The organism is Mesorhizobium sp. WSM4884, assembly GCF_029625675.1.
In the GTDB taxonomy this organism is placed as follows: Bacteria; Pseudomonadota; Alphaproteobacteria; order Rhizobiales; family Rhizobiaceae; genus Mesorhizobium.
In genome coordinates, this window is record NZ_JARTVO010000007.1 from 56,515 (window position 1) to 171,240 (window position 114,726).

102 protein-coding genes (2 of these 102 cut by a window edge) are annotated in these 114,726 nt (G+C 64.6%); 42 read left to right on the forward strand and 60 right to left on the reverse strand.

Going from position 1 to position 114,726, the window contains the following annotated elements; translation table 11 throughout:
• The 4 genes in view from P9236_RS13190 to P9236_RS13205 are tightly spaced (each overlapping or abutting the next) and all read left to right on the forward strand, a layout consistent with a single transcriptional unit that may run on beyond the window.
• Positions 1-151 carry the end of a 6-hydroxynicotinate reductase gene (locus P9236_RS13190; protein ID WP_278075062.1) on the forward strand. It extends 1,394 nt beyond the left edge of the window, so only the last 151 of its 1,545 coding nucleotides appear in the window; its start codon lies beyond the left edge, outside the window; its stop codon occupies positions 149-151.
• Positions 148-1,029, forward strand: coding sequence for a UPF0280 family protein (locus tag P9236_RS13195; protein ID WP_278075063.1), 882 nt, complete (start codon positions 148-150; stop codon positions 1,027-1,029). Before P9236_RS13190 ends, P9236_RS13195 begins: the two co-directional genes overlap by 4 nt.
• Positions 1,022-1,606 (forward strand): amino acid synthesis family protein, encoded by a 585-nt coding sequence (locus tag P9236_RS13200; RefSeq protein ID WP_278075064.1) that lies wholly within the window; start codon positions 1,022-1,024, stop codon positions 1,604-1,606. Before P9236_RS13195 ends, P9236_RS13200 begins: the two co-directional genes overlap by 8 nt.
• Positions 1,603-2,064 (forward strand): MarR family transcriptional regulator, encoded by a 462-nt coding sequence (locus P9236_RS13205; protein WP_278075296.1) that lies wholly within the window; start codon positions 1,603-1,605, stop codon positions 2,062-2,064. The genes P9236_RS13200 and P9236_RS13205 overlap by 4 nt, the downstream gene beginning before the upstream one ends.
• Here P9236_RS13205 and P9236_RS13210 read toward each other — a convergent pair.
• From P9236_RS13210 to P9236_RS13220, 3 genes are all read right to left on the reverse strand, one after another.
• Positions 2,061-3,137 carry a phosphatase PAP2 family protein gene (locus P9236_RS13210; RefSeq protein WP_278075065.1) on the reverse strand — a complete coding sequence of 359 codons (1,077 nt, stop codon included), beginning with the start codon at positions 3,135-3,137 and terminating at the stop codon, positions 2,061-2,063. The genes P9236_RS13205 and P9236_RS13210 overlap by 4 nt on opposite strands.
• Positions 3,138-3,386: 249 nt before the next feature.
• Entirely contained in the window at positions 3,387-5,084 is a 1,698-nt protein-coding gene (locus tag P9236_RS13215; RefSeq protein ID WP_278075066.1) for a hydantoinase B/oxoprolinase family protein, read from the reverse strand.
• A gap of 2 nt (positions 5,085-5,086) precedes the next feature.
• Positions 5,087-7,159: a hydantoinase/oxoprolinase family protein gene (locus P9236_RS13220; protein ID WP_278075067.1), complete on the reverse strand. Its 2,073-nt coding sequence runs from the start codon at positions 7,157-7,159 to the stop codon at positions 5,087-5,089.
• A 219-nt stretch (positions 7,160-7,378) separates the two neighbouring features.
• Between P9236_RS13220 and P9236_RS13225 the strand changes: the two genes are divergently transcribed.
• The 5 genes from P9236_RS13225 (at position 7,379) to P9236_RS13245 (ending at position 14,360) form a co-directional block, all read left to right on the forward strand.
• Positions 7,379-8,206 (forward strand): ferredoxin--NADP reductase, encoded by an 828-nt coding sequence (locus P9236_RS13225; protein ID WP_278075068.1) that lies wholly within the window; start codon positions 7,379-7,381, stop codon positions 8,204-8,206.
• Positions 8,207-8,407: 201 nt separating this feature from the next.
• Positions 8,408-9,457 carry a deoxyribose-phosphate aldolase gene (deoC, locus tag P9236_RS13230; protein WP_278075069.1) on the forward strand — a complete coding sequence of 350 codons (1,050 nt, stop codon included), beginning with the start codon at positions 8,408-8,410 and terminating at the stop codon, positions 9,455-9,457.
• 241 nt (positions 9,458-9,698) lie between these two features.
• Positions 9,699-12,074, forward strand: a complete 2,376-nt coding sequence (locus P9236_RS13235; protein ID WP_278075070.1) for an aldehyde dehydrogenase family protein — start codon at positions 9,699-9,701, stop codon at positions 12,072-12,074.
• 481 nt (positions 12,075-12,555) lie between these two features.
• Positions 12,556-13,287, forward strand: a complete 732-nt coding sequence (locus P9236_RS13240; RefSeq protein WP_278075071.1) for an SDR family oxidoreductase — start codon at positions 12,556-12,558, stop codon at positions 13,285-13,287.
• A gap of 227 nt (positions 13,288-13,514) precedes the next feature.
• Positions 13,515-14,360, forward strand: coding sequence for a fumarylacetoacetate hydrolase family protein (locus P9236_RS13245; RefSeq protein ID WP_278075072.1), 846 nt, complete (start codon positions 13,515-13,517; stop codon positions 14,358-14,360).
• 206 nt (positions 14,361-14,566) lie between these two features.
• On the opposite strand, the gene P9236_RS13250 is transcribed toward P9236_RS13245, so the two are convergent.
• The 6 genes from P9236_RS13250 to P9236_RS13275 all read right to left on the reverse strand — a co-directional run bounded on the left by P9236_RS13250 (position 14,567) and on the right by P9236_RS13275 (position 20,862).
• Entirely contained in the window at positions 14,567-15,565 is a 999-nt protein-coding gene (locus tag P9236_RS13250; protein ID WP_278075073.1) for an ABC transporter ATP-binding protein, read from the reverse strand.
• Between the two features lie 15 nt (positions 15,566-15,580).
• Positions 15,581-16,642: a Gfo/Idh/MocA family oxidoreductase gene (locus P9236_RS13255; RefSeq protein ID WP_278075074.1), complete on the reverse strand. Its 1,062-nt coding sequence runs from the start codon at positions 16,640-16,642 to the stop codon at positions 15,581-15,583.
• Positions 16,639-17,478 (reverse strand): carbohydrate ABC transporter permease, encoded by an 840-nt coding sequence (locus P9236_RS13260; protein ID WP_278075075.1) that lies wholly within the window; start codon positions 17,476-17,478, stop codon positions 16,639-16,641. Before P9236_RS13260 ends, P9236_RS13255 begins: the two co-directional genes overlap by 4 nt.
• A 7-nt stretch (positions 17,479-17,485) precedes the next feature.
• The gene (locus P9236_RS13265; protein ID WP_278075076.1) at positions 17,486-18,415 is read right to left on the reverse strand and encodes a sugar ABC transporter permease; all 930 of its coding nucleotides are present in this window, start codon (positions 18,413-18,415) and stop codon (positions 17,486-17,488) included.
• A 226-nt stretch (positions 18,416-18,641) separates the two neighbouring features.
• The gene (locus tag P9236_RS13270) at positions 18,642-19,901 is read right to left on the reverse strand and encodes an ABC transporter substrate-binding protein (protein ID WP_278075077.1); all 1,260 of its coding nucleotides are present in this window, start codon (positions 19,899-19,901) and stop codon (positions 18,642-18,644) included.
• 52 nt (positions 19,902-19,953) lie between these two features.
• On the reverse strand, positions 19,954-20,862 hold the full coding sequence (locus P9236_RS13275) for an N-acetylmuramic acid 6-phosphate etherase (RefSeq protein ID WP_278075078.1): 909 nt from the start codon (positions 20,860-20,862) through the stop codon (positions 19,954-19,956).
• Positions 20,863-21,061: 199 nt separating this feature from the next.
• Between P9236_RS13275 and P9236_RS13280 the strand changes: the two genes are divergently transcribed.
• The 4 genes from P9236_RS13280 (at position 21,062) to nagA (ending at position 25,054) form a co-directional block, all read left to right on the forward strand.
• Positions 21,062-21,943, forward strand: a complete 882-nt coding sequence (locus tag P9236_RS13280) for an N-acetylglucosamine kinase (RefSeq protein ID WP_278075079.1) — start codon at positions 21,062-21,064, stop codon at positions 21,941-21,943.
• A gap of 137 nt (positions 21,944-22,080) precedes the next feature.
• Positions 22,081-22,860: a GntR family transcriptional regulator gene (locus P9236_RS13285; protein WP_278075080.1), complete on the forward strand. Its 780-nt coding sequence runs from the start codon at positions 22,081-22,083 to the stop codon at positions 22,858-22,860.
• Entirely contained in the window at positions 22,857-23,888 is a 1,032-nt protein-coding gene (locus P9236_RS13290; protein WP_278075081.1) for an SIS domain-containing protein, read from the forward strand. Before P9236_RS13285 ends, P9236_RS13290 begins: the two co-directional genes overlap by 4 nt.
• Entirely contained in the window at positions 23,885-25,054 is a 1,170-nt protein-coding gene (nagA, locus tag P9236_RS13295; RefSeq protein WP_278075082.1) for an N-acetylglucosamine-6-phosphate deacetylase, read from the forward strand. The genes P9236_RS13290 and nagA overlap by 4 nt, the downstream gene beginning before the upstream one ends.
• Before the next feature lie 271 nt (positions 25,055-25,325).
• On the opposite strand, the gene P9236_RS13300 is transcribed toward nagA, so the two are convergent.
• From P9236_RS13300 to P9236_RS13355, 12 genes are all read right to left on the reverse strand, one after another.
• The gene (locus P9236_RS13300) at positions 25,326-26,852 is read right to left on the reverse strand and encodes a malonyl-CoA synthase (protein ID WP_278075083.1); all 1,527 of its coding nucleotides are present in this window, start codon (positions 26,850-26,852) and stop codon (positions 25,326-25,328) included.
• A 97-nt stretch (positions 26,853-26,949) separates the two neighbouring features.
• Entirely contained in the window at positions 26,950-27,693 is a 744-nt protein-coding gene (locus tag P9236_RS13305) for a GntR family transcriptional regulator (RefSeq protein ID WP_278075084.1), read from the reverse strand.
• A gap of 259 nt (positions 27,694-27,952) precedes the next feature.
• Positions 27,953-28,630: a ribulose-phosphate 3-epimerase gene (gene rpe, locus P9236_RS13310; RefSeq protein ID WP_278075085.1), complete on the reverse strand. Its 678-nt coding sequence runs from the start codon at positions 28,628-28,630 to the stop codon at positions 27,953-27,955.
• Between the two features lie 193 nt (positions 28,631-28,823).
• Entirely contained in the window at positions 28,824-32,549 is a 3,726-nt protein-coding gene (locus P9236_RS13315; protein WP_278075086.1) for a hypothetical protein, read from the reverse strand.
• Positions 32,546-34,534: a hypothetical protein gene (locus tag P9236_RS13320; RefSeq protein ID WP_278075087.1), complete on the reverse strand. Its 1,989-nt coding sequence runs from the start codon at positions 34,532-34,534 to the stop codon at positions 32,546-32,548. The genes P9236_RS13315 and P9236_RS13320 overlap by 4 nt, the downstream gene beginning before the upstream one ends.
• Before the next feature lie 371 nt (positions 34,535-34,905).
• The gene (locus P9236_RS13325) at positions 34,906-35,847 is read right to left on the reverse strand and encodes an alpha/beta hydrolase (RefSeq protein ID WP_278075088.1); all 942 of its coding nucleotides are present in this window, start codon (positions 35,845-35,847) and stop codon (positions 34,906-34,908) included.
• Positions 35,848-36,061: 214 nt separating this feature from the next.
• A complete protein-coding gene (locus P9236_RS13330) occupies positions 36,062-36,844 on the reverse strand; it encodes a carnitinyl-CoA dehydratase (RefSeq protein WP_278075089.1) in 783 nt (260 codons plus the stop codon).
• Positions 36,837-38,915 (reverse strand): acetate--CoA ligase family protein, encoded by a 2,079-nt coding sequence (locus P9236_RS13335; protein ID WP_278075090.1) that lies wholly within the window; start codon positions 38,913-38,915, stop codon positions 36,837-36,839. The genes P9236_RS13330 and P9236_RS13335 overlap by 8 nt, the downstream gene beginning before the upstream one ends.
• Before the next feature lie 64 nt (positions 38,916-38,979).
• Positions 38,980-40,143, reverse strand: coding sequence for an acyl-CoA dehydrogenase (locus tag P9236_RS13340; protein ID WP_278075091.1), 1,164 nt, complete (start codon positions 40,141-40,143; stop codon positions 38,980-38,982).
• Between the two features lie 4 nt (positions 40,144-40,147).
• On the reverse strand, positions 40,148-41,275 hold the full coding sequence (locus P9236_RS13345) for a carnitine 3-dehydrogenase (RefSeq protein WP_278075092.1): 1,128 nt from the start codon (positions 41,273-41,275) through the stop codon (positions 40,148-40,150).
• A 2-nt stretch (positions 41,276-41,277) separates the two neighbouring features.
• Complete coding sequence (locus P9236_RS13350; protein WP_278075093.1) at positions 41,278-41,901, reverse strand: HD domain-containing protein; 624 nt, start codon at positions 41,899-41,901, stop codon at positions 41,278-41,280.
• A gap of 15 nt (positions 41,902-41,916) precedes the next feature.
• Positions 41,917-42,834 (reverse strand): 3-keto-5-aminohexanoate cleavage protein, encoded by a 918-nt coding sequence (locus P9236_RS13355; protein ID WP_278075094.1) that lies wholly within the window; start codon positions 42,832-42,834, stop codon positions 41,917-41,919.
• Between the two features lie 137 nt (positions 42,835-42,971).
• Between P9236_RS13355 and P9236_RS13360 the strand changes: the two genes are divergently transcribed.
• The gene (locus P9236_RS13360; protein ID WP_278075095.1) at positions 42,972-43,952 is read left to right on the forward strand and encodes a GlxA family transcriptional regulator; all 981 of its coding nucleotides are present in this window, start codon (positions 42,972-42,974) and stop codon (positions 43,950-43,952) included.
• A 22-nt stretch (positions 43,953-43,974) separates the two neighbouring features.
• On the opposite strand, the gene P9236_RS13365 is transcribed toward P9236_RS13360, so the two are convergent.
• The 4 genes from P9236_RS13365 to xylA all read right to left on the reverse strand — a co-directional run bounded on the left by P9236_RS13365 (position 43,975) and on the right by xylA (position 47,214).
• Positions 43,975-44,433, reverse strand: a complete 459-nt coding sequence (locus P9236_RS13365; protein ID WP_278075096.1) for a cupin domain-containing protein — start codon at positions 44,431-44,433, stop codon at positions 43,975-43,977.
• A gap of 216 nt (positions 44,434-44,649) precedes the next feature.
• Positions 44,650-45,411: a TIGR01458 family HAD-type hydrolase gene (locus tag P9236_RS13370; RefSeq protein WP_347405186.1), complete on the reverse strand. Its 762-nt coding sequence runs from the start codon at positions 45,409-45,411 to the stop codon at positions 44,650-44,652.
• 90 nt (positions 45,412-45,501) lie between these two features.
• Positions 45,502-45,705: a hypothetical protein gene (locus tag P9236_RS13375; RefSeq protein WP_278075098.1), complete on the reverse strand. Its 204-nt coding sequence runs from the start codon at positions 45,703-45,705 to the stop codon at positions 45,502-45,504.
• Positions 45,706-45,888: 183 nt separating this feature from the next.
• On the reverse strand, positions 45,889-47,214 hold the full coding sequence (xylA, locus tag P9236_RS13380) for a xylose isomerase (protein WP_278075099.1): 1,326 nt from the start codon (positions 47,212-47,214) through the stop codon (positions 45,889-45,891).
• A gap of 111 nt (positions 47,215-47,325) precedes the next feature.
• On the opposite strand from xylA, the gene P9236_RS13385 reads away from it, so the two are divergent.
• Positions 47,326-47,688 (forward strand): nuclear transport factor 2 family protein, encoded by a 363-nt coding sequence (locus P9236_RS13385; protein ID WP_278075100.1) that lies wholly within the window; start codon positions 47,326-47,328, stop codon positions 47,686-47,688.
• A 197-nt stretch (positions 47,689-47,885) separates the two neighbouring features.
• Here the strand turns inward: P9236_RS13385 and xylB are convergent, their stop codons facing one another.
• From xylB to P9236_RS13400, 3 genes are all read right to left on the reverse strand, one after another.
• The gene (xylB, locus tag P9236_RS13390; RefSeq protein ID WP_278075101.1) at positions 47,886-49,340 is read right to left on the reverse strand and encodes a xylulokinase; all 1,455 of its coding nucleotides are present in this window, start codon (positions 49,338-49,340) and stop codon (positions 47,886-47,888) included.
• Positions 49,341-49,423: 83 nt separating this feature from the next.
• On the reverse strand, positions 49,424-50,749 hold the full coding sequence (locus tag P9236_RS13395; protein WP_278075102.1) for a tetratricopeptide repeat protein: 1,326 nt from the start codon (positions 50,747-50,749) through the stop codon (positions 49,424-49,426).
• Positions 50,750-50,859: 110 nt separating this feature from the next.
• Complete coding sequence (locus P9236_RS13400) at positions 50,860-51,483, reverse strand: LysE family translocator (RefSeq protein WP_278075103.1); 624 nt, start codon at positions 51,481-51,483, stop codon at positions 50,860-50,862.
• A gap of 323 nt (positions 51,484-51,806) precedes the next feature.
• Between P9236_RS13400 and P9236_RS13405 the strand changes: the two genes are divergently transcribed.
• From P9236_RS13405 to P9236_RS13440, 8 genes are all read left to right on the forward strand, one after another.
• Positions 51,807-52,484: a L,D-transpeptidase gene (locus tag P9236_RS13405; protein WP_278075297.1), complete on the forward strand. Its 678-nt coding sequence runs from the start codon at positions 51,807-51,809 to the stop codon at positions 52,482-52,484.
• Positions 52,485-52,572: 88 nt separating this feature from the next.
• Complete coding sequence (locus P9236_RS13410) at positions 52,573-53,739, forward strand: diphosphate--fructose-6-phosphate 1-phosphotransferase (protein ID WP_278075104.1); 1,167 nt, start codon at positions 52,573-52,575, stop codon at positions 53,737-53,739.
• On the forward strand, positions 53,739-54,473 hold the full coding sequence (locus P9236_RS13415; protein WP_278075105.1) for an MBL fold metallo-hydrolase: 735 nt from the start codon (positions 53,739-53,741) through the stop codon (positions 54,471-54,473). The genes P9236_RS13410 and P9236_RS13415 overlap by 1 nt, the downstream gene beginning before the upstream one ends.
• A 200-nt stretch (positions 54,474-54,673) precedes the next feature.
• Positions 54,674-56,218: a DegQ family serine endoprotease gene (locus tag P9236_RS13420; protein ID WP_278075106.1), complete on the forward strand. Its 1,545-nt coding sequence runs from the start codon at positions 54,674-54,676 to the stop codon at positions 56,216-56,218.
• A gap of 175 nt (positions 56,219-56,393) precedes the next feature.
• Positions 56,394-57,005 (forward strand): sulfite oxidase-like oxidoreductase, encoded by a 612-nt coding sequence (locus P9236_RS13425; RefSeq protein WP_278075107.1) that lies wholly within the window; start codon positions 56,394-56,396, stop codon positions 57,003-57,005.
• Positions 57,006-57,057: 52 nt separating this feature from the next.
• Complete coding sequence (locus P9236_RS13430; RefSeq protein ID WP_278075108.1) at positions 57,058-57,804, forward strand: ferredoxin reductase; 747 nt, start codon at positions 57,058-57,060, stop codon at positions 57,802-57,804.
• Positions 57,805-58,202: 398 nt separating this feature from the next.
• Positions 58,203-58,409 (forward strand): DUF680 domain-containing protein, encoded by a 207-nt coding sequence (locus P9236_RS13435; protein WP_278075109.1) that lies wholly within the window; start codon positions 58,203-58,205, stop codon positions 58,407-58,409.
• A 100-nt stretch (positions 58,410-58,509) separates the two neighbouring features.
• Positions 58,510-58,740, forward strand: a complete 231-nt coding sequence (locus P9236_RS13440) for a DUF680 domain-containing protein (protein WP_278075110.1) — start codon at positions 58,510-58,512, stop codon at positions 58,738-58,740.
• A gap of 66 nt (positions 58,741-58,806) precedes the next feature.
• Here the strand turns inward: P9236_RS13440 and ugpC are convergent, their stop codons facing one another.
• The 5 genes from ugpC to P9236_RS13465 all read right to left on the reverse strand — a co-directional run bounded on the left by ugpC (position 58,807) and on the right by P9236_RS13465 (position 65,329).
• The gene (ugpC, locus tag P9236_RS13445; protein WP_278075111.1) at positions 58,807-59,919 is read right to left on the reverse strand and encodes a sn-glycerol-3-phosphate ABC transporter ATP-binding protein UgpC; all 1,113 of its coding nucleotides are present in this window, start codon (positions 59,917-59,919) and stop codon (positions 58,807-58,809) included.
• 35 nt (positions 59,920-59,954) lie between these two features.
• Complete coding sequence (locus tag P9236_RS13450) at positions 59,955-61,619, reverse strand: alpha-glucosidase (RefSeq protein ID WP_278075112.1); 1,665 nt, start codon at positions 61,617-61,619, stop codon at positions 59,955-59,957.
• Positions 61,620-61,623: 4 nt separating this feature from the next.
• On the reverse strand, positions 61,624-62,778 hold the full coding sequence (locus P9236_RS13455) for a carbohydrate ABC transporter permease (protein ID WP_278075113.1): 1,155 nt from the start codon (positions 62,776-62,778) through the stop codon (positions 61,624-61,626).
• A gap of 1 nt (position 62,779) precedes the next feature.
• Complete coding sequence (locus tag P9236_RS13460; protein WP_278075114.1) at positions 62,780-63,793, reverse strand: sugar ABC transporter permease; 1,014 nt, start codon at positions 63,791-63,793, stop codon at positions 62,780-62,782.
• 180 nt (positions 63,794-63,973) lie between these two features.
• Positions 63,974-65,329, reverse strand: a complete 1,356-nt coding sequence (locus P9236_RS13465; protein WP_278075115.1) for an ABC transporter substrate-binding protein — start codon at positions 65,327-65,329, stop codon at positions 63,974-63,976.
• Positions 65,330-65,690: 361 nt separating this feature from the next.
• Between P9236_RS13465 and P9236_RS13470 the strand changes: the two genes are divergently transcribed.
• Complete coding sequence (locus tag P9236_RS13470) at positions 65,691-66,728, forward strand: substrate-binding domain-containing protein (RefSeq protein WP_278075116.1); 1,038 nt, start codon at positions 65,691-65,693, stop codon at positions 66,726-66,728.
• Between the two features lie 146 nt (positions 66,729-66,874).
• On the opposite strand, the gene P9236_RS13475 is transcribed toward P9236_RS13470, so the two are convergent.
• Positions 66,875-67,840: an AraC family transcriptional regulator gene (locus P9236_RS13475; protein ID WP_278075117.1), complete on the reverse strand. Its 966-nt coding sequence runs from the start codon at positions 67,838-67,840 to the stop codon at positions 66,875-66,877.
• A 238-nt stretch (positions 67,841-68,078) separates the two neighbouring features.
• On the opposite strand from P9236_RS13475, the gene P9236_RS13480 reads away from it, so the two are divergent.
• Positions 68,079-68,429, forward strand: a complete 351-nt coding sequence (locus P9236_RS13480) for a nuclear transport factor 2 family protein (RefSeq protein WP_278075118.1) — start codon at positions 68,079-68,081, stop codon at positions 68,427-68,429.
• 49 nt (positions 68,430-68,478) lie between these two features.
• Here P9236_RS13480 and P9236_RS13485 read toward each other — a convergent pair whose 3' ends face one another.
• The 15 genes from P9236_RS13485 to puuE all read right to left on the reverse strand — a co-directional run bounded on the left by P9236_RS13485 (position 68,479) and on the right by puuE (position 83,787).
• Positions 68,479-69,936, reverse strand: a complete 1,458-nt coding sequence (locus tag P9236_RS13485) for a S8 family serine peptidase (protein WP_278075119.1) — start codon at positions 69,934-69,936, stop codon at positions 68,479-68,481.
• Complete coding sequence (locus P9236_RS13490; RefSeq protein ID WP_278075120.1) at positions 69,926-70,594, reverse strand: anti-sigma factor; 669 nt, start codon at positions 70,592-70,594, stop codon at positions 69,926-69,928. The genes P9236_RS13485 and P9236_RS13490 overlap by 11 nt, the downstream gene beginning before the upstream one ends.
• The gene (locus tag P9236_RS13495) at positions 70,591-71,157 is read right to left on the reverse strand and encodes a sigma-70 family RNA polymerase sigma factor (protein ID WP_278075121.1); all 567 of its coding nucleotides are present in this window, start codon (positions 71,155-71,157) and stop codon (positions 70,591-70,593) included. The genes P9236_RS13490 and P9236_RS13495 overlap by 4 nt, the downstream gene beginning before the upstream one ends.
• A gap of 272 nt (positions 71,158-71,429) precedes the next feature.
• Positions 71,430-72,269 (reverse strand): alkaline phosphatase family protein, encoded by an 840-nt coding sequence (locus P9236_RS13500; protein ID WP_278075122.1) that lies wholly within the window; start codon positions 72,267-72,269, stop codon positions 71,430-71,432.
• Positions 72,270-72,362: 93 nt separating this feature from the next.
• Positions 72,363-74,018 (reverse strand): ABC transporter ATP-binding protein, encoded by a 1,656-nt coding sequence (locus tag P9236_RS13505; RefSeq protein ID WP_278075123.1) that lies wholly within the window; start codon positions 74,016-74,018, stop codon positions 72,363-72,365.
• Positions 74,018-74,842 (reverse strand): ABC transporter permease, encoded by an 825-nt coding sequence (locus P9236_RS13510; RefSeq protein ID WP_278075124.1) that lies wholly within the window; start codon positions 74,840-74,842, stop codon positions 74,018-74,020. The genes P9236_RS13505 and P9236_RS13510 overlap by 1 nt, the downstream gene beginning before the upstream one ends.
• A gap of 12 nt (positions 74,843-74,854) precedes the next feature.
• Positions 74,855-75,814 carry an ABC transporter permease gene (locus tag P9236_RS13515; RefSeq protein WP_278075125.1) on the reverse strand — a complete coding sequence of 320 codons (960 nt, stop codon included), beginning with the start codon at positions 75,812-75,814 and terminating at the stop codon, positions 74,855-74,857.
• Positions 75,815-75,831: 17 nt separating this feature from the next.
• Entirely contained in the window at positions 75,832-77,418 is a 1,587-nt protein-coding gene (locus P9236_RS13520) for an ABC transporter substrate-binding protein (RefSeq protein ID WP_278075126.1), read from the reverse strand.
• Between the two features lie 149 nt (positions 77,419-77,567).
• Positions 77,568-79,589 (reverse strand): CocE/NonD family hydrolase, encoded by a 2,022-nt coding sequence (locus P9236_RS13525; RefSeq protein ID WP_278075127.1) that lies wholly within the window; start codon positions 79,587-79,589, stop codon positions 77,568-77,570.
• A gap of 43 nt (positions 79,590-79,632) precedes the next feature.
• Positions 79,633-80,043, reverse strand: a complete 411-nt coding sequence (locus P9236_RS13530) for a type II toxin-antitoxin system MqsA family antitoxin (protein WP_278075128.1) — start codon at positions 80,041-80,043, stop codon at positions 79,633-79,635.
• A 1-nt stretch (position 80,044) separates the two neighbouring features.
• Positions 80,045-80,278 (reverse strand): type II toxin-antitoxin system MqsR family toxin, encoded by a 234-nt coding sequence (locus P9236_RS13535; RefSeq protein WP_278075129.1) that lies wholly within the window; start codon positions 80,276-80,278, stop codon positions 80,045-80,047.
• A 113-nt stretch (positions 80,279-80,391) separates the two neighbouring features.
• Positions 80,392-80,985, reverse strand: coding sequence for a nucleoside deaminase (locus P9236_RS13540; protein WP_278075130.1), 594 nt, complete (start codon positions 80,983-80,985; stop codon positions 80,392-80,394).
• Positions 80,986-81,003: 18 nt separating this feature from the next.
• Complete coding sequence (locus P9236_RS13545; protein WP_278075131.1) at positions 81,004-81,495, reverse strand: ureidoglycolate lyase; 492 nt, start codon at positions 81,493-81,495, stop codon at positions 81,004-81,006.
• The gene (locus P9236_RS13550) at positions 81,492-82,352 is read right to left on the reverse strand and encodes a bifunctional allantoicase/(S)-ureidoglycine aminohydrolase (RefSeq protein WP_278075132.1); all 861 of its coding nucleotides are present in this window, start codon (positions 82,350-82,352) and stop codon (positions 81,492-81,494) included. The genes P9236_RS13545 and P9236_RS13550 overlap by 4 nt, the downstream gene beginning before the upstream one ends.
• Before the next feature lie 10 nt (positions 82,353-82,362).
• On the reverse strand, positions 82,363-83,787 hold the full coding sequence (gene puuE, locus P9236_RS13555; protein WP_278075133.1) for an allantoinase PuuE: 1,425 nt from the start codon (positions 83,785-83,787) through the stop codon (positions 82,363-82,365).
• 195 nt (positions 83,788-83,982) lie between these two features.
• On the opposite strand from puuE, the gene uraH reads away from it, so the two are divergent.
• The 5 genes from uraH to P9236_RS13580 all read left to right on the forward strand — a co-directional run bounded on the left by uraH (position 83,983) and on the right by P9236_RS13580 (position 90,366).
• Positions 83,983-84,357 carry a hydroxyisourate hydrolase gene (uraH, locus tag P9236_RS13560; RefSeq protein WP_278075134.1) on the forward strand — a complete coding sequence of 125 codons (375 nt, stop codon included), beginning with the start codon at positions 83,983-83,985 and terminating at the stop codon, positions 84,355-84,357.
• A 3-nt stretch (positions 84,358-84,360) separates the two neighbouring features.
• On the forward strand, positions 84,361-85,842 hold the full coding sequence (gene xdhA / locus P9236_RS13565) for a xanthine dehydrogenase small subunit (protein WP_278075135.1): 1,482 nt from the start codon (positions 84,361-84,363) through the stop codon (positions 85,840-85,842).
• Positions 85,842-88,199 (forward strand): xanthine dehydrogenase molybdopterin binding subunit, encoded by a 2,358-nt coding sequence (gene xdhB, locus P9236_RS13570; protein WP_278075136.1) that lies wholly within the window; start codon positions 85,842-85,844, stop codon positions 88,197-88,199. Before xdhA ends, xdhB begins: the two co-directional genes overlap by 1 nt.
• A 112-nt stretch (positions 88,200-88,311) precedes the next feature.
• Positions 88,312-89,307, forward strand: a complete 996-nt coding sequence (gene xdhC / locus P9236_RS13575; RefSeq protein ID WP_278075298.1) for a xanthine dehydrogenase accessory protein XdhC — start codon at positions 88,312-88,314, stop codon at positions 89,305-89,307.
• Positions 89,308-89,535: 228 nt separating this feature from the next.
• Positions 89,536-90,366 (forward strand): PhzF family phenazine biosynthesis protein, encoded by an 831-nt coding sequence (locus P9236_RS13580; protein ID WP_278075137.1) that lies wholly within the window; start codon positions 89,536-89,538, stop codon positions 90,364-90,366.
• 6 nt (positions 90,367-90,372) lie between these two features.
• Here the strand turns inward: P9236_RS13580 and P9236_RS13585 are convergent, their stop codons facing one another.
• Positions 90,373-91,623: an LLM class flavin-dependent oxidoreductase gene (locus P9236_RS13585; RefSeq protein WP_278075138.1), complete on the reverse strand. Its 1,251-nt coding sequence runs from the start codon at positions 91,621-91,623 to the stop codon at positions 90,373-90,375.
• A complete protein-coding gene (locus P9236_RS13590) occupies positions 91,620-92,573 on the reverse strand; it encodes an LLM class flavin-dependent oxidoreductase (protein WP_278075139.1) in 954 nt (317 codons plus the stop codon). The genes P9236_RS13585 and P9236_RS13590 overlap by 4 nt, the downstream gene beginning before the upstream one ends.
• A gap of 190 nt (positions 92,574-92,763) precedes the next feature.
• Here P9236_RS13590 and P9236_RS13595 point away from each other — a divergent pair, with 190 nt between their 5' ends.
• Positions 92,764-93,918, forward strand: coding sequence for an ISNCY family transposase (locus P9236_RS13595; RefSeq protein ID WP_278075299.1), 1,155 nt, complete (start codon positions 92,764-92,766; stop codon positions 93,916-93,918).
• Positions 93,919-94,032: 114 nt separating this feature from the next.
• Here P9236_RS13595 and P9236_RS13600 read toward each other — a convergent pair whose 3' ends face one another.
• A complete protein-coding gene (locus P9236_RS13600) occupies positions 94,033-94,953 on the reverse strand; it encodes a LysR family transcriptional regulator (protein WP_278075140.1) in 921 nt (306 codons plus the stop codon).
• A gap of 150 nt (positions 94,954-95,103) precedes the next feature.
• On the opposite strand from P9236_RS13600, the gene P9236_RS13605 reads away from it, so the two are divergent.
• The 4 genes from P9236_RS13605 to P9236_RS13620 all read left to right on the forward strand — a co-directional run bounded on the left by P9236_RS13605 (position 95,104) and on the right by P9236_RS13620 (position 99,496).
• The gene (locus tag P9236_RS13605) at positions 95,104-96,330 is read left to right on the forward strand and encodes a urate hydroxylase PuuD (RefSeq protein ID WP_278075141.1); all 1,227 of its coding nucleotides are present in this window, start codon (positions 95,104-95,106) and stop codon (positions 96,328-96,330) included.
• Positions 96,331-96,332: 2 nt separating this feature from the next.
• The gene (gene guaD, locus P9236_RS13610; protein WP_278075142.1) at positions 96,333-97,646 is read left to right on the forward strand and encodes a guanine deaminase; all 1,314 of its coding nucleotides are present in this window, start codon (positions 96,333-96,335) and stop codon (positions 97,644-97,646) included.
• A 75-nt stretch (positions 97,647-97,721) separates the two neighbouring features.
• Complete coding sequence (locus P9236_RS13615; protein WP_278075143.1) at positions 97,722-98,225, forward strand: heme-degrading domain-containing protein; 504 nt, start codon at positions 97,722-97,724, stop codon at positions 98,223-98,225.
• Positions 98,222-99,496 carry a glycerate kinase gene (locus P9236_RS13620; RefSeq protein WP_278075144.1) on the forward strand — a complete coding sequence of 425 codons (1,275 nt, stop codon included), beginning with the start codon at positions 98,222-98,224 and terminating at the stop codon, positions 99,494-99,496. Before P9236_RS13615 ends, P9236_RS13620 begins: the two co-directional genes overlap by 4 nt.
• 15 nt (positions 99,497-99,511) lie before the next feature.
• Here P9236_RS13620 and P9236_RS13625 read toward each other — a convergent pair whose 3' ends face one another.
• The 5 genes from P9236_RS13625 to P9236_RS13645 form a co-directional block, all read right to left on the reverse strand.
• The gene (locus tag P9236_RS13625; RefSeq protein WP_278075145.1) at positions 99,512-100,198 is read right to left on the reverse strand and encodes a UdgX family uracil-DNA binding protein; all 687 of its coding nucleotides are present in this window, start codon (positions 100,196-100,198) and stop codon (positions 99,512-99,514) included.
• Positions 100,199-100,257: 59 nt separating this feature from the next.
• Positions 100,258-101,664: a glutamine synthetase family protein gene (locus P9236_RS13630; RefSeq protein WP_278075300.1), complete on the reverse strand. Its 1,407-nt coding sequence runs from the start codon at positions 101,662-101,664 to the stop codon at positions 100,258-100,260.
• 11 nt (positions 101,665-101,675) lie between these two features.
• Positions 101,676-103,052 (reverse strand): aspartate aminotransferase family protein, encoded by a 1,377-nt coding sequence (locus tag P9236_RS13635; RefSeq protein ID WP_278075146.1) that lies wholly within the window; start codon positions 103,050-103,052, stop codon positions 101,676-101,678.
• A gap of 72 nt (positions 103,053-103,124) precedes the next feature.
• Positions 103,125-104,099 (reverse strand): WD40 repeat domain-containing protein, encoded by a 975-nt coding sequence (locus P9236_RS13640; protein WP_278075147.1) that lies wholly within the window; start codon positions 104,097-104,099, stop codon positions 103,125-103,127.
• A gap of 269 nt (positions 104,100-104,368) precedes the next feature.
• Complete coding sequence (locus tag P9236_RS13645; protein ID WP_278075148.1) at positions 104,369-105,412, reverse strand: GTP-binding protein; 1,044 nt, start codon at positions 105,410-105,412, stop codon at positions 104,369-104,371.
• Between the two features lie 381 nt (positions 105,413-105,793).
• Between P9236_RS13645 and P9236_RS13650 the strand changes: the two genes are divergently transcribed.
• On the forward strand, positions 105,794-106,267 hold the full coding sequence (locus P9236_RS13650; protein ID WP_278075149.1) for a MarR family transcriptional regulator: 474 nt from the start codon (positions 105,794-105,796) through the stop codon (positions 106,265-106,267).
• 210 nt (positions 106,268-106,477) lie between these two features.
• Here the strand turns inward: P9236_RS13650 and P9236_RS13655 are convergent, their stop codons facing one another.
• Positions 106,478-107,332, reverse strand: a complete 855-nt coding sequence (locus tag P9236_RS13655; RefSeq protein WP_278075150.1) for an AraC family transcriptional regulator — start codon at positions 107,330-107,332, stop codon at positions 106,478-106,480.
• A 40-nt stretch (positions 107,333-107,372) separates the two neighbouring features.
• On the opposite strand from P9236_RS13655, the gene P9236_RS13660 reads away from it, so the two are divergent.
• The 5 genes from P9236_RS13660 (at position 107,373) to P9236_RS13680 (ending at position 111,516) form a co-directional block, all read left to right on the forward strand.
• Positions 107,373-107,780 (forward strand): DUF2000 family protein, encoded by a 408-nt coding sequence (locus P9236_RS13660; protein WP_278075151.1) that lies wholly within the window; start codon positions 107,373-107,375, stop codon positions 107,778-107,780.
• Positions 107,781-107,959: 179 nt separating this feature from the next.
• Complete coding sequence (locus P9236_RS13665; RefSeq protein ID WP_278075152.1) at positions 107,960-108,844, forward strand: DMT family transporter; 885 nt, start codon at positions 107,960-107,962, stop codon at positions 108,842-108,844.
• A 145-nt stretch (positions 108,845-108,989) separates the two neighbouring features.
• Complete coding sequence (locus P9236_RS13670; RefSeq protein ID WP_278075301.1) at positions 108,990-110,012, forward strand: LacI family DNA-binding transcriptional regulator; 1,023 nt, start codon at positions 108,990-108,992, stop codon at positions 110,010-110,012.
• Positions 110,009-110,992, forward strand: a complete 984-nt coding sequence (locus tag P9236_RS13675) for a 2-hydroxyacid dehydrogenase (RefSeq protein ID WP_278075153.1) — start codon at positions 110,009-110,011, stop codon at positions 110,990-110,992. The genes P9236_RS13670 and P9236_RS13675 overlap by 4 nt, the downstream gene beginning before the upstream one ends.
• A 137-nt stretch (positions 110,993-111,129) precedes the next feature.
• The gene (locus P9236_RS13680) at positions 111,130-111,516 is read left to right on the forward strand and encodes a hypothetical protein (RefSeq protein WP_278075154.1); all 387 of its coding nucleotides are present in this window, start codon (positions 111,130-111,132) and stop codon (positions 111,514-111,516) included.
• Positions 111,517-111,539: 23 nt separating this feature from the next.
• Here the strand turns inward: P9236_RS13680 and P9236_RS13685 are convergent, their stop codons facing one another.
• Positions 111,540-112,313, reverse strand: coding sequence for a gamma-glutamyl-gamma-aminobutyrate hydrolase family protein (locus tag P9236_RS13685; protein WP_278075155.1), 774 nt, complete (start codon positions 112,311-112,313; stop codon positions 111,540-111,542).
• A gap of 244 nt (positions 112,314-112,557) precedes the next feature.
• On the opposite strand from P9236_RS13685, the gene P9236_RS13690 reads away from it, so the two are divergent.
• Complete coding sequence (locus P9236_RS13690; RefSeq protein ID WP_278075156.1) at positions 112,558-113,667, forward strand: TRAP transporter substrate-binding protein; 1,110 nt, start codon at positions 112,558-112,560, stop codon at positions 113,665-113,667.
• A 178-nt stretch (positions 113,668-113,845) separates the two neighbouring features.
• On the opposite strand, the gene P9236_RS13695 is transcribed toward P9236_RS13690, so the two are convergent.
• Positions 113,846-114,726: the 3' portion of a zinc-dependent alcohol dehydrogenase family protein gene (locus P9236_RS13695; protein WP_278075157.1), read on the reverse strand. 148 nt of this gene lie beyond the right edge of the window; 881 of the gene's 1,029 nt are visible here — the last part of the coding sequence; its start codon lies beyond the right edge, outside the window — the gene reads right to left on this strand; it ends in the stop codon at positions 113,846-113,848.

A 114,726-nucleotide genomic window follows, 5' to 3' on the forward strand; every position in this document is an offset into this window, starting at 1 on the left:
CTACGAGAGCGATATCCGCAGCGTCGAGGACATCCTCGCCAAGGGCGGCGAATATCTCAATTCGCGCCGTGGCGCCGGCGCGCCTGCCGGCAATCCCTGGCCGCCGCTGGCGCAATTGCGCCGCGGCCGGGCCAACGGAGCCGAGGGATGAACGGCCCGCAGGCGCATTGGCTCGCCGACGGCAAGCGGCTGCATCTCAACCACGGGCCGATAGACCTGATCGTCGAAGCCTTCGGCGAGGCGGGTGAACGCCGCGCCGCCTATGCCCAGGCTGTCGAACGCTTCCAGACGATTTTGAACGAGCTGGTGGAAGAACTTCCCGAACTGCGCCGCCCGGCATCCCTGCGGCCGCGCGCTTTCGCGGGGGCGACGGCGCGGCGCATGGAGGCGGCTGTTTCGCCGTTGGCGGAAAGCTTCATCACACCGATAGCCGCCGTTGCCGGCTCGGTAGCCGACGAAGTTCTCGGCTCGTTGCTTGCCGGACGCCGGCTCGAACGCGCCTATGTCAACAATGGCGGCGACAGCGCCATCCATCTTGGTAGGGGCCAGTCGATGATGCTGGCGATCGCCGGCACCGGGCACGGCATGGCCGACCGCATCACCATCCGTGCCGAAGATGGCGTGCGCGGCATAGCCACCAGCGGCTGGCGCGGCCGGTCCTTTTCGCTGGGCATCGCCGATGCCGTCACCGTGCTCGCGCGGAGCGGTGCCGAGGCGGACGCTGCGGCGACGCTGATTGCCAACGCCGTCGACCTGCCTTTCCATCCGGCGATCCATCGTGTGTCCGCGCGCGATCTCGCGCCCGACAGCGATCTCGGCGGTCGGCCGGTGACGCAAGGCGTTGGTGCGCTGGCACCCGGCGAGGTGGCGCGGGCGCTGGACAACGGCTTTGCCGTCGCCGAAGATTTTCGCCGGTGCGGCCTGATTGCCGCTTCGGCGCTGTTCCTGGCGGGCCAAACCCGCGTCAGTGGTTCCGTGGCGCTTGCCGCGCCCAACATGCATAAAGCGAAGGAAACTGCCCATGCCTGACTTTCCGATCCGCAAGGTCGCGGTTCTGACGGAAGAGATTTTTCATGACGGCGGCCCCGTGGCCAAGGAGCCGCGCCGCCGCGCTGCCGCTCTCGCAGTGGTCAAAAACCCGTTCGCCGGCCGCTATGTCGAGGACCTGCAGGGAGCGATGGAAGACTTGAAGCCGCTCGGGCTTCTGCTGTCCGACAAGCTGATCGCGGCACTTGGCGGCGACGTGAAGCAGATCGACGGCTACGGCAAGGGCGCCATCGTCGGCACGGCGGGTGAGCTGGAGCACGGCGCGCTGTGGCATGTGCCGGGCGGCTATGCCATGCGCGAGCGCCTTGGCGACGCTAAGGCCATCGTGCCCTCGGCAAAAAAGGTCGGCGCCTTTGGCGCGCGGCTCGACGTGCCGCTCGGCCACATCAATGCCGCCTATGTGCGCAGCCATTTCGATGCCATGGAGGTCGGCGTCAGCGACGGGCCGCGCCCCGACGAGATCCTGTTCTGCCTCGCCATGACTTGCGGTCCGCGCGTCCATAACCGCATGGGCGGCCTCGCGGCCGAGGACATCAAGGCATGGGACGGCCTGAGATGAGCGGTGAGGACAATCTGCTGCGGCTGGTCGAAGGCGAAGAGCCGGACGAAAACAACTACCATCTGCAGGACCAGGTCGGCTTCATCCTGCGCAAGGCGCATCAGCGCCATGTCGCGATTTTTGCTTCGCACATCGCCGACCTGACGCCGCCGCAATTTGCGGCCCTCGCCAAGCTCTACGATATAGGCGAGACCTCGCAGAACCAGCTCGGAACGCTGATCGCCATGGACGCCGCCACCGTGAAGGGCGTCATCGACAGGCTGAAGGCGCGCGGCCTTGTCGAGCTTTCCAAGCACGAGGTCGACAAGCGGCGGCTCTTGGTCAATCTGACGCCGGAAGGCCGCGAGGCGATCGAGCGGCTGATCCCGCTCGCCCGCACGATCACCGAGGAGACCCTTGCGCCGCTCACGGCCAAGGAAGCCGCGACTTTCCTGCGGCTGCTGGCGAAACTTGCTTAGAGAAACTGCCTGTCTGGTGCATCCGTCGTTGAACCGGAAGTGCCGGTTTTGATGTCGGCGATGCCGGCGGTGCGTCGCCAGATCACGGCGACGACCAGCATCGAGATGTAGCCGTCGACGGCATAGTGCCAGCCCGTATAGAAGGAACCGAACAGGATGAAGATCGCAAACGCCCAGCCTGCCACGCCGAGCCAACGGTTCAGCCGTGCCAGATAGAAGGCGTTCAGCGTGGCGATCGCCACGTGCATGCTGGGCATGGCCGATATGCCGGAGCCAAGCGCGGGCATATTGGCCTTGTAGCTGGCAAGAAGGTAATGGGAATATCGCAGCGCAAGCTGGTTGTGCTGCCTCACTACTTTCAGAAGCTCCGCATAGCGGTCGCCGCCCAAGAATTCATCGTAAAAGATAGGCCCGACGGAGGAGAACAGCGTTGCCAGAAGCGTTCCGACCACCATTGTGACGAGCGCAAGGGCGGCGAGATAGCGCAGGTGCATCAGCTGGTTGGAGCACAGCGCCGCAAAGAACACCATGCCGAACCATTCGAGAAACCAGATCTTGGAATAGGTCGTCCCTATGACCAGCGCCAAAGTGTCGGAATCGAATGCATGCGCGATTTGCCACGGCGCCTGACCGTGCAGGAGTTCGTCGAGGTCGGCTAAGGCTTCGTCGCTATAGAAAGGCACGATCTCCGGGATGTTCACCTTGCAGGTCGTGTATGCGGCAAGCAACAGGATGAAGACCGTCACGACGAGCGCGGCTCGCATCCCGTTCGCTCGAACCAGAGTCACGATGAATCCGATCGGCGCCTTTGGCGAGATGATTATTGCCGCCGGGATCATCACAGCGAAGAAACAGATCGGACCCCCGGCAACGAGTTCCGACAGATAAATTTGCGCAACGCCCGAGTACATCGACGGCCAGATCAGGGCTGCTCCAAGGATATAGAAGAGGCAGAGCGCGAGCAGTTTACGCGAAACATCGTCTAGTTTTGCGACGCCCGCCGGCTGGCCAGACCGCGATCGCGGCTGGCTCGGCAAACTCGCATCCTCAAGCACCCCGTCGGACAAGCCCATGAACGCCCCCCTGCGCCACCGGGGCTTCTATCTATAGTTGTGGGCTTAATATATTCTTATCCAGTTAGGTTGGTTTGAGCCAATAAGGCAAGATGACTTTTCTTCGAATCCTCATCCAGCTTTATCTTGTTGTTTGAGCATGACTTTTCTGAAAGCCGCCGCACAATCTTCAGCATCTTGTTTTAGAAATAGATGATTTAGATAAATCGAATATAACGACGCGATACTTGCGGGCTGGCAGACAGTTCGTCAGTCAACGCCGAACATCTCCCGCGCCTGTTCGGGCGTATAGTAGCCGAGCCGAACATCCTCGGCGATCAGCCTCGGGTCGCGTTGGCGCGGGTCGCCATAGCCGCCGCCGCCCGGCGTGCCGACGCGTACGCGGTCGCCGGCCCTGAGCGCGATGTCCTGCTCCTTGGAAAGATGTGGCGGCACATGCGCTTCGCCGCCGCGGAACACGATCACGCTGTTCGGCGCGCCGTCCCTGCCGCCGAGCGCGCCCTGCGGCCCGAAGCGGCCGTGGTCCATAACGAAGGAGGCGCGTGCCTCGCCGCGCAGGATCTCGACCTCATAGGCTAGCCCGAAACCGCCGCGATGCCTGCCGGCGCCGCCCGAGCCCTCGCGCAGCGCGTAGTGCCGGTAGAGAACTGGGAAAGCCTGCTCCATGATCTCGACCGGCGGCGACTTCGAAATGCCGATGGTCGAGCAGCCGTTGCTCAAGCCGTCATGGCCGGCATTGCCGCCATAGCCGCCACCCGAGATCTGATACATCACATAGTCGCGCCCGCGCGCCGGGTCGTTGCCGCCGAGCGCGAAATTGCCGCTGGAGCCGGCGGGTGCCGCCGTCACCTTTTCCGGCAGCGCCTGCACCATCGCCGCGAACACGGCTTCCGCTATGCGCTGCGAGACCTCCGCCGCGCAGCCCGATACGGGGCGCGGATATTTCGCGTCGAGGAAGGTGCCTTCCGGCCGCTTGACGTTCAGCGGCTCGAAGGCGCCGGCGCTGATCGGCACCTCGGGAAAAATATGGCGCATGGCGAGATAGACCGACGACAGGGTCGTCGCCAACACGCTGTTCATTGGCCCGGCGCAGGGCTTTGACGAGCCCGCGAAATCGAAGGTCAGCATGTCGCCCTTCTTCTCGATGGCCAGATTTATGGTCAGCGGCTCGTTCACCACGCCGTCGGAATCGACGAAGGCCTGCGAGCGATAAACGCCGTCCGGTATCACCGCGATCGAGGCGCGCATCTGGTCGGCGGCGCGGCGGCGCAATTCGGCGATCGCGTCGACGATGGTTTCGTCTCCGTAACGATCTAGTATTTCCTTCAGCCTGTCCTGGCCGATAAGCAACGCGGCAGCCTGCGCGCGGATATCGCCGATGCGCTGGTCGGCGACGCGGATGTTCGAGCAGATGATGGCGTAGATTTCCGGGTCGAGCACGCCCTTCTTGAACAGTTTCACCGGTGGCAGGCGCAGGCCTTCCTGCTCGACCGCAGTGGCCGACGCCGAGAAGCCGCCCGGCACAGAGCCGCCGATATCAGGCCAATGGCCGGTGTTGGAAAGCCAGCAGAAAATCTTGCCGTTTCGATAGACCGGCATGACGAAGCGCACATCCATCAGATGTGTGCCGCCGAGATAGGGATCGTTGACGATGTAGATGTCGCCGGGTTCCGGCGGCAGGCAACGGCCGTCGGCGATCATCTCGATCACCGTCTTGGTCGAATATTGCATGACGCCGACGAACACCGGCAGGCCCTGGCTGCCTTGCGCGATCAGCGAGCCGTCGACCGCCGAATAGATGCCATCCGAGCGATCGTTGGCCTCGGCGATGACCGGCGAGAAGGCCGCGCGGGAAAACGTCAGATCCATCTCGTCGCACACCTGCTGCAGGGCGGCCTGCAGCACCGAAAGCGTGATCGTGTCGAGCTTTACCCCTTGCGCCGGCATTGTCAGGCCTCGCCGATGTCGATGATGATGTTGCCGTCGGCGTCGGAACGCGCATGGTCGCCGGGTTCCAGCACCGTGGTTGCGTCCATCTGCTCCAGGATCGCCGGCCCTTCGATTGTTGCGTCGAGCGGCAGTTTTTCGCGGTCATAGACCGGAGTGTCATGCCAGCGCCCACTGTACCAGACCGGCCGGATTTCGCGCAGCGCCCCCTCGAGCGTTGCCGCGCGCCCCGCCGGGTCGATCAGCTTCGACAGATCGATCTGCGGCCGCACGCCGGTGACCGAGGTGTTGAGGTTGACGAGATTGGCGCGGATCTCGGGCAGCTCGACCTTGAAGCGCGCGAAATAGGCCTTTTCGAAGAGTTGCTGCAGCGTCGCGCGCGTCACCGATGAGGACGGCAGCGGCACGTTGATGATGTGCGTCTGGCCGACGAATTGCATGTCGGCGGAATGGGTGACGCGGATCGCGTCCGGCTTCACCGCTTCCTTGGCGATCAGCGCCTCACCTTCGTTCCGGTGCCGTTCCAATACCTCGCGAAGCTTCGCTTCGTCGAGGCTCGCCACCGGCTGGTTGATCGTGTTGACGAAATCGTGCCTGAGATCGGCGACGACGCAGCCGAGCGCATTGGTGATGCCGGGGCGCGCCGGCACCAGCACCTTGGGCAGGCCGAGCTCGCGCGCGAGCGCAGTTGCATGCAACGGTCCGGCGCCGCCGAAGGCGAACAGCGCGAAATCGCGCGGATCGTGGCCGCGCGACACGGACACCATGCGGATGGCGCCAGCCATCTTCATGTTGCCGAGCCTCAGGATCGCGCCCGCCGCTTCGACGCCGGAAAGACCGGTGCTCTTGCCGATCTTGTCTTCGAAGATCGCGGTAACGCGCTCGACGGTGACCGGATTGTCGACGGCGAGCAGCTTCTTCGGCGCCAGCCGGCCCAGCACCAGATTGGCGTCGGTGATGGTCGGTTCGGTGCCGCCGCGCCCGTAGCAGATCGGGCCTGGATTGGCGCCGGCGCTCTCCGGGCCGATCTGGATCAGGCCGGCCGCGTCGACGCGCGCGATCGAGCCGCCGCCGGCGCCGACGGTGTGCACCGCCACCATCGGCACATGGATCGGCATCGCATATTCGATCTCGATCTCGTTCGAGACGGCGGGCTCCGCATTGCGGATCAGCGCCACGTCGGTCGAGGTGCCGCCCATGTCGTAGGTGACGAGGTTGCCGAAGCCGGCGCGCTTGCCGGTATAGGCTGCCGCGATCACGCCCGACGCTGGGCCTGACATCACCGTCTTGGCCGATTCCTGCGTGACGAAGCGGGCCGAGATCATGCCGCCATTGCCGTTCATGATCAGGAAGTCGCGCGCATAGCCTTTCGCGCCCAGTTCCTTGCGCAACCGCTCGACATAGCGCTCCAGGATCGGCTGCACCGAGGCGTTGACCGCCGCCGTCACGCCGCGCTCGAACTCGCGCGCTTCCGAAAGCAGCGCATGGCCGGTGGTGATATGGCCGTTCGGCCAGAGTTCCGCCGCGATCTCCGCTGCGCGGCGTTCATGCGCCGGGTTGGCGTAGGAATGCAGGAAATGGATGACGAGCGACTCGCAGCCGGCGGCGAGCAGCCGCTTCACCGCATCGCGCATCTCCGCCTCGTCGAGCGGGAGGCGAACGGCGCCGGACGCCTCGACGCGCTCGGAGACCTCGAGCCGCAGATCGCGCGGAATGACCGGCACGAAGGTGCCCGTCATGCCATAGGCTTGCGGCCTCGTGCGACGCCCGAGTTCGATCACGTCGCGAAAGCCGCGCGTGGTGATCATGCCGGTCCTGGCCAGCCGGCGTTCCAGCACGGCGTTGGTGGTCGTCGTCGTGCCATGGACGATGAGGTCGATGCCGTCGACCGGAAAGCCGGTGGCGGCAAGTGCGGCGACCACGCCGAATGCCTGGTTCTCCACCGTGGTCGGCGTCTTGGCGATATGCACCTTTCCGCCTGCCTTGCCGTCGATCAGCAGCAGGTCGGTGAAGGTTCCACCGACATCGATGCCTGCGACAACATTTCCCGCCGACGCCGAAAATTTCTCATCCATTGTCGAAACCCGAAATGCTAAAACTACGGACATGTCCCAGTTTGGAAAGGTGTTTTATGCCTCGATCTTGACCTCAAGATCGTTTGTATACTAATAAGTTTCCAACACAAGGGCTTACTGCTGGCAGTGTGTGAGAAGCACGTCGGGACCCGACCGTCCGGGCGCGCACGGAAAAGTTTGGCGCCAGAACCTTGTGTCTGGGCCGGAAAGTTGGGGTTGATGAACACGACATCCGCGGTCAACATCGCCGGCGCCAGGCCGGTCCAGTTCCCGATCCCGGCCAATGTCTATGCCGAGACGGTGGTGTCGGTGAAGCATTATACCGATCGGTTGTTCTCCTTCCGCATCACCCGCCCCCAGTCGCTGCGCTTCCGCTCCGGCGAGTTCGTCATGATCGGCCTGCCCAATGCCGAGAAGCCGATCTTCCGTGCCTATTCCGTCGCCAGCCCCGCTTGGGACGACGAGCTTGAATTTTTCTCGATCAAGGTGCCGGACGGTCCATTGACCTCCGAGCTGCAGAAGATAAAGGTCGGCGACACCGTCATCATGCGCCAGAAGGCGACCGGCACGCTGGTGCTCGACGCCCTTACGCCCGCAAAACGCCTGTTCATGATCTCGACCGGCACCGGCATTGCGCCCTTCGCCAGCCTGCTGCGCGATCCCGAGACCTATGAAAAGTTCGACCACGTCTTCCTGACCCACACCTGTCGCGACAAAGCCGAGCTTGTCTACGGCCAGGAACTGGTGGCGGCTCTGGAAAACGATCCGCTGATCGGCGAGCTGACCGGCGGCCGTGTCACGCTCTACAATTCGACGACGCGCGAAGAGTCGGCGCGCATGGGCCGCATCACCGCGCTGATCGGCTCGGGCAAGTTCTATTCCGACCTCGGCATCGACAAGCTCAATCCAGAGACCGACCGCATCATGATCTGCGGCTCGATGCACATGCTGAAGGACGTCAAGGAGCTCGCCGAAAGCCTCGGCTTCCAGGAAGGCTCACTCAGCCATCCGGCAAGCTTCGTCGTCGAGCGCGCCTTCGTCGGCTGAGCGTATCGCCTTTCTGTTTTGACCGTACGGTCAAAAATCAGCTGCTTTCGCGGCCTTTTTCCGCTATGACCCACTGAAGGACTCGTGAAGGACAACTTCGCGGGCTATTCTTCGTGCGTGTCGCCCAAAGTGTTGAGCGGTTTTAGGAATACGACACGCACCAAGACAAACAGTGCACATCGCTGAATGAAAGGGCAGGAGATGAGCAGCACCATCCGCGAGGCCGGCGCAGGCGCGTCCAAGGTCATGCCGCTGCCGGCGCGTGCCGCCGCCAACACGCCGATGCCGCTGGAGCATGGCATTGCCCGCAATCCAGGCATGAAACTCGACCTCGGTTTCCTGGAATCGGTGCGCAGCGTCAATCGTTCGGCGCTGGAACGTCGTGTCGCCACGCTCACCAAACGGCGTTCGATCAAGGCCGACAACCAGGCCGCCTGGCTGCTGCGGGCGATTGCCTGCATGGATCTCACCACGCTGAACTCCAACGATACCGACGAGCGCGTGCGCAGGCTTTGCGCCAAGGCGATCAATCCGCTGCGCAAGGATATCGTCGAGGGGCTCGGCATCGCCGGCGAAACCATCCGTCCGGCTGCGGTTTGCGTCTATCATCCTTTCGTCGCCACCGCGGTCGAAGCGTTGCGCGGCACCGGCATCCATGTCGCCGCCGTTTCCACCGCCTTCCCGCACGGCCTGGCGCCGCTCTCGACCCGGCTGCAGGAGATCGAGGCCTCGGTGCGCGACGGCGCCGACGAGATCGATGTCGTAATCCCGCGCGGCCTGGTCTACGGCGCCAAGTGGCGCGAGCTGTTCAACGAGATCGTCGCCATGCGCGCCGCCTGCGGCGACGCGCACTTGAAAGTCATCCTCGGCACCGGCGATCTCGCCACGCTGCGCAATGTCATGCTGGCCTCAATGGTGGCGATGATGGCTGGCGCCGACTTCATAAAGACTTCGACCGGCAAGGAAAGTGTCAACGCCACGCTTCCGGTCGGCCTTGCCATGGTGCGTGCCATCCGCGCCTATTTCGAGGAGACGGGCTATCTCATCGGCTTCAAGCCGGCTGGCGGCATCTCCACTGCCAAGGCCTCGCTCGACTGGCTGGTGCTGATGAAGGAAGAGCTCGGGCGGCCGTGGCTGGAGCCGGAGCTGTTCCGCTTCGGCGCTTCCAGCCTGCTCACCGACATCGAACGCCAGCTCGAGCATCATCTGACCGGCCATTATTCGGCCAACCATCGCCACGCGATGGCGTGAGGCGAGTGAAGGCCTTGAACGCCGAGTTCCTTCGCGCCCCCCTCTGTCCTGCCGGACATCTCCCCCACAAGGGGGGAGATCAGCTTGCGCCTTTGTCCGCTCCAGTCCTGCAACGCCGGCGATTGGCGAAATCGCCGATGACGGCCAATCTCCCCACAAGTGGGGGAGATGTCCGGCAGGACAGAGGGGGGCGCCGTAGAGCACCCACTTATCCAGAAATCTCCGCGGGGAGGAGCGCCCCATGAACATCCTCGAACGCTATCACGCCATGGATTACGGCCCGGCGCCGGAGGCCCGCAACGAGGCCGACGCCTGGTTGGCCTCGCGCGATTTCGCAAAGGCGCTGTTCATCGACGGCGCCTGGAAGGCGGCGGCGAGCGGCAAGACTTTCGACACCAGCGAGCCGTCCTCCGGCAAGCTGCTGGCCAAGGTCTCGGATGCGGGCGCCGCCGACATCGACGCGGCGGTTGCCGCGGCCGCCAAGGCGCTGCCGAAGTGGAGCGCGACTTCGGGCTACGCCAGGGCCAAGGTGCTCTATGCCATAGGCCGCGCCATGCAGCGCCATCAGCGCCTGTTCGCGGTGCTGGAATCGATCGACAACGGCAAGCCGATCCGCGAGAGCCGCGACATCGACGTGCCGCTGGCGATCCGTCACTTCATCCATCATGCCGGCTGGGCGCAGACGCTGGAGAAAGATTTTCCAGATCACAAGCCAGTCGGCGTCGTCGGCCAGGTCATCCCGTGGAATTTTCCGCTGCTGATGCTCGCCTGGAAGATCGCGCCCGCGCTCGCAGCCGGCTGCACGGTGGTGCTGAAGCCGGCCGAATTCACGCCGCTTACCGCGATCCTGTTCGCCGAGATCTGCGAGCGGGCAGGCGTGCCGAAAGGCGTCGTCAACATCGTCCAGGGCGGACCGGAAGCGGGTGCGGCGATCGTCAACCATCCCGGCGTCCAGAAGATCGCCTTCACCGGCTCTTCCGAGGTCGGCAAAATCATCCGCAAGGCAACCGCTGGATCGGGCAAGAAGCTTTCGCTGGAACTCGGCGGCAAGTCGGCCTTCGTCGTCTTCGAGGACGCCGATCTCGACAGCGCCGTCGAGGGTCTGGTCGACGGCATCTGGTTCAATCAGGGCCAGGTCTGCTGCGCCGGCTCGCGCCTGCTTGTGCAGGAAGGCGTAGCCGAGGCCTTCATCGCCAAGGTCAAGGTCAGGATGAGCCGGCTGCGCGTCGGCAGCCCGCTCGACAAGAATACCGATATCGGTCCTTTGGTCGACCGCACCCAGCTCGACCGGGTCAAGGGCCTGATCGCCGAGGGCGCCAGGCAGGGCGCGGTCTGCTGGCAGCCCGACGCCGCCTTGCCGACGACGGGCTACTATCACCTGCCGACGCTCGCGACCTCGGTTTCGCCGGCTAATATCCTGGCGCAGGAGGAGGTGTTCGGACCGGTGCTGGCGACGATGAGCTTCCGCAACACCGAGGAAGCGATCGAGCTTGCCAACAACACGCGCTACGGCCTTGCCGCTTCCGTGTGGAGCGAGAACATCAACCTCGCCTTGCATGTCGCCCCGCAATTGAAGGCCGGCGTGGTCTGGGTCAACGGCACCAACATGTTCGACGCCGCCTGCGGCTTCGGCGGCTACCGCGAAAGCGGCTTCGGCCGCGAGGGCGGCCGCGAGGGCATGTTCGAATATCTGACGGCGAAGCTTCCCATCGGCCCGGCTGTTAAGCCCGCCGCAGCCACTTCCGCGCAACCCGTCGAGCAGGCCGACGGCACGGCAATCGACCGCACGGCAAAGCTGTTTATCGGCGGCAAGCAGGTGCGTCCGGACAGTAATTATTCGCTTGGCATCGCCACCGCTAAGGGCAAGCTTGCCGGCGAGGTCGGTCTCGGCAACCGCAAGGACATCCGCGACGCGGTCGCCGCGGCGCGCGCCTGCAAGGCTTGGCCCGATGCGACTGCCTTCAACCGCAGCCAGGTGCTTTACTACTTCGCCGAGAACCTTTCCGGCCGCGCGGACGAATTCGCCGCGCGCCTCGTCCAGCTCACCGGCGTCGCTCCCAAGGCGGCGCGGGAGGAGGTCGAGCAGTCGATCGAGCGGCTGTTCCTCTATGCCGGCCTCGCCGACAAGTTCGAGGGCCGCGTCCACCAGCCGCCGGCGCGCGTCGTGACACTGGCGCTGCATGAGCCGGTTGGCGTCGTCGGCATCGTCGCGCCGGACAACCAGCCGCTGCTCGGCTTCATCTCGCTGGTGGCGCCGGCGCTTGCCATGGGCAACACCGTGGTCGCCGTTCCCTCCGAGCGGCACCCGCTTTTGGCCACCGACCTCTACCAGGTGATCGAATATTCCGACTTGCCTGCCGGCGCTATCAACATCGTCACCGGCCGGAGCGCCGAGCTCGCCGGCGTGCTGGCGAAGCACGATGATGTCGACGGGCTCTGGCTGTTCGCCGATGCCGAAACCTGCGCCAGGGCGGAGGCCGACTCCATCGGCAACCTCAAGCGCGTCTGGACCGGCAACGGCCGCAGCCTCGACTGGGCGTCGGGCGAAGCCGCCGGCGAGGCCTTCCTGCGGCGCGCCATCGAGGTCAAGAACGTCTGGGTGCCTTACGGCGACTGAAGCGCGCGACGGAAGTGATGTTCGCTTCTGTCGCTTCAGGGTGGTCGCTCGAACCGACGACGGTTCCGGGCTTGGTGGTATGGCTTGGTGGTATCGGAAGTCAGCGCCGCCCCTCATCCCCCTGCCGGGACCTTCTCCCCGTATAGTGACGGGGAGAAGGGAGCTGGCCGCAACGACGATGCCCCCTTTGCGACGTTGGTGGTTGGCGAAACCGGCGATGAGAGCGCCCCTCTCCCCGTCACTATACGGGGAGAGGATGCCGGCAGGCAGGTGAGGGGCAGCGCCGGCGCTCAAAAGGGGGCGACAAGACAGATTCGAAACCCGAAACGATGCCTGCTCCAGGCTTGACGCCTCGTTACGTGTTCTTTAACCAGAAAAAACAATTGGTCTTCGGCAGATGGCAGGTCAGGCGCCAAGCTCGCCTGGCACATTGCGCCTAGTTTGGCTGCCGGTAGAAAGCTTGCGGCACCCGGAGGGAAGAATGGCGGATCTGGCAGGCAAGGTGGTTGTGGTCACCGCGGCGGCGCAAGGCATCGGACGCGCGAGCGCGCTGGCCTTTGCCAGAGCCGGCGCCATAGTTCACGCCACCGACATCAACGAACCGCTCCTTGCCGAGCTCGCCAAGACTTCCGGCATCAAGACGCGCAAGCTCGACGTTCTGAACGATGCGGCCGTCGCGGCTGCCTTCGCCGAGATCGGCCCGGTCGATGTGCTGTTCAACTGCGCCGGCTTCGTCCATTCCGGCTCCATCCTCGAGATGAAGGACGAGGATCTCGACTTCGCGCTCGACCTCAATGTCCGCTCGATGATCCGCACGATCCGCGCCGTGCTGCCCGGCATGCTGGAGCGCGGCGACGGCTCGATCATCAACATGGCGTCGCTGGCGAGCTCGCAGAAGGGCGTGCCGAACCGCTTCGTCTATGGTTTGACCAAGGCGGCCGTAGTCGGCCTCACCAAGGCGGTCGCCGCCGACTATGTCGCAAGAGGAATCCGCTGCAACGCCATCTGTCCCGGCACGGTCGAAAGCCCGTCGCTGCAAGACCGCATGCATGCGCAGGGCGACTATGAGGCGGCGCGCGCGGCCTTCATCGCCCGCCAGCCCATGGGCAGGCTGGGCACGCCCGAGGAGATCGCCGATCTCGCCGTCTATCTGGCGGCAGCGACCTATACGTCGGGTCAGGCCTACAATATCGACGGCGGCTGGTCGATCTGACCGCCGCCGGGAAAAGATCGGCGGCGAACAGGAAGATCGCGCCCAACGCCGCGTTTATCGGCAGAGGATCGGAAAGTCTGAAAATCCTGTCCATCGGTTGCCCTGGGCGTCGTGCACGCTTGTCGGAGATCGGCTCGATGGATACGGTCCGCCGGTTTCCGCAGTGAAGCGGTCGCCTGAGCGAAGAGTTTTGCAAACGGCCTTCGGCCGCAAGTAGGAGAACGAAGATGAAGTTGCTGCGCTATGGCGAGGTGGGGAGCGAACGTCCCGGCCTGCTCGATCAGGATGGCACGATCCGCGACCTTTCGGCCTATGTCGCCGACATCGCCGGCACCGCGCTTCATCCGGCTTCGCTGGAGATGTTGTCGAAGCTCGATCCGAAATCTCTGCCGGCGGTTTCCGGCAAGCCGCGCATGGGCGCCTGCGTCGCCGGCACCGGCAAATTCATCTGCATCGGCCTCAACTATTCCGACCACGCCGCCGAGACCGGCGCCACCGTGCCGCCGGAGCCGATCATCTTCATGAAGGCAAGCTCGGCCATCGTCGGACCGGATGACGACGTGCTGATCCCGCGCGGCTCGGTCAAGACCGACTGGGAGGTCGAGCTCGGCGTCGTCATCGGCAAGACGGCGAAATATGTCAGCGAGGAAGACGCGCTCGATTATGTTGCCGGCTATTGCGTCTCGCATGACGTGTCAGAACGTGCCTTTCAGGCCGAGCGCCAGGGCCAGTGGACCAAGGGCAAGTCCTGCGACACGTTTGGCCCGATCGGCCCATGGCTGGTGACCACGGACGAGATCGCCGATCCGCAGAACCTCAAGATGTGGCTGACCGTCAACGGCAAGACCATGCAGAACGGCTCGACCAAGACCATGGTCTACGGCGTGAAGTATCTGGTCTCCTATCTCAGCCAGTTCATGTCGCTGCATCCCGGCGACATCATCTCCACCGGCACGCCGCCCGGCGTCGGCCTCGGCATGAAGCCGCCGGTGTTCCTCAAAGCGGGCGACGTCGTCGAGCTCGGCATCGAAGGCATGGGCCAGCAGAAGCAGACGTTCAGGGCGGACGAGTAGCGTAGACTTCCCTTCTCCCCTTGCGGGAGAAGGTGGCCGCGAAGCGGCCGGATGAGGGGTGTTGGAAGGATCGCGGCGCTGCAGAAGTAAGCGCCCAGGGGATCTCCCAAATCTTCGAGGTCGCACTCCGCTGGAGCACCCCTCATCCGTCTCGGCGCTGCGCGCCGATCCACCTTCTCCCACAGGGGGAGAAGGAAAGGTCTGCGCTACCTCAGCACTCTTCCATCCGCCCCAAACCGATACGTCTTCCCCGGGTCCGGCGTCGCATAAAGTGTCGAGCCTGGCTCGGCGTTGTAGACGCCGAAGATGCGCACGGTGAGCAGGCCGGCCTTCTCGCAGTCGAGATAGAGGTTGGTGTCGGCGCCGAGATGCTCGGCATGCACCACCGTGCCTTTCCAGGCGCCGGACTTCGCATCGACAGTGAGATGTTCCGGGCGCACGCCGATGGTCTTGGCCGTCTCGCCGAGCTTCGCGCCGTCGATGAAATTCATCTTCGGCGAGCCGATGAAGCCGGCGACGAATTCGTTGGCCGGCGAGTTGTAGAGCTCCATCGGGCTGCCGATCTGCTCGATGCGGCCGGCATTGAGCACGACGATCTTGTCGGCCAGCGTCATCGCCTCGACCTGGTCGTGGGTGACGTAGATCATCGTCGCCTTCAGCCGCCGGTGCAGCTGCGCGATCTCGAGCCTCGTATTGACACGCAGTGCCGCGTCGAGGTTCGACAGCGGCTCGTCGAAGAGAAAGAGCTTCGGCTCGCGCACCACGGCGCGGCCGATGGCGACGCGCTGGCGCTGACCGCCCGAGAGTTCCGCCGGGCGGCGCTCGAGATAGGGCTCGAGCGACAGCATGGCCGAAGCGATCTTGATGCGGCGCTCGATCTCGGCCGAGGGTGTGCCGGCCTGCTTCAGGCCGAGGCCCATATTGTTCTTCACCGTCAGATGCGGGTAGAGCGCGTAGGTCTGGAACACCATGGCGATGCCGCGTTTGGCCGGTGGCGTGACCGAGACGTCGTCGCCGTCGATCAGCACCCGGCCGGAGGTCGAATCCTCCAACCCGGCGATGACCCTGAGCAGCGTCGACTTCCCGCAGCCGGAAGGGCCGACGAAGACGACGAACTCGCCGTCATTGACCTCGAGGTCGATGCCCTTCAGCACCTCGACCGGCCCGAAAGCCTTCTTCACATTCTCGATGTTCAGCGAGCCCACGGCTTTGTCCTTGTTCTAGAGTTTGATCGGGGCGCCGCTGCGCACGCTCTCGTCGGCGGCAAGGCAGACGGCGAGCGACCTCACCGCGTCGTCCATGTGGCGGGTCAGGTCGATGTCCTCGCGGATGGCCTTGAGCAGGAAGGCCTGTTCGCGGTCGCAGAGCTCCTGGTGCCCCGGCTCGCCTTCCATCGACAGCAGCTCGTCTTGCTTGGCAAACTTGCCGTCCGGACCGGTCGCGGCGCTGTGCAGACGGATGGTCGAGGTCTTGGTGTGGGTGTCGATGTCATCGGACTTGATGCCCTCCTTCGTCACGATCGACACGCAGCCCTTGGGCGACATCACGTCCTTCACGAAGAACGCGGTCTCCGAGATCATCGGACCCCAGCCGGCCTCGTACCAGCCGACCGAGCCGTCCTCGAACAACACTTGCAGATGGCCGTAATTGTACATAGAGGCCGCCACCTCCTCGGTCAGCCGCGCCCCCATGCCGCGCACCTCGACCGGCTTGGCGTCGGTGATCTGCAGCATCACGTCAAGATAGTGCACGCCGCAGTCGACGATCGGCGAGGTTGTCTGCATCAGCTGCTTGTGTGTCTCCCAGGTGTGGCCGGAGGACTGCTGGTTGAGGTTCATGCGGAACACGTAGGGGCCGCCGAGCTTGCGCGCCTCGGCGATCAGCCTCACCCAGGACGGATGGTGGCGCAGGATATAGCCGATCACCAGCTTTTTGCCGTTGGCCTTGGCCGCGTCGACGACGCGCTTGGCGTCCGCCACGGTGGTCGCCAGCGGCTTCTCGACGAAGACGTGGCAACCCGCCTCTAATGCCCTCACCGCATAGTCGGCATGGCTGTCGGAATAGGTGGCAATCGCGGCGACGTCCGGCTTCTCCTCGCGCAACACGTCCTCGAAGGAGCGTCTGATGCCGTAACGCCCAAGCCCATCCGGCAGCGGCACCTCGGAACGGTTGACCAAAGCCGCGATCTCGAAGCCCGGATTGGTGTGATAGGCGAGCGCATGGCTGCGGCCCATATTGCCGAGACCGGCGACGACAACGCGAAGGGGTTTTTCTGAACTCACTTGACGGCTCCGGAAGTAATGCCGCGGATCAGCTGCCGCGAGAAGATGACGTAGAGGATGAGCACCGGCAGGATCGCCAGCGACAGCGCTGCCAGGATCGCGTTCCAGTTGGTGACGAACTGCCCGAGGAAGAGCTGCGCGCCGAGCGTCACCGTTTTGGTCTGTTCCGACGGCGCCAGGATCAGCGGGAACCACAGATCGTTCCAGATCGGGATCATGGTGAAGACGGCGACCGTCGCCATCGACGGCCTGACCAGCGGCAGCACCAAGCGGAAGAAGATCGTGTATTCCGACAGCCCGTCGATGCGCCCCGCATTCTTCAGGTCGTCGGACACCTGCTTCATGAATTCCGACAGGATGAAGATGGCTAAAGGCAGGCCCTGCGCGGTGTAGACCAGGATCAGCGCCGTCAGCGTGTTGACCAGCCCGGTCGCCACCATCAGCTGCAGGATGGCGACGGTGCCGAGGCGGATCGGGATCATGATGCCGAGCGCGAGATAGAGCCCCAGCATGGTATTACCGCGGAAGCGGTACTCCGACAGCGCGAAGCCGGCCATGGCGCCGAATAAAAGCACGAAGAACAGCGAGGCGACGGTGACGACGAGGCTGTTCTGGAAATAGTGGAAAAAATCACCCTGGCCGAAGACGGTTGCGTAGCCGATCAGGTCGAAGGTCTTCGGCGTCGGCGGCGTCAGCGGCGCGCCGAAGATGCCCGCGCGCGACTTGAATGAATTCACCACCACCAGGATCACCGGGAACAGCGCGATCACTGTGTAGGTCAAAAGCACGGCATGGGCGCCGATGGTGCGGGGTAAGGAACGGGTGGCTGTGCTCATGGCGCCCTCAGAACTGGTAGCGACGCAGGCGCGTCTGGACGAGGAACAGGTAGACGCAGACGCCGGCAAGGATGATCAGGAACATCATCGTGGCGATCGCCGCGCCCATGTTCGGGTCGCCGACCTGCAACTGGAAGCCGAAGAAGGCGCGGTAGAGGAAGGTGCCGAGGATGTCGGTCGAATAGTTCGGACCGGCGAGCGCGCCTTGCGCGGTGTAGATCAGATCGAAGGCGTTGAAGTTGCCGACGAAGGTCAGGATCGAGATGATGCCGATCGACGGCAGGATCAGCGGCAGCTTGATTTTCCAGAATTGCGCCATACCGGTGACGCCGTCGCATTCGGCGGCCTCGATCACCTCGTCCGGGATCGACAGCAGCGCAGCATAGATCAGCATCATCGGGATGCCGACGAACTGCCAGACCGAGACCAGGCTGAGCGCGGTCAGTGCATATTGCTCCTTGCCGAGCCACGGTGTGAACAGGCTCTTCAGCCCGACGAAGTCGAGCAGGTGCGGCGCCACGCCCCAGATCGGCGACAGGATCAGCTTCCACGCGAAGCCGACGATGACGAAGGACAGGATGGTCGGCACGAAGATCGCCGTGCGGTAGAAGGCGGCGAAGCGGAGCCTCGGGCTGGACAGAAGTGCCGCGAGCAGGACGCCGATCGGGTTCTGCACCAGCATGTGGATGATGAAGAACCAGACGTTGTTCCTGAGTGCGTTCCAGAAATTCACCGACCAGTTGGGGTCGCCGAACAGCGTGCGGAAATTGCCGAGCCCGACGAACACCTGGGACTGCTCGATGTTGCGGAACAATGAGAGTTGGAGGGTGCCGAACAGCGGCAGGATCATGATTGCCGTGTAGACGAGTACCGCCGGCGCCAGGAAGACGCCGATATGCCAGCGGATCGGTTTCTTGGGTCGTGTTTGTGCGGCCATGAGTTCGGTCCCCGCCGTCTCTCGGTTCCAGGTCGATGAACGCTTAGCTGATGCCTCGATGCACGGCCTGACTGTCCCCATAATGCGAAGGACAAGGCCAGCGACAGTGCGGCTTCGTCTTCCCCGCAAGGGTGAGGGTAAGACCGAGAGGCGGCGCCGACAATCGCTATCTAGGAACTGTCCGAATGCCGGCCGGGCAGGCGCCCGGCCGGTTCGATAGCGAAGATTACTTCGTCGGCTTGTACCAGCTGTCGAGGCCGTCCTGCAGCTTCTTGGCCGCCGCTTCCGGCGTGTCGGTTCCGTTGATCACGTTGGCCGATTCAACCCAGGTCTCGTTCTCGAGGTTCGGTGTGCCGCGCGACAGGATCTGGTAGGTCGAGCGGATCGTCGACTTGCACTTGCCGCGCCAGGAGACGAATTCCTGCGCCAGCGGGTCTTCCATCTTCACCGGCGTGCTGTTCAGGCTGAAAAAGCCCGGCAGCGCGTTGGCGTAGATGGTGGCGAAGTCCGGCGAGGCGACCCAGGCCAGGAACTTCTTCGCCTCTTCCGGATGCTTCGAGGCCGCGTTCAGGCCCATGCCGATATCGGTGTGGTCGGAGATGTAGCAGGTGTCGCCGGCCTTCTGCACCGGCGGCGGGAAGGCGCCCATCTTGAACTGCGCCTGCGTGTTGAACAGGCCGATCTCCCACGAGCCGGCCGGATAGATGGCGGCGCGGCCGAGCGTGAACAGGTTCTGGCTGTCCGGATAGGTCTGCGCCTCGAAGCCGTCGCCGAGATAGGGCTTCCACTTGGCCAGTTCCTTGTAAGGCTCGACCCACTGCGGATCGGTCAGCTTCTGTTCGCCCTTGATCAGCGCCTGACGGCCTTCCTCGCCCTTCCAGTAGTTCGGGCCGATATTCTGGTAGCCCATGGTCGCGGCTTCCCAGAGGTCCTTGGTGCCCATCGCCATCGGGATGTAGGTTCCGTCGGCCTTGATCTTGTCGAGCACGGCGTAGAACTCGTCGACCGTGGTCGGCACCTTGAGGCCGAGCTTGTCGAAGGCGTCCTTGTTGTAGATGAAGCCGTGGATGACCGAAGCCATCGGCACGCAGAAGCTCGACTTGCCGTCGTCGGTCTGCCAGGCCGCCTTGGCGACCGGCGAGAAGTTCTCCATGCCGGGCAGCGAAGTGAGGTCGGCGAGGTTGCCCTTCTTGAACAGCTCGAGCGACTTGTCGAACGGCCGGCAGGTGATCAGGTCGCCAGCCGAGCCGGCGGTGAGCTTGGCGCCGAGCGCAGCGTCATACTCGGTCGGCGCCGACGGCGCGAACACCACCTTGATGCCGGGGTTCTTGGCCTCGAAGGCCGGGATCAACTTGTCCTTCCAGATGGTCAGGTCGTCGCCGCGCCAGCTCTCGATGTTGAGTGTGACATCCTCGGCGAGCGCCATCCCGGTGGTGCCGAGAATGCTCGTGCCGAGCAGCAGTGCCGTCAGTAGTTTGGTCGTCATGTTCAGTCTCCCTGTTGACCTTTTTCAGGTTCGGTTCTGATGAGAACAGCGGCTAGCGCCCTTTGCTCCCCTCGATCGCGGAAAGCGCCGGCCTTAGCTTCTGGCCGGCTCCTTCCAGTATCTTCTCGGCCGCGTCGGCGTTGGCAGCGCCTGCGGCGAGCAGAATGGCAGTCTTGACGCCGCCGCCGCTCTCTTCGAGCAGGCGCGCTGCATCGTCGCGGCTGCGCCCGCTGATGGCGGCGACCATCCGGATGGCACGCTCGCGCAGCTTGATGTTGTCGGCGGTGAGATTGACCATGTAGCCATCATGCACATGGCCGAGATGGATGGCCGCGAGCGTCGACAGCATGTTGAGCGCGATCTTCTGCGCCGTGCCGGCGCCCATGCGCGTCGAGCCGGCGATCAACTCCGGCGGCGTCTCGAGCAGGATGGCGACGTCGGCCTCGCTGAACAGCGGCGCGCCCTTGTTGTTGGCGATAGCGATCGTTGCCGCGCCGCGCCGCCGCGCATCGCCAATAGCCTGGACGGCGTAAGGCGTCGAACCGCTGGCGGAGACGGCGATCAGACAATCGCCCTTGCCGATTTTGGCCTTCGCCACGGCTGCGGCGGCTTCCTCGGTATCATCTTCCGGCCCGCCAGCAAGCGTATGGAAGGCCTCGTCGCCGCCGGCGATCAGGATGGCGATGCGGTCACGCGCGATGCCGAATGTGCCGGGCAGCTCCAGCGCATCGGCGACGGCCATCAGGCCGGAGCTGCCGGCTGCTGCATAGGCGAGCCTGCCGCCGGCCTTCAATCGTCTTGCGATCAATTCGGCGGCTTCGGCGATCGCCGGAATGGCGCCGTGAACGGCCTTTGCGGCCTCGATCTGGGCGTTGGCCAGGAACGTGAGGATGGCTTCCGGGGTCTGGACATCCAGCCCCTCGGCGTTCTGATGAAGCGCTTCCGTGCGCGTCTCGGCCATCCGCTTTCCTCCAACTGAGCGAACAATACCAAAAAAATACCACTTGTCCACATCCATTAACGGATTTCGCGACCTGGAATTGCCTTGCCGGCGAATTATCTTGTTTTTTCAATAAAATGCGCCTTAATCTTTTTTGAACCCAAATTAACGCTTGGCTATTGGTATTTTATTGGTATTATCCGCCGCGAGGAGAAATCGCGTGAAATTCGTGCTTGGCATCGATGGCGGCGGCACCAGCTGCAGGGCGGCCCTTGCGACCGTCGACGGCAACGTCGTTGGGCGCGCCAAAAGCGGCGCGGCCAATATCCGCACCGACCTCACCGGCGCGCGCGCCAACATCGTCGATGCGGCAAGGCAGGCTTTTCTCGCCGCCGGCCAGGATCCGGAGCTGATCCCCGAGACGCCTGCCATTCTCGGCCTAGCCGGCGCCAATGTCGGCACCTACAGGCAGCAGTTGGAAGCGATCCTGCCCTTCAGCAAGAGCCGCGTCGAAACCGATGCCGAGATCGCGCTCGAAGGCGCTGTCGGGTCCGGCGACGGCGCCATGGCCATCCTCGGCACCGGCACCGCCTATATGGCGCGCAAGAACGGCAAGTCGCGCACCATCGGCGGCTGGGGCTTCCAGGTCGGCGATCAGGGCAGCGGCGCCCGCATCGGCCGCGACCTGCTCGAGCAGACGCTGCTTGCCTATGACGGCATCCGCCCAGGTTCGCCGCTGACGGAAGCGATGCTCGCCGTGTTCCGCAACAATCCCGAGGATGTGGTCGAGTTCACCACCAATGCCAAGCCCGGCGACTTCGGCGGTTTCGCGCCCAAGGTCTTCGAGCATGCAGCCAAGGGCGATCTCGTCGCCAACTTTATCCTCGACAAGGCGGTTGCGGACGTCGAGGCCTCGCTTGACGCGCTCGATCTCGCCGACGACGCTCCGCTCTGCCTGCTCGGCGGCCTGGCGCCGCTTTATACGCCTCGCCTGTCCGCGCGCTATCAGGCGCTGCTGAAGGCCCCGCTCGACGACGCGCTCGGCGGCGCGGTGCAGATGGCCGTGCGCATCTTTGCCGGCAAATCGGGGGCTGGCCGATGAGCGCCGCCGACCGGATCTTCGCCATGCTGCCGGAGGCGCCGCGATGAGCGCCGCCGACCGGATCTTCGCTATGCTGCCGGAGGCGCTGCGATGAGCGCCGCCGACCGGATCTTCGCCATGCTGCCGGAGGCGCCGCGATGAGCGCCGCCGACCAGATCTTCGCCATGCTGAAAGAATCCTCGCAGAGCGGCGCGCCGCTCTATTTGCAGCTCAGGAAAAGCATCGAGGAAGCAGTCAATCGCGGCCTGATCGGTCCGGGCGACGCGCTGCCCTCCGAGCGCGACATCGCCAGCAAGGCCGACATCTCGCGCGTCACCGTGCGCAAGGCGGTGCAGGATCTGGTCAAGGGCGGCATCCTCGTCCAGCGTCACGGCTCCGGCACCTTCGTCGCGCCGCGCATGGAGCGCGTCGAGCAGTCGCTGTCGAGGCTCACCTCCTTCACCGAGGACATGGCGCGCCGCGGCATGGTCGTGCGCTCGGCCTGGCTCGACCGCGGCCTCTATGCGCCCTCGCCGGACGAGATGATGGTGCTCGGTCTGTCGTCGAACGAGCTGGTGGCGCGTGTGGCCCGCCTGCGCATCGCCAACGACACGCCGCTGGCCATCGAGCGCGCCGCGCTCTCGGCCAGTGTCCTTCCCGATCCCGAGGCGATAGGCTCCTCGCTCTACGCGGCGCTGGAACTGACCGGCAACCGCCCTGTGCGGGCGGTGCAGCGCATCTCTGCCGCCAATCTCGGCGACGCCGACGCGCGCCTGCTCGAAGTGCCGCCGGGGGTTGCCGGCCTGCACATCGAACGTATTTCCTATCTGGCGAGCGGCAAGGTGATCGAATTTACCCGCTCGATCTATCGAGGCGACGCCTATGACTTCGTCGCGGAACTCCGGCTGACCGGGCCGGGAGAGGAGATCCGGCCATGAGGGCGACTACCACTCACATGCGGCGCGAGATCGAAGAGATCCCGGCGGCCACCGCCCGCCTGCTGGATGGCTCGGCCAAGGCGCTGGCCGAGGCCGGCCGCGGCCTTCGCGAGCGCGATCCGAATTTCGTCGTCACCGTGGCGCGCGGCTCGTCCGACCATGCGGCCACGTTCACGAAATATGCCGTGGAGCTGACGGCCGGCCTCGCAGTTGCCTCGGTCGGCCCGTCGATCGCTTCCATTTACGGCGCGAAGCTCAGACTCCGCGGCTCGGCTTGTCTGGCGATCTCGCAGTCGGGCAAAAGCCCCGACATCGTCGCCATGGCCGAAACGGCGAGGGTGGGCGGCGCGCTGACAGTCGCCATCACCAACACGGCCGACTCGCCGCTGGCGCGCGCCTCGGACTACGCCATCGACATTCTCGCCGGGCCGGAGCGCAGTGTCGCGGCCACCAAGACCTTCGTCAATTCGGCCGTTGCTGCCCTGGCGCTGATGGCGCACAGCACTGGCGACCAGGCGCTGCTTTCAGCGCTCGCCCGCCTGCCCGAACATTTCGAGAAGGCGATCGCTTGCGACTGGATGGCGCTGGCAGCGGCGCTCGAGACGCCGCAGTCGCTGTTCATCCTCGGCCGCGGCCCGTCCTTCGCGATCGCCAGCGAGGCGGCGCTGAAGTTCAAGGAGACCTGCGCCATGCATGCCGAGGCCTACAGCGCCGCCGAGGTGATGCATGGGCCGCTGGCGCTGGTCGGACCGGGCTTCCCGGTCCTGGCGCTCGCCGCCCGCGACGCGTCGGAGCCTTCCGTGGCCGAGGCCGCCGACAGCGTGGCAGCCAAGGGCGCGGCCGCTTTCGTTACTTCCGACAAGGCCAAGAGCGCGAGGCCTCTGCCGCATGTCGCGACCGGCCATCCGCTGACCGACCCGCTGGCGCTGATCGTGTCCTTCTACGGCTTCGTCGAGGCCTTCGCGCGCCATCGCGGCCTCGACCCGGATGCGCCGCGTAACTTGCGCAAGGTGACGGAAACCGTATGAGCGACCGTTTCGCCCTCACTGGCGCCCGCATCTTCGATGGCGCCGACTGGCATGACGATGCGGCGCTCGTCGTCAAGGACGGCATGGTCGAGGCCATTCTGCCCACTGGCGCCATTCCGTCCGGCGTGTCCTTGGTCGAGACCGGCGGCGGCCTGCTGGCTCCCGGCTTCGTCGACATCCAGGTCAATGGCGGCGGCGGCGTCATGCTCAACGACCATCCCGATGTCGCCTCGATCGAGACCATCTGCCGGGCGCATGCGCCGTTCGGCACCACGGCGCTGCTGCCGACGCTGATCACCGACACGCCGGCGATCACCGCCGCGGCCGTCGCCGCCGGCGCCGAGGCTGCGCGGAAAGTGCCGGGTTTCCTCGGCCTGCACCTCGAAGGCCCACATCTGTCCATAGCGCGCAAGGGTGCGCATGATCCAGCCCTCATCCGGCCGATGACGGACGCCGACCAGGCGGCGCTGATCGCCGCGCGCCGGGACCTGCCGGTGCTGCTCACCACGATCGCGCCGGAATCGGTTGAGCCGGCCCGCGTCACGGCGCTCGCCGGGGCTGGCATCATCGTCAGCCTCGGCCATTCCGACACCGACTATGCCACGGCAACGGCCTTCGCCGAAGCCGGGGCAACGGTCGTCACCCACCTCTTCAACGCGATGAGCCAGATCGGCAATCGCGAGCCCGGACTGGCCGGAGCGGCCATCGACACAGGCGGTCTCTACGCCGGCATCATCGCCGACGGCATCCATGTCCACCCGGGCACGATGACGCTAGCGCTCAATGCCAAAAAGGGGCCGGGCAAGATCCTTTTGGTCACCGATGCCATGGCGACGATCGGCACCGACATGACCTCCTTCACCCTCAACGGCCGCACCATCTACCGCAAGGACGGGAGTCTCAGGCTCGCCGACGGCACGCTGGCCGGCGCCGACCTCGACATGATCTCGGCCGTGCGCTTCGTCCATCGCGTCGTCGGGCTCGATCTCGACGAGGCCCTGCGCATGGCCTCGCTCTATCCCGCCGAGGCGGTCGGCCAAGCGCACCGCCTCGGCCGCTTCGCAAACGGCACGGCGGCAGACATCGTCGGCCTGTCGGATGATCTGGACGTCAAGAATGTCTGGATCGGCGGCGAGAGGGCGTTTGCCGCCAAGGCCTCTCTTTGAAGCGCTGGCGGGACAGCGCCCCCCTCTGTCCTGCCGGACATCTCCCCCACAAGGGGGGAGATTGGCAGTTTCAGCGCCCCCGCTCAATCCCGCGACGTTGACGATTGGCGAAAGCCGCGGTGACGTCCGATCTCCCTCCAAGTGGGGGAGATGTCCGGCAGGACTGAGGGGGGCGCGAAGGATCACGACCGATGTCACCTTACGCCGCCGCGTTCCTCAACAATGTCACAGCATGGGTCCTGCGATGTGCGCCGACCCTGCCATTATACTGTTAGCCGGCTTTGCTCGTCGCATAGATATCCTTGTACGCCTCGCGCAAGACGTTCTTCTGCACCTTGCCCATCGTGTTGCGCGGCAACTCGTCGACGAAGATCACCTGCTTCGGATGCTTGTATTTCGCCAGCCGCCCGGCGATGGCGGCGGCGATATCGGCGGCGCTGATCGCCGATCCCGGTTTGCGTACCACTACCGCCGTGACCCCTTCGCCGAAGTCCGGATGGGCGACGCCGATCACGGCGCTTTCGCTGACTCCGGCAAGCGCGTCGATCTCGCTCTCGATCTCCTTCGGGTACACGTTGTAGCCGCCCGAGATGATCAGGTCCTTGCCGCGGCCGACGATGTGGACATAGCCGTCGGCATCGATCAGCCCGAGATCGCCGGTGATGAAGAAGCCGTCGCCGCGGAACTCGGCCTTGGTCTTCTCCGGCATCCGCCAATAGCCGGCAAAGACGTTCGGTCCCTTCACCTCGATCATGCCGATCTCGCCCTGGGTAAGCGGCGCAGCTGTCTCAGGATCGGCGATGCGCAGCGAGACACCCGGCAGGGGAAAGCCGACCGTGCCGGCGCGTCGCTCGCTGTCATAGGGGTTGGACGTGTTCATGTTGGTTTCGGTCATGCCGTAGCGTTCGAGGATGGCGTGGCCGGTGCGCTCTCGCCAGGCATTGTGCGTCTCGGCAAGCAGCGGCGCCGAGCCCGAGATGAACAGCCGCATGTGCCTCGCCGCATCTCTCGTCAGCCCGTCCTGCTGCAGGAGACGCACATAGAAAGTCGGCACGCCCATCAGCGCGGTCGCTCGAGGCAAAAGCGAAATGACACGGCCCGGGTCGAACTTCCGTTCGAACAGCATCTTGGCGCCGGCCATCAGGATGACGTTGGTGGCGACGAACAGGCCATGCGTGTGGAAGATCGGCAGCGCGTGGATCAGCACGTCGTCGGCGTCGAAGCGCCAGTGCTCCACCAGCACGCGCGCGTTCGAGGCGAGGTTCTCGTGGCTGAGCATGGCGCCCTTCGAGCGGCCCGTCGTGCCGGAGGTGTAAAGGATGGCGGCAAGATCGTCCGGACCGCGCGCCACATCCGCGAAATCCGTCGGCTGCCGCGCGGCGCCATCGGCGAGCGTGCCGCGCCCGTCGCGGCCAAGCGTCAGCGTTGCGGCTCCCGCCGACGCGGTAAGCGCCCCGATATCCGACGCTTTCTCGGGATCGCAGACGACCAGCCGCGGTTCCGCGTCGCGGAAGAAATAGTCGAGCTCCGGCAGCGTGTAGGCGGTGTTGAGCGGCAGGAAGACGGCACCGGTGCGTAAGGACGCGAGATAGAGGAGCAAGGCTTCCGGCGTCTTCTCCACCTGCACGGCGATCCGGTCGCCAGGCTGGACGCCCGCCTGCACCAGCGCGTGCGCCAATTGCGCGGATCGTGCCAGCATGTCGCCATAGGCGATCGAACGCCCGTCGTCCGTCTCCATCAGCAGGCGACCGGGTGCCGGCATGCGGGTGCGGAAAGCGTCGAACAGATGATTGGCCATGTCGTCCTCTGGCGTCGAATGCCCGCCAGAGCGAATATCAGATTTGCCGGCCAGAGCAATTCCAGGGAGAGCGTATGGCGGCCGCCCGCACGGGCAGCTATCTGCGGCCGCGCGAGGCCTTGGCCGACCCGGCTCTCGGCTCGTAGCCCTGGTTGAAGCGGGCCATGCACATCTCCGCCGTCAGCCGGTAGTGGCGGAGCAAGGCCTCGACCGCGCCGTCGGCATCGCCGTCCAGCGTCCGCTCCGCAATCGTGCGGTGTTCGCCAAGGTCGTCGCGTTCGGAGCCCGGGCCGCGCTGCGAGATCAGCCGGTAGCGGGAGGCCTGGTCGGAAAGCTGATCGCAAAAGCCGATCAGCCAATGCGACCGGCATGCCGAAATCAGCGCGCGATGGAAGGCGCGGTGCAGCGTCTCCCATTCCGGATTGTTGGTTGCCGGATCGTCGGGCTGGCGCCGCTCGGCGCGCGCCAGGCGATGCAGGGCCAATACCAGCTGCTCTTCCCATTCGGCCGTGCGATGGGCGATGGATTCGCGCAAGGCGCGTTCTTCCAGCCAGCAGCGGGTGCGGGTGAGTTCCTCCAGCTCGGCCGCGCTCACCGGCATCAGGAAGAAGCCGCGCTGGTCATGGCGGCCAAGCAAGCCTTCGGCGGCAAGGCGGTTGAGCGCCTCGCGCACCGGCGAGGCACCGGCGCCATAGCGGGAAACGACCCATTCGACGCGCAGCTTGCCCTCGGCCTCCAGGGCTCCGCGCAGCAGGTCCTCGCGGAGTTGACGATACACCGAGCTGGCCAGCGTGCTCTTGGCCCCCTTGCCTTCGCCCGTATCGGCGTTTGGGTATGTCAATCGAACTCCCATTGCTTGCCCCTGTTTTGTCAGGGCCCTCGGCGAAGCAATCTCCGTACATGTATCATACAGCCGGGCACTGCCGTCTAAAAGCGGAGGGTGGCGATATTCGACTTTAAGACAAGACGGGGTCTATTATCGAATAAAGTAAAAATCAGTCGGAAAAAGCTGACGTTGTTGGGGGGCTCGATATAACTTGTGTATTGAACAGGCGTTCAGCAGCGCGGCGGCTTTTGCTGGCAATAAGCCCTCGATATCTTCAATTGGCGGCTTTGTCGGCTGCTGAACGGATTGCCTCGATATTTGCCCGATAGGCTTCGACCGTGCCGCCTTTGAAGATCGCCGCCCCCGCCACCAGCACGTCGGCGCCGGCGGCCGTCACCAGCGGTGCTGTCTCCGGCGAGACGCCGCCGTCGATCTCGATGCGGATCGGGCGGTTGCCGATCAGCGCCTTCACCCGTCTTACCTTGTCGACGATCGCCGGGATGAACGCCTGCCCGCCGAAGCCGGGATTGACGGTCATGATCAGGATGAGGTCGAGCCGGTCGAGCACATATTCGATCGCCGTTTCCGGGGTCGCCGGGTTGAGCGAGACGCCGGCCTTCTTGCCGAGGCCTTTTATTGTCTGCAGCGAGCGGTCGAGATGCGGGCCGGCCTCGGCGTGCACGGTCATGCCGTCGCAGCCGGCCTCGGCGAAGGCGGCCAGGTAGGGGTCGGCCGGCGCAATCATCAAATGGCAGTCGAAAAAGGCCTTCGTGCGATTGCGGATCGCCTTGATCACCGGTGGGCCGAAGGTGATGTTGGGCACGAAGTGACCGTCCATGACATCGAGATGGATCCAGTCGGCCCCTGCCGCCGCGACCGCCTCGACCTCATCGCCGAGCTTGGAGAAATCCGATGCCAGCACCGATGGCGCGATCAGGGTCTTCTTGCTCATGAAAGGCCTCTCCCGGATCGACGTCGGCGCGCTGGGTTGCGCGCCTTCCTTGCGCGTCTGCCTAGACCATCGTCTGGTCAAGGGGAAGCATGTTTTCCGCATCGGTCGACGGGTGTACGGGAACGCAGCCCCGGCGCGGGAAAGAAGGACCCGCCGGATTGCTCCGGCGGGTCTTTGTCTTCAGCATCGGAAGTTACGGCTTGAAATTCTGGATGTTTGCGCCTGCCGGGTCCTGCAGCACCCGCCTCGGCTGGCGCTGCGGAACCAGCTGCTGCAGGATGTTCGGATTGAGCAGCAGGTCCGGACCGATCTCCACGCCCGGCCGCCTGCGGATCGGGAAGCAGTCCGGATACCGTCCGGTCGTCCCGACCGGGCAGCGCCGCCTGATGATCGGCTGGCAAATGCCGTCGATCATCTGCGAGCCCGGTGCGCATTCGGCGTCTTCGAACGTGCCGCACCTGCCTTCTATCACCTCGGTGCCACGCGGGCATACACAGGCGCCGCGCTTGTTGAGGATCTGGCCGCGGATGGAGCATGCCTGCAGCTTCCTGACCGGCGCACAGACCTTGCCCCGCACCTCCGTCCCCTTCGGGCAGACGCAGTCGCCGTCGGCATTGCGTACCTGGCCGCGGATGCCGCATTGGCTGGGCGGCTGCCGGTCGGGCACACAGGCCTTGGCTGCCCGGTCGAGATGCGTGCCGTCGGGGCAGGCGCAGCCGTTCGCCGTCGGCACGGCACCGCGGATCGTGCATTTCGGCGGGATGACCTGGCAGACGCCGTTCACCAGCTCGCCGCGCCGGCACACGCAATTGCCGTCCTGGTCGCGATACTGGCCGGGACGCAGCGTGCATTGCGGCTCCTGCGGCTGCTCGCTTTGCATGCACTTGCCGTTTTCGAGCTCCGTGCCGCGCGGGCAGACGCAGCGCCCGTCCTCGGTGCGGATCTGGCCCTTGAGCAGGACGCAGCGCGGCGGCACCGGCAGCGGCTGCAGCTTGCCGCCGCCGGAACTGCACTGGCCGTTGCGGAAGGTCGTGCCGTCCGGGCAGGCGCAGCGGCCGGACGCGTTCAGCACCATGCCGTTCGAGCACTGGTTCTTCACCTCACGCTTGATGGTGAAGGGGTGGCAGGCATAGGCCCTGCCGCTGTCGACCTGCCCGTTGGTTGGGGCAGGCGACAGCATGTTGTCGCCGCCTTGCACCGGCGTGTTCGGCGACAGCACGCCGACGCAGTTCTGTCCGCTGACCGTGCCCTGCAGATTGGCAAGCCGCGCATCGTCGGGAAGCACCACGGTGACATGGTGCGTGTGGCTTTCGCCAGCGCCGAGCGTCAGGTTGGCGATGCAGGATGCCGGCAGCGTCGCCGGCTCCGGCGAGCAGCCGAAGGGCGGGTCGACAGAGGTAATCTGGACACCTTCCAGGCGGCCGATGCCGTCCAGGCCGATCGCATCGCCAATGCGAACCGGGCCGGAGAAGGCGTTCGGCCCGTCGTTCGTGATGGTGATCTCGAACGAGCAGGGTTGGCCCGGCTGGCATTCGCTGTCGCCGGTCTTCTCGACACGCAGCGTCGAGGTACCGCCGCCCTTGGCGCAGGCCTGGCCGATCGGATAGACGATGTCGTCACCCGGCCGCGGCCCATAGGTGCCGCGCGCGCAGTTCTCGAATTCGCCATTGCCGCTCACCGTCACGTCGAAGTGCCGGCTGGTTCCGGGCGTCATGACGGCGCCGGAAAGCTGGCACGACAGCGTGTTGGCGGGCACCGGCCCGCAGTTCCACTCCGCGCCGTCCGGGAGGATGGTCTGGATAGCGACCGGCGCGCCGCCCGACACCCGCGTGGCGACATCGTCGACCCGCACCGGACCGGTGGGAGCGGCCGTGCCGGCGTTGCTGACGGTGATGCGGCAGGAAACCGAAGCCGCACCGGCAAGCGAGCTGTCGCACGTCTTGGTGATGCGCAGGCCGGGCTGGCCGCCACTAGGATGGCGGATACGCTCGCTCGCGCAAGCCTTGTTGTTGGCGAGGTCGGCTTCGCCGGGAATGGCCTTCACCTCGGCGCAGTTTTCGAGCATGTCCGGCCGGTAGTTTGCCGGCATCACCGCCTTGACCACGATCGGCGTCGAGGCGCCGGGAGGTAGGGAAATACCGGCATTGTCGCAGCGGAACTGGCCGGGGCCGTTCGGGCCGCAGGTCCAGGGCGGGCTCGGCCCGAAGGTCGATGAGGTCGGCGCGCCGCCTGGATAGGTGTCGATCACCGTCAGCGGCCCTTTATAGGTGCTGGTGCCGTTGTTTATGACGTCGATCACGAAGGTGCAGATCCCGTCCGGCGTGCAGACCGGGATGCGGGCGCGCTTCTTCAGGATCAGGTCGACCTTCTTCTCGACCGGAGGCTGGCACTGCGGGTCGCGATCGCCGCGGCGGCAGATCGGGATCGAGGCGCAGCCGCGGTCGTTCTGCTGGCTGCCGAACAGCGGCTTGCCGCTGGCCTGGTAGTCATAGGCGACGCAGTTGCGCAGCACGCTGCCCTGCCAGCCGCCGACAGGCTTGAAGCCGAGCTTGAGGACGACGGAGGCGCCGGGATTGAGTGTCGTAACCGGGTGTGTGCAGGTCATCGGCGTCGTTCCAGGCGCACAGAGCCAGGGCGGGTTCGGTCCCGAGGACAGCATCGAACCGGCCGGCAACGTCACCTCGTCGAGCACGATCTTGCCGTTGTAGGGCCCATCGCCGACATTGGTGACCGTGATGGTGAAGTCGCAGCCGCCGGCCATCGTGCAACGCGGCACCCCTGCCCACTTCTCCACCTTGAGGTCGGGCTGCTTTTCAGGCGGGCACTTGAGATCGCGCGGAATGACGATGTCGATCTCCTGCGCGCAGCACAGTCCCCAGCCTTCCTTCGGCCCGGCATAGGCGTCGATGCCGGTGACGACGAGATGGATGGCCTCGCCCGGCGAAGCGCCGATGATCTTCCAGTTCAGCACGCCGCCGCCGGCAGGCACCTGCTGCGTGTCGGGAACGATGGTTATGCCGGGTGTCGTCGTCGATACCTGCACCCATTTACCGCCCATCTCCGGACCGACCGGCATGTGGTAGATGAAGGCGCCGCCGCCGGGCACGCAGTCGACCGTGCCGCGCTCGACCTTGAAGCATTCCTTGGCCGGAGGCGGCGGGTTGCACTTGGTCAGGTCGATCTTGATCGAGGTCTTGACGCCGGTGAGGAAATCACCGTCGTCGGGCTTGTCCGGATCCTGCGACGGGATCGTGGTTGCCGGACCACCCCTGAAGGCCACTTCAATCAGGCCCTGGTTGTCGGCCGTCGCCGGCGCGGGAAAGGCGGCGTGGTCTATCTTGGCCGTGATCCGGAAGGTGATGACGCGTTCATTCGCGGCGCCGGCGCCGTCGAGGTTGGAAGCGCTGATCCGGAAGTTGGTAACACTCGCCGTATCGTTCGGGTCGGCCGATGTGCCGATCGCAGCAGCGGGCAGCGGTCCGCCGGAGGCGCTGGTGCCGTCGCCGTCGACATCGACGCTGACGATCTGCAAGCCGTGCGGAAGCTGGTCCTTGAAGTCGAGCCGCGTCGCTTTCAGCAGGGCCGCCACGCTTGGTCGGTCGAAGTCCTGCGGATCACCGTGGATGCCGAAGCTCAGGACATATTCGACGGAATCGCAGCCTCTCTGGCCGCCTCTCTTGGTGAAGAACGGCACGATCCGCCCAAGCTCCGGATTGATGCCCTGCTGTGCAGGGGCGGGTTCTGGAGTGGCGGCAGGAGTCTTGTCTTGGGCGAGCGCCGGCAATGCCGGCATCATGGCGACGGCGACACCGGCCGCCATCAGCCAGCGCGCGCCGCGCCTGGCGTATGACAGGGGTTTCAAGATCGTCTCCATGAGGGTTTTGCGCGAAGCAAGGCGGGAAAGGACGGGACTGTTCATTTGTCCCTCCCTTCGCAACTGACGTCCGGGGTTCTGAGCGGCAGCGTCATCTTGCAGCAAGGGTAGTAGCCGCCCTTGTCCTGGTCGGACTTCCGGTAGAAGCAGAGCCCGACATTGACGGTCTCGCCCGGATTATGGCCGGTGATGTCGATCGTGTAGGGCTTGCCCGGAGCGTGCGACATGGGTGAGGTCACCGCGACGCCGGGCGTTTTGGACTGAGCCTTGATCGAATCGCCGCCTAAGCCGGCATGGTCATGGAGATAGAGATCCGCCTGGAGGCCGCGTGGTGTGCAGAAATACTGCACGTCCGCGACATCGAGGCATGGCGGCAGGTTGCCGGGCGGTAGGGACGCCGGCGGATAGAATGGGGGCAGGTAGCCGCCCGGGATTTCCTCGTAGTAGCCGGCGCGGCCCTCGCAGGGGCGCCAGACCCTGACGTCGCCGACATGGCCCTGGACGTCGGGATCTTCGAAATAGCCGTCGAAGTCGACGAACCATGAGCCGAAGGGCGGCACGTTAGCCGGCTTGACCAAGGCGCTCGGGGTGAACTGCACGCCATGCACGGCGAGCGGCCCGCCGGCGGCGAGCCGCTCGGCAAGCTCGGGATTGTCGCGCAGTTTGTCGCCGGTGTTGACGACCGTGTCGGTGCAAACCGAGGTGTCGAGATTGCCTTCGGCATCGTAGCGGTATTGCAGGTCGACGCCCCCGGCCGACTGGCGATTGGCCTGCGGGAAGCCGATCGCATATTCCTGCGGCACTTCCACCCAGACCGATTCCGTCGCCGGATCGTCCGGATCCTCGCGCCGATAGCGGATGACCTCGCCTTTGCCGGAATCGGCGAAGCGGCCGTAGTCATAGCGGTTTTCCACCGGGCCGCGCTGGGCGAGATACATGAAGCCCTTGTTGTCGAAGGCGATGTCGGTGACGGCGTAGTCCTTGTCGGCCTTGACCGTCAGCTCCCAGCGCGGATCGCCGGCAAAGCTTCCGTCGCCCGCAATGCCGACCGACCAGATTTCGGCTTTCTCGCCGACGGAATAGTAAAGCCGGCCGCCGTGATAGGCGACAGCCCAGACGCGGCGCGCATCCTGCGTATAACCCCAGGTCTCGGGGTCTTCGCTATCGAAGGCGGCGGCCTGGATGTCCATTACTGCGCCGTCGTCGGCGACCGGGGCCAGCCCATGCGCCGGACGCCCGCCAACGCCATGGTCGAACGTGTCGATCAGATTGCCGTCGACGTCGATGCGATGGATCAGGCCGGTGTCGAGATCCGAAGCGAAGAACTCGCGATGGGTCGGGTCGAAGACGAGGTTGCCGATGCCAGGCCCGCTATTGGTGTCGATGTCGGCGAATTTCGATACTGCGCCCGAAATGCCGTCGATCTTCCAGATCGTGCCCGGTCCACCGCCGTTTTCTGCGCCGAACTGGCCGTCCATGAAGACTGCGCCCGCGGTGCCGCGGCGCTGCCGCTCGGGGCGGCCGTCGTCGTCGGCGTCCGGCGTGACGATCTCGATGCCGTGCAGCGAGGTCGCCGCGGCATAGAGATTGGGGATGCCCGATGGCACGCCATCGCGCACGCCGTCGTCATAGGTGAGGCCGAACACCTCGCCGACCTGGCCCGCCGTCACCTCGAAAGGCGGCGGCGTGTAGACGAGTTGGCCGGAAGCCGGGCCGCCGAGCCGCGAGACATTGAAAATCCGCAACGAGGCTTGAGAGGTATCGATGAAGGTTTCGTCGACCGGGTCGGAGCCGGGCGGCAGGCCCCCTTTTCCCGAATCGGAGGAGTCGAAATCTGGAATGACGGTGCCGGGAAAGCCGGTCACCGCCATCGAGCCGGGATAGATGATCTGCGTTTCCTGGGCCTTCGCCGCGCTGCTTGGCCAGAGGCTGGCAGACAGAGCCAGCGCCAGGATTCCGCTGGTCGCCATTATGGCGCGGCGCAAACCGCCGGCGCGAGAAGCCACGAACGAGCCGCGGTCGCAAGACATTGAGCTCCCCCCGAAGTCGTCGGAAGAACCCCCGATTTTCACCGCGCGAGTCAAGGCAAGTCGCAGCGTTCCGGCTCGTTCGTCCCTGATAGAATTGTGTGTTTTCCGCTTGGTCACGATACGCCGGCTCCCCGGCAGGGTCAACGGAAGCAGCCGGAAGCCGAGCGTATCGACCCGCTCCTTAAAGCGATGGTCACGCTTGGCTGCTGTTGTTCCCGGAGACCGCCGAGTCTCTGGGTTTCTGGTCATTGGGGTTCCTTTCCAGTCCGCACGATCGCGGTGTGCCTGGCCGTCAGTCGCGGCCCGAGGCGGAAAGGTTCAACGCGAGGAATGGGGCGAGGCGGAAGGTCCGTCCTCGCCGCTCGGGAAAGTCACCAGATCCAGTCGCCCTTGCCGAGCATGGACACCGCCTCGACGATACGCGTGAAGCTGGCGCGTGCCCGGCCGACCGTGTGGCGGGCCCGGAGATAGCCGTGCACCAGCCCCGGCTCCTCGAACCAGTAGGCATGGCCGCCCGCCGCGACGACGCGGTCGCGATAAGCCTCGCCGTCGGACGACAGTGGGTCGCATTGCGCGGTGATCAGCACGGTCGGAGGCAGGTAGGCGAAATTGGCGTCGGCGAGCGGATACAGCGTGATGTCGCCGGTCCGGTCGACGCCGCCGGTGCGGATATGCTTGTAGAATTCGATATCTCGTGCGCTCAGCATCGGCGCCTCTGCATGCGTGAGATAGGATCCCCTAAAGTGGTCGCCGCCGAGGCTGGGATAGATCAGCACCTGGCCGACCGGCTTCTTTACATGCCCGCGCGTCGCGTGGGCAATGGCGGCGCAGAGATTGCCGCCGGCGCTGTCGCCGCAGAGCACGACCGGGCAATCGTAGGTCTTCGCGGCCCATTCGAAGGCGCTGAGCACATCATCGAAGGCGGCCGGATGCAGATGCTCCGGCGCCAGCCGGTAATCGGCCGAGACCACCTCGTAGCCGGTGCGGGCGCAGAGTTCGGCGCAGACATCGTCATGGCTGTCCAAACCACCGAGAATGAAGCCGCCGCCATGGACGTAGAGCACCATCGCGGCCTTGTCCGGTTCCGCATTGCGATAGATGCGGATCGGGACGTTGTTGGTCGGCGTGGTGATCTCAGTGGTTTCCGCCGTCACGCCATGCGGGTAGCCGGCGAAGAACTCCCGACACATCCTATCGTAGATCGCCCGCTGCTCGGCGATCGTATAGTCGATCGTGTCCGGCGGGTAATAGGAATTGGTCTTCTCGATGAAGGCCCAGGTCTCGGCGTCGATGAGTTTTCTGTAGTCGGTCATAGTATTTGGACCGACTTTGGAGGTCGAGCCTGGGCACCCCCCTCTGGCCTGCCGGCCATCTCCCCCGCAAGGGGGGAGATCGGATGTCGCGATGGCTTTCGCCAATAGTCGACGTCGCAGGAAGAGCGCCGGCACAGAAGCTGCCAATCTCCCCCCTTGCGGGGGAGATGCCCGGCAGGGCAGAGGGGGGTGCCTCGCGCCGTCATCTCCGACGTTATCGCCCCTTCCACACCGGGTCGCGCTTTTCCGCGAACGCCCGGAAGCCTTCCATGTTGTCTTCCGAGCCGTAGAGGGTATCGACCGTCGGCAACTGCCTGCGAGTCACCTTGTTCATCGCATCCTGGAAGGTCAGCGCCTCGGCCACGCGCGCCGTCTCCTTGATCGCGGCGAAGACCAGCGGCGGACCGCTGGCCAAAAGCCGCGCGATCTCCCAGACGCGGTCCTCGAGCTTCTCCTTGGGCAGCACCTCGTTGACCAGGCCCCAGCGGTGCGCTTCCGCCACATCCATCCAGCGGCCGGTGAACAAAAGGTCCATGGCGATATGATAGGGGATGCGCTTCGGCAGCTTGATGGTGGCTGCGTCGGCCAGGGTGCCGGCGCGGATCTCGGGCAACGCGAAGGAGGAGTGGTCCGACGCGTAGATCAGGTCGCAGGACAGCGCCAGCTCGAAGCCGCCGCCCACCGCCATGCCGTTGACGCAGGCGATCACCGGTTTGTTCAGGTCGCGCAGTTCCTGCAGCCCGGCAAAGCCGCCGACACCATAGTCGCCGTCGACCGCGTCGCCGGCGGCGGCCGCCTTCAGGTCCCAGCCGGCGCTGAAGAACTTGTCGCCGGCCGTCTTGACGATGGCGACGCGCAAGCTGGGATCGTCGCGGAACGCCTTGAACGTCCCGCCCATCAACCGCGACGTCTTGAGGTCGATGGCATTGGCCTTCGGCCGGTCGAGCGTCACTTCGAGGATAGTGCCTTCGCGGCGGGTGGTGATAACGTCAGCCATTCTTCTTTTCTCCAAGCACCAATAGCGCATCGGCGATCCAGGCGCCCTTGCCTTCGGCGCAGACGATCAGCGGATTGATGTCGAGCTCTTCGATCTCGCCTTCATTCTTCTGCACGAAGTCGGCAATGCCGGCGATGGCGTCGATCGCGGCCTGGACATCGGCCTTGGGTCGACCGCGATAGCCTTCGAGCAGGGGATAGAGCTTGAGCCCCCGCAATGCTGCCTCGATGTCGTCGCGCGTCGCCGGCAGCATCAGGGTCACGCTGTCGCGCAAAAGCTCGACCAGCACGCCGCCGGTGCCGAGCGTCATGACGGCGCCGAACATCGGGTCGCGGGTGAAACCGACGATCAGCTCGGCGACGCCGTCGCGCACCATGCGTTCGGCATAGAGCCCCGTGCCGAGCGGCAGGAGGTCATGTGCGGCATTGCTGACGGATTCCGCGTCCTTGAGGTTGAGCCGCACCGCGCCGAGTTCCGATTTGTGGGTCACCCCCAGCGCCTTCAGCGCCACCGGGAAGCCGAGCGCCATTGACGAGATCACGGCCTCGACCGCGTTGGAAGCGCGCTCGCCCTTCGGCACCGGCAGGCCGGCCTCGATCAGGCGTGCTTTGGCTTCGGCCTCGTCGGGGGTGATATGCTTGCTATCGGTCGCGCCGGCCGCCGTGGTATCGACCGGCTGCGCCTGTGGCTCGCGCCACGCCCAGCCGATGAAGGCTGCGGCCTGCGCGGCGTCCATCGCCTCGGAAATGCCGAACAAGGGCACCATGCCGCGCGCCATCAGCCCGGCGGTGTATTCCTCCGGGAGGTTCTCCGGCAATGAGGAGACTATCGCGCCTTGCGCCCTGTTGGTCTTCAGCGCCGCCTCGAAGGCGCGCAGCGTCGCCCACCAGTCGGTGTCGGAGCAGCGGTCGGGCCGCGGGAAGTCGAGCACCAGCATGTTGAGGTCGAAGCCGCCCGACACCATGGCGGTGAAGGTGGCCGTCATCGCCGGTTCGTTGTTCCAGATGAAGGTGTGATAGTCGAGCGGATTGGCGACGGCGACCAGCGGTCCGAGCGTCGATTTGACATGGGCGCGATGCTCGGCGGTCAGCGTCGGGAAATGCACCCAGCGCCCTTCCGCGCTGTCGGCCATCACCGACGCTTCGCCGCCAGAGCAGCTCATCGACGACAGTCTGTAGCCGGGCAATGGTCCGGTGATGTGCAAGAGCTTCAGCGCTTCGATGAAGGCCGGAATGGAATCGACGCGCGCGATGCCGAGACGCTTCAGGAAGGCGCCGGAGGCGGCGTCGGAACCGGCGAGCGAAGCAGTGTGCGACACCGTCGCCTGCCTGGCCTGTTCGGAGCGGCCGACCTTCATGGCAATGACCGGCTTCTTCAGCTCGCGCGCTCTCGCCGCCAGCCGCTCGAAGCCGGCGACCGAATCGAAAGCCTCGATATGCAGGCCGAGCGAGGTGACGCGCTCGTCCTCGATCAGGCCAAGCGCCATTTCCGAGAGGCCGGTCTGCGCCTGGTTGCCGGCTGTCATCAGGAAGGCGATCGGCAGGCCGCGTTTCTGCATCGTCATGTTGATGGCGATGTTGGACGACTGCGTGATGATGGCGACGCCCTTGCCGCCTTCCGGCAGCCTGATGCCGCCATGCTGATCGGGCCAGAGCAGCGCGCCGTCGGCATAGTTGATCAGGCCGTAGCAGTTCGGGCCGATGATCGGCATCTGGCCTGCGGCGGCAACGAGCTCGGCCTGCAGCCGCTCGCCGTCCTCGTCATAGGCCTCGGTCTCCAGGAAGCCGGCGGCGAAGCAGACGGCGCCGCCGGCGCCACGCTCGGCCAGCGCCTTGACCACTTCGATGGTGAGATGGCGGTTGACGCCGACAAAGGCGGCGTCAGGCGCACCGGGCAGGTCGGCGACGGAGCGGTAGGCCTTGCGGCCGGCGACCTCGTCCTTGGTCGGGTGCACCGGCCAGATCTCGCCGGCAAAGCCCATCTTGATCGACTGCGCCACGACGGCGGCGGCCTGCGCCCCGCCGAACACGGCGATCGATTTCGGGCGCAGGAGACGTTCGAGTTTATGCATGGTCATCTTTTCGTTTGAGCACGATCTTTCCCAAAACCGGGTCCCGGCTTTGGAAGGTTATGCTCTAAGCACCGAACGGACGTAGCAACGCCCGCGAAATAATATGTCGCTGAATCTCCGACGTGCCTTCCCAGATGCGTTCGACGCGCGCGTCGCGCCAGATGCGCTCCAGCGGCAGGTCGTCCATCAGCCCCATGCCGCCATGGATCTGAATTGCTTCGTCGGCAACGAAAGCCAGCATTTCGGTGGCCTTCAGCTTGGCCATCGCCATGTCCTGATCGGTGACGGTACCCTGATCGTACTTCCAGCCGGCTTCGAACACCATCAGATCGGCGGCCTTCAGTTCCGTCGCCATGTCGGCGAGCTTGAACGACACACCCTGGAATTTGCCGATCTGCTGGCCGAACTGCTGGCGCTGGGCGGCGTATTCGATGGCATGCGAAAGCGCGCGCTCGGCGCGGCCGAGGCAGGTGGCGCCGACCTGCAGGCGCGTGGCGCCGAGCCACGAGTTCGCCACCTCGAAGCCCTTGTGCACTTCGCCGAGGATCTGGCTCGCCGGCAGCCGGCAATCGTCGAATTCGAGGATCGAGTTGGTGTAGCCGCGATGCGAAACGTTGCGATAGCCGTCGCGCACTGTGAAACCCTTGGTGCCCTTGTCGACGAAGAAGGCGGTGATTTTCTTGCGCTTGCCGCGCGGCGAATCCTCCTCGCCCGAGGCCATGAAACAAATCGCGAAGTCGGCGATGTCGGCATGGCTGATGAAGTGCTTGGTGCCGTTGAGCACCCAGTCCGAGCCGTCCTGCACGGCGGTTGCCTTCATGCCGCGCAGGTCGGAGCCGGCGCCGGGCTCGGTCATCGCCAGGCAGTCCCATTTCTCGCCGCGGATGCAGGGAAAGAGATACTTTTCGCGCTGCTCCGGCGTGCCGGCGAGCAGGATGTTGGACGGCCGCGCCACGCAGGTCCAGTGCAGCGCGTAGTTGGCGCGGCCGAGCTCCTTTTCGTAGAGCAGCCAGCTCACCGTATCGAGGCCGGCGCCGCCGACATCGGCCGGCATGTTGGCGGCGTAGAGCCCGGCCGCGATCGCCTTGGCCTTCAACTCGTCGATCAGCTCGCGGCGCAGCACGCCGGTGCGCTCCACCTCGCGCTCATGCGGGTAAAGCTCGTTCTCGACGAAGGCCCGCGTCGTCTCGACGATGAGCTTCTGTTCTTCCGAAAGACCGAAATGCATCGCCTCAGCCCTTCTTCTTGTTCTTCTTCTGCTTGTCGGCTTTGGCCGGCTTTTCAGCCTTTGCCGGCTTCGCCGCCTTCTTCGCCGGCTTGGCGGCTTTTGCCTTGTCCACCGCCTTGGCGGCCGGCTTCGCCGCCAGCTTGGCGAGCCGCTTCGTATAATCCTTGTGCAGCGCGCCGGCGCCCCAGCCCTTGCCTTTGTTCTGCTTCGACAGCGCCTCCATGATCGCGACCAGATTGTCGTCGCGGATCTTTTCCAGTTCGCGGATCGACAGCCCATTCGCCTGCTCGTCCGACTGCGTGGCGATGAGGTCGACCAGCTCGTCGTTGAATTCCGGCACGTCCATCAGCTTGGTCCACGGCCATTTCAGGCAGGGGCCGAACTGCGCCATGAAGTGGCGCATGCCGGCCTCGCCGCCGGCGACGCGATAGACCTGGAACATGCCCATCTGCGCCCAGCGCAGGCCGAAGGAATAGCGCATGATGTCGTCGAGTTCCTCGACGGTGCAGATGCCGTCCTTGACCAGCCACAGCGCCTCGCGCCAGGCGGCCTCGAGCAGGCGGTCGCCGACGAAGGCCTCGATCTCCTTGCGCACCACCACCGGTTTCATGCCGATCGACGCGTAGAGTTCCTTGGCGACTTCGATCGCCTCCGGGAACGTCTGCTGACCGCCGACGATCTCGACCAGCGGCAACAGATAGACCGGATTGAACGGATGGCCGACCACCAGCCGCTCCGGATGCTTCTTCATCGCCACCTGCATGTCGGTCGGCTTGATGCCGGAGGTGGACGAGCCGACGATGGCGTTGGCCGGCGCATGCTGGTCGATCTCGGCCAGCACCTTGTGCTTGAGGTCGAGCCGTTCCGGCACGCTTTCCTGGATGAAATCGGCATCGGCAACCGCCTCTGCGATGGTCTTGGCGAAGGTGAGCTTGCCTTCCTTGGGCAGGCCGCCGGGCAGCATCTGCTTGTAGGCGCGCCGCGCGCCTTTCATCACCTCTGTGACCTTGCGCGATGCCTCCGGATCGGGATCGAAGATCGACACATCGATGCCATTGAGCAGCAGCCGCGCCACCCATCCGGCGCCGATGACGCCGCCGCCGATGGCTGCCGCCTTGTTGATGATGCTCATGCTCAGGCTCCGGTTCTCGTCTTGGCTGTTTCGGGATCGGTAAGCGGCACGCGCTCGCCGGCGCGGATCACCGCCGGGTCGTAGGCCTTGCGCGCGAAGACCTCGAGCACGAAGGGCCGGAAGAACTCGACCGGCAGCGTGTCGTAGTCGGGATCGAAGCTCGACTGGTCCCAGCGCTCGCAGAACTGGTCGCAATCGTCGAAATAGAGGTGGCCGGCAAAGCGGTCACGGGCGTGCCGGTTGCCGCCGAGATGATGCGCGTAATAAAGGCGCTGGAAGTCGCCGTGCTTCTCCACCACCCAGGTGCATTGCTCGCGTACGAAAGGTTTCAGGATCGTCGCGGCATATTCGTCGTGATTGTAAGGCGCATAGATGTCGCCGATGTCGTGCAGCAGTGCCGAGACGATCCAGTCGATGTCGGCGCCGTCGCGCCAGGCGCGCGTTGCCGCCTGCAATGAGTGGCCGAGCCGGGTGATCTTGTAGCCCGAGAGGCCCTCGTCGAGCTGCACAAGAGCATCGAGCAGCCGGTCGCCGGTCTTGGCGGCATAATTGATCTCATGGGCGGCCAGGAATTCGTAGTCCTGCCTGTCGCCGTCCTTCATCGCGGTGAATTTGACGGTGGCCATGGTCAGCTCCCGCTCTTATGCCGCGATCGGCGCCCGCTTGGTAAGGTTGAGCTTCTTGCGCACTTCCTCCGGCCCGAGCACGCGTGCGCCGAGATTGGTCACGATGCTCACCGCGCGCTCGACCAGCTGCGCGTTGGTTGCCAGCACGCCCTTGTCGAGCCAGAGATTGTCCTCCAGGCCGACGCGGACATTGCCGCCGGCGAGCACCGCGGCCGCGACATAGGCCATCTGGTTGCGGCCGATCGAGAAGGCCGACCAGTTCCAGCTCGAAGGCACGTTGTTGACCATCGCCATGAAGGTGTTGAGGTCGTCCGGCGCGCCCCACGGCACGCCCATGCAAAGCTGCACCAGCGCGTCGGGCTTCAATACCTGTTCCTCGACCAGCTGCTTGGCGAACCACAGATGCCCGGTGTCGAAGGCCTCGATCTCCGGCTTGACGCCCAGCGCCGTCATCATGCCGCCCATGGCACGCAGCATGCCGGGCGTGTTGGTCATGACATAGTCGGCCTCGGCGAAGTTCATCGTGCCGCAATCCAGCGTGCAGATCTCCGGCAGGCACTGGCGTACATGCTCCATGCGGTTGGTGGCGCCGCCCATGTCGGTGCCTTTCTCGTTGAGCGGCAGCGGCGCTTCCGGCGAGCCGAACACCATGTCGCCGCCCATGCCGGCGGTGAGGTTCAGCACCACGTCCACATTGGCCTCGCGGATGCGCTCGGTGACTTCGCGGTAGAGATGCACGTCGCGCCTGGGCTTCCCGGTCTCCGGGTCGCGGACATGGCAATGGACGATCGCGGCACCCGCCTTGGCGGCCTCGATCGCCGAATCGGCGATCTGCTTGGGAGAGCGCGGCACATTCGGGCTGCGGTCCTGCGTGCTGCCGGAGCCGGTCACGGCACAGGTAATGAAGACCTCACGATTCATCGCGAGCGGCATCGTCTTTCCTCCCAAATTCGATCAGCCATCCATGTCGAGCGAAAAACCGGAAACCGGCTTTGCAATGACGAGATGCGCCGAAGCCGATCAAGAATGACCGACTTGCCGGAAACTGTTTTGCGTTTTACGAAGTTCTCATGATCAAAAGCGAAAAGCCGACGATATTTCGCTCCGAACGCGAAACGCTCAAGGTGACGTTCCTGGTGTTCTCGGGATCGTCCATCATGTGCGTGGCCTCGGCGGTCGACCCGCTGCGCGCCGCCAACCGCATCTTCGGCGAGACATTGTTCGATTTCAAGCTCGTCTCGGTCACCGGCGAGGCGCCGGTCACCACCTGCGGCCTGCCGGTCGCGGTCAGCGGCCGCTTCGACGCGGCCGAGCCGACCGACATGCTGGTCGTCGTCGCCGGCTTCGGCACGCAGAACTACGCGACATCGGCGCTGCTTGCCGGTTTGCGGAGGGCGGCGCGTGCGGCCCGCGCCTGCGGCGGCGTCGAGGCCGGCACCTGGCTGGTGGCGCGCGCCGGGCTGCTCGAGGGCCGCAGCGCCACCACGCACTGGGAGGACATGGAGGATTTCTCCGCCGCCTTTCCCGGGGTCGACGTGCGGCCGGACCGCTATGTCATCGACGGTCCGGTCTTCACCTCGGGCGGCGCCTCGCCGACCTTCGACCTTATGCTGCATCTCGTCCGCACCCGGCTCGGCATGGCCGCCGCGCTCGATGTGGCGAGCGTATTCATCTACGACCAGGCGCGCGCAGCGACCGACGCGCAGCCGCTGGTCTCGCTCGGCCGGCTCGACGGCTACGATCCGCGCCTGGCGCAGGCGATCCGCCTGATGGAGGCGCATGTCGACCAGCCGCTGACCATCGATGCGGTGGCGAAGCGCGCCGGCGTGACGGCGCGGACTCTGGAAAGCATCTTTCGCAAGTCGATCGGCGAGACGCCCGGCGCCTATTATCTGCGGCTGCGCCTCGGCGCGGCCAGGCGGCTTGTGGTCGACACCCGCATTGCGATGGCCGACATTGCCGGGCGTACCGGCTTCTCTTCCGCCGCGGCATTTTCCAGGGCATTTTCCAAGGCATTTGGTGAGGCGCCGGTCAGGCTGCGGCGCGGCTAGGGCAATTCCAGCGTGAATGCGTTCACAAGCGCGCTCCGTCCTTACGGCTGTAGTGGACGCCGGTCTCGTCGGCAACGGCGACAAGATCGACCTCGGAAAAGTGCGCGCGTTCCCGCTGTGTGCGCGTTCCCACTTCAAGATAGATAGCGTCGTTGCCGGAGCGGTTGACCAAATGGTGGCCGTTGGCGACGCCCGCCTTGAAGCCGGCCGCGTCGCCCGGCCGCAGCACGGTCTCGCCTTCGTCCTCCACCAGCGTCAGTTCCCCTTCCATGACAAAGACAAACTCGTCCTGATTCTCGTGCCAATGGCGCAGCGATGAGTAGGCGCCGGGTGCGAGCTTCGCCAGGTTGACGCCGAACTGGGTCAGGCCGGCTTCATCGCCGAGACGCTTGCGCGAACGACCTGCGACCAGCTTGTCGTACGGCGGCGGGTAACCGCCGCGCGCGACGAACGGCAGAGCGGTGACGTTGATCTTCGGCATGATCTCACTTCCTTTCGACTATTGTGGCGGTTCCCATGCCGCCGCCGATGCGAGCGCGGAGGGCGCGCTCGCCGGACATAGCGGAAAAAGGAAAGCCGATTGCGCAGATTCGCTCCCCGCGAGCCCGCTGGGGAACCCTGAACGGGAATCAACCGCCGGTCCATCAGGCCACAGCACCCATCAAACGAAACTCAAAGCGCGCCGAGCGGATCCGTTTCAGCCCGGCGCGCCTTTAAGTATCCACTCGGCTGCAGCGGTGAGATCGTCTACCAGCGCCGTCGGTGCTGGATCGAAGCGCGTTTCATCGCCTGGGCGGAACTTGCCCGTCCGCACGAGCAGCGCCGCGCCAAGCCCGGCGCTGAGCGCGCCGGCAACATCGCTTTCGGCATCGTCGCCGACCATAACCGCATCGGCCACCGGGCAGTTGAGATCTGCGAGCGCCGAATGGAAGAAATCCGGTGACGGCTTGCCGAGCACGACAGGGCTTCGCCCGCTGGCGAATTCCAGCGCCGCGACGAAGGCGCCGGTGTCGAGGCTGAGCAGGCCGTCGGCATCCCTGAAGGTGCGGTTGATGGCGAGCGCAAGAAAATCGGCGCCGGCGACCAACTCGCGGAAAGCCCGGTTGAGGCTGGCATGGTCGAAGGCCTCGCCGGCATCGCCGATGACGACAGCGCGCCCGCTCCCGCCCTTCAGCCCGGAAAACTCGACCTCGAGGTCGGGATGGACGAGCAGATGCGGCTGGCGGCCATGCTTGCGCAGCCATTCGACCGCGGCGCGGGCCGGCGTCAGCAATTCTTCGTCGGCTACCTCGACGCCCATGGCCGCAAGCTGAGCGATGATCGCGCTGCGGGGCGAGCGTGTCGTGTTGCTGACGAAACGGAGCGGCAAGTGAGCGTCGCGCAGACGCTCGATGGCCGCGACAGCGCCTGTTATCGGGGAGTCGCCATCATAGACGACACCCAGGAGATCGAGCAGCACCGCGCGTATCATCGATGCAGGATGGAGAAACAGTCTCCGTTCGTCAAACTGCGGAAGAATCAGGCCGCTGAAGAATCAGTCACCGAAGAATCAGGCTGCGTCGCGGCCTTCGCGGACAATGCGCGAGCGCATGCTCTTGGCCAGCGCCGTTTCGAGCCGCGCGGCGACCGCGCGATCCCATTCGTTTGTCTTGCGGGCGCCGTCCTTCGAATGCGGCAGCGCCATCAGCCGATCGATGATCGAGCCAGCCTCGCTGGGAGAGAGCAGGGCGTCGATTTCGCGTTCGTGCTGCATACGTTTCGCCTCCTTCTTTCCTTCCCGCCACGTCCCCACAATATAGAAAGTCCGTGACGGCTGTTTGAAGGCAAGAGCGGGGCGATTGAGAGGCGGCGTGGGGCAAGACCTTGTCGTGAAGTTTCGCCCGGCGCGGATAAGATTTCGGGGCTGGGCCGCCTCGCGAGGCGGCCCTCCGAAACGTCACACGTATCTGTTGACGATGTTTTCCAGCAGTTCCTGCCGGCCGGAGCGCGGCTGCGGCTCGATCTTCTTCTTCACCACCCGCTCAGCGATCTCTTCCAGCGTGCGCTTGCCGGCAAGCATCGCCTTGCCCTCGGCGGTGTTCCAGCCGGCATAGCGCTCGGCGAGCGGTGCGGACAGCGCCTCGTCCTCGATCATTTTGGCTGCAGCCTTGAGGCCGCGCGCGCAAGAATCCATGCCGCCGATATGGCCGATCAAGAGATCCTCCGGGTCGAGCGACTGGCGCCTGAGCTTGGCGTCGAAATTGGTGCCGCCGGTCTTGAAGCCGCCGCCCTGCAGGATCTGGTAATAGGCCAAGGCCATTTCCGGCACGTTGTTGGGGAACTGGTCGGTGTCCCAGCCGGACTGGTAGTCGTTGCGGTTCATGTCGATCGAGCCAAAGACGCCGAGCGCGTTGGCCAAAGCCAGCTCATGCTCGAAGGAATGGCCGGCGAGGATGGCGTGGCCCTGCTCGATGTTGAGCTTGACCTCCTTCTCCAGCCCGAAGCGTTTCAGGAAGCCATAGACGGTGGCGACATCGTAATCGTACTGATGCTTGGTCGGCTCCTGCGGCTTCGGCTCGATCAGGATCGTGCCTTTGAAACCGATCTTGTGCTTGTAGTCGACGACGAGGTTGAGGAAGCGGCCGGCCTGTTCTTGCTCGCGGGCGAGGTCGGTGTTGAGCAGCGTCTCATAGCCCTCGCGTCCGCCCCACAGCACATAGTTCTCGCCCTTCAGCTTCTTGGTCACGTCGATGCACTTCTTCACCGTCGCCGCCGCATAGGCGAACACGTCCGGATCGGGATTGGTGGCCGCGCCCGCCATGAAGCGGCGATGCGAGAAAAGGTTCGCCGTGCCCCAGAGCAGCTTGACGCCGGTCTTCTTCATCTTGTCGGCAAAGTAATCGGCGATCTCGTCGAGGCGCGCAGCGCTTTCGGAGAAATCCTTGCCTTCCGGGCGCACGTCGGCGTCGTGGAAACAGAAATAGGGCGCGCCGAGCAGCGAGAACATCTCGAAGGCGACGTCGGCCTTCAGCTTCGCCAGCTCCATCGTGTCGATGCCGCCGGGCTTGGCGAACCAGGGGCGATCGAAAGTCTGGCCGCCGAAGGGGTCGCCGCCCTGCCAGGCGAAGGAATGCCAGTAGGCGACGGCGAAGCGCAGATGATCTTCCAGCCGCTTGCCGGCCACGACCTCGTCCGGGTTGTAGTACCGGTAGGCCAGCGGATTGGTCGAATCCGGCCCCTCATACTTGATCTTCTTGATGTCGCCGAAAAATCCGCTGCTCATGGTTTCCTTCCTCTCCGAATGCTTCGCCCGATTACCTCAGGCGTAATTGGTTTCGCTCTTTCGCGGGGCGAAAAGGGTCATGTCGAAACGATCCAACCAAGGATGAAGACAATGGCCGACCTCAACACGATCGCCCGCAACTACATCACCGCCTGGAACGAGAGCGACGCGACGCGCCGCAAGGCTTTGCTGGAGGCTGCCTTCACCAGCGACGTCAGCTACCGCGACCCGGTCATGCAGGGCGATGGCCGTGATGGCATCGCCGCGCTGATCGATGGCGTCCAGCAGCGCTTTGCCGGCTTTCGTTTCTCGCTGAAAGGTGAGCCGGACGGGTTCGCCGACCGCATCCGCTTCTCGTGGAACCTCGGGCCGAAGGGCGCTGAGTCCGTCATCGAAGGCACCGACATCGGCGTCATCGAGAACGGCCGCCTGAAGAGCGTCACTGGCTTCCTCGACAAGGTGCCGGCCCAGTGAAGCCAACCGGGGAGGGGAGGCGCGAGGCACCCCCCTCTGGCCTGCCGGGCATCTCCCCCTCAAGGGGGGAGATTGGCTGTCATCTAGGATTTCGCCAATCTCCAACGCTGCAATAGTGAGCGAGGCGCCCGAGCTGCCAATCTCCCCCCTTGAGGGGGAGATGCCCGGCAGGCCAGAGGGGGGTGCCTCGCGCCCGCTCACGCGGTTGCCGCCCTTATCGCCGGGTAGAGCGCGCGATAACGCTGATAGGCGTCCGCGAAGGCACCGTCGAGGCTGGCATCCGGTTCGATCGTGGCATCGGTCGCCGGCGCGGTGCAGACGACAATTGGATCAGCATCCGTCGCGGCAATCAGGCCGAGCCGCGCCGCGCCGAAAGCGGCGCCGAAATCGCCATCGGCCGGGATGTCGACCGGCACCTGCAGGGCCGTGGCGATCGCCTTCAGCCAGTAGCGCGAGCGCGAGCCGCCGCCGATCGCGGTCACCCGGGTCAGGGTCGTGCCGGCCGTCTTCAGCGCTTCGAGACTGTCGCGGAAGGCAAACGCCACGCCTTCGAGCACGGCCTGCGTCAGCGCGGCCCGGCTCGATTGATGCGCGAGGCCCGTAAATGATCCGCGGATAACGGAATCATTGTGCGGCGTCCGCTCGCCGGAGAGATAGGGCAGGAAGGAAACGCCCGTCGGCGCCTTGAGCTTGTCGCCGAGCTCGCCGGTCAGGTCGCCGGCGCTCTTTCCGGTGATCTCCGACAGCCAGTTGAGCGAATCGGTGGCCGACAGGATGACGCCCATCTGGTGCCAGGTGTTTGGCAGCGCATGGCAGAATGTGTGCACCGCGCTTTCCGGATTGGGCAGGTAGGAGGCGTTCGCCGCGAACAGCACGCCCGACGTGCCGAGCGAGACGAAAGCGTGACCGGCGCCGACCGTGCCCATGCCGCAGGCCGAGGCCGCATTGTCGCCGGCGCCGCCGGCAACCGGAATGCCTGAGGCAATGCCCCATTTAGAGGCGAGTTCGCTGCGCAACGCGCCGGCCTTCGCGGTGCCTTCGACAAGCGACGGCATGTGTTTCTCGTCGAGCGACGTCGCGGCGAGCAATTCGGAAGACCAGCGGCGCTTGCCGACATCGAGCCAGGAGGTGCCGGCCGAATCCGACATTTCGGAGATATGCTCGCCGGTCAGCCAGAGCCTCAAGAAGTCCTTGGGTAACAGCACCTTGGCAACCCTGGCGAAGATTGCCGGTTCGTTGTTCTTCACCCAGGCGAGTTTCGGCGCCGTGAAGCCTGGAAAGACGATGTTGCCGGTGAGCTTGCGAAAGCGCGGATCGGCGTCGAGCGAGGCAGCCTCGACATGGCTGCGTGTGTCGTTCCACAGGATGCAGGGGCGCAGCACCGTGTCCGAGGCGTCGAGAAGGGTTGCGCCATGCATCTGGCCGGAGAGACCGATGCCCTTGACCGCGGCAAGCTCGGTTGGATTGGAAGCCTTGAGCTCGGCGATCGCCGCCTCGCAGGCCTCGATCCAGTGCACCGGGTCCTGCTCCGACCAGCCGGGATGCGGCCGCGAGACGTCCAGCGAACCATGGCCGGAACCGATGACCTTCTGGCGATCGTCGATCAGCAGCGCCTTGACGCCCGAGGTGCCCAGGTCGAGGCCGAGATACATGATGTCCTCCCCACTGCCATTAATTTTTTCGGATCTCGAAAAAATCTGGCTTGGCCAGTTCTTATGTCAAGATCCGCCTCGGGTCAATTCTCTGACAAATCGGCCGCGCGTTGAGAAAACAGCGCCGACAACGGACTGTCCGGTCGCGCCAGCCGGCGCTCGGCGGCGAGCCCCCGGGCCAGCGCGCCGTCGCCGGCACGCAGCGCGGCCTCGATCAGCGTCAGGTCGATCACGTCGCGCTGCGCATGGCTGCCACCGAACCGGTGCGCGATCGACCGGATCGGCCGGATCAGGCGCGCGGCTTCGCCATAGTTGCCCTCGCCGAACGCCTTGATGGCAAGCGTCAGCGGGTGGCCGACGTCGCGCGTGAAGGCGGCGTTGTCGTCATTTCTGCGCATCGCCTCGCGCTGCGCTTCGAGCAAGGTCAGCGCCGGCGCGTCCAGTCCGGCCCCAACAAAGGCCATCATCGCATGCGCGTCGTTGAAGGCATAATTGCCGGCGGCGGCTTTCGGCATCCAGTTGGCGGCCAGCGCAGCCCAGCGGTCGCCGACATCGACGCCGCCGAGATGGAGCCGCCACAGGATCGCCGAAGCATCGACCATGTTCAGCGCCAGCGTCGAGCGGTCGCCGTAGATTGGCCCGTCATAAAGCGTCAGAACCGCGTCCGTCTCGCCGAGGTCGTAGTGGAACAGCGCCAGGTGCCACCAATTGTGGATTTTCAGAAAGCTGTCGTTCGACCACGCATCGGGGTTGGCGCGCATCCAGGCGATGCCGTCCTGTTGCCGGCTCTGCATTTCCATGACATGCGCGACCGCGTGCTGCGCCCAGCCGTCGCGCGGCTCGATGTCGATCGCCTGCCGACCAAAACTTTCGGCGCGGGCATAGTCGCCCATTTCCTCCAGTCCGAAGGCCTGCATGCCGAGGATGGCATGGTAGCCCGGCATGCCCTTCCGCCAGGCTGGCAGCGCCCGGCCGATGCGGTCACGCAGCATGCGCGCATTGCCGGTGAAGAAGTCGATCTGGTGTCCCACCTGCAGCGCCAGTGCGTCCAGCGGATTGTCGATCGCGACATCCTCCAGAACGCGGGCGGCGTCGTGCCAGCGGCCCGCCGCGAGATGGCCAAGCGCCGCGACATGCGCCTGCTCGTGCTTGGTGCCGGCAAGCGGCAGCGCCGCCGCATGGCAGGATCGCGCGACCGCCATGGCCTCCCGCTCGGTGGCCAGCCCGAACAGGTAGCCCTTGAATACATGCGCCATCACGAAGCCGGGATCGTCGGCGATTGCGCGATCAATCGAGCCGGCCGGGTCGCCGATGAAGCATTGCAGTTCATGGACGGCTCTAGCGTAGGACGAAACCCCGGCTTCGGTCGCGCCTGAATAAGCCAGGCCGAATGCGTCCTTCGGCGCCATTGAGTTGTCCTTCGATGATCTGCTGATCGGTATCCGATCCTAGAGCATCATAGGCTGATCCGCCAACCGAGACGGCAGCGCCCCATCGAGAGGCGCCGCCGGGCCTGCCCTCAATCCCCCGAGCGCATCGCCACCGTGGCGATGCCGGCGCCGACCAGCAACGTTCCGCCGGTGCGGTTGAAGATGCGGATCGCCTTCGGATTGCGCACGATGGCGCGTGCCCGCGAGGCGACCAGGGCGTAGCCCAGGGCGTTGGTGAAAGCGAGCGCCAGGAAGGTCGTTTCGAAGATCAGCATCTGCGTCCAGAAATCGGCATGCCGGTCGAGGAACTGCGGCAGGAAGGCGACGAAGAAGGTGATGCTCTTCGGGTTAAGCGCCGTCACCAGCCAGGCATGCGCCATCATCCTTGCCGCCGACACCGCGTCGGTGCGCGGCTCGGCCTTCAGCGCGCCGCCGGCGCGGAACAGCTTGATGCCGAGATAGATCAGATATCCGGCGCCGATAACCTTGAGCACCGTGAACACGGTGGCCGAGGCCGCAAGCAGCGCGCCGATGCCGAGCATCGACAGCGTCATGGCGGTGAAGTCGCCGAGCGCGACGCCGACCGCCATCGGCAGCGCAGTGCGCCAGCCCTGGCCCAGCGCATAGGAGACGACGAGCAGGATCGTCGGGCCAGGGATGACCAGAAGGATGGTGGAGGCGGCGGCGAACGCAGCCCAGTTTTCGAAGGACATTTCCGTACTCCTTGAGCGCAAAGAACAGGATAAATCCTGGGGTCGTCGCGATTGTAAAGAGGGTGAGCGGAAAATCTTCGATGTCTGTCTGCCGAAGGTCCTCCGGCGATGTGACGGGACGTTAAGGTTAAGCCAGCTTCGCGCCTTTCACGCTTTCTCAACCATGAATGATGAAAATGCCAGCCATTCGGCCGGACCGTGCTTCCCGCCGACAGCGTAGGGTTTGGTGTATGCGCGAGTTGCCGCAAAGTCTGACGCCGCCTTTGAACGGTGAAACCGTCGAAGCCGAAATTCCGCTTTCCCGCCGCGCCGTGCTTTCCGGCATGAGCGCCATGGCGCTGCTCGGCATCGCTGGCTGCAGCACCACCGAGACGCTCGATCTGCCGCAATTGCAGCTCGACGACACGACCACCGGCTCGGTGCATCCGATGCGACCGGCGATCAGCGTCGACAAGAACATCACCGGCCCGGACGTGATGTATGCTTCGCTCACCGATGGCGGCTTCCAGGTGCCCGCCGTGCCATGGCAGAAGGTCAAGCCGGAATACCGCCGCCAGATCGTCGTCGACAAGACCGGCGAGGCGCCCGGCACCATCGTCGTCCACCTGCAGGAGCGCATGCTCTATCTGGTCCAGCCGGGCGGCGACGCCATCCGCTACGGCGTCGGCATCGGCAAGGACGGCTTCCGCTGGTCGGGCCGCGCCAACATCCAGTACGGCAAGGAGTGGCCGGTCTGGACGCCGCCGCCGGAAATGGTCCAGCGCAAGCCGGAGCTGGTGAAGTGGCAGGGCGGCCAGCCCGGCGGCCTCACCAATCCGCTCGGCGCCCGCGCGCTCTACATCTACCAGAACGGCAAGGACACCGGCTACCGTATCCACGGCTCGCCGGAATGGTGGAGCATCGGCCAGGCGATGTCGTCGGGCTGCGTGCGGCTGATCAACCAGGACATCATCGACCTCTATAACCGCGTGTCCAAGAAGAACCCGGTCGTCGTCGTCTGATCCGCCATCAGTGAGTTTTCTTCCGTTGCGCGATGCCGCAAGACAGGCGAAGGTGCCCTGAAAACCTTCGTCTCGGGAGAAGAAGATCATGGCCGGAACTTTCGTCATCGCGCAGGGCGGCGGCCCCACCGCCGTCATCAACCAGACGGTCGTCGGCGCCACGCTGGAGATCCGCAAGCGGCATCCCGGCGCCAAGGTGCTGGGCTCGATCCATGGCGTGCGCGGCATCCGCGACGGCAACTATGTCGACCTTTCCGCCATTCCGGAGGACCGGCTGCGGCTGATTGCCGGCACGCCCAGCGCCGCCCTCGGCTCGACCCGCGACAAGCCCGACGCCGCCTATTGCGAGGTCATCCTCAACGGCCTGAAGAAGGCCGGCGCAGATGCCTTCATCTACATCGGCGGCAACGACACCTCGGGCACCCAGCAGATCCTGACGGACGCTGCGGGCGGCAGCATCGCCTTCGTGCATGCCCCGAAAACCATCGACAACGATCTCGAGGAGAATGATCACACGCCTGGCTTCATCTCGGCGGCCGAATTCGTCGCCGGTGCGTTCCTTTCCGTCGATCTCGATTTCCGCGCGCTGCCGGGCATCTATGTCGGCATCGTCATGGGCCGGCATGCCGGCTTCCTGACCGCCGCCGCCGCTGCCTGGCAGCTCGATCCGGACAGCGGTCCGCATCTCGTCTATGTGCCGGAGCGCGCCTTCTCCGCCGAGCGTTTCATCGACGATGTCCGCAAGACACTCGATCGTCACAAACGCTGTATCGTCGCCGTTTCGGAGGGCGTCAGCACCGCCGACGGCAAGGCGTTGGTCGAAAGCCTGGTCCCGCCGGAAAAGCTCGAACGCGACCAGCATGGCAACGTCAAATTGTCGGGCAGCGACCTGACCGCCGCGCTGGAACGGGCGCTGGCCGAAGGCCTGCCGGGCAAGCGCGCGCGGGTCGACGCGCTGGGCTATATGCCGCGCGGCTATGTCGGCGCCATCAGCGCCGTGGATGCCAAGGAAGCCTTCGACGCCGGCGCCTTCGCTGCTGCCGTTGCCGAGGAGGGCGGCGGCTCGGTCGCGCTGCAATATGACGGGTCGAAGACCGTTCTGAAGAAGGTGCCCCTCAAGGCGGTCGCAGGCAAGACGCGCCACATGCCGGACGATTTCATGAAGCCGGACGTCAACCAGCTGTCGGAAGCCGGCATGGCCTATCTCAAGCGACTGGTGCCGGAAAAATACAAGGTCGGGAAGCCGTTCGTCTGATGGGCGACCTCGTTGTGGGCGACTGGTTCGGCAAGGCGATTGTCGATGCCAGGACGAAGATGCTGACCGAGCCGTTCGTGCACGATTTCGTGCGCGCCAACATCTGGCATCTCGAAGGGCGTGATGCCGACCTGCTGGTCGACACCGGCATGGGCATCTGGCCGCTGGCGCCCGAGATCGAAGCGCCGACCGGCAAACCGCTGATCGTCGTCGCCACTCACATACATCTCGACCATGTCGGCTCGCTGCACGAATTCCCGCTGCGTATGGGGCCGAAGGTCAGCGCGGCGCAGTTCGACGACATGGATGATGCCGTCACCTATGCTCACATGTTCCACAATCTCGACGGCGCGGTATCAAAGCTGCCGGCGCCCGCCTGGAGGGCGGCCGACTATCGGATCCCGTCGGCGCCGCTTGCACGTGCGCTCGATGAAGGCGATATCGTCGATCTCGGCGACCGGAAATTCCGCGTGCTGCATCTGCCGGGACATTCGCCGGATTCGATCGGGCTGTTCGACGAAGCCGACGGCCTGTTCTTCGCCGGCGACGCGATCTATGACGGCATGCTGATCGACGATCTGCCGGATTCGGATCGTGCTGCCTATTGCCGCACCATGCAGCGGCTGCTCGACCTGCCGATACGCATCGGCCATGGCGGTCATGGCCCGAGCTTCAATGGCCAACGCATGCGCGAGATCGCATCCGCCTACCTCGCCGGAGAGAGTGGTTCGTGAGCGTTCTCTGAATTAAATCTTCGTAAGGTCGCGCCAAAACCCTAATTCGGGCCATTCCACGCCCTAGATGCAAGGCTGTCGATCCGGCCGGCTGCCATGCATGGCGAGACAGGCAATCCCGGTCGCCGACACGCCGACGGGCGCGTCCCCTGAGAACCACTCGCGGCGCCGGATCAACTCTCGCCCGGACAGAAACGACCATGTCACCCATCAGCATTCTTCACAGACATCGCGTCGCGGCCCTGCTGGGCGCTGCGCTGATCATTACCCCCGTTGTCGTCTCCTTTGCGCAAAATGAGGGCAACAGCGGCTTGAGCAATGTGGCCGCGACGACCCAGACCCCGGTCGCCGGCATCACCGCCCCCAATGGCTCGTTCGCGCCGGTCGTCGCCATCGCCAAGCCGGCTGTCGTGACCGTGACGACCGTGATGAAGGCGCAGCCCGGGGCGATGGGCGATGGATCGCCCTTCGACGGCAATTCGCCTTTCGATCAGTATTTCCAGCAGTTCTTCGGCGACCAGGGCATCCCGATGCCCAAGACGCCGCCGCAGCAGTCGCCGCGGCAGGAGGCTTTGGGCTCCGGCTTCATCGTCGGCTCGGACGGCACCATCGTCACCAACAACCATGTCGTCGACGGTGCGACCTCGATCAAGGTGACGCTCGACGACGGCACCGAGCTTCCCGCCAAGCTCGTCGGCCACGACGCCAAGAACGATCTGGCGGTGCTCAAGATCAAGGCGAGCAAGCCGCTGCCGACTGTCAAATGGGGCGATTCCAACAAGCTGATGACCGGCGACCAGGTGCTGGCGATCGGCAACCCGTTCGGCATCGGCACCACGGTCACCGCCGGCATCGTCTCCGCGCGCGGCCGCGACCTGCACAGCGGACCGTTCGACGATTTCATCCAGATCGACGCGCCGATCAATCACGGCAATTCCGGCGGTCCGCTGGTCGACGTCAGCGGCAATGTCGTTGGCATCGACACCGCGATCTATTCGCCCAACGGCGGCAGCGTCGGCGTCGGCTTCGCCATCCCATCGAACCAGGCCCAAAAGGTCGTCGCCAAGCTGATGAAGGGCGGCGATATCGAATACGGCTATCTCGGCGTGCAGATCCAGCCTGTCACGCCGGATGTCGCCAGCGCCATGGGCCTCGATCATCCTGGCGGCGCGCTGGTCGCCCAGGTCACCGACGGGTCGCCAGCGGCCAAGGCCGGTATCGAGACCGGCGACGTGATCACCGGCTTCGGCGGCCAGGAGATCAAGGATCCGAAGGACCTGTCGCGCGCCGTCGCCGATGTCGCGCCCGGCGCCAAGGAGACGCTCAACGTCTGGCGCAAGGGCAAGGCGCTCCAGATCTCGGCCGATGTCGGCCGCAACACCGAGGATACGCAGACCGCTTCCGCTGGCCAAGGGAGCAAGCCGTCGGCAGGGCAGGGCCTGGGCGTGCCGTCGCTCGGCCTTGGCCTGACCGATCTCACGCCTGACATCCGTCAGGAGCTCAACCTCGCCGACAACCAGCGCGGCGCCTTGATCGAGCGCGTCAATCCGGACAAGGCAGCCTCGGCCGCCGGCCTCCAGCCCGGCGACGTCATCGTCGCCGTCGACCAGACGCCGGTGAGGAGCGCCAGGCAGGCAAACCAGGTGATCGCGGAAGCCGCCAAATCCGGCAAGAAGTCGGTGCTGCTTCTGGTCGATCGCGCCGACGCGCAGATATTCGTCGCCGTGCCTTTCGCCGCAGGGTGACTACCCGCAAGGACCTGCCGGCAGGGAGCAATGTCAGGAAAAGTGCGTCGCGGTTTTCCGTCCGAAATTGCGTCAAATATCCAGTCGGCAGGTCCTCTTCCAAGAAACCGGTTGCCCGTCGGGGCGTCTTCGAGAAGACTGCGGCACAACCTGCCCAATCGAAGGAGGCGTCTCGATGGTCACCCGCGGCTTCTTTTCCGGACGGCGTCCTCCATCGGACACCGATGCGCGCATCCCGCCTGGGCAGTACCTGGAACAGGGTTTTCCGGTTCTCTCGGCGGGACCGACGCCGCGCTTGCGCACCGAGGACTGGTCCTTCACGCTCAAGCATGGGCCAAAGCCGATCAAGAGATGGACCTGGGCCGAATTCAACGCCCTGCCGCAAAACAAGATGACACGCGACATCCATTGCGTGACCGCCTGGACCAAGTTCAACACGCCCTGGCAGGGCGTGCTGATCGACGACATCCTCGCCGATGCCGGCATCGAGCCGCCGACTGGCTTCACTCTGGCGCATTCCTTCGACGGCTATTCCACCAACGTGCCGACTAAGGACCTCGTTACCGGCAAGGCGATGGTGGCGCTGTTTTACGAGGGCAAGCCGATCGCTCCCGACCACGGCGGACCCGCGCGGCTCCTGGTGCCGCATCTCTATTTCTGGAAGTCGGCCAAATGGGTGAACGGTCTGCAGTTCACCGAGCGCGACGAGCCCGGTTTTTGGGAGCTGCGCGGCTATCATATGTATGGCGACCCCTGGCGCGAGCAGCGCTATTCAAGCGATCCATGAGGGGCGATCCATGAGGGGCGATCCATGAGGGCGACCCTGTGAAGGGCGACCCATGAGCGCCGAACCGCAGCCGCAGTCGCCGTGGCAGACGGCCACGATCAGCCGCATCGAAAAGCGCACGCCGCGCGTCACCAGCTTCTGGTTCCAGCCGTCGCGTGCGTTCACCCAACTGGCGGGGCAGCATGTCGATGTTAGGCTGACGGCGCCGGATGGCTATCAGGCGCGCCGTTCCTATTCCATCGCCTCGGCGCCCGAAGCAGGCCCCGCCATCGAGCTGGCGATCGAGCGGCTCGACGATGGCGAGGTTTCGCCTTTCTTCCATGACGTGGCGGAGGTCGGCGACGAGATCGAATTGCGCGGACCGCTCGGCGGCCACTTCATCTGGGAGGTGAGCGACGGCGGGCCGATCCTTCTAGTCGGCGGCGGTTCCGGCGTGGTGCCGCTGATGGCGATGGTGCGCCACCGCACCCGGCAAAAATCGGCTGCGCCGATCGCGCTGGTGTTTTCGGCGCGGACCTGGGACGAAGTGATCTTCCGCGATGAATTGATCGGCCTCGACGACCGCCGCGACGGCTTCGATCTGGTGCTGACGCTGACGCGCGAGCAAGCCCGCCGCCCCTCCGATTATTCCCGGCGCGTCGACGCTCATATGATGGCGCAGGCCATAGAACGACTGCCAAAGGCGCCCAGGCTCGCCTATGTTTGCGGCTCGAATGCGTTCGTGTCGACCGCCGCTGCAGCTCTGATCGACGCCGGCGTTCCGGCAGGGCTCATCCGTACAGAGCGCTACGGGGTCTGAAGCGGCACGGACCTGTGGCCAGCACCCTCCGAATCGCGCCCCTGATCAGCCTCAAAAGGGTTAACGGTATCGAAAAGTGACTATTAGGAGATTCTAAAATCGAACCGAACGGTTCGTTTCCGTTGACGGTGCGTGCAGGAAGGGGTGAACATTGGCACTCCGATACACTTGGTGAGTCAAGTGTCGTGATCATGTAACATACTGATTTAAAAGCAAAAAAATAGATAGCAGGCATGCTTATTATAATTTCAAGGTGTGGACTCATGGTCCAGCCGGAACAACTTCGTGATTGGAATCCGGCAGCCGGCTCACCCACATCGGGGCTGTCCGAACGACGCGATTTCATTCCCCAAGACACGCCGCTGGACGGACGGAAAAAAGATACTGGAGTACCAAAAATGAAAAAGATTGTTCTCACTGCCGCCGCCCTTCTGGCCATTTCCGGCAGCGCCTTCGCCGCAAGCGACAACTATGGTTCCAACGGCGCCAACCAGCCGGCTGCCGCGGTCGACACGTCCTACACGGCTTCGACCAACAAGTCGGCCCCGGCCGCTCAGCAGCCGGTCACCCAGGGTGCTGACCGCAACCTCTTCGGCAACAACTAACTGCCGACGCGCGGCCGTGATCCGAAATGAGGGGCCATGGCCGACAGGAGACAGACGGCGGGGTTCACCCGCCGCCTCCAAGAATTCAGGAGTACTGAAAATGAAGAAGATCGTTCTTGCCACCGTGGCCGTTCTGGCCTTGTCCAGCGCTGCCTTTGCGGCCAGCGACAACTACGGCTCCAACGGCGCCAACCAGCCGGCTGCTGCAGTCGACACCACTCGCACCTCGTCGACCGGCTCCGACTCGCCGGTCCGCAAGCTGCTGAACTCGTCGAATGATGCGCAGAAGTCGGCTCCGCAGGGCAGCGACCGAAACCTGTTCGGCCGCTAAGCCTCCGGCATTCCAAACAAGCAAAAAGCGGCGGGCATGGCCTCGCCGCTTTTTCTTTTAGCCAGCTCAGGCCGCCTTCGCCTCCTCGCGATGCAGCGTGAAGGAGTGGCCGTCGGCGTCGAAGATATGCAGGTCGCCGGCGCTGGCGTTCAGTCGCAAGGTCTCGCCGCGCTTGACCTCGACATTGCCGGGCAGCTTGGCCACCAGCGGCAGGTCGGCGCGGCCGATATCGACATAGACGAGCTGAACCTCGCCGAGCTGTTCAATATAGTCCACCTTGCCTTCGAACAGATAATCCGTGCCGGTGGCGATCGCGAGATCCTCCGGCCGCACGCCGAAGCTCACCGCGGCGCCGTTGGCCGAGGCGGGCGTCGCGATCGGCACGGTCGCCTTGCGGTCGCCGACATGGCTGATCACGGTCGGGTTGCCGGCCTTCTCGATCTTCGCCGGCAGGATGTTCATTGCGGGCGAGCCGATGAATTGGGCGACGAACAGGTTGCCCGGCCGCTTGTAGAGCTCCATCGGCGTGCCGACCTGCTCGACGCGGCCTTCCTTCAGCACCACGATGCGGTCCGCCAGCGTCATCGCCTCGACCTGGTCGTGGGTGACGTAGATCATCGTCGTGTTCGGCATCGATTCCTTCAGCTTGGCGATCTCGATGCGAGTAGCGACGCGCAGCGCCGCGTCGAGGTTCGACAGCGGCTCGTCGAACAGGAACACCTTCGGATTGCGCACGATGGCGCGGCCGATGGCGACGCGTTGGCGCTGGCCGCCCGACATCGCCTTGGGCAGGCGGTCGAGATATTTGGTGAGCTGCAGGATTTCCGCCGCCTGGCGCACGCGCTTGTCGATCTCGGCCTTGCTTTCCTTGCCGATCTTCATCGAGAAGGCCATGTTGTCATAGACGGTCATATGCGGATAGAGCGCATAGGACTGGAACACCATGGCGATGCCCCGCTTCGACGGCGGCACGTCGTTCACCACCTCGCCGTCGATCTGGAGCACGCCGGACGTGATCTCCTCCAGGCCGGCTATCGACCTCAGCAAGGTCGACTTGCCGCAGCCCGACGGTCCGACGAAGACGATGAACTCGCCCGATTTGATGTCGAGGTCGATGCCGTGGAGAATGTTGAGGTTGCCGTATGATTTCTTCACCTGGTTCAGGGTGACATCGGCCATGTTTTCTTCCTCCCAGTGAGTGTCTGCCGCAAAACTCAGTCGATCCGCCCGAACCAGGCGCCATAGCCGCCGAGGCGGATAGGCCCGGTGCCAGCTTGTCCCGAAAAGCCATGTCCCGGCAAGGGCTGCACCGAGCCTTTGCCGAAATCGATCTCGGCCGGCTTGCTGCCGAGGTTGAAGACGCAGGCGATGCGCTCGTTGCCCTCGCGCCGCGTGAAGGCGACGGTGTCGCCGTCGCTTTCGATGAAGTCGATATCGCCCTTGCCCAGCGCCGGGTGTTGACGCCGGAAGGCGAGGAAGCGCCGATAGTGCTCGAGCAGCGAGTTCGCATCGCCCTCCTGCACGTTCACCGCCTGCGAAAGATGCTTGCCCGGCACCGGCAGCCAGGGTCTTGCGGTCGAGAAGCCGCCATTCTTGGCCGCCGCCTCCCACACCATAGGCGTGCGGCAGCCGTCGCGGCCCTTGAATTCCGGCCAGAAACGGATGCCGTAGGGGTCCTGCAGGTCCTCGAACTTGAGTTCAGCCTCGCCGAGGCCGAGCTCCTCGCCCTGATAGATGCAGACCGAGCCGCGCAGCGACATCAAGAGCGCCGAGATCACCTTGAGATAGGCGGTCGGATCGGCCTCGTTGGCGGCCCAGCGCGAGGCCACGCGCATCACGTCATGATTGGAGAAGGCCCAGCAGGACCAGCCGTCGCTGGCGACCTGGCCGAAGGCCTCCAGCACCGCGCGCACCTTGGCGGCACTGATCTTTTCCGGCGCCAGGAAGTCGAAGGAATAGCACATGTGAACGCGCTTGCCGTCGGCGGTGTAGGCGGCCACCACTTCCAGCCCGCGCTGCGAATCGCCGACCTCGCCGACGGCGGCCTGCGCCGGATATTCGTCGAGCAAGGCCCGGAAACGCTCGAGGAAACCGAGGTTTTCCGGCCGGCTCTTGTCGTAGATATGGTCCTGGTAGTTGTAGGGGTTCACCGCCGGCGCCGTCTGGTCGTTGCGCTCCTCCGGCGGCAGCGGCGGGTTGTCCTCCAGGCCCTGGCTGTGGAAGTAGAAATTGATGGTGTCGAGCCGAAAACCGTCGACGCCGCGTTCCAGCCAGAAGCGGGTAACGTCGAGCAGCGCGTCCTGCACTTGTCGGTTGTGGAAGTTGAGGTCGGGCTGCTCGGCCAGGAAATTGTGCATGTAATATTGCTGGCGGCTGGTGTCCCACTGCCAGGCCGAGCCGCCGAAGATCGACAGCCAGTTGTTGGGCGGCGTGCCGTCCGGCTTCGCGTCCGCCCACACGTACCAGTCCGCTTTTGGATTGGTCCGGTTGGAGCGGCTTTCCTTGAACCAGGGGTGGATGTCGGCGGTGTGCGACAGGACTTCGTCGATCATCACCTTGAGACCCAGCCGATGGGCCTCCGCGACAAGCGCGTCGAAATCGGCCAGCGTGCCGAACATCGGATCGACGTCGCAATAGTCCGACACGTCGTAGCCGAAATCCTTCATCGGCGATTTGAAGAAGGGCGAGATCCAGATGGCGTCGACGCCCAGCGAGGCGATGTAGGGCAGTCGCCGCACAATGCCTTGCAGGTCGCCGATGCCGTCGCCGTTCGAGTCCTGATAGGAGCGCGGGTAGATCTGGTAGATCACCGCGCCCCGCCACCAGTCGCGGTCGGCGGCGGGGTCTGGTCTCGAAGTCGCCTTCAAAGCCGATTGCATTTTATCAACCTCCTTTCACCGAGCCGGCAAGCAGCCCGCGGACGAAATAGCGCTGCAGCGAGAAGAAGACGATCAGCGGCACGATGATGGTCACGAAGGCCGATGTCGTCAGGATCTCCCAGTCGCCGCCGCGCGAGCCGAGCAGCGCGTTGAGCTTGGCCGTCAGCACGATCTGATCGGCCTCGGTGCCGAGGAAAACCATCGCCACCAGAAGATCGTTCCATACCCACAGGAATTGGAAGATGGCGAAAGAGGCGAGCACCGGAAACGACAGCGGCAGCACGATCTTGACGAAGATCTCGAAGTCGCTGGCGCCGTCGATGCGCGCCGATTCCATGATCTCGCGCGGCAGGCCGGCGATGTAGCTCCTGAGCAGATAGATGGCGAAGGGCAGGCCGAAGCCGGTATGCGCCAGCCAGATGCCGAGATAGGTCTTCGACGGCACGCCGAAGAAGCTGCCGACGCCATTGTAGAGTTTCAACAGCGGGATCAGCGACATCTGCAGCGGCACCACCAGCAGACCGATGATGACGGCGATCAAGAGCGCCCGGCCGGGAAAGCGCATCCAGGCCAGCGCATAGGCCGCGAATGCGGCGATCAGGATCGGGATGACCGTCGAGGGAATGGTCACCGTCAGCGAGTTCATGAAGGAGCGGCCGATGCCTTCCGAGAAAAGCACGGTTCTGTAGTTGTCGGTGGTGAACTTCGGCGGCGCCGACGAGGCGAAATAGACGCGCTGGCCGCGCTCGCCCTCGAAGGCCTTAGGCGAGGCGAGAACGAAGCTGCCGTCGGCATTCATCTGCAAGGTGACGCCGTCGCCGAGATCGGCGGCCGTTCCGGCCGCGTATTGCGTCGGCGCCGACGACTTGACGCCGAAGGCGCTGATGTTGCGCTTGGCGGCGTCGCCGAAGATGTTGCCCTCGATGACGTATTTGCCGTCCTTCTGCGCCTGCGCCGAAGCGGCCGGCAACCGTCCGGCTTCGGTCTGGCTGGAACTGGCGAAGGAATTCCACCAGCCCGAGGCGATGATCTGGTCCTTGTCGCGCAGCGACGAGACGAGGATGCCGAGCGTCGGCACGGTCCAGATCGCCACGAAGACGAGCACCGCGATGTGGACGCCGAAGCGGCTGGCAAAGGACTTTCCGGTCTTGGCGGTCATCTCAGTGCCCTCCCGTCTCTTTGTTGGCCTGACGGATGTTCCAGACCATGATCGGAATGACCGCGATCATGATGATGATGGCGATGGTCGCGCCGCGCCCGAAGTCGCCGCCGCCGCGGAACATCCAGTCGAACATCAGGTTGGCGAGCACCTGGCTGTTCCATTGGCCGTTGGTCATCGTCAACACGATGTCGAACACCTTCAGCACCAGGATGGTGATGGTGGTCCAGACAACGGCGATCGTGCCCCAGATCTGCGGCACCATGATCTTCCAGAAGATCTGGAACGGGTTGGCGCCGTCGATGACCGCAGCTTCCAGCGTCTCCTCCGGAATGCCGCGCAGCGCCGAGGATAGGATCACCATGGCGAAGCCGGTCTGTATCCAGATCAGGATGACCATCAGGAAGAAGTTGTTCCAGAAGGGCAGCGATATCCACACCTGCGGCTGGCCGCCGAAATACTGGATGATGGCATTGAGCAGGCCGATCTGGACCTGGCCTTCACCGCGATACTCATAAATGAATTTCCAGATCACGCTGGCGCCGACGAAGGAGATCGCCAGCGGCAGGAAGATCAGGCTCTTGGCGATCGTGCCCCACCAGATCTTGTCGGTGAGCACGGCGATGATAAGCCCGAGGAAGGTGCATGCGGCAGGCACCACGGCGAGCCAGATGATGTTGTTGAGGATCGAGTTGCGAAACTCGCGATCGCCGAACGCCCATTCGTAGTTGGCGAGGCCGACGAAGCTCGCACCGCCGCGGTCGAGGAAGGATAGCCTCAGCGTCTCGACGACCGGATAGATCAGGTAGATGGTGAGGATGATCATCGCCGGCCCGACGAAAAGCCACGGCCGGACCAGCCCCTGCCGGCGCAGATTGTCGACGGCGGCAGCGCCGGAGACGCCGCGCGACGGGAAGACGACGTCGAGCAGTTTGTTGGCGCCCCAGAAATAGGCGACACAGCCGCCGACGCCGATGATGATGACGAATATGGCCGAGAAAATCTGAGCCGCCATAGGTCCCTCTCCCTGCGCATGACCGGCCAGGCGATGCTGGCGATCGGATGCACCGACTTTCGGTTATTCGGAACAAACGAGACGCGAAGGCTTCCGGCGGACGCCGCCGGTCGGATCCGGGCCATGGCCCGGATCCAGTAGGAGGATCAGCAAGTCTGATGCTTCGCCGCCATGGGCGGCTTACTTGATGGCATCCCAGCTCTTCTGGATGTCGGTGGCGACGTCCTGGGCGGACTTGCCGCCGACCAGATCGATCATGCCGGTCCAGAAGGAACCCGCGCCGATCTTGCCGGGCATCAGGTCCGAGCCGTCGAAGCGGAAGGTCGAGGCGTTGGCCAGGATATCACCCTGCTTCTTCAGCGCCTCGCTGGCATAAGCTTCCTTGTTCACTGCCTTATACGGGGTCACGAAGCCGCCCTGCGCCATCCAGATCTCATGCGCCAGCGGCATCTTCAGGAAGTCGATGAAGGCACGCGCGCCCTTGGAGTCCTTCGTGATCATGACCAACGTGCCGGCGCCGAGCACGGGTGTGCCGAGATCGGGCTTGGAGGCATAGGGCGGATAGTAGAAGAAGTCGGCGTCCTGGCCGATCTTGGTGCCCTGCGGGAAGAAGGTCGGAATGAACGAGGCCTGCTTGTGCATGTAGCATTTCGGCGGCACCGAGAAGAGCCCTTTCGGGCTGTCGCGGAAGTCGGTCGCCGCGACCGCCTTGGCGCCGCCGTCGACCATCTTGTCGTCGGTGGCGATCTTGCCGAAGATGTCGATGGCGTTGACCACGGCCGGATCGTTGAACGGGATCTCGTTCTTCACCCACTTGTCGTAGACGTCGGGGGTCTGCGTGCGCAGCATGATGTCCTCGACCCAGTCGGTCGCCGGCCAGCCGGTAGCGCCGCCGGAGCCGAGGCCGATGCACCAGGGCTTGCCGCCGTCGGCGATGATCTTCTTCTCGAGGTCGGCGAGCTCTTCCTGCGTTTTCGGCACCTTGTAGCCGGCTTCCTCGAAATTGTCCGGCGAGTACCAGACCAGCGACTTCACGTCGGCCTTGTAGGGGAAGGCGAAGAAGCCTGGCTTGCCGTCCTTGTCCTTGAAGGTGCCGAGGTCGACCCATGACTGGCCGGCGCCGTAATTGTCCTTCACCCATTTGGCGGTGTCGTCGCCGAGCGGAGTGAGCAGGCCCTTGGAAGCGAGGTCCTGGATGAGGCCTGGCTGCGGCAGCACGGCGATGTTGGGCGGGCTGCCGGCCTGGGTGTCGATGACGATCTGCTGTTCGTAATTCTCCGACGAGGAGTACTTGATCTCGGCGCCGGTGGCTTCCTGGAAGTATTCCAGGACGGTGCGCACCAGGCCCTCGTCCTCGCCGCGCCACGGCCCGAAGATGGTCAGCGTCTCGCCCTTGAGATCGACTTTCTTGAGCTCGTCGTAGTTCGCCCAGTGGAAGCGCGGGTCCTCGCCCGGCTTGAACTTCAGTTCGGCTTGCGCCGGCAGGCTGAAAGCGAGCGCGGCGAACGCGGCGCCCAAGAGAAGCATTTTCTTCATCGCAATTCCTCCCAGTGGTCAAAACAGTTCGGACGAAACCTCCATCTCGTCCGCCGACGCCCGCGGAACTGTGACTCAGCGAGAAGGCAACCGCAACCTTTCGGAGAGTCTTCCAAAGCGCTTTGGGTTTTTCGATCTCGCCATTGAATTAACGCGAAGTCAAGAGGGTTGCGACACTAATCGATTTAAATTTCTGCCTGACCGGCGAGAAAGTGCATTGCAGCATGCTTTTTTGGCGCTGCAACAGCAATTTTTGCTTCAAACTGCCTGGTGCCGACACTAAGGTCATTCCGTCTGGCGGCATCGCCAGTTGTCATCGGATCGATTCAAATTTAAAGCGCTTTGAGGCTGGAGGCCTCCGATGAACCTCAAGCAACTCTCGCACATGCTGTCGCTTTCGCAGACCACGGTAAGCCGCGCGCTGAACGGCTACCCGGAGGTCAACGAGGAGACGCGGCGCCGCGTGATGGATGCCGCCAAGCGCCATGGCTACCGGCCGAACCCCAGCGCGCGGCGGCTGGCCACCGGCAAATCGGGCATGATCGGCTATGTGCTGCCGACCGGCAACACCGTCGACATCGATCCGCATTTCGTCGAGTTCCTCTCCGGCCTCGGCGACTATGCCCGCTCGCACGAGCTCGACCTCGTGCTCTCGCCCGCCGATGCCGATGACCAGGAGACGACCTACCGGCGTATCGTCGCCAACCGGCAGGTCGATGCCGTCTACATCTCTTCGCCGCGCCCCGCCGACCGGCGGCTGGCGCTGGTCAACACGCTGGGCATTCCCTTCATCGTCCACGGTCGCAGCGAGGGTTTCGATTTCGACTATCCATATCTCGACATCGACAATGAGGGCGCCTTCCACGAGGCGGCGAGGCTTCTCGTCCAGCTCGGCCACAAGCGGCTGGCGCTGATCAACGGCGACGACCGCGAGACTTTCGCCATCCATCGCGAGCGCGGCGTGCGCCGGGCGCTTGCCGCGAGCGGGCTTACACTTGGCGAACGCCACATCTGCTCGCTGACGATGACCGAAGAAAACGGCTATCACGCCGCCCGCCGCCTGCTCGAGCAAACCGAGCCGCCGACGGCGATCGTCTGCTCCAGCCTGATCATGGCGCTGGGCGTCGTGCGCGCCGTGCGCGACCTCGGCCTGACCATTCCGGGAGATCTCTCGTTGGTCGCTCACGACGACGTCTTCCCCTGGCTGCGGCCCGAAAATTTCCCGGTGCCGCTGTCGACCACGCGCTCCTCGATCCGCCTCGCCGGCGCCCGCGTCGCCGAGCGCCTCGCGGCGCGCATCTCCGGGCTGGAAGAGGGGAAGCGAGGCGAAGTCTGGCCGGTCGATCTGGTGGTAAGGGGATCGGTCGCGGGGGCGCCGGGGACTCAATACTTCAAGTGATCGAGTTCGATGCATGCTGCCGCGTTAGTAGACTTGGTGGCGATTAGCGATGGAAGAATGGACGACGATTTGGGACCATGAGTTGGCCGGGTTCGGACAGCGCTCGATTACCTTTCGATTCGAGAAAGGTTCCTATCGCGTTGAAGTCAACGATAAGGAGCAAGATCAGATCGACGTGGTCGCGTCGCGTCCCTTTCCACCATTCTGAAGCTATTTCTGTATGCGCCCGGCGCCTGACCGACAATCCGGTTGAAGGCCTGCGAAAATGACGGTGCTGAATCATAGCCGACGGTGTGGGCGATCTTCTCAACCGTCTGGTTCGTCTCCCGCAATGCCCGGGCGGCGAGGTTCATTCGCCATCGCGCAACATAGGTCAGCGGCGGCACTCCCATGAGACGGGTGAACCGCCGGGCGAAGGTCGCCCGGGACTGCAACGCACACTTGGCTAACTCGTTGACGGTCCAGGGCTCCGTCGGGGCTTCATGGATGAGGCGGAGCGCCCGTGCGATACCCTTGTCACGCAAGGCATCAAACCATCCACCTCCCCCCAGGGGCTGGCTGTCAAGCCAGGCGCGCAGGAGGAAGACAAGCGCGCTATCGAGGAGCCGTGGCGCCGCGATGTCATGCCCCGTCATGTCGCTGACGGCCTCCAGGCGTAAAAGCTCGACCACCAGATGCAAGGATGGATTTGCCTCGATCTGCGCGCGGGTCAGATGAATCAGTGGTGGCAGCAGCGAGATCATCGGATGCGGTGTCCCCTCGTCCAGCGAGAACTTCGCGCAGAGGAGCGTCGTCGCTTCGCTATCGTGAGAGTTGCCCGTGCCGGCGGCCGCCTTCGACAGCATGGCGGCGATCGGAGCGACGGGCGCATCGACCGGGTTGCTAAGGGCATGCGCTACACCGCTGGCAACGAGGATGATGTCGCCCTCGGACACGTTGATCGGCGCTTCCGCGTCGGGCAGGCGCAGCCAGCAATCGCCGTTCTGCACGAGATGGATAGCCGCGCCGCGAGCCGGATCCACCGCGATACCCCAAGGCGGCGCAAGGCGCGCGTAACCGATCACTGCGCTACCGAGCCGGACCGAGGACAGAATCTCCGATAAAGCGTCCATACTCTTATCTTCGTTTCTCACCCCAGGGGACATGTGAGACGTGCGGATAGGGAATTGCAAGTATAAACCATCGAATGTCTCATGCGACGCACCTAGGTTCATCCAGCGACGGCACGGCGCCACATTTCAGCTCCGGCCGGATACAGGAAACCCAAAGGACGCTCGAACCATGAACGATCAGGAAAAGACACCTTCACACAGTTCCACCGAAAGCATCCTCGCCCGCAACAAGGCTATCGTGCTCGACTTCATCGAGCAGGCAGTCAATCGAGGAAATATCGATGCCGCCTCCGCGCATTTCGGCGATGCCTACATCCAGCACAATCCGAATATCGCCGACGGGGTCGACGGTTTCTGCAGCTATGTCCGGCAGCTTCGCCAGACGTTCCCTGACGTCCGCGGCGAGGTGAAGCGGATCGTCGCGGAGGGAGACTATGTTGTCGTCCACATGCTGGCCAAGAGGGATGCGAAGGAGGCGGGCCTTGCCATCGTGGACATCTTCCGCCTGGCTGCCGACAAGCTCGTCGAGCATTGGGAGGTCCGGCAGCCGATTGCTGAAAGCGATCTACATGGCAACAGCATGATCTGACACGGAAGCTGCCTGCGGCCACCCGCGACAGCGCAGCGCCGTTGGCCCCTTATTCCTTCGCTGCGCCAGCCGCCTTGATATCCAGCAGCCCATAGCCGAAGTCATTGTCCCGCCCCTTCGGGCCGAGATCCTTCGCGGTGGCGGCAAGCGCCCTCTCGATTTCGTCGGCCGAGCGGCCGGGCGCGGCATGAATGAGATTGGCGATGGCGCCGGACACGATCGCGGCGGCGAACGAGGTGCCGGTCACCACGTCGGAGCCGGCGCCGCTCGGCGCCACCATTTCGACGCCGGGCGCCGAGATGAAGACATAGGCGCCGCGATTGGCCTGCGGCATCAGCCCGTCCTTGGCGTCGGTGGCGGTCACGGCGATGACGCCGTCGAAAGCGGCCGGATAGCCGTAGGGCGCGTTCGGACCGTTGTTGCCGGCCGCCGCGATCAGCACCATGCCGAGAGCGCGCGCATTGCGGCAGGCGGTGCCGAGCAGGTCGTTCTTCGGGCCGACGAAGCTCATATTGATGATGCGCACGTCCTGGCTCGCCGCCCAGTCGAGCGCCGACAGGATGACGTCCATGGTCGACTTGCCGCCCTCGAAGGCGCGCGCGTGGTAGATCCTGGCGCCCGGCGCCATGCCTTCCAGCGCGCCGACGCCGGCGATCAATCCGTCGACCGAGGTGCCGTGATCGCGCTTCTCGATCGGCACGTTCGGCATGGCGTCGAACTGGTCGGCGATCACGCCCTTCAGCGCCGGGTTGGTGTCGTCGATGCCGGTGTCGATGACGGCGACGCGCACATTCTCGCCGCTCGCCTGTTTTGAATCGAGCGCGATGCGATCAAAGGCGTAGTTCACGATGCCGGCTGCCTGCTGCAGCGAATAGATGTGGTTGGGCTCGCGCCGCTGCGTGCGGCCGTCGGCGGCGAGCTGCGCCAGCACCACGCCGACCGGGCGCCCGTCGGGAATCCCGAAGCGCACCAGCGTTGCGCCGAGCAGCCGCGACTGGCGCTCAGAGCGTACCTGCAGGCCGAAGGCGTTGGCGATCTGCTGCACCGCGCCGGCGTCGCCGGCGACCGTCACCAGCACCTCGTCGGGCACGAATTCGCCGCTGACCGCGCGCGGCGGCGCGGTGACATTGAGCCCGGTAGGCGGCGTGACACGTCCGCTCGGCGTGGGAGCCGGTGTCGGCGTGTTGGCGGGACCGGCCGTCGGCGACGTCCCATTCGGGGGATTGGGCGTTGGCGTTGCCGGACCGGCCGGCGGATTCGGGAACAGGTCGACGATCAGCGCCGGCAAGAACACGGCACCGGTCGTCGTGCCCGCGCCAGGCTTGCCGCCATCGTTTCTGCCGCCGCCGTTCTTGTCGCAATCGGCGCCGGCCGCAGTCTTGCCATTGAGGCAGTCGATCCGCTTCTGCGAAAGATTCGGGTCGTTGGTCTGTGCGACGGCAGGCGCGGCGACAAATGCCGCCGCCGCCAGGAGCGCCGCATGAAAGACGACCGCCTTAGCCGCCATCGGCCGGTTTCCTTCCCTGCAGCACAGCCTCCGCGAAAGGCTGGGCGGCAATAAGCCCGACGAGCTTTTCGTAGTCGGCCGCGGTGCTGGCCGGAATCGTCACGTGGAACACACCGTCGGCAGTCGGCCCGCCGGCTATCTTCAGCCCGTTCTGACCGAGGAAGACGGCGATGTCCGACATCTTGGCGTCCGGCTTGAACTTCACCAGCGCGAAGGGCAGCTTGGCAAGGTCGTCTTGGGCGCCGGCAACCTCGAAGTCGTTGCCCCTGCCGCCCGGCCGCTCGAAGGACTGCACGACGACCAGCGCAAGCAGCGTCGCGGCCGCCGCCCAGGCGACGCCGGCAGGCATTGCCGTAACCCGGCCGAAGACCTTCGCCAGCCACGATTGGCCGGCGGGCGCGCGCACCGGGCCGGCCTCGGCGTCGAGCGCCCTGGCAAAGCGGGAGAGCGCATCGGCCGGCGGCCGGATTGCCTCGTTGGCGGCGGCGGTGCCGGAAAATTCCGCCTCCGCCTCGCCAAGGGCTGCCATGGCCGCCGGATCGGAAGCCAGCCATTCCTCGACGGCTTCCAGCTCGGCGCCTTCCAGCGAGCCGTTCAGGTAGAACGGCAGCAGCGTCTCCATCTCGTCGCGGCGCGACATCTTTTCAGCGGCGCTCATGGCCACCCCCTGTCGTAACCGGCGGCCTTGAGAGCCTCGCCGAGTTTTTTGCGGGCGTAGAACATCCTCGTCTTGACGGTCGCGACCGGGATATCGAGCACCTCGCCGATCTCGGTCACCGACTGGCCGTGGTAATAGGCGAGATCGATCACCGCGCGGTGTTCTTCCGGCAAGGCATCGACGAAGCGGCGCAAGGCGGCGGCCTTGTCCTTCTTCATGGTGACGACTTCCGGCGTGTCGGCGCTGTCGGGGACCTGCGCCGCGTCATCGTCGTCGACCCAGTCTTCCTTCTTCTTGCGCAGCAAGGACAGCGCCTTGAAACGCGCGATGCCGAGCAGCCAGGTCGAGACTTCGGAGCGGCCTTCGAAGCCCGGCGCCTGGCGCCACAGCTCGAGAAAGACCTCGTTGGTGATATCGTCGGCCATCATTTCCGATCCCGTCTGGCGCGCCACGAAGCGGTAGATCCGCGCATGGTGACGCATGAACAGGAGCCGCACGGCGGCCCGGTCGCCCTTCGCGACCCGGTCGACAAGCACGCGATCGGTTTCGGTCGCCGCGTTCATGGCCGGTCGAGCCGCCTGGCTCCTCGTGGCTCTGTCGCTGATAGGTCCAAAAAGGTTCACCCTCCGCCAAGGATTTTCGGAGGCTAACCGAAGAAAGGGGAGGTTGCCAGAGGCAGGGCCTGCCCTTCCCCCCTTGTGGGGGAAGGTGGATCGGCGCGCAGCGCCGAGACGGATGAGGGGTGCTCCAGCGGAGTGAGACGTTGGCGTTTCCTGGAACACCCCTCATCCGTCGCCTTCGGCGACACCTTCTCCCACAAGGGGAGAAGGGGGAGCTAAACCAAAAACACCTTCCCCTTCATCGTCGCCGGTATGTCGACACCGAGCCGGCTCAGCACCGTCGGCGCGAGCTGCAGCTGGTCGAGCAGAGTGCCGGCCTCGGGGCCTTTCGCCGGACCGAAATAGTATAGCGCGAAATCCTGCATCTCGTCGTCGTGGCCGCCATGATGGCCGCGGTCCGTCTGGCCGTGGTCGGCGGTCACGATCACCTCGTGCCCGGCTTCGCGCCAGCCGGGCAGGAAGGCGGCGAGCATGCCGTCCATCGCATAGCAGGCCTGGTCCATCTCGTGGCAGTCATGGCCGAAGCGATGGCCCATCGAGTCCAGCGTGCAGCTGTGCAGGATGCCGTAGTCGATGCCGTGGCGGCGGGTCAGCATCGTCAGCGTCGCGAACAGGTCGACATCGCTCGGCGTCATCTGGTTCTTGAGATTGTAGCCGGTCATGGTGTGGAAGCGGCCATGCGTGATCGGTCCACCGGGCTCGTCGAACTCCATGTCCTCGACGAGGTCGAACGGATGGGAGCGGAAGAATTCCGACCAGTAGGAGTGGGCCACCGCGCCCGTCTTGCCGCCCGCCTTGCTGACCTCCGAGAAGATATCCGGCTGCTTGACGCGGAACCGGTTCTCGTTGGACAGGATGCCATGCACCTGCGGCGCGACCCCGGTGTGGATCGAGGCGTAGCAGCAGGCCGAGGTGGACGGCAGCACGGAGCGCATCTTCCACACCTGCGCCTCGCCTGATTGCGCCCAGCCTTCGAGATTGCCCATCAGCCGGCGCCAGTTCCGGTAGGGCACGCCGTCGAGGATGATGAGCAGCAATTTGGATTTGAGCGCCACAGGCAATTTCCATGCGGTCTTGCAGAAAGATCAGCATCGAGACTTTGGCCGATCCGGCCAAGGTCCAGAAGCGCGCAAGAAGAGGAACCAAGCCTAGTTGCCCGCGCTCTCCATGCGCCGGCCCGCGATAGCCTTTTCCAGCCAGCCGATCTCCATTTCGGGGACGGAGGACAACAGAAGGTCGGTATAGGCGTCGAAGGGCGGCGTCAGCACCTTGCTCTTGGAGCCGTAGCGCACCACCTCGCCGCGATACATCACCGCGATGGAGTCAGCGATCGACTTCACCGTCGCAAGATCATGGGTGATGAAGAGATAGGCCACCTTCTCGATCTGCTGTAAATTGAGGAGCAGCTTGAGGATGCCGTGCGCGACCAGCGGGTCGAGCGCCGACGTCACCTCGTCGCAGATGATCAGCTTCGGCTTGGCGGCGAGCGAGCGGGCGATGCAGACGCGCTGCTTCTGGCCGCCGGAAAGCTCGGCCGGATAGCGGTCGACGAAGCCCTTGCCCATCTCGATCTCGTCGAGCAACTCGGCGACGCGCTTGTCGCGTTCGCGGCCCTTCATGCCGAAATAGAACTCCAGCGGCCGGCCGATGATGGTGCCCACGGTCTGGCGCGGGTTCATCGCCACGTCGGCCATCTGGTAGATCATCTGCAATTGGCGCAGGTCTTCCTTCGGCCGATCAGCCAGCCGGTTGGCGAGCGTGCGGCCGTCGAAGACGACGCTGCCTTGCTCCGGCGGCAGCAGTCCGGTGATGGCGCGTGCCAGTGTCGATTTGCCGGAACCGCTCTCGCCGACGACGGCCAGCGTCTGGCCCGGATGGATGTCGACCGAGACGTTCTTCAGCACCTTGACGAGGCCGCCGCCATAGGCGGCCGTCACGTTGTTCACCGACAGCACCGGCGCTGTGCCGGGCTGTTGCTCCTGGTGCTCGATCTCATGCACGGAGACGAGTGCGTTGGTGTATTCCTGGCGCGGCTCCTTGATGATCTGTCGCGTGCCGCCCCACTCGACCAGCCGGCCATGGCGCAGCACCATGATCTCGTCCGACACCTGCGCGACGACGGCGAGGTCGTGGGTGATGTATAGAGCCGCGACATGGGTGTCGCGGATGGCGTCCTTGATCGCCGCCAGCACGTCGATCTGCGTCGTCACGTCGAGCGCCGTGGTCGGCTCGTCGAAGACGATCAGATCGGGTTCCGAGCAGAGCGCCATCGCCGTCATCACGCGCTGCAACTGGCCGCCGGAGACCTGATGCGGGAAGCGCTCGCCAATGGTTTCGGGATTGGGCAGGCTGAGCTTCTTGAACAGCGCGACGGCGCGTTTCTCGGCCTCCGCACGGGTCGCCGTGCCGTGCAGGAGCGCGGCCTCCACCACCTGATCCATCAGCCGGTGGGCCGGATTGAAGGCCGCCGCCGCCGACTGCGCGACATAGCACACTTCGCGGCCGCGAAGCTTGCGCAAGCCGTCCTTGCCGCCCTTCAGGATATCGCGGCCGTTGAGGATGACCTCGCCGCCGGTGATGCGTACGCCGCCACGGCCGTAGCCCATGGACGACAGGCCGATGGTCGACTTGCCGGCCCCGGACTCGCCGATCAGGCCGAGCACCTTGCCCTTCTCCAGCGTCAGCGAGACGTCGTGGACAAGGGTGATCGTCTTCGGCGCCTCGCCGGGCGGATAGACGGTCGCCTCGATGCGCAGATTGCGGATGTCGAGGAGCTTGCCGGAATTCGCTTTGCTGTCAGCCATTACCCGCGCCCTCCCTTCAGGCTGGTCGTGCGGTTGAGCACCCAGTCGGCGACGAGGTTGACGGAGATCGCCAGCGCCGCGATCGCTGCCGCCGGGATGAGCGCCGCCGGAATGCCGAAGACGATGCCGTCTTTGTTTTCCTTAACCATGCCGCCCCAGTCTGCGTCCGGCGGCTGCACGCCGAGGCCGAGGAAGGAGAGCGTCGACAGGAAAAGCACGGCATAGATGAAGCGCAGGCCGAGTTCCGAGACCAGCGGCGACAGCGCATTGGGCAGGATCTCGCGGAAGATGATCCAGCCGCTGCCTTCGCCGCGCAGCTTGGCGGCTTCGACATAGTCCATGACGTTGATGTCGACCGCCACCGCGCGCGACAGGCGATAGACGCGGGTCGAGTCGAGGATGCCCATGACCAGGATCAGCGTCACCAGGTTGGACGGCAACACCGACAGCACGACGAGGCCCATGATCAGGGTCGGGATCGACATCAAGAGGTCGACGAGACGCGACAGGACGGTGTCGTACCAGCCGCCGAACACCGCCGCCGAGAAGCCGAGGATGGCGCCGAGCGAAAACGAGAGCGCCGTCGCCAGCACCGCGATGAACAGCGTAATGCGTGCGCCATAGATCATGCGGGACAAGAGATCCCGGCCGAGATTGTCGGTGCCCAGCCAATGCGCCGACGACATCGGCTCCCAGACATCGCCGACGATCTCGCCATTGCCGTGCGGCGCGATCAGCGGCGCGAAGATTGCCGCCAGCACGAACAGCCCCGTCAGCACCAGGCCGATCAGCGAGGGCAGGGGAATGCGTCTGATGTCGAGCATGTCCGCCGCCCTCTACTTCGGATGCCTGAGCCGCGGATTGGCGACGATCGCCGCGATGTCCGCGATGATGTTGAGGCTGATGTAGACGGCGGCGAATATCAGGCCGACCGCCTGCACGACGGGAACGTCGCGTTTGGTGACGTGGTCGACGAGATACTGCCCCATGCCCGGATAGACGAAAATCACCTCGACCACGACGACGCCGACCACCAGATAGGCGAGGTTCAGCATGACGACGTTGATGATCGGCGCGATTGCATTCGGGAACGCATGCTTGCGGATGACGGCGAAGGCCGAGAGCCCCTTGAGCTCCGCCGTCTCGACATAGGCCGACTGCATGACGTTGAGGATCGCCGCGCGCGTCATGCGCATCATGTGGGCGAGCACCACAAGCGTCAGCGCCGCCGCCGGGAGCGCGATCGCCTGTAGGCGCTCGCCGAGAGACATTCCGTCATAGACGGTGGAAATCGCGGGGAACCACTGGTGCTGGACCGCGAAATAGAAGACCAGCAGATAGCCGATGAAGAATTCCGGGAACGAGGTCGAGGCGAGCGCCACGCCGGAGATCAGCTTGTCGACCCAGCCATTGCGGTAGCGAACCGCGATAAGGCCCAGCGTGATCGCCAGCGGAATGGCGACGATCGCCGCCCAGAAGGCCAGGAACAGCGTGTTCCACAGCCGTTCCTTGATCGATGTTGCGATGTCCTGCCCGCTCGACATGGCCGTGCCGAGGTCGCCGGTCAGCACCCCGCCCAGCCAGTGGAAGTAGCGGATATAGGCGGGCTGGTTGAGCCCGAGCTGCTCGCGCAGGTTGGCCAGCGACTCCGGCGTCGCCGACTGTCCGAGAATGGCTTGCGCGACATCGCCGGGCAGGATCTGCGTACCGGCAAAGATCAGGACCGAAACGGCCAGCAGAAGGAGGATGCCCAGCGCAATGCGCTGGGCCACCAGTTTCACGATGGGTGAGGACATCTCCGCAAGGCCGGACCTTAGGCTTCCAGCCAGCACTTCGCCAGGGCGTAGCCGTTGCTAAGCTCCTGATGCGGATCCTCCACCCAGCCTGCCACCTTCGGACCTGTTGCGTCGATGAACTGATTGAACATCGGCAGGATCAGGCCGCCCTCGTCACGCACCATGACGGCCATGTCATGGTACATCTGCTTGCGCTTGGCCTCGTCGAGTTCGGCGCGAGCGGCAAGCACCATCTTGTCGAAGTCCGGACGCTTGAAGCGCGTGTCGTTCCAGTCGGCCGACGACAGATAGGCGGTCGAGTACATCTGGTCCTGGGTCGAGCGGCCGCCCCAGTAGGAGGCGCAGAAGGGCTGCTTATTCCAGACCTCGTTCCAGTAGCCGTCGCCCGGCTCGCGCTTGATCTCGAGCTTGATGCCGGCCTTGGCCGCACTCTGCTGGTAAAGCTGTGCAGCGTCGACGGCGCCGGGGAAGGCGACATCCGAAGTCCGGAGCAGGATGGAGCCGTCATGGCCCGACTTCTTGTAGTGGAACTTGGCCTTGTCCGGATCGTATTTGCGCTGCTCGATCTCGGTGAATAGCGGATAGGATGCATTGATCGGGAAGTCGTTGCCGAGCGAGCCGTAGCCGCGCAGCACCTTGTTCAGCATCTCCTCGCGGTCGATCGCCAGCTTCAGCGCCATCCTGAGGTCGTTGTTGTCGAACGGCGCCGTGTCGCAATGCATGATGAACACGTAGTGGCCGGGACCGGAGTGGTTGCGGATGGTGACGCCCGGCACGCGCTTGATCAGGTCGACGATCTTCGGCTCGACGCGGTTGATCATGTTGACCTGGCCGCCCTGCAAGGCCGCCGTGCGCGCCGTTGCGTCGTTGATGACGACGACTTCGACCTGGTCGGCATGGCCCATCTTGTCGCCCTGCCAGTAATTGGCGAACCGCTCGCCGACATGGCGCACGCCGGGCTCGTTGACCTTCACCTTATAGGGACCGGCGCCGATGCCGGCATCGGGCTTGTCCTTGCCGCCGTTCGGCTGGACGATCAGGTGATAGTCGCTGAGCAGATACGGAAGGTCGGCATTCGGCTCCTTGAGCGTCAGCACCACTTCCTTGCCGCTGGCCTTGATGGTCTCGATGCCTTTCATGTAGCCCAGCGCGCCCGACTTCGACTTCTCGTCCGAATGACGTTCGAGCGTCGCGGCGACGTCCTCGGCAGTCACGGTCTTGCCGTTGTGGAATTCGACGCCGTCGCGGATCTTCAGCGTCCAGACCTTCGCGTCGTCCGACGAGCCGATCTCCTCGGCGATGCGGTTCTCGAGCTTGCCGTCGGGGGAAAGCTCGACGATCATTTCGCCCCAGCACTTGCCGAAGGCGAAGGGCACCTGCGTCATCATCAGCGCCGGATCGAGGCTGTTGGTGGATTCACCGCCGACCAGGCCGGCCTTCAGCGTGCCGCCCTTGACCGGACCGGCGGCGCGGGCAGCGCTGGAAAGCAGCGCGTTGGCGAACGGCGCCGTGACGCCGAGCGCGGCGGCACGGCCAAGGAAGTCGCGACGGCTGAGCTTGCCGGCGGCGACGCGACGGCTGAGATAGTCGAGTTCGTTTGTCATTATGGGTTCCTCACTCTGATGGTCCGACCTTATGGTCGTTTCTACTTGTTGGAGGAGATAATGACCGCAAGGGAAAGCAGCAGGCAAGACCGAATGCGACATGCCGTGGCGTAAATGGCGCGTCGCAATTGGACCAATCTTGCCAGCGCTCAGACGAGAGCGCGGGGAATCGCCTGTTTGAAATCGCGCTCGAACACCAGTTTGTCGCCCTCATAGGCCTCGATTCTGGCGCTCAGGATGAAATTCTGCGCGTCGCAGCGCAGGTCGGCAAAAGTTTCCGTGCGCACCGACCACTCATTTCGCGAGAAGGTCTGCGTCCAATGGGTTCTGCCGGTGGCCGAAAGCGGATCGTCGGAATGGATCGCCCAAGTCTCCCTGACGATACTGCCATGGACGAGCCCATGGGCAAGGTCCCGCACCTCGCCGAAATCGTCGGTTATTGAAAGCGTGACGACGCCGGTCTTCTCGTTGCGATCGACATGCCGTTCTGAGTTGGCTGGCCTGATCGTCTCGGTCGCCCAAGGTGTCGCGCCCTCCGGTTCGGCGAAGGAAACCTCGTCGCCTTTGGCCAGCGGGCGCAACGGCAGCTTGAGCGTCGCCGCCATCAATTCGAGCCTCACCGGCTCAGGCGACGGCCAGATCATCGGCCAGTAGGCATTTGAGACCGCAATGCGCAGTTTGTGGCCCGCCGGCACCCGGTAGGCGCACTGGTCGAGCACGACGCGCGCCGAAACCGTCTCGCCCGGCGCCAGCGCTTCCGGGAACTCATGCGACTTGCGATGCGTGAGGTTGAGCACGCCGTAGGAAATCAGTTCCGAGGCGCCGTCGGGATGTACGTCGCAAAGCCGCACCGCGATGTTGGCCTGGCGGCGGTCCGCGGCAACCGTGATGTCAAGCTCCGGCGCGCCGACGATGTCGATCGCCTCCCCTAGTTCGGCTCGGTCGAAGCACACCGAAAGCGCGTCGTCGGGGCGCTGGTCGCCCGGCAACTCCGGGCCGAAGGTGAAAGGAAAATACTCGCCTCCGGCCAGTCCGCAGTTTTGCGGCGAGGCGACGATTGCCGGCTTGGCGCCGTCGGCAATGAGCTCGATCGCCTGCACCTTGATGTTGGACGACGGCCATTCCTGTTCCGCAATCCAGCGGCCCGGCCGCTCCGGGTGCCAGCGGGCCGGCCGCACGCTGTCCATCACATAGGCGCGGTAATCCGGATCGGCCTCGACGCCGGTCGGCGCACCCTTCAGCCAGCGATCCCACCAGCGCAGTGCCTCCTGCAGGAAGCCGATGGCCGGATTGGGTCCCGCATAATGCGGGTATTTGTGGATCCAGGGACCGACGATGCCTTTGACCGGCGACTGGATGTTGGTGACGAGGTTGGAGATCGTGTTGCGGTACCCGTCATGCCAGCCGCCGATCGACAGCACCGCCGCCTGAACGGCCGAAAAATCCTCGCAGATCGAGCCGCGTTTCCAGTAGCCGTCGCGATGCTGGTGGCTGAGCCAGAGCGGCAGAAGGAAGGGCTGGTTCTCCAGCCGGCTGAGCCAAAGGTCGCGCCAGCGGTTGCCGCCGGCAATTTCCGGATCCGGCGGCCGCGACGAGTAGGAGAGCATCGTCGAGGCCCAGCCAAAATTTTCGAGCAGCAAGCAGCCGCCCTTGTAATGGATGTCGTCGGCATAGCGGTCGACGGTCGAACACAGGCTGATCACCGCCTTCAGCGCCGGTGGCTGCTTGGCCGCCACCTGCAGGCAGTTGAAGCCGCCCCAGGAGATGCCCATCATGCCGACATTGCCGTTGCACCAGGGCTGCGCGGCCGCCCAGGCGATGACGTCGCAGGCGTCCTGCAATTCCTGCTCGGAATATTCGTCGTCCATCAGCCCTTCGGAATCGCCATTTCCGCGCATGTCGACGCGGATCGAGGCATAGCCGTGGCCGGCGAAATAGGGATGGGTCAGCTGATCGCGGAAGATCGTGCCGTCACGCTTGCGGTAAGGCAGGTGCTCGAGGATCGCCGGCACCGGATTGTCGGCCGCGTCCTCAGGCATCCAGATGCGCGCCGACAGCCGGCAGCCGTCGGACATGACGATGCCCATATCGGGAAATTCGACGACCTTGCGGGGGAAATCGGTGACGGTTTTCATGGCGGGCATAACGCTCCGGAGCGTGGCGACTTTCAATCGCCATTCGCGACTGGAGCATCAAAAAATGCGACCTGGGCCGTTAGCGCAATTCGTCCAGCAATTCGGGGTGCTTTTCCAGCAGCGTCATGAGTTGAATCGTCGGGCCACTTGGCTCGATCAAACCTCGCTCGTACTTGTCGAAGGCATTCTCGCCGACTTTGAACAAGGATCCTGCCTCGCGCTGCGACAGCTTGAGCTTCGTGCGCATGCGACGGATGGTTTCAGGCGCAGGCACCCCATCAATCCGTTCCTTGAGAACGCGAAGAGCAGCATCGACGGCGGCCATATCGTCCCCGACATGCACACCTTCCCCTTTCGAAGCCGGATAGTATCCCGGCAGGTCGACAACCAAACTCTCGCCCTTGTAGGTCACGGTGAAGGGACGCACGCCGCGCGTCAGCGTCTCCCCGGTTTCCGGAGAGATCATGGTTTTACTGGTTTCTCTCGCCATGTCATTTCTCCTTGAATGCCATGACCGTGAATTCGGTCACGACATCGGCCTGGAATTTCACGTAGAGAAGCAGGTCGCGCGCCGGCACATGATAGACATCCTGCCAGACCCGGTGATCCGTCGTCATCGATTTCACGAACATCTTCCGCGTCATGCCGCCGATCACCTCGACAATGCCGGCGCGGTCAAAACCGAGACCAACCGCATCTCGCAGGGCTGACGTTGTGATGGCCAATGTACAGACCCGAATGTCGTCTTGATCGCATCAAGATCGTAAGTGGGTCTGCGCTTCTCCATAGCCTAAGTATGCCACCATAAAGGTGGCAACACAAGACGGGGAAGTCCAGCTCAGTTCAACGGGATGTCGTTGTCGCCCTTGTTCGCCTGATAGGCGCCGGATAGCTCATCGTAGCGCGCCGAAATCCTGCCGATTCTTGCCTCCAACCGCTTGCGCTCGGCTTCGGGCAAGGCGCGCACCAGCTTTCGGATGGAAAAGCTCTTCCAATAGGCGTTCTCGGCATTGTAGCCGCCGGGGTCGAGGGTGAAGACCTCCTTCAGGATCCTGAGGTCATGCGGGATGGCGAAGCTGTCGCGCGAGTCCTCATGGCTGAAGAGGTAGTAGAAATTGTCGAAGCCGGTCCAGGTGATCGCCGACAGGCAGAGCGAGCATGGCTCGTGCGTGGCCAGGAACAGCGCATCCTTGGTGTCGACACGCTCGGCCTTGGGCATCTCGTAGAAGCGCTTCAGGCAATGCACCTCGCCGTGCCAGAGCGGATTCTCGATCTCGTTGTTTGTCTCGGCGAGAACCAGCGTGCGGTCGTCCTTCCTCAGGATCGCGGCGCCGAACAGCTTGTTGCCGTGGGCAACGCCCTCGGCGGTCTTCGGCACGATGTCTTGCTCGATCACGTCGAGCAGGCGGTCGATCAGCGAAATCTCTGTCATCGGAAAAATCGGCAGTGTTCAGGGAAGATGGATCTCGTAAGGGTGCGAGAAATGGCACTCTTCGAGGTTGGAGCCGTCGCCGCCGCGGTCGACGATGAGAAAATCCTGTTCCTCGCCGATCGGCGTCAGCACGCCGTGCCAGAGGTTGCGGCGATAGTTGATGCCTTGACCAGGCGCGGTCATGAAGGCATGCGGCTCGCCGGGGCCGTCCTCGGTGTCATGGCAGACGACGACCAGGAACGGGCGCCGCGACAGCGGGATGAAAGCCTGGCTGCCGAGCGGATGGCGCTCCACCATGGTCAGCCTCAGCGGCATCTCGTAGGGTGTACTGCGCACCATCGAGATCAGCACGCGCGCATTCGGCCCGGCGGCTTCCGCCGTGGCGAGGTCGTGGTAGCGCATCGCCTTGCCGTCATTGATCGGGTAGCGGTTGTCGCCGCCCATATCGATGACATCGCCGAAGGGGGCGAAGTTTTCGCGCGTCAGCGGCTGGGCGACGATGCGGGTCACCGCGTGCGGGTCCCGAGGGCGCCGCCGAGCTTGGCGTGGCGATTGACGTCCTTGTAGAGCAGGTAGCGGAAGTTGCCGGGACCGCCGGCATAGCAGGCCTGCGGGCAGAAGGCGCGCAGCCACATGAAGTCACCGGCCTCGACCTCGACCCAGTCCTGATTGAGGCGGTAGACGGCCTTGCCTTCGAGCACGTAGAGCCCGTGCTCCATGACATGCGTCTCGGCAAAGGGGATGACCGCGCCGGGTTTGAGCGTGACGATAGTGACATGCATGTCGTGGCGCATGTCGGCCGGATCGACGAAGCGCGTCGTCGCCCAGCGTCCCGCGGTGCCGGGCATCGGGCTCGGCTCGATCTGCTGCTCGTTGGTGAAGAACGCTTGCGGCGCGTCGAGGCCGTCGACCGCCTCATAGGCCTTGCGGATCCAGTGGAAGCGGACGGCATCGCCGCTCTCGTTGCGCACCGTCCAGGCGCTCGCCGGCGGCAGGAAGCCGAAACCGCCGGGGACAAGCACATGCCTCTTGCCGGCCAGCGAGACGGTGAGCTCGCCCTCGACGACGAACAGCACGCCCTCGGCCTCGGCGTCGAGTTCCGGCCGGTCGCTGCCGCCACCGGGCAGGACCTCGACGATGTATTGCGAAAACGTCTCGGCGAAGCCAGAGAGCGGCCTTGCGATGATCCATGCCCTCGTCTTGTCCCAGAACGGCAGCGGGCTGGTGACGATGTCCTGCATCACACCCTTGGGAATGACCGCATAGGCTTCGGTGAAGACCGCGCGGCCGGTCAACAGCTCGTGCTGGCCCGGATGGCCGCCTTGCGGCGCGTAATAGGTTCGCTCGGCCATTTTCATCATATCCATGTCTTGAGGCCTATAACGGGAGCATGTCTCTCAGCCGAAGCAGCGCGATGCGCTCGACTTGTTTGCAGGCGGTGTCGAACTCATGGCTGCGGCTGTTGCCGATGCGCGCCTCGAACTCCGCCAGGATCTCGTCCTTGGTCTTGCCCTTGACCGCGATGATGAAGGGGAAGCCGAAGGTTGTGACGTAGGCGGCGTTGAGCTTCGAGAACAGCTCGCGCTCCTTGTCGGTTAGCGCGTCGAGCCCGGCGGAGGCCTGTTCCTTGGCCGATTCCGGGGTCAGCCGCCTGGCCGCCGCCAGCTTGCCGGCGAGGTCGGGGTGGGCGTTGAGCACGGAGAGCCGTTCGGCCTCGGTCGCCGCGCGGAAGACGCGGCAGAGCGCGTTGTGCAGGCCGCCGGCGCTGTCATGCGCGGGCCCAAGCTCCAGCTCGTAGGCGCGCTCGGCTATCCAGGGCGAGTGCTCGAAGACGCCGCCGAAGGCGTGGACGAATTCCTCGAACTCCATCCGCGAGGGGCGCAAAGCCGGCGCCTTGTAGGGATGCGTCTCGCGCCAGTGTTTTGCGATATCGATGCGCCGTGTCAGCCACACCTTGTCGTGCGATTTCACGTAGTCGACAAAGCGCTTTAGCGCCGCCACGCGGCCCGGACGGCCGACCAGCCGGCAATGCAGGCCGATATTCATCATGCGCGGCCGCCCCGCCTTGCCCTCGGCATAGAGCGTGTCGAAGCTGTCCTTCAGATAGGCGAAGAACTGGTCGCCCGAGTTGAACCCTTGAGGCGTCGCGAAACGCATGTCGTTGGCGTCGAGCGTGTAGGGGATGACGAGCTGTGGCTTCTCCAGCCCGTCGCGATCGAACCAGTAAGGCAGTTCGTCGTCATAGGTGTCGGAGACATAGTCGAAGCCGCCTTCCTCGGCGACGAGCCGTACCGTGTTGACCGAGGTGCGGCCGGTGTACCAGCCGGTCGGGCGCGCGCCGGTCACTTCGTAATGCAACCTGATCGTCTCTTCGAGGTCGCGCCGCTCCTCCTCCGCGTTGTGGTCGCGGTAGTCGATCCACTTCAGCCCATGCGAGGCAATCTCCCAGCCCGCCTCCTGCATCGCCACGACCTGGTCGGGCGAGCGGGCGAGCGCGGTGGCGACGCCGTAGCAGGTTACCGGCACCTCGGCTTCGGCAAACAGCCGGTAGAGCCGCCAGAAGCCGGCCCGGGCCCCGTATTCGTAGATCGATTCCATGTTCCAGTGGCGCTGGCCGACCCAGGGAGCGGCGCCGACGATCTCGGACAGGAAGGCTTCCGAGGCCTTGTCGCCGTGCAGCACGCAATTCTCGCCGCCTTCCTCGTAGTTGACGACGAATTGCACCGCGACATAGGCGCCGCCGGGCCATTTCGGGTCCGGTGGATTGGCCCCGTAACCGCGCATGTCCCGTTCGTAACGCATGGTCGCTCCTGCCCGATGGTTGAGATGAAGATATCGAAAGGAGTGCTTCGGCATTCCCCCGAAAATTTTTGAAAGTGCTTTTTGCCGCACTCCGCTCGACCGGGACTTATGCATCGCCTTTAATTGGCGCACAATTGACCTGAAAACGTTCGACTGTACCGGCCAATCGGTCGTACTGGAAATGGGAGGCGGCCAGTGGCAGAAACGTCGAAAGCCGATGGCGGGCGTCTGACGACCCACGTGCTCGACACCGCGACCGGCAGGCCGGCAAAGGGCCTCTCGATCGAGCTTTTCCGCATCGAGCGGCAGGGCCGCACACATCTGAAGACCGTCACCACCAATGATGACGGCCGCTGCGATGCGCCGCTGCTTGCCGGCGCCGATTTCCGCACCGGCGAATATGAGCTGGTCTTCGCCGCCGGCGACTATCTGCGTGGGCAGGGTGTCAGCCTGCCGCAGCCTGCTTTCCTCGAGACCGTGCCGATCCGCTTCGGCATGGCGGAAGAACGACATTATCATGTACCGCTCTTGATTTCGCCTTACGGCTACTCGACCTATCGCGGGAGTTGAGCCATGGCAGAGATCAAGACCCGCAACGAGATACGTTTCATCCTCAACGGTGCCGACGTCGCGCTCGCCGACATTGCGCCCGACATGACGCTGCTCGACTGGCTGCGGCTCAACCGGTCGCTGCGCGGCACCAAGGAAGGCTGCGCCGAGGGCGACTGCGGCGCCTGCACGGTGCTGGTCGGCAAGCTTTCCGCCGAAGGTCTCGTCTATGAAAGCGTCAATGCCTGCATCCGCTTCATGGGGTCGCTCGACGGCACCCACGTGGTCAGCATCGAGCATCTGCGCGGCGACGGCGAGAAGCTGCATCCGGTTCAGCAGGCGATGGTCGATTTCCACGGCTCGCAATGCGGCTTCTGCACGCCGGGCTTCGTCATGTCGCTCTATGCGCTCTGGATGAAGACGCCCAACCCGTCCGATGCGGCGATCGAAAAGGCGCTGCAGGGCAATCTCTGCCGCTGCACCGGCTACGAGGCGATCATGCGCGCCGCCCGCGCCATTTCGAGCTACGGCAAGGCGGTCAAGGACCCGTTGGCGCTGGAGCGCGAGGATATTTTCGCGCGGCTGGAAGCGATGCGCGACGGCGCCAGGGTCGAGGTCGGTTCGGGCAAGAACAGGCTGATCGTGCCGGCCGGCGTCGACGATTTCGCCGCCGAGCTCGAGAAGGAGCCGGGCGCCACGATCGTTGCCGGTTCGACCGATGTCGGCCTGTGGGTCACCAAGCATATGCGCGACATCTCGCCGGCGATCTTCATCGGCGGTCTCGACGGCCTGCGCACGATCTCGGAGGCCGATGGGGTCGTCACCATCGGCGCCGGCGTGACCTACACCGAGGCCTTCGAGACGCTGTCGAAGCGCATCCCGGCATTGGGGCCGCTGGTCGACCGCATCGGCGGCGAGCAGGTGCGCAACATGGGCACCATTGGCGGCAACATCGCCAACGGCTCGCCGATCGGCGACACGCCGCCGCCGCTGATCGCGCTCGGCGCGCAATTGACGCTGCGCAAGGGTGAAGCGCGCCGCACGATCCCGCTCGAAACCTTTTTCCTCGCCTATGGCAAGCAGGATCGTCAGGCCGGCGAATTTGTCGAGGCGGTCCATGTACCCGTGCCGGCAAAAGGCACGAAGTTTGCCGTCTACAAGGTCACCAAGCGCCGCGACGAGGATATCACCGCAACCCTCGGCGCTTTCTATCTGACGCTCGCCAAGGACGGCACGGTGGCGGATATCCGCATCGCCTATGGCGGCATGGCGCCGACGCCGAAGCGCGCGGTTACGGTCGAAAAGGCGTTGATCGGAAAAGCCTGGAGCGAGGCGACGGTGGAGGCCGCGATGGCCGAATATGCCGGCGACTTCGCGCCGATCACCGACATGCGCGCGACCGCCGAATATCGGGCGCTGGCGGCGAAGAACCTTCTCCTGCGCTTCTTTGTCGAGACCACCGGAACCAGGGCGCCGTTCCAGGTCTCACGGTACGAGGCCGCCTGATGACCAAGCACGTCCCTAACTTCAAGGCACAGAAGATCAACGGCGGCGTTGCCAGCGACCAGCGCCACGATTCCGCGCACAAGCATGTCAGCGGCACGGCGGTTTATATCGACGACATGCCGGAACCGGCGGGCACGCTGCATGGCTGCCTCGGCCTGTCCACGGCAACGCATGCCACCATCACCAAGATGGACCTGTCGGCAGTGCGCGCTGCGCCGGGCGTCGTGGACGTGCTGACGGCAAAGGATATTCCCGGTGAGAACGACATTTCGCCGACCGGCCGACACGACGAGCCGGTGCTGGCGGACGGCAAGGTTGAGTTCTATGGGCAACCGATCTTCTGCGTCATCGCCCAGACCCGCGAGGAGGCGCGGCGCGCCACCAGGCTGGCCAAGGTCGAATACGAGCAATTGCCTTTTGTCACCGACATCGGCGAACTCGACCCGAGGAAGGATAAGCTCGTCACCCCGCCGCTGACACTAAGGCGCGGCGATGCGGCAGCAGCGATCAAGGCGGCACCCCGCAGGCTCAAGGGAAAGATGCGGGTCGGCGGCCAGGAGCATTTTTACCTGGAAGGCCATATTGCCATGGCCATTCCCGGCGAGGACGAGGATGTCGCCATCTATTCCTCGACCCAGCATCCGAGCGAAGTCCAACATATGGTGAGCCATGCGCTCGGCGTGCCCAGCCATTCCGTCACGGTGGAAATCCGCCGCATGGGCGGCGGTTTCGGCGGCAAGGAAACGCAGGGCAACCAGTTCGCCGCGCTCGCGGCGATTGCCGCCAAGCGGCACCACCGCGCCGTCAAGATTCGGCCCGACCGCGACGACGACATGACCGCCACCGGCAAGCGCCACGACTTCCTTATCGACTACGAGGTCGGTTTCGATGACGACGGCAATATCCTCGGCGTCGACTTCTTGTTCGCGGCGCGCTGCGGTTTTTCCTCGGACCTGTCAGGTCCAGTCACCGATCGCGCGCTGTTCCACTGCGACAACACCTATTTTTGGCCGACCGTGCACGCGCAATCGGCGCCTCTCTACACCAACACCGTGTCGAACACCGCCTTCCGCGGTTTCGGCGGACCGCAAGGCATGGTCGGCGCCGAGCGCGTCATCGACGAGGTCGCATTCGCCGTTGGCAAGGATCCGCTCGAGATCCGCAAGAAAAATTTCTACGGTGGCGACCAGGAAGAGGGCCGCAACGTCACGCCCTACCACCAGACGGTCGAGGACAACATCATCCAACGCATCGTCGCCGAGTTGGAGGCGAGCTCGAACTACGAGCGGCGCCGGCGCGAGATCAGCGCCTTCAACAACAACAGCCGCTTCGTCAAGCGCGGCTTGGCGCTGACGCCGGTCAAGTTCGGCATCTCGTTCACCGCCACCCATTACAACCAGGCTGGCGCGCTGGTGCATGTCTATACCGACGGCTCGGTGCATCTGAACCATGGCGGCACCGAGATGGGGCAGGGCCTCTACCTTAAGGTGGCGCAAGTGGTGGCCGAGGAGTTCCAGATCGATCTCGACCAGGTGAAGATCACCGCCACTACGACCGGCAAGGTGCCGAACACCTCGGCGACCGCGGCATCGTCCGGCTCCGACCTCAACGGCATGGCGGCGCAGAACGGCGCCCGCCAGATCAAGGACCGGCTGATCAATTTCGCTTGCGAGAAATACCAGGTGCCGCGCGACCAGGTGCTGTTCCTGCCCAACCGGGTGCGCATCGGAAATCAGGAGATCCCCTTCGCGGATCTCGTCAAGCAGGCCTACATGGCCCGTATCCAGCTTTCGGCGGCGGGCTTCTACAAGACGCCGAAGATTCACTGGAACCGCGACAAAGGCGAAGGCCGACCCTTCTACTACTTCGCCTATGGCGCCTCTTGCTCTGAGGTGTCGGTCGACATGCTGACCGGCGAATATGTGGTCGAGCGCACCGACATAGTGCACGAGACTGGCCGCTCGCTGAACCGCGCCATCGATCTCGGCCAGATCGAGGGCGGCTTCATCCAAGGCATGGGCTGGCTCACCACCGAGGAACTCTGGTGGGATGACAAGGGCCGGCTGCGCACGCATGCGCCGTCGACCTACAAGATTCCGCTCGCCTCCGACCGGCCGAAGATCTTCAATGTGACGCTCGCCGACTGGTCCCAGGCGAACGAGCCTACCGTGCATCGCTCCAAGGCGGTCGGAGAGCCGCCGTTCCCGCTCGGCATGTCGGTGCTGCACGCGCTTTCCGATGCCGTGGCGAGTGTCGCGGACCACAAAATCTGTCCGCGCCTCGACGCCCCGGCAACGCCGGAACGGGTGCTGATGGCCATCGAAAGGCTGAAGCGGGAAGCCGCAAAGCAGGCCTGAACGGGCCCAAACGTGCAATTCGGGGCACAAAACGCTATATTTCCTGGCGCATTACCCGAAATCGGCATCGATTTCGGAAAGGATCATGCGCCAAGCACGCGAAATGCAGACGATGAACTCGAAGGTGCAAAGCCTGAAGGACTTTCTCCGCCAACCCGGCCGGGTCGCGCTGGTCGAGGTCGCGGCGACGAAAGGCTCGACGCCGCGCGAGGCCGGCGCCTTCATGCTCGTCTCGGCATCGGCGATTTTCGGCACCATCGGCGGCGGCCAGCTCGAGTTCATGGCGATCGACAAGGCGCGGCAGCTTCTCTCCCCCCTTGAGGGGGAGATGGCCGCAAAGCGGCCAGAGGGGGTCCTCTCAGGAGGCACCACAAGAGCGCCGAGCGCCGCCCGGGCGACCCCACCCGGCGGCTCCGCCGCCACCCTCCCCTCGAGGGGGAGGGAAGCCCGCATCCACGTCGACGAAGTCTGCGCCACACTCGATGTGCCGTTAGGTCCTGAGATCGGCCAATGCTGCGGCGGGCGGGTCGAGGTGCTGATCCGGCCAGTCGATGCAGCGCTCGAACAACGGCTCATCAGCAAGGCCGAGGCCGAGGAGGCGCTTCTGCCGCATGTCTATGTGTTCGGCGGCGGCCATGTCGGCCAGGCGCTGGCCGCGTCGCTCGCGCTTCTGCCCGTCCATGCCGTCGTCGTCGAGACGCGGGCGGATGCGCTGGAGGGCATGCCGGAAACGGTCGAGACGCGGCTGACGCCGATACCCGAAAGCGTCGTGCGCGAGGCGCCGGCGAGGTCGGCCTTCGCCATACTCACCCACGACCATGCGCTCGATTTCCTGATCGTCGCCGAGGCACTGAAGCGCGACGACACCGCCTATGTCGGCATGATAGGTTCGAAGACCAAGAAGGCGACCTTCAAGAACTGGTACCTGAAATCGGCCGAGGGCGGCGAAGCGCAGTTCGAACGTCTTGTCTCGCCGATCGGTGGCAGCGCAGTGAAAGACAAGCGCCCGCCGGTGATCGCCGCGCTCGCCGCGGCCGAGATCATGACGGCGCTGGCGTCGCACTCCGCCAAGGCATCGACCGCGTCCGAAAAGGCGATGGCCGGTTGAGGTGGTCCTTGGCCAGCCGCTAGAGCAATTTCAGCGGTTTTCCGTCCGGAATTGCGTAAAAACAAAGAGTTAGAGCGGTTTGGCGATTCTCTCAAACGCTGAACCGCTCTAAGCGCAGATATGACTGCAGCTCACAGCTGCTCGTCGCTTTCTTCGTTTCCCAAAAGACTTTGAACCGTGTTTTCTGCACGCCTGACGAACACGAGTGGTGAAGGCGGGGCGAACGACATGGACGTTTTGCGCATAGCGGCATTTTCGGACGGCAACACCGGCGGCAATCCGGCCGGCGTGGTGATTGGAGCTGTCATGCCCGACGCGGCCGACATGCAGCGCGTCGCTGCGGAAGTCGGCTTTTCCGAAACTGTCTTCGCCTGGCCCCATGGCGATGGCTGGCGCGTGCGCTATTTCTCGCCGGAATCGGAAGTGCCCTTCTGCGGTCACGCCACCATCGCGCTGGGTGCGGCGCTGGTCAGGAAGTTCGGCGACGGCATTTTCAAACTGACCCTCAACCATGCCAACATCACCGTCGAAGGTTTTCGCGACGGCGCCAACTTTGCCGCTGCGCTGCAATCGCCGCCGACGCGCAGCCGGCCGGCCTCGTCGGAATTGGCCGGCGAATCGCTGGCTCTGTTCGGCTATCAGCCGGGCGATCTCGACCCGGCCATTCCGCCGGCCCTCATCCATGGCGGCGCCGACCACCTCATGCTGGCGCTGAAGTCGCGCGAGGCGCTGGCCGCCATGGCCTATGACCTGAAACAGGGCCAGGCCTTGATGCGGCGCGAAGGGCTGGTGACGATCCTGCTTGCCCATGCCGAGACGCCGCGGCTCTTCCACACGCGCAACCCGTTCGCCTCCGGCGGCGTCTATGAGGATCCGGCGACGGGCGCTGCGACCGCCGCCTTTGCCGGCTATCTGAGCGAACTTGGCTGGCCGCATGGCGGTGCGATCGACATCGTCCAGGGCGAGGACATGGGCATGCGCTCGCGGCTCCACGCCGACATTCCACCGACGCCCCGCAGCTCGATCCGGGTATCCGGGACGGCTCGCCTGATGGACTGAATCGCCTCACATCGGCCACCTGAGGCCGAGATGTTCACGCAGCGTGCGGCCCTCATAGTCCTTGCGGAACAGGCCGCGCCGCTGGAGTTCCGGCACGACCATTGTCGCGAAGGCGTCCAATTCGCCCGGAAACCAGGACGGCATCACGTTGAAGCCGTCGGCCGCCCCGCCTTCGAACCGCTCTTGCAGCGCATCGGCGATCTGCGCCGCCGTGCCGACGACGCGCCAATGCCCGCGCGCGCCGGCGAAATAGCGCGCGAGCTCACGGATCGACAGGCCGTCGCGCCGTGCCTGCTCGATGACCAGCGCCTGCCGGCTTTTCATGCCCTGGCTCTCCGGCAGCTCCGGCAACGGCCCGTCGATCGGATAGCGCCAGAGGTCGGAGATGCTGAGATAGCTGGAAAGCAGCGCGACGCCGACATCGTCGGGGATCAGCTCCTGCAGCGCATCGTATTTGGCCTGGGCCTCGGCCTTCGTTGCCGCGACGATCGGCGCCACGCCGGGCATGATCTTCACGTCGCCCGGCTGGCGGCCATAGGCGACCAACCGCCCCTTGAGATCGTCATAGAAGGTCTTCGCCTCCTCGAATGTCTGCGCGGCGGAGAACACGACATCGGCGGTCCGCGCGGCAAGATCCTTGCCGTCGTCGGAAGCGCCGGCCTGCACCATCACCGGTGCACCCTGCGGCGAGGACGGTATGTCGAGCGGGTCGCGCACCGAAAAGCTCTGGCCGTCATGGCCGGCCGCCTTGCGGCGCCACAGGCCGGTGACGACGGTGGCGAATTCGCCGGCGCGTTCGTAGCGGTCGGCATGCGGCCTGAGACCTGTCGCGCCGAAATTCGCCGCCTCGATGGGGTTGGCGGAGGTGACGAGGTTCCAGCCCGCGCGGCCGCCGCTCAAATTGTCGAGCGAGGCGAAGGCCCGTGCCAGCCCATAGGGCTCGTTGTAGCTGGTCGAGGCCGTCGACACGAGGCCGATGCGCTCGGTCTGCACGGCAAGGGCTGAAAGCAGGCTGATAGGCTCGAACCCGATCGAGCGCGAGGTCTGGCTGGCGATGTTGATATTGGCTTCCCGCAAGCCGGCGGCGTCCTCGCAGAAGACCATGTCGAACTTCGCCGCTTCCGCAGTCCGCGCCAGCCTGATGAAATGATCGATGTCGATGCCCGCCGTCACATGCGAATCCGGATGCCGCCAGGCGGCGATGTGGTGGCCTGTCGCCCACAGGAACAGGCCGAGCTTCATCTGGCGCGCGCTCATTTTGCGCCTCCTGCGCCAAGCCGGAGATGGTCGCGCAACGTCGCCCCATCGTAGGCGGAGCGGGCCAGGCCGCGACGGCGAAGCTCCGGCAGGATGCGGCCGGTGAAGTTATCGAGCGCAGAATGATCGGCCGGCAAAGCGAAACTGAAACCATCGCAGCTTTTGCTGTCGAACCAGTCCTCAAGCTCGCCAGCCGCAAGCTCGTTCATGCCAATCGTCACCAGCACCTTCATGGTTTCCGGCTTGCGCCCGGCGGCAACCGCGCGGCGCTTGAGATCGTCATAGGCTGCCTCGGCGCCCTCCGCCTCGATCAGCACGACATCGGCGACTTTGGTGCCGAAATCGAGATCGGCCTCACCCAGGCTCGACATGACCAGCACCGGCGTGTCCTGTGGCGAGCGGGCGACGTTGAGCGGCCCCCGCACGGAGAAGAACTCGCCCTTGTGGTTCAGGAAATGCATTTTGTCGGGATGGTGGAACCGACCGCTGGCCTTGTCGAACAGCAAAGCGTCCGCATCCCAGCCCTGCCACAGGCCTTGCACGATGCCGATGACCTCTTGCGCGCGGCGATGGAAATCCTCGTCGGCGATGCCTTCCGGGCGGCTGAAATTCGTCGCCTCGCGCGAATTCGGTCTCAACATCGCGTTCCAGCCGATGCGGCCATGGCTGATGATGTCGAGCGAGGCGAAACGGCGCGCCAGATTGTAGGGCTGGTGCGCGAGCGTCGAGGCACTGGCGACCAGCCCGATCCTTTCGGTCACGGTAGCGAGTGCCGCCAGAAGCGTGGTCGCCTCGAAGGGACTGCTCGATCTCTCCTCCGTTGCATCGGAGATGACGACCATATCGATCCCGGCCGTCTCCGCCTTCCGCGCGAAGCCGGCGATCTCCGCAAATGTCAGGCCGGCCTGCCCGGTAGCGGAAGCAATGTTGAGCGAAACGGCGAGATGCATTGTGTGCCCATTGGCTGCCAGCGATGTCGCTACCAACCTAGGCTCGCCTTTGTTCAAGGCAACCCGATCGGCCAGGCCATGTCGTAAGCACATGAGTTGTCCGGATTAGGTAGCAGATGAGTTGTCCGGTTTTATCGCCAGCGAATGGAGGCTGGGGATGGGACGGGCAGCATGGCTACAGGACCGGAGAATGCGGAAGTTTCGGGACGTTTTAAGCCGTTGGAATGGTGGCGATCTTTCGATGATGGAGGCGGGTGAGCTGCTAGGGATGTCGGAACGCCAGTTCCGCCGGTACCGTGATCGCTATGAAGAGGCTGGGGAGGATGGCTTGCGGGACCGGCGTTTGGGCAAGCTTTCGACGCGCCGGGTGCCTGCGGAGGCAATCGAGGAGATGCTGGAGCTTTACCGGAACCGTTACCTCGGTTGGAATGTGAAGCATTTCCACGAGCACCTGATACGCGATCACGACTTCAGCTGGGGTTATACCTTCATCAAGACGCAGCTTCATGCGGCCGGGTTGGTCGAGCGGGCCAAGCGACGCGGAGCGCATCGGCGCAAGCGGGAAAGGAAGCCGTGCGAGGGGATGATGCTGCACCAGGACGGCAGCCGGCATGCCTGGCTGGCGGGCCAGCCGGAGCTGGACCTGATCGTGACGATGGACGACGCCACCAGCACGCTCTATTCGGCCTTTCTGGTTGCCGAGGAAGGCACGGCGTCGAGTTTTCAGGGGCTTTTGGAGACCTTTGCCGCCCAAGGCCTGCCCTTGAGCCTCTACACCGATCGCGGCAGCCATTATTTCGTGACGCTCAAGGCCGGCGAGGCGGTCGACAAGAACCGGCTGACCCAGGTCGGACGGGCGCTGCGGCAACTGGGCATCGAGCATATCCCGGCTTATTCGCCCGAAGCCAGGGGCCGCTCGGAGCGGATGTTCTCCACCTTGCAGGATCGGCTGCCAAAGGAGCTGGCGCTGGCCGGCATTGTCGATATCGCGGCCGCCAACCGCTTCATCGCACAAACCTATCTGCCGGCTCACAATGCCCGCTTCGCCAGGTCGGCCGCAGTCCAGGACAGCGCCTTCGTCGCCGCCGATCCGGCCGTTCTGGCCGAGATCCTGTGCATCCAGGAAGAGCGTGTCGTTGCCCGTGACAATACCGTCGCCTTCGCGCGGCTCAGATTGCAACTGCCGCAAAGCCCGATCCGACACCACTTCGTCAAAGCCACCGTTAAGGTCAGGCAATACCCCGATGGCACACTCGCAATCTTCCACGGGCCCCGCCGCATTGCGACATACAGCTCAGACGGCACACCAATCCTGGACGGAGGCTCAATCGGCAGAGCTGCGTGAACCGCTTCGACGCAAACTGAAGCGGACAAATGACGTGCTACCAAACCGGACAACTTGATTAGCTACCGACACCCGATCGGCCAGGCCAGTGGGCCGTCTCCTGCCGGCCAGCCCCTACTTGCCGGCGAGAATGTCCTTGATCAGCCGCTGGCAGCGATCGGCCATGAAGTCGAGCAGTAGGCGCACCTTCGGGTCCTGCAGCTTCTTGTGCGGATAGACGGCCGCGAGTTGCACCGGTGTTGGCGGTGTCTTGGCCAGGATCACCTTCAGCCGCTGGTCGCGGATGAACGGCTCGACCTCGAAGCGCGGCTTGTTGATGATGCCGCGTCCCGACAGCGCCCAGCCGGTCAAAACGTCGCCGTCGTCGGTGTCGTAAGGTCCATGCACCTCGAATTTCTGCACGCCGTTCGGCGTCTGCAGCGTCCAGACATATTCGCGTGTGCCGGCATAGCGCAGCATCAGGCAGTCGTGCTTCTTGCCGATCAACTCCTGCGGCTCGACCGGCTCGCCGCGCGCCTCCAGATATTTGGGCGCCGCAACCAATACGCGCTCGCAGTCCATGATGCCGCGCATCCTGAGACTTGAATCCTCGATGATGCCGAGGCGGAAGGCGACGTCGATGCCTTCCTTCATGATGTCGACGTTGTGGTCGGAGAGCCTGAGCCGCACCTCGATATCGGGGTATTTGTCGTGAAAGTCCGGAATGCCGGAGGCGATCAGCCGCCGGCCGAGGCCGAGCGGCGCCGTGACCTTGATCGTGCCGCGCGGTTGCCCCGAAAGCGCTGCAACCGCCGCCTCCGCTTCGGTGATGGCGTCCAGCACCTGCTTGGCGCCGGTGTAGAACACCGTGCCATGCTCGGTCGGCATCAACTGCCTCGTCGTACGGTTGAACAGCCGCACACCCAGATGCTTCTCCAGCTCCTTGATGCGGTTGGAGGCCACCGCCGGAGAGATGCGCATGTCGCGCCCGGCCGCCGACAGATTGCCGAGCTCGACGACACGGACGAAGACGGCGATGTTGTCGAGATAGGCCATGCGGCTTTCGTGGCTCTCAAACGTCTATGTGCAGTGAACCTAGTATTTTCCATTTTTTTTTGAAAGTCATCGCGGGCCTCGCCTCTTTTCGTTTCGGCGCCAGACCGTAAAGTCGTGCAATCGGCAGGGACGGGTCCCAAGGGCGACACAATGACGGATTTTGCGATTTTCTGGGACTGGTTGAGTTTCGCGGTCCGCTGGCTGCATGTCATCACCGGCATCGCCTGGATCGGCTCGTCCTTCTATTTCGTCGCGCTCGACCTCGGCCTGCGCCAGCGTCCCGGCCTGCCAGCCGGCGCCTTCGGTGAGGAATGGCAGGTGCATGGCGGCGGCTTCTATCACATCCAGAAATATCTGGTGGCGCCGGCCGAGATGCCGGAGCACCTGACCTGGTTCAAATGGGAATCCTACGCCACCTGGCTGTCGGGCTTCGCCATGCTGTGCGTGGTCTATTATGCCGGCGCCGATCTCTTCCTGATCGACCCCAACGTGCTCGACGTCTCGGTGCCGGTCGGCATCCTGCTGTCGCTCGCCACCATCGGTGTCGGCTGGATCGTATACGATCTTCTGTGCCGCTCGCCGCTCGGCAAAAGCGACACCGGCCTGATGCTGGTGCTCTACTGCGTGCTGGTATTCATCGCCTGGGGGTTGACGCACCTCTTTACCGGACGCGCCGCTTTCCTGCATCTCGGCGCCATCACCGCCACGATCATGTCGGCCAACGTCTTCATGGTCATCATCCCCAACCAGAAGATCGTCGTCGCCGACCTGATCGCCGGCCGCAAGCCGGACCCGAAATACGGCAAGATCGCCAAGCAGCGCTCGCTGCACAACAACTACCTGACCTTGCCGGTCCTGTTCCTGATGCTGTCGAACCACTATCCGCTGGCCTTCGGCACTGAGTTCAACTGGGTCATCGCCTCGCTGGTCTTCATCATCGGCGTGCTGATCCGGCACTATTTCAACACCGTGCATGCGCGGAAGGGCAACCCGACCTGGACCTGGCTCGGCGCCGCCGTCCTGTTCATGATCATCATCTGGCTGTCGACCGTGCCGAAGGTGCTCACCGGCGAGCCGAAGACATCCGCCGCATCCTCTGCGGCGCAGATCTATATGGCCTCGGCGCACTTCCCTGCCGTGCGCGACACCGTGCTCGGCCGCTGCTCGATGTGCCATGCCGAGGAGCCCGTCTACGAGGGCATCTATCATGCGCCGAAGGGCGTGATGCTCGACACGGACGCGCGCATTGCCGAGCATGCGCGCGAGATCTATCTGCAAGCCGGCCGGGCGCATGCCATGCCGCCCGCCAACGTCACCCAGATCACCGACCAGGAACGGGCCCTTTTGGTCGCCTGGTTCGAAGGCGCCGGAAAGTAAGCATGACATCAAAACTCCTGCGCGGCCGCACGCTCTCTTTCCTGCGTTGGCCCGAAGCGATAGACGACCACTCCGCCTGGCGCTACGAGGAGGATGGCGGGCTGCTGATCGACAGCGGCAGGATCGTTGCCGCCGGTCCCTATGCCGAGGTCGCGAAGCATGCGGGAGCCGGCGTCGAGACGATCGATCATCGTCCGCATCTCGTCCTGCCGGGCTTCATCGACGCCCATGTGCATTTTCCGCAGATGCAGGTCATCGCGTCCTACGGCGCCGAGCTGCTCGACTGGCTGAACAAATACACTTTTCCGGAGGAGACGAAGTTCCGCAACGCGCAGCACGGCCGCCGCATCGCTCGGCTGTTCCTTGACGAGATGCTGCGCCATGGCACGACGACGGTTGCTGCTTATTGCTCCGTGCACAAATCTTCCGCCGAAGCCTTCTTCGCGGAGTCGCATGACCGCAATATGCTCAACATTGCCGGCAAGGTGATGATGGACCGCAATGCGCCGGACGGCGTGCTCGATACGCCGCAAACCGGCTATGACGACACCAAGGCGCTGATTGTCGAATGGCACGGCAAGGGTCGCCAGCTCTATGCCATCACGCCGCGTTTCGCCATCACCTCGTCGCCCGAGCAGATGGAGATGGCCGGCGCGCTCTGCCGCGAACATCCCGATCTTCACATGCAGACGCATCTGTCGGAAAATCACGCCGAGATCGCCTTCACCCAGGAGCTTTATCCCTGGTCGCGTGATTACACCGATATCTACGAGCACTACGGCATGCTGGGGAAAAAGAGTCTGTTCGGCCACTGCATACATCTGTCGGAACGCGAAGCGGATGCGATGTCGCAGTCGGGCTCGGTGGCGGTGTTCTGCCCGACCTCCAACCTTTTCCTCGGTTCCGGCCTGTTCGACTATCAGCGCTATTGTCGTCGCGAAAGGCCGCTCAGGATCGCGGCAGCCACCGATGTCGGCGGCGGCACCAACTATTCCATGCTGCGCACCATGGACGAGGGCTACAAGGTCATCGCGCTGAACGGCGAGAAGCTGAACCCCTTCCAGTCCTTCTGGCAGCTGACGCGCGGCAATGCCGAGGCGCTGTCGGTGGCTGACAAGGTCGGCACGCTGGATGAAGGCACCGATGCCGACATCGTCGTGCTCGACGCCCATGCCACGCCGGCGATGCGGCTGAGAATGGAGACGGTGGAGACGCTGGCGGAAGAACTTTTCCTGCTGCAGACGCTGGGCGACGATCGTGCCGTGCGTGAGGTCTATGTGGCGGGTCGGCCGGCGAAGAGCGCGATTGTCGCATAGATTAAATGCGCTCGTCGCTTGACCCCGCGTCAGCCATCGGCCAAAGCGTGCGACGACATTGACAGGGGAAACGCAATGGCCACCGCCGACGACATCGCTCTGATCAAGAAGCAGGAAGCCACGCTGGTCTTCCCGGCCTTCGACGAGGCTGTGGCCTTCGAGATCGGCTCGGCGATCAGGGCCCGGGCGCTGAAGGAAAACCTGCCGATCATCGTCGACATCAGGACCTTCGACCGGCCGCTGTTCTATGCCGCGATGCCGGGCTCCAACGCCTCCAATCCCGACTGGGCGCGGCGCAAGATCAATGTGGTGAAGCGCTATCTCAGAAGCACCTACCGCATGGTGCTGGAGCAGCAACGGCCGGACCGGACCTTCAAGGTTGGCGAGGCGCTGGACATTGCCGACTATGTGCTCGCCGGCGGCGGCTTTCCCGTCACCGTGCAAGGCGCCGGCGTGATCGGCGTCATTGCCGTTTCCGGTCTGCCGGAGCGCGAGGACCATGGTGTCGTGGTCGATGCGCTGTGCGCGCATCTTGGCGTCGACGCAAGCAAGCTCAGGCTGCCGCCGGAAGAGAAATGACCGACCCCAAAACCTTCCTTACCGCGATCTTCAACGCCGCCGTCGCTGCCGCCGATCCGGAAAGGACGATCCGCAATCATTTGCCGGCAAAGCCGAAGGGCCGCACGATTGTCATCGGCGCCGGTAAGGGCTCCGCGCAGATGGCGGCGGCCTTCGAGAAGGTCTGGGATGGTTCGATCGACGGGCTGGTCGTTACCCGCTACGGCTATGGCGCCAGATGCGAGCGCATCGAGATCATCGAGGCGGCGCATCCGGTGCCTGACGCTGCCGGCCTCGAGGCCTCGCGCCGGCTGCTGGAGAAGGTGCGCGGCCTGACACCCGACGATCTGGTCGTGGCGCTGATTTCGGGCGGCGGCTCGGCGCTGCTGCCGTCGCCCGCCCCTGGGCTGACCTTGGCAGACGAGATCGCCGTCAACGAGGCGCTGCTCGCTTCCGGCGCGCCGATCGCGGCGATGAACACCATCCGCAAGCATGTCTCGACCATCAAGGGCGGGCGTCTGGCGGCGGCTGCTCATCCGGCGAAGGTGGTATCCCTGGTCGTCTCCGACATCCCCGGCGACAATCCGGCGCTGGTTGCCTCGGGGCCGACCGTCCCGGACAGCGGCAGCCGCGAGGATGCGCTGGCGGCGATCGCCGCCTACAACATGAGGTTTCCGGCCTCCGTCATGGCGCATATCAATTCGCACGCGGCCGACGCACTCCGTCCAGACGATCCACGCTTTGCCGGCAATGAAGTGCATCTGATCGCCTCGGCCGGAGTCTCGCTGGAAGCGGCGGCTGCCGAGGCCAAGCGCCAAGGCATTGAGGCCGTCATCCTGTCGGATTCGATCGAGGGCGAGGCGCGCGAGGTCGGCGGCGTCCATGCCGCGATTGCGCACGAGGTGGCGACCCGCAACCGGCCTTTTGGCAAGCCTGTGCTGATCCTCTCCGGCGGCGAGACCACGGTAACTTTGCGGACCCCCATTGACGGCATAAGGAGCAAGGGCGGCCGCAATTCCGAATTCCTGCTCGCCTTCGCCATCGGCATCAACGGTATGGACGGCATCCATGCTTTGGCCGCCGACACGGACGGCATCGACGGCTCGGAGAACAATGCCGGCGCCTTCGCCGACGGCTCGACGGTTGCACGCATGCGCGCCGCGGGCGTCGACGCCAAGGCGATGCTTGCCGGCAATAACGCCTGGACGGCCTTCAATGCGGTTGGCGATTTGTTCGTGCCCGGCCCGACGGGGACGAATGTGAATGATTTGAGGGCGATCCTCGTTCGGTAGCGCGGTCGGTGAAGGCTACGCCGCCATCAGCTGCTTCACCTTCCGCATATCCTTCAAAAACCGCTCGCGCTCGGCCGCCTTGTCCTCCGGTTCGCGGATGCGCAGGATAAGCGAGGGGTGGATGGTGATGAAGACGCGCAGCCCGTCACCGCGCTCGATCACTTCGCCGCGCGTCTTCAACACCGGCACCGCCTTGCCGAGCAGGGATTGTGCCGCCGTCGCGCCGAGCGCCACCGCAAGGTTCGGCTTGATGAAATCGAGCTCCTTGTCCAGCCACCAGCGGCAGGCCTGGATCTCGCCGGCATTGGGCTTGGAATGGATGCGCCGCTTGCCGCGCGGCTCGAACTTGAAGTGTTTCACGGCGTTGGTCACATAGACCTTGCGGCGGTCGACTTCGGCATCGTCCAGGATGCTGTCGAATATTCTGCCGGCCGGGCCGACGAATGGCTTGCCGGCCAGATCCTCCTGATCGCCGGGCTGTTCGCCGACGAAGATTACATCCGCGGTTTCCGGTCCTTCGCCGAACACGGTCTGCGTTGCGTCATGCCAAAGCGGGCAGCGACGGCAGCCTTTTGCCGCCTCTCGCGCCTCGCCGATGGAGGCGGCATCTTCCCCGGCTGCCGGGTCTGCCTCGGACGCGGGGATGCGCCTGGCTGTACGCCGCGCTTCGCGCTGCAAGGCCGTTGACGGTGTTGTCGCCATGGTTCTGTCTCGCCGGTTTCAAACTTGAAATGGGCGAGCCTGGCGATGGTTCCCGATCCTCACACCTCGTGCAGGTAGAGGTGGTAATCCAGCTCGCTGACGGTGCGAGCCACGCGCAGATATTCCGCCTGCTTGATCGCCACGAAGGTCCGATGCAGGTCGGGGCCGAGCGCCGATTTCAGGAAGCTGGATGCCCGTGCAGCCTCGATCGCGGCGCGCCAATCCACTGGCATGGTGGACGCCTCTGTTGCCTGCTCGTAACCGTTGCCCGTCGTCTCGGGACCGGGGTCCAGGCCCTCGTCGAGGCCTTTGACGATGCCGGCCAGCACCGTCGCCGCCACCAGATAGGGGTTGGCGTCGACGCCGGAAGGCCGGTGCTCGATGCGGCGGTTCTTGGCGTCGCCCGCCGGTACGCGCAGCGCCACCGACCGGTTGTTGACGCCCCAGCTCGGCGCCACCGGCGCATAGGATTGCGAGACGAAGCGCCGCCATGAATTGGCATGCGGCGCAAAGACCAGCATCGATTCCGCCATGGTATGGATCAGTCCGCCAAGTGCGTTGAGCAGGCTTAGTGACCATTTCTCGCCGGCGGCCTCGGTGAAGACGTTTTTGCCGGCGTCGTCCTGCAGCGAGACGTGAAAATGCATGCCCGAGCCGGCATAGGTCTCGATCGGTTTCGCCATGAAACAGGCGGTGACGCCGTGCCGGCGCGCCTGCGCCCTCACCAGCCGCTTCAGCATGACCAGATCGTCCGCCGCCCGCATAACGTCCTTGCGGTAGTTGAGCGTCAGTTCGTACTGGCCGGGCGCATATTCGGAAATCACCGTCTCGGCCGGAATGCCTTGCTCTCTGGCGGCGGCGTAGATGTCGGAAAACAGCGGCTCCATGCCGTGCAGATGGTCGACCGAATAGACCTCCGTCTTGGCCGAGCGGCGGCCGTCGAGCACCGCGCGCGCTGCCTGCACCTTGCCGTCCGCGTCGCGCTCGTTGGCCAGAAGGAAAAATTCCAGCTCGAAGGCGCCGGCCGGATGCAGGCCGCGCGCCGCCAGCAATTCCACCTGCCTTGCCAGCACCAGGCGTGGGTCGGACGACATCGGCTGGCCATCGAGGTGGTACATCGCCATCAGCACCTGGCCTCGCGGCGGATTGGTGCCGTAGAGCGGCACCAACGTGCCGGGGATCGGCCATGCCCTGAGGTCGCCATCGCCTGTGTCCCAGATCAGCCCGGTGTCGTGGACGTCCTCGCCGGTGATGTCGAGGCCGAGGATCGAGATCGGCATGTGCCGGCCGCCCTCGAAAATGCTCATCAGCTCGTGCCGCCGCACGATCTTGCCGCGGCCGATGCCGTTGGCATCGGTGAGCACGATGTCGAAGGCCTCGATGTCGGGATGGGCATCGAGAAAGGCTTTCGCCTCGGCGGGCGTCGAGCCGGAAGGCGAGGTCGCAATGGCGTTCGGATTGTCCATCGCCGCTTGTCTCATGCCGTAAGCCTGGCTGCAACCGCGGCGAAGGCAGCGATCAGCCGGCTCACCTGCCCGGACGTCGTCGCCGGCGAGATCAGCATCATGTTGTGGAACGGCGCGATCAGCACGCCGCGATTGACCAGCGCGACATGGATGGCGGCCTCGAGCTCCGGCGCATGCGCCTTTTCAGCCTCGCCACCATTCCTGAGCGGCCCCGGCGCGCAGATGAACTCGACCCGGGCGCCGACCCGCGCGACGTGCCAAGGCAGCTTGTATCGGGCGATGACGGCGGTGAGTCCGGCGTCGAGGCGGCGCGCCAGCCGGTCCATATGGGCATAAGCCTCCTCGGTCATCACCTCTTCCAGCGTGGCCCGCATCGCCGCGAATTGCAGCGGGTTGGCCGACAGCGTCGTGCCCATGCCGGAATAGCCGGGCTCCTTGGTCCGGTTGTAGGCGCCGTAGCGGGTGGCGACCTCCTCGCTCATGCCCCAGATGCTGGCCGGCACGCCGCCTGCCACCGGCTTGCCGAGCACGAACAGATCCGGCTCCAACCCATATTTGCGTGTATAGCCGCCGGGACCGGTGGAGATGGTGTGCGTCTCGTCGATCAGAAGCAGCGTGCCGGCGGCGCGGGTGAGGCGCCGCAGTGCGTCGTGGAAGCCGGGCTCCGGCAGCACCATGCAGGAATTGGTCAGCACCGGTTCGGTGATGACGCTGGCAACGTCGCGTTGGCCAAGCGCCGCTTCCAATGCCTGGACATCGTTGAACTCGACGATCTTCGTTGCCCGGGTCAGGTCGCGGAACTCGCCGGCCAGCCCCGGCCGGTTCACCGGCTTGCCGTCGATCAGCCGCACCATCGTCTCGTCGACCGAGCCGTGATAGCAGCCGTTGAAGACCAGGATCTTTTCGCGTCCTGTCACCGCGCGGGCGACGCGCAGCGCGAAGCGGTTGGCATCGGTGGCGGTGGTTGCGATCTGCCAGTAAGGCAGGCCGAAGCGCTGCTGCAGGAGCGGACCGATGGCGAGGGCGTCCTCGCTGGGCAGCATGTAGGTCAGGCCGCGCCCGGCCTGCCGGCGGATGGCGCGGGCAACCGCCGGCGGCGAATGGCCGAGCATCGAGCCGGTGTCGCCAAGGCAGAAGTCGTCGAGCCTGTTGCCGTCGATATCGGTGATTGTCGCGCCTTTCGCGCCGTCGACCAGGATCGGGAACGGCGTCGGCCAGTCGGTCATCCAGTGCATCGGCACGCCGCCGACGAAGCCGGCGATGCCGTTGCCCACCTTGGCTTCCGATTTCGGCCGCGCCTGGCGGAAGGCGGCCGCTTCCGCCTCGCGCAGTTCGGCGATGCGGGCGGCAGCCATGCCGCCGATGGAAGTCCGGTCGATTGAATGCATGAGCCCCCCTCAGGCAGTAGGCAGTAGGCAGTAGGCTCTCTTTCTACTGCCTATTCCCCACTGCCTATTCCCTTACGCAGTGATATCGATGACGCCGCAATCGCCTGCAGCACTTCCGAACACGATGCGGCGCCCTTCCTTGTCCCACATCATCGAGGTGATCGCGCCTTTGCCGGGGCGGCGCAGCAGCACTTCCTTGGCGTCGGCGAAGCGCGCGGCGATCACCATGCCGTCTTCGTAGCCGATGGCGGTGACCTCTTGGCTCGGATGGCAGGCAACGCAGGTCACCATGGTGTTGCCGCGCGTGCCGAGTTCCAGCGGCGCCTTGCCCATCGGGCCGTCCTTGCTCGCGAATGGCCACACGATCGCCGCCGGCGCGCCAGAGCTTGCCAGCCACTTGCCCTTCACGCTCCAGGACAGGCTCTTCACCTTGCCGGGATAGCCGCTCATGCGCATGTGCTTGCCGTCGGCAAGCTTCCAGCCATGCAGCGCGTTCTCCTGCATGGTGGTGATGACGAAGGCGCCGTCCGGCGAGAAGCTGATGCCGGTGTGGGCGCCGGCCCATTCGAGCTCCACCGGCTTGCCCTCGGCCGCCGGGAAATGCAGCGTCGCGCCATTGTAGCGGGCAACACCGAAGCGCATGCCCTTCGGCGAGAAGGCCAGGCCTTCCACCGAGCGCGGATGGGCGAATTCCTTGACCTTGCCGTCGGCGAAGCGCACGAACGCGGTCTTGCCGGAGGCAAAGGCGATCGCGCCCTGCGGACCGGCGGCGACGCTGGTGATCCACTTTTTGCCGGCGCTGGCGAGCGCGCTCGCCTCGCCGCCTGCCTTGACGGCAAACACCTTGCCGTCCTCGCCGCCGGTGATCAGCCGGTCGTTGACCGCGTCGTGGAACGCTGCGAGCAGCCCGTCATTGGCCTGCGTCGTCTTATGCCCATTGTCCAACCGGTGGATCGTCCCGTCGGCGAGCGCGAAATGCGGCACGTCGTTGAGGAAGACGGCGGCGACGCAATGGCCTTCGAGATCAAGCGGGGCGACTGTGGGCATACAGGTTGTCCATTCGAGATTTCTGTCTCTCCCCTTAAGGGGTTGAGCTGCGGGTCTCAACCCACGACGGATCGCGACAAGAGAAGGGCGCCAGCGTTGCGGCTCTCCCTTCTCCCCTTGTGGGAGAAGGTGGCCGAGCGAAGCTCGGTCGGATGAGGGGTGTTCCAGGGAACACCAGCGTCTCACTCCGTCCAACACCCCTCAACCGTCTCGGCGCTGCGCGCCGATCCACCTTCTCCCACAAGGGGAGAAGGGAAGGGCGGCTAAAATCAAGCCGCCTGGCAGGCTTCAAAGCTCTTCCTGAGCCGTTCGGCGTCGAGATCGCGGCCGATGAACACCAGCCGGCTCTCGTGCTTCTCGCCGTCCTTCCAGGCGCGCTGGTGGTCGCCTTCGAGGATCATGTGCACGCCCTGCAGGACATAACGGTCGTCGTCGCCCTTGAGCGCGATGATGCCTTTCAGCCTGAGGATGTTCGGCCCTTCCATCTGGGTCACCTTCTCGATCCAGGGGAAAAATTTCTTCGGATCCATCTCGCCGCCGCGCAGCGACACCGACTTCACAGTCACATCGTGGATGTCCGAGGGATGGTCATGGTGATGATGATCGTGCCCGTCATGATCGTGGTGATCGTGATCATGATGGTCGTGATCATGGTCATGCGCCTCGAGGAAATGCGGATCGTTCTCCAGCGCGCGCGACAGGTCGAAGGCGCCGCGGTCGAGCACCTCGCCAAGCGCCACGCCGGCGCGCTCCGTGCGATGGATCCTGGCTGCCGGGTTGATGGCGCGGATCGTCGCCTCGACCTTTTCGAGCTCTTCGGGCGTGACGAGATCGGTCTTGTTCAGCACCACCACGTCTGCGAAGGCGATCTGGTCCTCGGCCTCCTTGGAGTCCTTCAGCCGCAGCGGCAGGTGCTTGGCGTCGACCAGCGCCACCACCGCGTCGAGCTTGGTCTTGGAGCGTACGTCGTCATCCATGAAGAAGGTCTGCGCGACCGGCACCGGATCGGCGAGGCCCGTGGTTTCGACGACGATCGCGTCGAAGCGGCCGGGCCGGCGCATCAGGCCCTCGACGACGCGGATCAGGTCGCCGCGCACCGTGCAGCACACGCAGCCATTGTTCATCTCATAGATTTCCTCGTCGGATTCGACGATCAGGTCGTTGTCGATGCCGATCTCGCCGAACTCGTTGACGATGACGGCGTAACGCCTGCCGTGGTTCTCCGACAGGATGCGGTTGAGCAGCGTCGTCTTGCCCGCGCCGAGATAGCCGGTGAGAACGGTTACGGGGATCTGCGTCTGTGCATCGCTCATGGCTCGCCTCGAAAATCTGTGTCCTGGAGAATTTGTCGGCCTCATATAGGGTGTGAACCACGCTTTTGCACGCGCCAAACCAATGGGCCAGCCGATCCCGCGATCGAAGCCGGCGCCGCGGACGGAATGGCGGTGATCAAGTTGGCCAAATGGGGCAGCCGCACGGGCGTCACCTCGACCCCGCGGGCTTTCCACCGTGAATCTCGCCGGTTGGAAAGTCGTTTGTCATCTAACTGAAATAAACATCTGGCATCACCTGCGCGGGCACCGCAATGCTTGCCGGCAAAGCGTTCTGCAAGCCGGTCTCTTGAAATCGTCATTTGCCGGCCGCCGGACAGCCTTTATGCTGGCCGCACCGGTTCGGCCGAAGAGGGAATGACCATGGCCAAGGCGGACAAAACAGCGACAATGAGCCGGCTGCATTCGGCGGCGCGGCTGGCGCGAACAGCGCTCGCGGCGCGGCTTCTGGCGCATGGCTTCTACGCCGGCCAGGACCAGATCATGCTGGCGCTCGACCGAGAGGATGGCCAGACCCCGGGCAATCTCGCCGGCAAGCTCGGTGTGCGCCCGCCGACCATCACCAAGACCATCAACCGGCTGCAGGCGCAGGGTTTTCTCGAAAAGCGCGCCTCCAACGCCGACGCCCGCCAGGCTCATATCTTTTTGACCGATAGCGGCCGCGAGACCATCCGCGCCATCGAGAAGTCGGTCAAGAAGACCGAGAAGCAGGCGCTGAAGGGCCTCGACAAGAAGGACCAGAAGGCGCTGTTCAAGCTGCTCGCCCGCATAGAGGCCAACCTGTCGAACGAAGAGCTGGTCCTGATCGACGACGACGCCGAACTGGATGAAGCGTGACGCGCAGGCGCGACGCGTCAGCGTCGTCGCTTCAGGCACCGCGCCAATGTTGCCCGGCAGGCGCGACGCGCAGCGTCGTCGCTCCACACACCACCCAAGCATCGGCGGCCTAGCGGAAAGGGCGACGATGCTGCGCATCGCGCCTGAGCCCTATCACCGGACGTCTCGCGGTTGAGCGACGACGCTGCGCGTCGCGCCTGAGCGACGACGCTAACGCGTTGCGCCTACCAGTGCCGCCCAGCGTCCCGGCGTCAGTCCGAATGCCTTCTTGAAATGCCGGTTGAAATGGCTCTGGTCGCTGAAGCCGGCGCCGGCCGCGATTTCGGCCAGTGGTTCCCCCGCCTCGATCATGCGCCGCGCCCGCTGCAGCCGGCGCATCAAAAGGAAACGATGCGGGCTGGTCGAGTAGGTCGCGCGGAAATGGCGTGACAGGGCATAGCGGTCGAGGCCGGTGATCGCCTCCAGCTCGTCTGAGCGCACGGGTCGCTCCACGTTCTCCTCAAGATAGTCGCGGGCCAGCGTGGCGGCGCGCCATGCCGTCTTTCCCATCGGTTTTGCCGGCTGTCCGGCATGACGTTTCAATTGCTGCGCCAGCTGCGCAATGAAATCGGTCACGAACAGATCGTCGAGTTCCTCGTCCAGAGGCGCCAGAGCCGACAGCAGCGTGCCGCGCAGCCGAGGATCGCTCACCACGGCATCCCGTACGAAAGGCAGCGGCGCGCCACCCAGGCAATCGAGCAGCAGCGACGGCTCCAGATAGAGGATCCGGTAGCGCAAGCCGTCCTCGGTGCCGGCGCCGCCGTCGTGCAATTCGTCGGGGTGCAGCACGATCACCTGGCCGGGCAGGCTGTGCCGCACGGCGCCGCGATAATGGAAGCGTTGCACGCCGTCGAGCGTCACGCCGATGGCATAGGTATCGTGGCGGTGCAGTTCGAAGGCATCGCCGTGAAAGCGCGCCTCGATGCGCTCGAGGCCGGCGGCGCCCGGCGCCGAAACGATGCGGTCGTCCGCCGCGCACGAACGTTCAAGACCTTCCAGCGCCTCACCGCCTAGACCGTGCGCCATCGCTCATCCATCACGGGCCACCTCACGGAGAACAATTTTGGTGTTTGATACGAAATTTGCAATCGTGCTCAAGGAAGACCTCGCCGTCTGGCAGAAGCTCAACGTCACCGCGTTCCTCACCAGCGGCATCGTCGCGCAGTTCCCTCAGATCATCGGCGAGCCCTATCGCGATCGCGCCGGCAATCTCTTCAATCCGCTCTCGATCCAGCCCGTCATCGTGCTTTCGGCGGATGGGCCGACGCTCGCCGCGATCCATCGCCGGGCTTTGGAGCGCGGCGTGACGACGTCCGCCTATGTCGAGGAGATGTTCTCGACCGGCCATGACGTTGCCAACCGCGCCGTCTTCGCCGAATTCGCGCCCGACGACGCCAAGATGGTCGGCGTCGCATTGCGGGCCGAAAAGAAGCTGGTCGACAAGATCACCAAGGGCGCCCGCATGCACGCCTGAGCGGTCAAAGCCGTTGTTGCAGCGGCTGGTTTTGGTCCGGCCACGCACGACAATTGGCTTGCCGGCAAGCTTTGATTGCCGCAAAGGTAGGATCTCCGCCTCCGCTTCCTTCCGGCCTGAATTTGTCTGTTTCCCGAACCCAAGACGACAGCGCAACGCCGCCCGCGGCGATGCTCTTGATGCTTTGCGTCTATGTCTGCTTCACCTTTCTCGACACCTCGAGCAAATATCTGGTGCTCGCCGGCGTCTCGGCGCTGATCGTCGCCTGGACCCGCTTCACCGTCCATGTCCTGCTGGTCGGTCTCTTTTTGCGCGGCTGGCGCGAGCCCTGGCGCTTCCGCGCCAACAACCTGCCCGCGCACATTCTGCGCGGATGCCTGCTTTTCGGCTCGACCATGTTCAACATCCTGGCGCTCAGGACCCTGCAGCTCGCCGAAACCACCTCGATCTATTTCTTCGGTCCGATGGTGATCACCGCTTTGGCCGGGCCGCTGCTCGGCGAATGGGCGGGCTGGCGGCGCTGGCTGGCGATCCTCACCGGCTTCGTCGGCGTTTTGATCATCACCCGGCCCGGCGTCGGCGTGTTCGGCATCGGTCATCTCTTCGCGCTCGGCTCGATGCTGTCGAACTCCTTCTACGTCATCATGACCCGGCGGATGTCGTCGACGGAGACGTCCGAAAGCCTGATCCTGTTCTCGGCGCTGGCACCGGCGGTGCTGCTCCTGCCCATGCTGCCCTTCTCATTGTCGCTGCCGCAGGACGGCTGGCACTGGGTGATTCTGCTGATGCTGGGTGTCTTCGGCGCCGGCGGGCATTGGCTGCTGGTCCAGGCCTATCGCCTGGCGACGACCACGGCACTGGCGCCATACCCTTATTCGCAGATGGTGTGGATGATCATTTCCGGCTGGCTGATCTTCCACCAGTTTCCCGACCGCTGGACGCTGCTCGGGGCCGCCATCATCGTCGCCAGCGGTCTCTACATCATCCACCGCGAGCACAGGCTGCGGCTGCGCAATTCCGCCTTGCTGGACACCGAGGCCGAGACCTTGGCGAAAAAACTTTGAATTGCCCCCGAACGATGGCATAAGGCCGAATTTAAACAATTTAAAGACGCGAATCCAAGGACCCTAAAACCAAAGAGATAGAGCATGATGTCGTCCGAAAACCGCTCCACACTTTTCGGCATCATGCTCTAGGGAGCGAAGGGCACTGGCACAGAAGATCAAGCTTTCGACGATCGCGGATGCGCTTGGCGTGTCCACGGCAACGGTGTCGCTGGCGCTGCGCGACAGCCCGCTGGTCGCAGGCTCCACGCGCGAGCGCATCAAGGAGCATGCCCGCGCCATCGGCTATATCTACAATCGCCGCGCCGCGTCGCTGCGCACTTCGCGCTCCGGCATTGTCGGCGTCGTCGTGCATGACATCATGAACCCGTTCTTCGCCGAGATCCTGCGCTCGATCGAGAGCGAGCTCGACCGCAGCCGCCAGACCTTCATCCTGTCCAACCATTACGATCAGCTCGAAAAGCAGCGCACCTTCATCGACACGCTGCTGCAGTTGGGCGCCGACGGCGTCATCATGTCGCCGGCCATCGGCACGCCGGCCGAGGACATCATCATGGCCGAGGAGAACGGCCTGCCTGCGGTGCTGATCGCGCGCACCGTCGCCGGAGCCGATGTGCCGGTCTTCCGCGGCGACGATGCCTATGGCACGGCGCTCGCCACCAACCACCTGATCTCGCTCGGCCACAAGCGCATAGCCATGATCGGCGGCACCGACCAGACCTCGACCGGCCGCGACCGCTACCAGGGCTATCTCAATGCGATGGAGGCGGCGGGGCTGGAGGTCAGGCCGTCCTGGCGCATTCCCGGACCGCGCACCAAGCAGGCCGGATTCGAGGCCGCAGGACAATTTTTGGCGCTGAAAGACAAGCCGACCGCCGCCTGCTGCTGGAATGATCTCGTCGCCATCGGACTGATGAACGGTATTGCGCGGGCTGGGCTCGTGCCGGGCGTCGATATCTCGGTCACCGGCTATGACGATCTCGAGGAGGCGGCAATCGCAACTCCGGCATTGACAACGGTCTGGAATGGCCAGCGCGAGGTCGGCCGCCGCGCCGCCAGCGCGCTGCTCGACAAGCTGAACGGGCAAGCCGTTCGGCCGTCCCAGGAACTGATCAAGCCGGAGCTGCACGTGCGCCAGTCCACCGGCAAGCCGGTGGAGCGTCAATGACAAAGACGGAAGCGGAGTTTCCGGTCGCCATTCTGGTGCCGGGCCATTTCAACGACCATGCGATAGGCCGCATCGACAAGGCGTTTCGGCGCGTGTGGATCGAGCGTGCCGATCCGGCGCTCGTCACCGGCGAGATGCGTGAGGCCGTGCGCGGCATTGCCTCTTTCGGCGGCATCAGCGCGGCCATGATCGACGCGCTGCCCAATCTCGAAATCATCGCCAATTTCGGCGTCGGCTATGATTCGGTGGATGCCAATCATGCGGCCAGGCGCGGCGTCATGGTCACCAACACGCCGGACGTGCTGACCGAAGAGGTCGCCGACACCACGATCGGCCTGTTGATCAACACCGTGCGCGAAATGTACGCCGCCGAGAAATGGCTGCGCGACGGCGACTGGGTGAGGAAGGGCAATTATCGCTTGAGCCGGCTCACCTTGCGCGGCCGCCGCGTCGGCATTTTCGGCATGGGCCGCATCGGCCTTGCCGTTGCCCATCGCCTGGAAGCCTTCGGTCTGCCGATCGCCTACCACAACCGCCGCAAGGTCGAGGGCCTGTCCTACGAATACCATGCGACGCTGAAGGGTCTCGCCGAGGCGGTCGATACGCTGATCTGCGTGGCGCCGGGCGGTGCGGCCACGGAAAAGGCCATCAATGCCGAAATCCTGTCGGCGCTGGGTCCGAACGGCGTCTTCGTCAATATCGGCCGCGGCAGCACGGTGGACGAGGCGGCTCTTGCCGCCGCTCTCGAGAGTGGCGCCATCGCAGCCGCCGGGCTCGATGTCTTTGCCGACGAACCGAATGTGCCCAAGGCGCTGCTCGATGCGCCAAACACCTCGCTTGTGCCGCATGTCGGCTCGGCGTCGGACCATACCCGCCGGGCCATGGCCGATCTCTGCGTCGACAATCTCGTCTCCTGGTTCGGCGAACGACGGCCGCTGACCCCGGTGCCGGAGACGGCCAACATCAAGCCGCGCGCCTGATCGGCCACATTTATTAACGTCTGCTTAACCCTTTGGAATCATTGTGCATACTCAGTTATGCATGTCGCGCGAGGTCGAGGGCGGCGACATACATGGACCAGAGGCAAGCGCGGCGCGCTTTGGTGCGGAGAGGCAGAGTGAAGCTGTTGGCCGGATTGGTTGCGTCGGTTGCGTTGTTCGGGGGCGTGCAGCTCCTGCATGGTGGTGATGGCCAAAGCGCGGCCATCGAGCCGGCCGCATCAAGCACCTACAGATTGACGGCCAATGGCGATGAAGCGGCCTGCGCCGTCCAACGCGGCGCCGAGGTGTCGGACGGCCTGTCCCAGCTCAGCGTTGCTCCGGACTGCCGCGCGCTGATGCCCGGCATCGAGCGGGTGAAGTTCTGGCGCGAGCAGGCGGACGGCACGGTCGCCTTCAGCGAGAACGGCATCGATCCGGTCGTCACGTTCAGCGTCGCCGATGGCGACGGCTACGAATCTTACGCGCCAGCCGCGCCGCTGCTGGCGCTGGACAACGACGAATAACCGGCAGGATTCCAGAGGCGGGCTTATTCCGCCGCCGCGCGCGCCCCGGCCTTCGCGGCCGCATGCAGGCGCACGGCATCGCCGAAAGCACGAAAGATCTTCGCCGAGTTGCTGTCCGACTTCACCCAATATTCGGGGTGCCACTGAACGCCGACCGCGAAGGCGCGGGCATCCTTGACCGAGACGGCCTCGATCGTGCCGTCGGCAGCGAGCGCCTCGACCTGCAGCCTGGTGCCGAGCCGGTCGATCGCCTGGCGATGCAGCGAATTGACCTTGATGTCGCCAGCGCCGAACACTCCGGCGAGGCAGCTTCCGGGCTTGATCGAGATTTTCTGGTGGATGACGAAGCGCTCGTCCTGATTGTCGCTCACCGGCGCTCGATGGTCGAGTGATCCCTCGCGTTCCTGGATCTCCGTGGCCAAAGTGCCGCCCAGCGCCACGTTCAGTTCCTGGATGCCGCGGCAGATGGCAAGCAGCGGTACGCCGCGCTCGATCGCGCTGCGGATCAGCGGCAGGGTCGTGGCGTCGCGCGCGGGATCGTAGGGTCCGTTGGCCTCGCTGGGATCGCCGCCATAGAGCGAGGGATGCACGTTGGACTTCGATCCCGTCACCATGACGCCGTCGACCGAGGACAGCAGCTCGTCGAGATCAAGCCGGTCGCCGAAGGACGGCACCAGCACCGGGAACACGCCGGCGCCGGTGACCGCCGCCTCGAGATATTGCTGCGGCGCGGCATGCCAGGTGTAGTTGTCGAACTGGCGGACGTCGGTCGAGACGGCAACGAGCGGCTGCTGCATTTTTGATACGGGTTCCATCAAGGGCTAACGAATTATTCTGCCTACAAAATAGGCGATCCGACGGCATTTTGCCATGGCAAGTTTGTCTCTCCGGATGGGCCAAGGCACTTGACGTTAGACTATAGTTGCACGTCGCCCACGATGCTGGACTCGACATCTTGCCCGTGTATTGTTTCGCGCAGCCGACCAGGGCAGCGACGATGTCCGAATGTCGGTCTGTTGATCCGAAACGGGAGGAAACTGCATGGATCGTCGTTCATTCATCCGCAAGGCCGGTGCGTCCGGTATCGGCGCCGCGGCGGCGGCCGCGGCGCTTGCCACGCCGGCGATCGCCCAATCCAATCCGAAAGTGACGTGGCGGCTGGCATCGTCCTTCCCGAAATCGCTCGACACGATCTATGGCGGCGCCGAGGTCTTCTCCAAGATGCTGTCGGAAGCGACCGACGGCAATTTCCAGGTCCAGGTCTTCGCCTCGGGCGAGCTGGTGCCCGGCCTGCAGGCCGCCGACGCCACCACGGCCGGCACGGTCGAGGCCTGCCACACGGTGGCATATTATTACTGGGGCAAGGACCCGACCTGGGCGCTGGGCGCCGCGGTGCCGTTCTCGCTCAACGCGCGCGGCATGAATGCCTGGCATTATCATGGCGGCGGCATCGACCTGTTCAACGAGTTCCTGGCCACGCAAGGGTTGTTCGGCCTGCCTGGCGGCAACACCGGCGTGCAGATGGGCGGCTGGTTCCGCAAGCAGATCAATACGGTCGCCGATCTTTCCGGCCTCAAGATGCGCATCGGCGGCTTCGCCGGCAAGGTGGTGCAGAAGCTCGGCGTCGTGCCGCAGCAGATTGCCGGCGGCGACATCTATCCGGCGCTGGAAAAGGGCACGATCGACGCCGCCGAATGGGTCGGCCCTTACGACGACGAGAAGCTCGGCTTCTACAAGGTCGCGCCTTATTACTATTATCCCGGCTGGTGGGAAGGCGGTCCGACCGTGCATCTGATGTTCAACAAGGCCAAGTACGAGGAATTGTCGCCGGCCTACAAGTCGCTGGTGCACACGGCCGCGCAAGCTGCCGACGCCAACATGCTGCAGAAATACGACTACCTCAATCCGGCCGCGGTGAAGCGGCTGGTCGCGGGCGGCGCCAAGCTAGCGCCTTTCAGCCAGGAGATCATGGCGGCTTGCTTCGAAAAGGCCAACGAAGTCTATGCCGAAATGGAAGCCAACAACGCGCCGTTCAAGAAGATCTGGGAATCGATCAAGGGCTTCCGCAAGGAGCACTATCTCTGGGCCCAGGTCGCCGAGTACAACTACGACACCTTCATGATGGTGCAGCAGCGCAACGGCAAGCTGTAAGCGAGGCACTCCTTCTCCCCAAGGGGAGAAGGTGGATCGGCGCGCAGCGCCGAGACGGATGAGGGGTGTTGGCCGGAGTGCCGTCGGCGCCAAGCTGGAGCACCCCTCATCCGTCGCCTTCGGCGACACCTTCTCCCACAAGGGGAGAAGGGAAGAACTGAGCGCAAAAGCCGGCCCCTCAGCCCCGGCCTGGCACCACCAGCACCTTGACCTCGCCCGGCGCCGCCGGGTTGGAGATGACAGCGGGCGCGTCCTCGAGGCCGACCTGCCTCGAGATCAGCTTGTCGACCTCGATCGCGCCGGCTGCGATGAGATCCGCGGCGCGCCGATGCGTGAAGGGGTTGATGAAGGATCCAAGCACCTTCAACTCGCGGAACAGGATGTCGAAGGGCTCGAAGGGCACCTTCTGGCCTTGCGGCATAACGCCGACGATCACCACTGTGCCGCCGGCCTTGGCCAGCCGCATGGATTGTTGGACGGTATCGGGAACGCCCGCGCATTCGAGCACCACGTCGACACCACCGGGCACCAGGCCGGTCTTCCCGGCGATGGCCTCGATGGGATCGACCGAGCTTGGGTCGACCGTTGCCGTTGCGCCGAGCTCCTCGGCAAGCGCCCGGCGCGAGGCCTGTCTGGTCGACAGAATGATGGTCGCAGCACCGGCTAGCTTCGCCAATTGCACCGTGAGCAGGCCGATGACGCCGCCGCCGAGCACCACCACCGAGGCGCCGGGCCTGATGGCGGCGAGGTCGACGCCATGCAGGCAGCAGGCCAGTGGCTCGCAGAAGGCGCCATGCGTCGGCTTGAGGTCGGCGGGCAACAGGAAAGCCTGGCTTTGCGGCATCACGACATAGTCGGCGAAGCCGCCGTCGCGATGGATGCCGATGGCCCTGAGATTGCTGCACAGATTGACGCGGCCTGCGCGGCAGTGGCTGCAGCGCCCGCAGGAAATGTTGGGGTCGCCGGTGACGCGGTCGCCGACCGAAATATCGGCCACCGCCTCTCCGACGGCCTCGACGATGCCGCAGAATTCGTGGCCGAGCGTCACCGGCGGCCTTG

Bases quoted from the DNA above. Each gene is read 5' to 3' on its own strand.
- P9236_RS13195 (WP_278075063.1), top strand. From the start codon at position 148: ATGAACGGCCCGCAGGCGCATTGGCTCGCCGACGGCAAGCGGCTGCAT.
- P9236_RS13200 (WP_278075064.1), top strand. From the start codon at position 1,022: ATGCCTGACTTTCCGATCCGCAAGGTCGCGGTTCTGACGGAAGAGATT.
- P9236_RS13205 (WP_278075296.1), top strand. From the start codon at position 1,603: ATGAGCGGTGAGGACAATCTGCTGCGGCTGGTCGAAGGCGAAGAGCCG.
- P9236_RS13210 (WP_278075065.1), bottom strand. From the start codon at position 3,137: ATGGGCTTGTCCGACGGGGTGCTTGAGGATGCGAGTTTGCCGAGCCAG.
- P9236_RS13215 (WP_278075066.1), bottom strand. From the start codon at position 5,084: ATGCCGGCGCAAGGGGTAAAGCTCGACACGATCACGCTTTCGGTGCTG.
- P9236_RS13220 (WP_278075067.1), bottom strand. From the start codon at position 7,159: ATGGATGAGAAATTTTCGGCGTCGGCGGGAAATGTTGTCGCAGGCATC.
- P9236_RS13225 (WP_278075068.1), top strand. From the start codon at position 7,379: ATGAACACGACATCCGCGGTCAACATCGCCGGCGCCAGGCCGGTCCAG.
- deoC (WP_278075069.1), top strand. From the start codon at position 8,408: ATGAGCAGCACCATCCGCGAGGCCGGCGCAGGCGCGTCCAAGGTCATG.
- P9236_RS13235 (WP_278075070.1), top strand. From the start codon at position 9,699: ATGAACATCCTCGAACGCTATCACGCCATGGATTACGGCCCGGCGCCG.
- P9236_RS13240 (WP_278075071.1), top strand. From the start codon at position 12,556: ATGGCGGATCTGGCAGGCAAGGTGGTTGTGGTCACCGCGGCGGCGCAA.
- P9236_RS13245 (WP_278075072.1), top strand. From the start codon at position 13,515: ATGAAGTTGCTGCGCTATGGCGAGGTGGGGAGCGAACGTCCCGGCCTG.
- P9236_RS13260 (WP_278075075.1), bottom strand. From the start codon at position 17,478: ATGAGCACAGCCACCCGTTCCTTACCCCGCACCATCGGCGCCCATGCC.
- P9236_RS13265 (WP_278075076.1), bottom strand. From the start codon at position 18,415: ATGGCCGCACAAACACGACCCAAGAAACCGATCCGCTGGCATATCGGC.
- P9236_RS13270 (WP_278075077.1), bottom strand. From the start codon at position 19,901: ATGACGACCAAACTACTGACGGCACTGCTGCTCGGCACGAGCATTCTC.
- P9236_RS13275 (WP_278075078.1), bottom strand. From the start codon at position 20,862: ATGGCCGAGACGCGCACGGAAGCGCTTCATCAGAACGCCGAGGGGCTG.
- P9236_RS13285 (WP_278075080.1), top strand. From the start codon at position 22,081: ATGAGCGCCGCCGACCAGATCTTCGCCATGCTGAAAGAATCCTCGCAG.
- P9236_RS13290 (WP_278075081.1), top strand. From the start codon at position 22,857: ATGAGGGCGACTACCACTCACATGCGGCGCGAGATCGAAGAGATCCCG.
- nagA (WP_278075082.1), top strand. From the start codon at position 23,885: ATGAGCGACCGTTTCGCCCTCACTGGCGCCCGCATCTTCGATGGCGCC.
- P9236_RS13300 (WP_278075083.1), bottom strand. From the start codon at position 26,852: ATGGCCAATCATCTGTTCGACGCTTTCCGCACCCGCATGCCGGCACCC.
- rpe (WP_278075085.1), bottom strand. From the start codon at position 28,630: ATGAGCAAGAAGACCCTGATCGCGCCATCGGTGCTGGCATCGGATTTC.
- P9236_RS13315 (WP_278075086.1), bottom strand. From the start codon at position 32,549: ATGAACAGTCCCGTCCTTTCCCGCCTTGCTTCGCGCAAAACCCTCATG.
- P9236_RS13320 (WP_278075087.1), bottom strand. From the start codon at position 34,534: ATGTCTTGCGACCGCGGCTCGTTCGTGGCTTCTCGCGCCGGCGGTTTG.
- P9236_RS13325 (WP_278075088.1), bottom strand. From the start codon at position 35,847: ATGACCGACTACAGAAAACTCATCGACGCCGAGACCTGGGCCTTCATC.
- P9236_RS13330 (WP_278075089.1), bottom strand. From the start codon at position 36,844: ATGGCTGACGTTATCACCACCCGCCGCGAAGGCACTATCCTCGAAGTG.
- P9236_RS13335 (WP_278075090.1), bottom strand. From the start codon at position 38,915: ATGCATAAACTCGAACGTCTCCTGCGCCCGAAATCGATCGCCGTGTTC.
- P9236_RS13340 (WP_278075091.1), bottom strand. From the start codon at position 40,143: ATGCATTTCGGTCTTTCGGAAGAACAGAAGCTCATCGTCGAGACGACG.
- P9236_RS13345 (WP_278075092.1), bottom strand. From the start codon at position 41,275: ATGAGCATCATCAACAAGGCGGCAGCCATCGGCGGCGGCGTCATCGGC.
- P9236_RS13350 (WP_278075093.1), bottom strand. From the start codon at position 41,901: ATGGCCACCGTCAAATTCACCGCGATGAAGGACGGCGACAGGCAGGAC.
- P9236_RS13355 (WP_278075094.1), bottom strand. From the start codon at position 42,834: ATGCCGCTCGCGATGAATCGTGAGGTCTTCATTACCTGTGCCGTGACC.
- P9236_RS13360 (WP_278075095.1), top strand. From the start codon at position 42,972: ATGATCAAAAGCGAAAAGCCGACGATATTTCGCTCCGAACGCGAAACG.
- P9236_RS13365 (WP_278075096.1), bottom strand. From the start codon at position 44,433: ATGCCGAAGATCAACGTCACCGCTCTGCCGTTCGTCGCGCGCGGCGGT.
- P9236_RS13375 (WP_278075098.1), bottom strand. From the start codon at position 45,705: ATGCAGCACGAACGCGAAATCGACGCCCTGCTCTCTCCCAGCGAGGCT.
- xylA (WP_278075099.1), bottom strand. From the start codon at position 47,214: ATGAGCAGCGGATTTTTCGGCGACATCAAGAAGATCAAGTATGAGGGG.
- P9236_RS13385 (WP_278075100.1), top strand. From the start codon at position 47,326: ATGGCCGACCTCAACACGATCGCCCGCAACTACATCACCGCCTGGAAC.
- xylB (WP_278075101.1), bottom strand. From the start codon at position 49,340: ATGTATCTCGGCCTCGACCTGGGCACCTCGGGCGTCAAGGCGCTGCTG.
- P9236_RS13395 (WP_278075102.1), bottom strand. From the start codon at position 50,749: ATGGCGCCGAAGGACGCATTCGGCCTGGCTTATTCAGGCGCGACCGAA.
- P9236_RS13400 (WP_278075103.1), bottom strand. From the start codon at position 51,483: ATGTCCTTCGAAAACTGGGCTGCGTTCGCCGCCGCCTCCACCATCCTT.
- P9236_RS13405 (WP_278075297.1), top strand. From the start codon at position 51,807: ATGAGCGCCATGGCGCTGCTCGGCATCGCTGGCTGCAGCACCACCGAG.
- P9236_RS13410 (WP_278075104.1), top strand. From the start codon at position 52,573: ATGGCCGGAACTTTCGTCATCGCGCAGGGCGGCGGCCCCACCGCCGTC.
- P9236_RS13415 (WP_278075105.1), top strand. From the start codon at position 53,739: ATGGGCGACCTCGTTGTGGGCGACTGGTTCGGCAAGGCGATTGTCGAT.
- P9236_RS13420 (WP_278075106.1), top strand. From the start codon at position 54,674: ATGTCACCCATCAGCATTCTTCACAGACATCGCGTCGCGGCCCTGCTG.
- P9236_RS13425 (WP_278075107.1), top strand. From the start codon at position 56,394: ATGGTCACCCGCGGCTTCTTTTCCGGACGGCGTCCTCCATCGGACACC.
- P9236_RS13430 (WP_278075108.1), top strand. From the start codon at position 57,058: ATGAGCGCCGAACCGCAGCCGCAGTCGCCGTGGCAGACGGCCACGATC.
- P9236_RS13435 (WP_278075109.1), top strand. From the start codon at position 58,203: ATGAAAAAGATTGTTCTCACTGCCGCCGCCCTTCTGGCCATTTCCGGC.
- P9236_RS13440 (WP_278075110.1), top strand. From the start codon at position 58,510: ATGAAGAAGATCGTTCTTGCCACCGTGGCCGTTCTGGCCTTGTCCAGC.
- ugpC (WP_278075111.1), bottom strand. From the start codon at position 59,919: ATGGCCGATGTCACCCTGAACCAGGTGAAGAAATCATACGGCAACCTC.
- P9236_RS13450 (WP_278075112.1), bottom strand. From the start codon at position 61,619: ATGCAATCGGCTTTGAAGGCGACTTCGAGACCAGACCCCGCCGCCGAC.
- P9236_RS13455 (WP_278075113.1), bottom strand. From the start codon at position 62,778: ATGACCGCCAAGACCGGAAAGTCCTTTGCCAGCCGCTTCGGCGTCCAC.
- P9236_RS13460 (WP_278075114.1), bottom strand. From the start codon at position 63,793: ATGGCGGCTCAGATTTTCTCGGCCATATTCGTCATCATCATCGGCGTC.
- P9236_RS13465 (WP_278075115.1), bottom strand. From the start codon at position 65,329: ATGAAGAAAATGCTTCTCTTGGGCGCCGCGTTCGCCGCGCTCGCTTTC.
- P9236_RS13470 (WP_278075116.1), top strand. From the start codon at position 65,691: ATGAACCTCAAGCAACTCTCGCACATGCTGTCGCTTTCGCAGACCACG.
- P9236_RS13475 (WP_278075117.1), bottom strand. From the start codon at position 67,840: ATGGACGCTTTATCGGAGATTCTGTCCTCGGTCCGGCTCGGTAGCGCA.
- P9236_RS13485 (WP_278075119.1), bottom strand. From the start codon at position 69,936: ATGGCGGCTAAGGCGGTCGTCTTTCATGCGGCGCTCCTGGCGGCGGCG.
- P9236_RS13490 (WP_278075120.1), bottom strand. From the start codon at position 70,594: ATGAGCGCCGCTGAAAAGATGTCGCGCCGCGACGAGATGGAGACGCTG.
- P9236_RS13495 (WP_278075121.1), bottom strand. From the start codon at position 71,157: ATGAACGCGGCGACCGAAACCGATCGCGTGCTTGTCGACCGGGTCGCG.
- P9236_RS13505 (WP_278075123.1), bottom strand. From the start codon at position 74,018: ATGGCTGACAGCAAAGCGAATTCCGGCAAGCTCCTCGACATCCGCAAT.
- P9236_RS13510 (WP_278075124.1), bottom strand. From the start codon at position 74,842: ATGCTCGACATCAGACGCATTCCCCTGCCCTCGCTGATCGGCCTGGTG.
- P9236_RS13515 (WP_278075125.1), bottom strand. From the start codon at position 75,814: ATGTCCTCACCCATCGTGAAACTGGTGGCCCAGCGCATTGCGCTGGGC.
- P9236_RS13520 (WP_278075126.1), bottom strand. From the start codon at position 77,418: ATGACAAACGAACTCGACTATCTCAGCCGTCGCGTCGCCGCCGGCAAG.
- P9236_RS13530 (WP_278075128.1), bottom strand. From the start codon at position 80,043: ATGGCGAGAGAAACCAGTAAAACCATGATCTCTCCGGAAACCGGGGAG.
- P9236_RS13540 (WP_278075130.1), bottom strand. From the start codon at position 80,985: ATGACAGAGATTTCGCTGATCGACCGCCTGCTCGACGTGATCGAGCAA.
- P9236_RS13550 (WP_278075132.1), bottom strand. From the start codon at position 82,352: ATGGATATGATGAAAATGGCCGAGCGAACCTATTACGCGCCGCAAGGC.
- puuE (WP_278075133.1), bottom strand. From the start codon at position 83,787: ATGCGTTACGAACGGGACATGCGCGGTTACGGGGCCAATCCACCGGAC.
- xdhA (WP_278075135.1), top strand. From the start codon at position 84,361: ATGGCAGAGATCAAGACCCGCAACGAGATACGTTTCATCCTCAACGGT.
- xdhB (WP_278075136.1), top strand. From the start codon at position 85,842: ATGACCAAGCACGTCCCTAACTTCAAGGCACAGAAGATCAACGGCGGC.
- xdhC (WP_278075298.1), top strand. From the start codon at position 88,312: ATGAACTCGAAGGTGCAAAGCCTGAAGGACTTTCTCCGCCAACCCGGC.
- P9236_RS13580 (WP_278075137.1), top strand. From the start codon at position 89,536: ATGGACGTTTTGCGCATAGCGGCATTTTCGGACGGCAACACCGGCGGC.
- P9236_RS13585 (WP_278075138.1), bottom strand. From the start codon at position 91,623: ATGAGCGCGCGCCAGATGAAGCTCGGCCTGTTCCTGTGGGCGACAGGC.
- P9236_RS13590 (WP_278075139.1), bottom strand. From the start codon at position 92,573: ATGCATCTCGCCGTTTCGCTCAACATTGCTTCCGCTACCGGGCAGGCC.
- P9236_RS13595 (WP_278075299.1), top strand. From the start codon at position 92,764: ATGCGGAAGTTTCGGGACGTTTTAAGCCGTTGGAATGGTGGCGATCTT.
- P9236_RS13600 (WP_278075140.1), bottom strand. From the start codon at position 94,953: ATGGCCTATCTCGACAACATCGCCGTCTTCGTCCGTGTCGTCGAGCTC.
- P9236_RS13605 (WP_278075141.1), top strand. From the start codon at position 95,104: ATGACGGATTTTGCGATTTTCTGGGACTGGTTGAGTTTCGCGGTCCGC.
- guaD (WP_278075142.1), top strand. From the start codon at position 96,333: ATGACATCAAAACTCCTGCGCGGCCGCACGCTCTCTTTCCTGCGTTGG.
- P9236_RS13615 (WP_278075143.1), top strand. From the start codon at position 97,722: ATGGCCACCGCCGACGACATCGCTCTGATCAAGAAGCAGGAAGCCACG.
- P9236_RS13620 (WP_278075144.1), top strand. From the start codon at position 98,222: ATGACCGACCCCAAAACCTTCCTTACCGCGATCTTCAACGCCGCCGTC.
- P9236_RS13625 (WP_278075145.1), bottom strand. From the start codon at position 100,198: ATGGCGACAACACCGTCAACGGCCTTGCAGCGCGAAGCGCGGCGTACA.
- P9236_RS13630 (WP_278075300.1), bottom strand. From the start codon at position 101,664: ATGGACAATCCGAACGCCATTGCGACCTCGCCTTCCGGCTCGACGCCC.
- P9236_RS13635 (WP_278075146.1), bottom strand. From the start codon at position 103,052: ATGCATTCAATCGACCGGACTTCCATCGGCGGCATGGCTGCCGCCCGC.
- P9236_RS13640 (WP_278075147.1), bottom strand. From the start codon at position 104,099: ATGCCCACAGTCGCCCCGCTTGATCTCGAAGGCCATTGCGTCGCCGCC.
- P9236_RS13645 (WP_278075148.1), bottom strand. From the start codon at position 105,412: ATGAGCGATGCACAGACGCAGATCCCCGTAACCGTTCTCACCGGCTAT.
- P9236_RS13650 (WP_278075149.1), top strand. From the start codon at position 105,794: ATGGCCAAGGCGGACAAAACAGCGACAATGAGCCGGCTGCATTCGGCG.
- P9236_RS13655 (WP_278075150.1), bottom strand. From the start codon at position 107,332: ATGGCGCACGGTCTAGGCGGTGAGGCGCTGGAAGGTCTTGAACGTTCG.
- P9236_RS13665 (WP_278075152.1), top strand. From the start codon at position 107,960: ATGCTTTGCGTCTATGTCTGCTTCACCTTTCTCGACACCTCGAGCAAA.
- P9236_RS13675 (WP_278075153.1), top strand. From the start codon at position 110,009: ATGACAAAGACGGAAGCGGAGTTTCCGGTCGCCATTCTGGTGCCGGGC.
- P9236_RS13685 (WP_278075155.1), bottom strand. From the start codon at position 112,313: ATGCAGCAGCCGCTCGTTGCCGTCTCGACCGACGTCCGCCAGTTCGAC.
- P9236_RS13690 (WP_278075156.1), top strand. From the start codon at position 112,558: ATGGATCGTCGTTCATTCATCCGCAAGGCCGGTGCGTCCGGTATCGGC.